The organism is Aeromonas sp. R2-3, from assembly GCF_040908375.1.
Lineage (GTDB): Bacteria > Pseudomonadota > Gammaproteobacteria > Enterobacterales > Aeromonadaceae > Aeromonas > Aeromonas veronii.
This window is the reverse complement of sequence record NZ_JBFODP010000005.1, coordinates 11,090-123,213: the sequence shown is the minus strand read 5'-3', so window position 1 is coordinate 123,213 and position 112,124 is coordinate 11,090. Positions and strand designations below refer to the sequence as shown.

Sequence of the window (112,124 nt, the reverse complement as noted above, 5' to 3'; positions counted from 1 at the left end):
TCACCGGAGAGTTCTAGTAAATTTACAAGCGGAATTTTCTTTGACTACTGAACAGTTAGGTAACTAAATATGACTATCAAAGTAGGTATTAACGGTTTTGGCCGTATCGGTCGTTTCGTATTCCGTCTGGCTTGCGAGCGTGCAGACATCGAAGTTGTTGGTATCAACGACCTGATCGATGTTGACTACATGGCTTACATGCTGAAGTACGATTCAACTCACGGTCGTTTCAACGGTACCGTTGAAGTTAAAGACGGCAACCTGGTTGTAAACGGCAAAACCGTACGTGTTACCGCTGAGCGTGACCCGGCCAACCTGAAGTGGGGCGAAATCGGTGTTGACGTTGTTGCTGAAGCTACCGGTCTGTTCCTGACCGACGAGACTGCTCGTAAGCACATCGCTGCTGGTGCCAAGAAAGTTGTTCTGACTGGCCCGTCCAAAGACGCTACCCCGATGTTCGTAATGGGTGTTAACGACTCTACCTACGCTGGCCAGGACATCGTTTCCAACGCTTCCTGCACCACCAACTGCCTGGCACCGATCGCCAAGGTTCTGAACGATACCTTCGGTATCGAGTCTGGCCTGATGACCACCGTTCACGCTACCACTGCTACCCAGAAGACCGTTGATGGTCCGTCTGCCAAAGACTGGCGCGGTGGCCGCGGTGCGGCTCAGAACATCATCCCGTCCTCTACCGGTGCTGCCAAAGCTGTTGGCGTAGTTATCCCGGAACTGAAAGGCCTGCTGACCGGTATGGCTTTCCGTGTTCCGACTCCGGACGTGTCTGTTGTTGACCTGACCGTTAACCTGAAGAAAGCTGCCACCTACGCAGAAATCTGCGAAGCGATGAAAGCTGCTTCCGAAGGCGCTATGAAAGGCGTTCTGGGCTACACCGAAGACGAAGTTGTATCTACCGACTTCCTGGGTGAGCGCCAGACCTCCGTATTCGACGCCAAGGCTGGTATCCAGCTGAACGACAAATTCGTTAAAGTTGTATCCTGGTACGACAACGAAATGGGCTACTCCAGCAAAGTTCTGGACCTGATCGCTCACATCTCCAAGTAATTTGGGATGCGCAATCGCGTAGCTTGAAAAAGGCGGCCATTGGCCGCCTTTTTGTTTTTCGGTTTCCCCTGATGACAGGAGTCCACATGCAATCCATTCGTCCCCTGACAGCCAATTGCAAGCTTGCCAACAATGCGGCCGGTCTGCCGGTTCTCACCATCAACAACGACTATGCCAAGGCAGAAATCAGCCTGTTTGGCGCCCATGTGCTGAGCTATCAGCGTCATGGCGAGCCGGCCTCCATCTGGCTGAGTGACAAGGCGGTGCTGGATGGCAGCAAGCCTGTTCGCGGTGGTATCCCGATCTGCTGGCCCTGGTTTGGTCCGGCGCCCGCCCGCGTCGGTAGCGGCAAGCCCTCCCACGGTTTTGCCCGTACCACCCTCTGGATGCTGGACGGGGTCTCAGATCACGCCGATGGCACGCTTGTTCATCTTTCCCTGCGCGACAGCGACGCAACCCGTGCCCTGTGGGATCACCCCTTCGAGCTGGAACTGGACGTGCTGGTTGGCAAAGAGCTTTCGCTGGTGCTGACCACTCGCAACACCGGTAGCCAGCCGCTGACTTATAGCGGTGCGCTGCACACCTATTTGCAGATCAGCGCACCAGAGGCGGTGAGCGTGAGCGGTCTGGGTGAGCCCTATGCCGACAAGCTGACCGGGCAGGATGCCAAGCAGCAGGGGGCATTGACCCTGAGTGGGCCGCTGGATCGGGTCTACTGGCAGCCAGAGGCGCTGGTGAAGGTGCAGGATGGTGAGCGCGAGACCCGGGTGGTCAGTGGCAACCACGACAGCGTGGTGGTCTGGACCCCCTGGCTGGAAGGGGCTACCGCCATGGCCGACATGAGCGACGATAGCTATCGCACCATGCTGTGTGTCGAGGCTGCCATCGCTGGCGAGGCGGGTGTGACCGTTGCGCCGGATGAAGAGCACAGCCTCTCCACCGTAATCATCTGAGTTGGATGAGGTTCAGATAAATAAAGAGGGCTCCCGCGGGAGCCCTCTTTGCATCTCATGACGGTGGCAATCAGGCGTTGCCCTGGGTCTTGAGCTTGAGTTCGGCGGCGAAATTGAGCATCCGGTCGAGCGGGATGAGGGCCTTTACCCGCAGCGCTTCATCGACATGGATCTCGTGGCGCTCGGCACCATCGGTGAGGGCCTCCTTGAGCGCCACCAGACCGTTCATCGCCATCCAGGGGCAGTGGGCGCAGCTGCGGCAGGTAGCGCCATCGCCACCGGTCGGTGCTTCCACCATCTCTTTCTCCGGACAGGCCTGCTGCATCTTGTAGAAGATGCCCCGATCGGTCGCCACGATCAGCTTCTGCTGGGGCAGCTCTTTGGCCGCCTTGATCAGCTGACTGGTGGAGCCCACCGCATCGGCCAGCTCGATCACCGAGGCGGGGGATTCCGGATGAACCAGCACGGCGGCGTCCGGATTCTGCTCTTTCAGCTCGCGCAGGGCACGGGCCTTGAACTCGTCGTGGACGATGCAGTGGCCTTGCCAGCGCAGCATCTGCGCCCCGGTCTTCTTCTCGATATAGGCGCCCAGATGGCGATCCGGGCCCCAGATGATCTTGTGACCCAGACTGTCGAGGTGCTCGACGATCTCCAGCGCAATGCTGGAGGTCACCACCCAGTCAGCCCGTGCTTTGACGGCGGCCGAGGTATTGGCATAGACCACCACGGTATGGTCGGGATTGGCATCGCAGAAGGCGGAGAACTGTTCGATGGGGCAGCCCAGATCGAGGGAGCATTCGGCCTCCAGCGTCGGCATCAGCACCCGCTTGTGGGGGCTCAGGATCTTGGAGGTCTCGCCCATGAAACGTACCCCGGCGACGATCAGGGTCTGCGCCTCGTGATCGCGACCAAAGCGGGCCATCTCCAGCGAGTCACCGACGAAACCGCCGGTGGCTTCGGCTAGCGCCTGGATCTCGGGATCCGTGTAGTAGTGGGCGACCAGTACCGCTTTGCGCTCCTTGAGTAGCGCCTTGATTTCTGTGGTCAAGGTCGTTCTCTGCTCGGCACTCAGGGGAAGAGGTTTGGCCGGAAAGGGGTAGTCCATCGCGACTACCGGCGGGACACTGCTCAGTGCATTGCTCATTGCGACTGTTCCATCAACGCTCGGGAAGGCAAAAATTATAACCAGAAGCCTGCCACAAACCCATCAACAAATCGGGTGAAGCGCAAGTGGGCGAATATACTCAAGTAATTCGTTGTTATTCTGCCATAAGGAGTTGTCGCATGAAGCAACGTTCCCTCAAGTTCAAGCTGTTGTGCCTTACCATGGGGCTGTTTCTGCTGACCGGGCTGGCCATGACCCTGTTGCAATCGGCCTCTTTCAGCTCCCTTCGCAATATGGTGATGACCCAGACCAGCGATGCTCTGGAAGAGGAGGTCTCCCGCAGCCTGCAGTATCAGGCAGAACGCTATGCCATCCAGATTGCCTCGCTGATGCAGAACTCCTATCAGATCCCCCTGACTGTGACCGCCCAGATTGAAGCCGGTATGGCTAAACCGGAACTGCGGTTGTCGCGGCCCCAAGTGGAGTCTCTGCTCGGCAGCAGCCTGCAGCAGGCGAGCGGGATCAGCTCCATTTATGCCCAGTTTGAACCGGATGGCTATGATGGCGAGGATGGCAACTGGCTGGGCGGAGCCAGCCACTCGGTGGCAGGCAAGGGGAGTCTGGAGGTCTATTTCACCAAGGATCAGGGAGGGGCCGTCGCTCAGCAAGCGGTGGACGCCGCTGCCAGCGAGGCCAAGTTTGATACCTCTCTCAACGAGTTCGGCATTCGCAACAGCGAGTGGTATCTCTGTGGTCGCGATACCCGTCAGCCCTGTCTGATGGAGCCCTACCTCTACGAAATCAGCCCGGGCAACAAGATGCTGATGACCAGTCTGACGGTGCCCGTGCTGCGTGACGGCAAGTTTGTCGGGCTGGCCGGGGTGGATATGAACCTGCCCATCTTCCAGCAACTGGCTGAAAACCTTGGCAAGAGCCTCTATGACAACAAGGCGGATGTGACCCTGGTCAGCAAGATGGGGCTGATTGTGGGCAGCAACCGCTATGCCGACAAGCTGGGCCGTCCACTCAAGGAGGTGGGCCTGACCCTGCCTGACGGTCAGCCGGTCAGCAGCGACAGTGACTTCATTCTTCATCAGCCCATTCGGGTTGAGGCTGCCAATACCCAGTGGTGGTTGATGATCAAGGTGCCCAAGGCGCTGGCGCTGAGCAAGGCGCATGCCATCAGCAATGAACTGGGCACCCTGCTGGTGGATGCCCAGCGGCAGCAGATCATCGCCATGGGCGGTATTACCCTTCTGGTGCTGGGGCTGCTGGTCTGGTTTATCCAGACCATTACCGCGCCACTTTCTCTTATCAGCCGCCATGTGGGCCATCTCTCCAGCAACGAGGGGGACCTGACCCAGCAGATGGAGATCGACACCCATCAGGAGCTGATCGATCTGGGGTCCCAGCTCAATGCCTTCCTCGGCAAGCTGCGGGGCATGGTGCAAATGAGCAAGGGGATCGGTCAGCAGGTCTACCAGCAGGCGCGGGAGATGAAACATACCGCCGACACCATGCGCAACAGTCTGGATGAGCAGAATCTGGAGCTGGAGAGCGTAGTGAGCGCCATGCATCAGATGAGCACTACGGCAGTCAGCGTGGCAGGTTATGCCGAGCAGGCGGCGCAGGAGTCGGAAGCGGCGACCCACCACATCAATACCGCCCAGCAGACCCTCAGCAATGCCCGCAACGAGATCCATACTCTGGTCGGCGATATGCATGAGGCGGACAAGGCGGTGGCGCTGGTGGCCCAGCGCAGCACCAATATCAGCCGGATCCTCGATGTGATCCGCGCCATTGCCGAGCAGACCAATCTGCTGGCCCTCAACGCCGCCATCGAAGCGGCACGAGCGGGTGATATGGGCCGCGGCTTTGCCGTGGTGGCAGACGAGGTGCGGGCGCTGGCCAACAAGACTCGTGAATCGACCGACGAGATCGGCCAGCTGATTGGTAGCCTGCAGACCGAGGTGAGCAGCAGCCAACGTCTGATGAATACTGGCATCGAGCGCTCCACCACCACGGTGCAGGGCACCGAGCAGGCGTTCGAGGCACTCAATCGGGTGGTGGCCCAGATCCAGCAGATCCACGACCACATCAGTCAGGTAGCTACCGCCGCCGAGCAGCAGAGTGCGGTGAGTGATACCATCAACCAGAACCTGATGCGGATCGGTGATACCGCCAACGTGATCGGGCAGGAGGCCAGCTCCAGCCATCAACTGAGCGAAGCGCTGGAGCAAGCAGCCACGGCGCTGGCCAGTCAGCTCGATCGGCTGCGTACCTGAGTCGTTGCCAGAGAGACAAAAGCCCGCGAGCGATCGCGGGCTTTTTTATGACTCGATGGCAGAGTTGCGTCAGTTGCGGGGTTCAACCAGCAGGATGTGGGAGTCGGCCCCCACCACCCTGACCTTGCTGCCCGCAGGCAGCGACTCGTCGCAGCGCACTGTCCAGACCGTGTCGTCCAGATGTACCCGGCTGGTGCCTTGGGCGACATCATCCAGCAGGGTCAGCTCGCGACCCATATAGCTCTGCATCCGCTCGTTGATGGTGCTGGCGGCATCCTGACCCGAGTTGTCACGCTGGTGCTGCCAGCGCCACCAGGCCCAAGTGGTGAGCAGGGATTGCACCGCAAATAGCAGCAACTGCGCCTGCCAGCCAAAGGGCCAGATCAGCAGCAGCAGGCCCACTTCCAGCGCGGCGATGCCGGTCCAGAGCAAAAAGCCCACCGAGCCGAGCACCTCGATGGCCAGCAGAATAAAACCGAGCCCCAGCCAGTGCCAGTGGGTCAGCCCCTCTAACAGGGCTGTCATGACTTGCTGCCCTTGCCATCTTTGTTGAACAGCTCGGCCATGCCAGCCACAGAGCCAATCAGGCTGCCCGCCTCCAGCGGCATCATGATGATCTTGCTGTTGGGGCCTTCACCGATGCGGGCCAGTGCCTCGGTATATTTCTGAGCCACGAAGTAGTTGATGGCCTGCAGGTCCCCTTCCGCAATTGCTTGGGAAACCATATGGGTCGCCTTGGCTTCCGCCTCGGCAGCCCGCTCCCGCGCTTCGGCGGCGAGGAAGGCGGCCTGACGCTCACCTTCGGCTTTGAGGATCTGGGACTGCTTCTCCCCTTCCGCTTTCAGGATTTTGGACTGGCGCACCCCTTCGGCTTCCAGCACCTCGGCCCGTTTTTGGCGCTCGGCCTTCATCTGGGCGTTCATCGCCTCGACCAGTGCCAGCGGCGGGCGCACATCTTTAATCTCGATGCGGGTCACCTTGATGCCCCAGGGGGCGGTGGCGGCATCCATGGTGCGCAGCAGCTTCTCGTTGATGGTGTCGCGCTGGGAGAGCATCTCGTCCAGCTCCATGGCGCCGAGCACGGTGCGCATATTGGTCATGGTGAGATTGCGGATGGCGCTGGTGAGATCGTTGACCTCATAACCCGCTTTGCGGGCATCCACTACCTGCACAAAGCTGATGGCGTCGATGGTGACGTTGGCGTTGTCGCGGGAGATCACCTCTTGTGCCGGGATATCCAGCACCTGCTCCATCATGATGATCTTGTGGCCGACCCGATCCACGTAGGGGATCAGCAGGTTGAGACCCGGGGTCAGGGTGCGGGTGTAGCGACCAAAGCGCTCCACCGTCCAGTTGTAGCCCTGGGGCACTATCTTGATGCCCGCGCTCAGGGTGGCGAGCACCAGGAACACGAAAATCCCTAGCACAATCAATGATTCATTCATCATTTAGCTCCTTATGAAACACAGTCCCTAGCCTATGGTCTGGCGTCAGGTACCACAAGTGACTTTGTACGCCTTTGTCATGAATTGGCTTTGCTAATTACCAAAACGCATTAAAAAGCATTTTTTATTATTTTGAGGGATAAGCTGCCCTGCCTATAGTCGCCCCATATTAGTCGTGTTCCGAGGGATGGGCCGAAATGGATTATTTACCTATGTTTGCCAAGTTGGAAGGCCGCCCGGTACTGCTGGTGGGCGGGGGCGAGGTTGCCCTGCGCAAGGCGCGCCTGCTGCTGGCAGCCGGTGCCCGGCTGACCCTGGTCTCCCCGGAGCTTGAACCGGAATTTTCGGAATTCACCGGTCGTTTCACCCATCTGGCGGAGCGCTTCACCCCGGCTCATCTGGCAGGCCAGATCCTGGTCGTTGCCGCTACAGACAATCTCGAAGTCAACGCCCTCGTCTATCAGAGTGCCAACCAGCTGGGTCTGTTCGTCAACGTGGTGGATGACCCCAAGCGCTCCAGTTTTATCTTCCCCTCGATCATCGATCGCTCGCCGCTGATGGTGGCGGTCTCCAGCGGCGGCAAGGCGCCGGTGCTGGTGCGCCTGTTGCGTGAGCGGCTGGAGAGCCTGCTGCCGCGCCATCTCGGCGGGCTGACCGAGCTCTCCGGCCGGGTGCGTGACAAGGCCAAGCGGGTGCTCTCCTCGATTTCCGACCGTCGCCGTTTCTGGGAGCGCGCCTTTGCCTCCAACACCCTCGCCAGCCTGATTGAAAAAGAGGATTGGCACGGTGCCGAGCAGTGGCTGAGCGATGGCCTCGATCAGGCGAAAAGCGAAGTGGGCGAGGTGGTGCTGGTGGGGGCGGGCCCCGGTGACCCGGGCCTGCTGACCCTCAAGGCGCTGCAACAGATTCAACAGGCTGAAGTGGTGCTCTACGACCAGCTGGTCTCGCCTGAGATCCTCGATCTGGTGCGCCGCGATGCCACTCTGGTGTCGGTCGGCAAGAAGGCGGGCGCCCACAGCGTGCCGCAGGAGGAGACCAATCGCCTGCTGGTGGAATACGCCAAGGCGGGCAACCGTGTGGTGCGGCTGAAAGGGGGCGATCCCTTTATGTTTGGTCGTGGCGGCGAAGAGCTGGAAGTGCTGGCCGATGAAGGCATCCCCTTCTCGGTGGTGCCCGGCATCACGGCCGCCGCCGGGGCCACCGCCTATGCCGGCATTCCGCTCACTCACCGTGATTACGCCCAGAGCGCCGTCTTTATCACTGGCCACTGCCAGATCGATGGCAAGGAGCCCGACTGGCAGCAGCTCGCCGCCACCAGTCAGACCCTGGTGATCTACATGGGGCTGATGCGCTCCGAGCATATCCAGCAGCAACTGGTGGATCACGGCCGAAGCCAAGCCACCCCCATCGCCATCATCGAGCGCGGCACCACATCCCGTCAGCGGGTGCTGACCGGCACGCTGGCCGACTTGGCCGAGCTGGCCAAACAGGCGGTGAGCCCGTCGCTTATCGTCATCGGCGAAGTGGTTGCCCTGCGCGATCGGCTGGCCTGGTTTGGAGAGCTGGGCGGCGAGCAGCAGCGTGCTAATCCGGATCTCGATGGCTGTGACCTCAAGCTGGTGCAGCTGGCCTGACCCGGAAAGAGATATTTGATGCGGCTGCCGGTGCGGCCGCGCACTGAACCACCCAGCGCCCCGAGCAGGCGCATAAGCAATGACCCGAGGACCAACATGGACCGTGAAAGATTGACGCACTTGCAGCAGCTGGAAGCCGAGAGCATCCATATCATCCGCGAGGTGGCTGCCGAATTTGAAAACCCGGTGATGATGTACTCCATCGGCAAGGACTCCTCCGTCATGCTGCACCTGGCCCGCAAGGCCTTCTATCCGGGCAAGATCCCCTTCCCCTTGCTCCACGTCGACACCGACTGGAAGTTCAAGGAGATGATCAAGTTCCGCGACGAGACCGCCAAAAAGTACGGGCTGGATCTGATCGTCCACAAGAACCCGGAGGGGCTCGCCATGGGCATCAACCCCTTTGTGCACGGCAGCGGCAAGCACACCGACATCATGAAGACCGAGGGGCTCAAGCAGGCGCTCAACAAATATGGCTTCGACGCCGCCTTCGGTGGCGCGCGCCGCGATGAAGAGAAGTCCCGCGCCAAGGAGCGGGTTTACTCCTTCCGCGACAAGTCCCACCGCTGGGATCCGAAGAACCAGCGCCCCGAGCTGTGGCGGGTCTACAACAGCCAGGTCAACAAGGGGGAGAGCATCCGGGTGTTCCCGCTCTCCAACTGGACCGAGCTGGATATCTGGCAATACATCTATCTGGAAAAGATCGACATAGTGCCGCTCTACTTTGCGGCCCATCGTCCGGTGGTGGAGCGCAACGGCATCAAGATCATGGTGGATGACGATCGTATGCCCATCGGCCCGGAAGACGAAGTGAAGCAGGAGCTGGTGCGCTTCCGTACCCTCGGGTGCTACCCGCTGACCGGGGCCATCGAATCCGATGCCACCACCTTGCCGGAAATTATTGAAGAGATGCTGCTCACTACCTCGAGCGAGCGGCAAGGGCGGCTGATTGACCACGATCAGGCCGGCTCCATGGAGCAGAAGAAGCGTCAGGGATATTTCTAAGGAGTCGTCAGCATGAACAGCCATATTCAGACCGCCATCACCGAACAGGGCATCGAAGCCTATCTGCACGCCCAGCAGCACAAGAGTCTGCTGCGTTTTCTCACCTGCGGCAGCGTGGATGACGGCAAGAGCACCCTTATCGGTCGCCTGCTGCACGACTCCCAGCAGATTTATGAAGATCAGCTCAAAGCGCTGGAGTCCGACAGCCAGAAGCTCGGCACCACAGGCGAGAAGCTGGACTTGGCGCTGCTGGTTGACGGCCTGCAAGCAGAGCGCGAGCAGGGCATCACCATCGACGTGGCCTACCGCTATTTCTCCACCGCCAAGCGCAAATTTATCATCTCGGATACCCCGGGCCATGAGCAGTACACCCGCAACATGGCGACCGGCGCCTCCACCTGTGATCTGGCCATCATTCTGATCGACGCCCGCAAAGGCGTGCTGGATCAGACCCGTCGTCACAGCTTTATTGCGAGCCTGCTCGGCATCAAGCAGTTCGTGGTGGCGGTCAACAAGATGGATCTGGTGGAGTTCAGTCAGGAGGTGTTCGAGCGCATCAGTGCTGATTATCGCGAGTTCGCCAAAAAGCTCAGTGTCGACACCATCCATATCGTGCCGGTCTCGGCGCTGGACGGTGACAACGTGGTCAACCAGAGCGACAAGCTGGCTTGGTATCAGGGCGAAACCCTGCTGGCCCTGCTGGAATCCGCCGAGGTAGAGCGCGAGCTGGAGCGTCACCCGGTGCGCCTGCCGGTGCAGTACGTCAACCGCCCCAACCTCGATTTTCGCGGTTTCGCGGGCACGCTCGCCTCCGGCATTCTGCGGGTGGGCGACAAGCTGGCGGTGCTGCCGTCCGGCAAGGAGAGCACAGTGACCCGCATCGTCACCTTCGACGGGGATCTGGAGTACGCCCTGCCGGGTCAGGCCATCACGGTCACCTTCGCCGACGAGATCGATATCAGCCGCGGCGACCTGCTGGTGGATGCGGCCAAGCGGCCGCAAGTGACCCAGAATGTGCTGGCCCATATCGTCTGGATGGGGGAGGAGTCCCTGCAACCGGGCCGGGTCTACGACGTCAAACTGGCCACCAAGAAGAGTCGCGGTCAGGTGGAGGCCATCCGCCACCGTATCGAGATCAACAAGCTGGACGAGCTGCCCGCCTCCGAGCTCAAGCTCAACGAGATCGGCCTGTGCGAGCTGAGCCTCACCGACCCGGTGGCGTTTGACCCGTATCAGGAGATCCGTGATACCGGCAGCTTTATCCTGATCGACCGGCTGACCAACGTCACCGTCGGCGCGGGCATGATAGTGGAAGGCTTGGCCGCCAAAGCGGTAAAAGGGCACTACAGCGAGTTCGAAATCGAGCTCAACGCCCTGGTGCGCAAGCACTTCCCGCACTGGCAAGCCCTTGCCATCGGTAACGACACAAGCAAGGAGTAAGCCCATGACCTGGCAACAATTCCTGGTGCTGGGTCTGCTGGCTGCTCTCGTGGCCCTGCTGATCCAGGGCAAACTCCGCCCGGCGCTGCTCTTCTCGGGCGCCGTGCTCATCACCTACCTGAGCGGGCTGGCGGATATCAATGCCGTGGTGGCGGGTTACACCAACAGTGCCCTGCTGACCCTGGTGCTGTTGCTGCTGGTGTCGCTGGCGGTGGAGAAGACCCGCATCATGAGCTGGTTCGCCAATCTGGTGGGCACGGGTTCATTCAACAAGGTGCTGGTGAAGGTGTGGTTCTCCACCGCCTTCCTGTCGGCGTTCGTCAACAACACCGCCGTGGTGGCCTCCATGCTGGGAGCGGTCAAACGCAACCCCAACCATGCGCCGTCGCGGCTGCTGCTGCCCATGTGCTTCGCGGCCACCTTTGGCGGGGTGCTGACCCTGATCGGCACCTCCACCAATCTCATCGTCAACAGCTTCCTCATCAAGATGGGGGCGCCGCCGCTCGGCATGTTCGACTTCTTTATGGTGGGGGCGGGTACTCTGCTGACCGGTCTGGTGGCCGTGCTGCTGTTTGCCCGTCACCTGCCGGTGCAGGATACCGAGATGAGCCGCGAATCCGGCTACTTTCTCGAAGCCAAGGTGGGCGCCGGTTCACCGCTGGCGGGGCGCAGCGTCAAGGAGAACGGCCTGCGCAGCCTGAAAAGCCTCTATCTGGCGGAAATCATTCGCGGCGAGCAGGTGATCTGCCCGGTGCAGCCGGAACACGAGCTGCACGAAGGGGACGTACTGCTGTTTTGTGGCGATGTGGAGAGCGTCGGCGTATTGCAGGAGATGAAGGGGCTGGATCTCTACGGCCAGCACCGCCTCAACGGCCAGCATCTGGTGGAGGTGATCGTCAGCCACAGCTCGCGGCTGGTGGATCAGACCATCAAGGATGCCGAATTTCGCACCCACTTCGATGCGGTGGTGCTGGCGGTGCGCCGCGGCGAAACCCAGCTTACCGGTGGCCTCGGCCAGATTGAACTGCACGCCGGTGATACCCTGCTGCTGGCCCCCGGCCCCCAGTTTGCCCGCAACAAGTCGCTGGGACGTGAGTTTGTGGTGGTGAGCGGGCTGGAAGCCTCCACCCGTCTCGATGGCAAACGCAGCGCCGCCGTGGTGCTGGGGTTTCTCGGGGTGCTGGCGCTCTCTGTGTTCGATCTGGTGCCGCTGTTCAAGGGCTTGCTGTTGATGCTGGTGGCGCTGCTGCTCACCCGCATTCTGACCCTAGACGAGATCCGCCGCCGCTTTCCACTGGATATCTGGCTGGTGGTGGGCGGGGCGCTCGCCATCGCCGATCAGCTGGAAAAGAGCGGACTGGCCAAGCTTATCGCCGACTGGCTGATGGGGGAGTTCAACGGTGCCAGCCCCATCATCGCCTTTATCGGTATCTATTTGTTTACGCTGGTGCTGACCGAGCTGATGAGCAACAACGCCGCCGCCGCGCTGGCCTTCCCCATGGGTTACCAGCTGGCGCTCAGCATGGATGTCTCGACCATGCCGTTTATTCTGGCGGTGCTGTTCGGGGCGAGCTCCAGCTTTATCCTGCCCTACGGCTACCAGACCAACCTGATGGTCTATGCCGCGGGCAACTACAAGATGCCGGACTACCTCAAGCTGGCCCTGCCGGTCTCGCTGGCCTATAGCCTCGGGGTGATTGTGATGGTGCCCCTGCTGTTTCCGTTTTAAGGCATAAGTGCCAGTCAAGGCGTGTTGGGTGAGCAATGCCATGGTATCAGCACGTTGGCGGCGGATAGTCCGAGGCGGCTCCCCGTGGTGCCGGACAGTTTAAGTTTTAAGGCGTGAGCGCCAATCAAGGAGTGTTGGATGAGCAATATCGTGTGGCACAAGCATGCCGTGGACAAACAGAGCCGGGCCGAGCTTAAAGGGCAAAAGCCGCTGGTGATCTGGTTTACCGGGCTGTCGGGGGCGGGCAAATCGACCCTGGCGGGGGCGCTGGAGCAGGCGCTGGCGGCACAAGGCAAGCACACCTATCTGCTGGATGGGGACAATGTGCGCCACGGCCTCTGTGGCGATCTTGGTTTCGATGATGCTGCGCGGCAGGAGAATATCCGCCGGGTCGGCGAAGTGGCAAAGCTGATGGTGGATGCGGGCCTGATCGTGCTTACCGCCTTTATCTCGCCGCTTCGTGCCGAGCGGGCGCTGGTGCGCAGCCTCTTGGGCGAGGGGGAGTTTGTCGAGGTCTTTGTCGATGCGCCGCTATCCGTCTGTGAAGAGCGTGACCCCAAGGGGCTCTATAAAAAGGCGCGGGCAGGGGAAATTACGAATTTTACCGGTATCGACTCCGCCTACGAGGCGCCCGAACAGCCGGAAATCCATCTGCTTAACGCCGGTAAACCGGTGGAAGTGCTGGTGGATGAATTGATTACTGCTTTAAGGTTACGGGGGGTGATCGACTGAGGTTGATTGTTAGTATCGAACTTTGATAAATAAGGGGGGCAATTGTCCCCTTATTTATCAGCAATGTATTTTCGCTGTTATTTATCGTGTGTGCGTGTTCAAGATGAAATAAATATCTTTATTTATGCCTAAGTTTTCTTGAGAGATTCAACAAATAGGACACAGTCTCTTCTCTGGTAAGTTGTTTGTCCATATCTATGATTTTCCAATATGGTGGCTTAGTTTTGGATGGTTCTGAACAGTCTATTCCTAACTTCCTTAGAGTATTAGCATCATATTTCGAAATAATTATTTTGGGTTTGCATGTGCTTCGCGTAAATACCGTCAATCTAAGTTTGTCTAAAATTACATCAAAGCCTATCATTCCATTACTTGGCAAGGTATTTGGATTTGGTTCTTTAGTGTCTACAGATAAACCTAATTGTTCTAGCTCTTCTTGTATGCCATCTAAAAATTCAAATGCATTTGTTGCAGTCAATCCATCTATCTTATCTTGTGAAAACTCACCGCTAATCGCTCTTGCTGGTCGTTCCTTGATCTCCCACTTTGGAGGTGATAAAGCTCTTATTTTATCAACTAAGTTGTCAATTTGCTCATATACAGGCTCGCTAACATTGATTCTAAAAAATTCACAATCAAGCTCTGCTTTTATGTCGGACTCTCTTTTTAAATCATCTTCTTTTTGCCGGTTATGATATGGTTCATCAATTTCTACGGCGATCTTCAAGTCAGGGAAATATCCGTCGATAAAGTATTTGTCGACCGGGTATTGAGACATTAGCTTTACATCTCTAAGAGCATAGTGAAGTGCATACATAACAATGGACTCCCATCGTTTATGGCTTGTTCTTGTATTGTTAAAAATGAATCTTTCTACTTGAGTACTCATATGCTTTATTTTTTATAATTTTGTTGTCAGTGTTTTAAGGTGGGCTTAACAAGTTTTTAGCAATTTAGGGTGAAATATTGGAGGCTCCCTCATATTTTTATCTCTTGCCCGCCATTATATCTATTGTAATTGTATTGTACATTCACATTAAGTAGGTGGGTGGATATATTTCGTGGCGCACATCATCCATATCAGTTAAGCATTGGATTTTATATGGGCGGTAATATTTCTACCAAACTGGTTTACTACATCGAGCGTTGCGCGATACTTTTCTTCTGGTACTGGATATTCTGGACCCATCATCTTATCAATCTGTTTTTTCAGTATATCGATCTCACTTGAAAGTTCTGGTGCGCTAGTAACCACGATCGCCAACATTTTTTTCAAAGGGTTTCGTCCAGACATGCAGACCATAAATTCACCGATAGTCATGTTCTTTGAGTTGCAGTAATAGTCTCGAACATACTCTATTGTTTCATAAGAGTACTCTACTAGCTTTCGTTTACTCTCCAATTTGTATGCACGATCTTCATGCTTTAATGCTCTTTCCCATTGTAACTTGCTAAAAAAATAACCAATTAGACCACCTAGTGCGGCTCCTAAAATGGTTGTAATCAATTCCATTTGTCTCTCCTGATTTCATGCTGCTTAAATCTAAGAAACCAATAAGTTAAACTGTAATTTAAATATTGCTTTTCTAAGTAAAAGTAAGAGCTCGGCAATAATGTCACCGAGCTTTATTTTAATTTTAGATATGGTGTATTCCTCATGCCCACTTTGAGCGAACTGTTGATTCAAATATATCTAGTAATGCTAAGTGTCGAGCCACTTCGACAAACATGGCCTCTGGTGTGTTGTCATTGAGTGGCCGCTTAAAGCAAGCAACGGTATTCGCTCGTTCTTGCCACACCTCGCTGCATTCGACCTGATGCAATGTTTCATGAGCGGCCTTATGCTGTTTATCTCCCTGCAAATTACAAGCATAGTAATTGATGGCAAAATGATGCCCTTCACGGCCATCTAGAAATAACACAACATCAGAGTCAGTTTTCCAGTGTGTGAAACCGAATCGTAAAGCAGGATAGCCATACCAAGTGTGTAACTTGGTACTGATATCAACCTCTTGTTCGCAGAAGTATCGCTCTAGATAATGTACACATTGAGCTTGCAGATCTTTGACCACGCTGTTTTTGAGATCCTGTATTTGTTGAATCTCTTTGAGGTGGGAGAGAACAAAGTTTGCTGTAGGGATTGGTATATCGGAAACCGCCATCAATGACTCCAAATGCAATAGAAATTCGCGTAATAGAATAAGCCACTTGTTAAAAGGTGTGGTTATGAAGGCTTGCCCTAGTTTGGGAGATAGACGGTTTAGAAAATCGTTGTAGGCAACGCCATACCAACCAATGGGTGATTTACCAGATGGAGAGAGTACAACTAGCAGCTGCCGTTTCCCTTCATAGTGTTTCGCAAGATATTTCTTATATTCGGAGAATGGGTTGTTTTGATGATGCCAGATCTTATTTTCAAGTGCCATGACCCATTCTTCGGATTCAAGAACCAGATCCAGCCTGCTGTTAGTATGGGTAGTTACTTCCCGCTGGGGTTCATTAATCAGTGATGCAGATATTTGAACCCCTTCAGGTAGGGCTTCCAGTAGGGTTTCGAGCACAAGGCTTTCTAGATTATGAGCTGCTGTTGGGGACAGAAAAAATGCTAACAGATCACTAATTGGATTCTCATAGTGTCCTCTAGCTCCGATTGAAAAGAGATTCTGTTCTCGTTTAATTGGTGCTGGGACTCGGTTCAGTTCATCAAGCAATGAATGAAGGTGTTCCAATTCCATAAGTGCTTCGCAAAAAATGAATTAAGGGAGTCAATATAGTCTTTATTGTTAATGAATACGAGAGATAATTATCATATTATAAGCAACGCTATAGTATGGACTCGCTATCTTGAATATTGGGCTAAATATCGTAGGTTGGTGCTGAACGCAGTGAAGCCCAACGTTTACCGCGAAACGTATTTACAAATGTTTTTACCAAACGGCCCAATCCATGTTTATCCCGCTCTGGTTGCGTGATCATCCTCGTCTGTTGGGCTTCGCTACGCGCTGTGCCAACTTACAAAAACCACGCTACCGCCCCTGAATTTCAGCCTCCAGTCTGCTGTTTGTTACCTGCGTTTTGGTACTGGCTTGGCTCATGGCTGACTCCTGCGAGAGGTTGCCAAGCAGCTATGTTACCGAACGGGGCTGGGGTGAAAAGCGCAAGCGGGCGGTTTTCTGAGCAAGATCAATAAATTAATAAATAACGGACGACGATATAACCGCTCAACAGTGGCGGCCATCAGAGCTGGGGAAATAGGACTGTGAAACGGCTGTGCCGTCCTCTTGTTGGCGGGCATTAAAAACCCTATGGGCCTGCGGGCCCATAGGGTTTTTCTGCGGTGATTGTTTGGGTAGTGGTTATCTGGCTTGGCGAACCGGCACGGCGCGGGTAGTGGCCACTTCGTAGCGGCTTTGGCTTGCCGGAGCGCCCTTCTGGAACTGGCGTACCAGCCGGTCGAGATCGCTCAACTGGTTGACCAGCTGGGTGATGCCGTGCACGGCGTGCTGGCTGCCGACGCTGGAGTCATCGGCCAGTGTCTTGATGCTGAGCACGTTGCGGTTGATCTCGGCGGTAACGTGGGACTGCTCCTGCACCGCCTGGGCAATCTGGCTGCTGCCGGAGGCGACCTGCTGCAACATGTTGTTGATCTGCTGGAGAATGGTGCCGGTCGCGGTGGCCTTCTGCTGGCAACTGTCGGCAAGTTGGCAGCCCTTCTCCATCGCTTGCTCAGCCTCGCCAGAGCTGTTTTGCAGCTCGGTGATCATCTTCTGGATCTCGCTGGTCGAGGATTGGGTCTTGATGGCGAGGGTGCGGATCTCGTCAGCCACTACCGAGAAGCCGCGACCCGCTTCGCCAGCCCGGGCCGCTTCGATGGCGGCGTTGAGGGCCAGCAGGTTGGTCTGGTTGGCGATGTTGTTGATCACATCGAGGATGCCGTCGATATCGCGGCAGTGGCCGACCAGCGCACTGATCACGCTCTTGGAGGTGATCAGTTCGCTGTTCATACCCGCCACGGCAGCCACGGTTTCGGCCACGCTACTGTTGCCGCTCTTGAACAGCACGGCCGTTTCATCCAGCAGGCTGGAGGAGTCAGTCGAGCTTTGTGAAACCTCGCGAATGGATTCCGACATTTCGGTCACGGCAGTGGCTACCTGATTGGTTTCGGCCTGCTGCTGTTGCAGGTTGTCGGTGATGGATTCGGCGTTGCGCAGATCCCCCTCGGCGGCTTGCAGGATCTTGCTGCAAGTCTGCTGGGTACGGGCCAGCACGGCGTTGAACTCGGCCTGATTCATCACCATCGAGAGCTCGATGGCGGCGATGTTGTCCACCTTGTTGGTGTAGAGCAACTGCATCAGCGGGTTGTCAAAGCGGCTGCGGGCCATCTTGTTGAGCTTGCCGAGGCGACGGGAGAGGGCATTCAGGGTGATGGCCGCTATCGCCAGCGGCAGGGCGGCCAGCGCCAGTTGCCAGTTCATATCGTGGCTGTAGCCCAGGGCAAACATGGCGAGCAGGCTCAGCAGCAGACAGAGGTTGATGGCCAGGGTATGGGAGAAGGTGGGCAACTTGAGCGCCAGCGGCAGCTTGTTGTTGCGAAGGTCGGCATAGACCTTCTCGGCCCGCTGTTTGATCTCCTCGCTCGGGGCGGTGCGCACCGACTGATACTCCACCACCCGGCCGCTGGCATCCTTGATGGGGGTGACAAAGGCGCTGACCCAGTAGTGATCGCCATTCTTGCAGCGATTTTTCACCGGCCCCATCCAGCTCTTGCCATCCCTGATGTGACCCCACAGATCGGCAAAGGCCTGTTTCGGCATGTCAGGATGACGCACCAGATTGTGGTGCTCCCCCTTCAGCTCGTCGAGCGAGAAGCCTGCAATATCGCAGAACTCATCGTTGGCGTAGGTGATGCGGCTCTCCAGATCCGTGGTGGAGATCAGGCTCTGGTGGTCTGGATAGAGACGTTCTCTTTGGGTAACCGGTTGATTGATTCTCATGGCCTTGCTCCCGAGCTGTGGTGGTTAAATTTTGATCTGCATCAAGACATGTGCAAGGGGCGGGCCAGCTGGCAAAAACTAATGATTGATGTGTTATTAGCGAGGTTTGGAGAGGAAAAGCGCGTGGTTGTTTGCAATATGCAACGGATCTGACGGGGTGTGCCTCTGCGGCATCTGCAATTTGCAACCTATTCTGGACAAGCCCATAAGCTTGGAGCCAGCAGCTTGATGCGAAGGAGCCATGAACCGACGGGGCATCAGCTGCCCCGCCAGAGATCAGGGGAGAGGGTCGGGAGCGGGTGAGGAGGGGGCGCTGACGAGCTGCATCACTTCAATCTGGATCCCCTGCACCAGCACGGTTTTCAGATCCTGCAGGTACTCCTCCAGCGGCGACTCTTGCAGCAGCTGGGCAAGCTCGTTGCCCACCGGGGTGAGGCGGTAGTAGAGCAGGGTGATGTTGTTCTGCTTGCACTGCAGTCGCCAGCGCTGGTTGCCGAACTCCAGCTCGACCCCATCGGCGGGCAGCGGGCCGGACTCCAGCTCCGCGCGATGCAGCAGCCCGAGCTCAAACAGTTGCAGCAGGGCGTTGTAGGGCAGTCGGTATTTGCCAAGGCCAAGGCGCGTTGCCTTGGCACGACTCAGCAGGCTGGCCCCCTTGTGCAGCCCCAGCAGCAGTCGCTGCTCGTCGCTGCCGGTATAGTGGCAAGTCAGTGAGCAGATACGTTGGAACAGCTGGGCCTCGCGCTGGGTCATCTCTTTGAGGGTGGCGAGCGCCCGAATGGAGAAGCGGCCCGGGGTGGCGACTTCCAGCGCGAAGATCCGCCCCCACAGCTGCTGCATCGGCACCATGCTGATATCTTCCGCCAGTTGCAGGAAGCGGGTCAGCCAATCACTGTCCATCTCGCCGCCAGCCGCGGTCTCTTCGCAGTGGCGGGAGGCCATCACCATGATGGCTTCCAGATTGCGCTGGCGGGCGGCCTGATCCGCCAGATGGCGAAAGGTGGCGCGCTGCTCGAAGGTGCTGTCGGTATTGCGGGTGAGCATGCCGTCGATGCCGCGGCTGCGGGCCAGGCGCAGGGTCTGCTCCTGGCTGCTCAGGATCGAACTCTCTTTTTTCGGGGGGGGGAGGTCTGCCATGCTGACTCCATTCGCACAGGTTCTGGAGCTGAATGTTACTCCAACCGGGATGCCAAGATAACAAAGCGGCCTCCGTGGAGGCCGCTTTTTTTGCAACGGGAGGATTACTCCTCGTAGACGCTCACCTCGACCGCTTCCATCGAATAGGAGGCGGTGGCCATCTCGTGGCTGGAGCTGACCGTGCGCATCTTGCCCTTTACCCAGATGGCATCCCACAGATCATCCACCGGCGCACCCTTGGGGTAGCTCACATAGATCACCTGATTGGTGGGGGGCGGCGGCACATGGATGCAGGCGCCGAAGTAGGGTACCAGCAGGAAGGCGGTGATCTTCTTGGCATCCCCTTCCAGCGGCACTACGAAGCCCGGAATGCGCACATCCTGGTTGTCCAGCTTTTTGTTTACCCCACCCACCGGTTGCGGCACCGACATGGGATCTTCGTGATTGACCTGGGGCGGTGGCAGCAGTTTCTCCCCTTCCGGGATGAGTACATCCCAGTCGATGGTCTTGTAATCGGCGGCCAGGGCGGGCAGCACCAGCAGGCTGGCGAGCAGCGCCACAATTTTCCACTTCATCATCTGTCCTTCTGTTTCTATTTTTGGGCGTCTTGCTAGACGCGAATGCTCATGCCATCGCTCAGGCTGTAGCGGTAAGCGCGGGCAGCAGGGAGCAGGCCAATCACCATGCCTGCCAGCCACACTACCCCCAGCAACTGCCACTCGTAGGTGCTCGGCAGCCCCAGACTCAGTTGCAGGCCATAGTGGCTGAGCAGCCAGGGCGAGGCAAGCCCCTGCCCCAGATAGAGCACGGCGACTCCGAGAGCGATGCCGACCGTGGTCAGCGCCATCGCCTCCAGCGCCAGCAGCAGGAACAGGTGGGCAGGGCCCGCACCGAGGGATCGCAAGATGGCGAGCTCCCGGCGCCGCTCGTTAAGCCCCGCCAGCAGGGTAGTCAGCATGCCGATAAGGCCCGCGACTACCACGAAACCGGCGATGACCGAGAGGGCCGTTTCCGCCACGCTCATCAGGCTCCACAGCTCCTGCAGGGCGGCCCCCGGCAGGATCGCCATCAGCGGCTCTTTGGGATAGGTGTTTACGCTGCGTTGCAGCTGGAACGCCAGGATCCGGTTGCTCAAGCCCACCATAAAGGCGGTGATGGTTTTCGGGGTGGGATCCTGCGCCAGCGCCTGCTCCGGCGTCACGTTCTTGCTGTGGCGGCCGGTGTCCCAGCCCAGATGGATCGCCTCTATCCCCGCCAGCGGCACATGGATGGTGCGATCGATGGGCGTACCGGTCGGCGCCAGAATACCCACCACCTTGAACGGCAGATTGTCGTGCTGGCTGAACGAGGTGTTGCCAGCGCCGTGGGCGATGACGATGGATTGGTCGAGGTGATAGCCGAGCTTCTCGGCCACCTGGGCGCCCAGCACCGCTTCAAACGGCGTCTCGAACGGCCGCCCTTCCCGCAGTTGCAGCGACTGCTGCTGACCGTACTTCAGGTGGGTGAAGTAGTCGCCATTGGTGCCGAGCACCCGAAATCCCTTGTGGGAGTCACCAAGGGAAAGCGGGATGGTCCAGGCGACGCCCGGTTTCTGCTTGATGGCCTGATAGGAGTCCCACCCCACGTTGTTGGTGGGGTTGCCGATGCGAAACACCGAGTAGAGCAGCAGGTTCACCTGACCGGAGCGGGCGCCGACGATGAGATCGGTCCCCGAGACTGTGTTGGAGAAGCTTTCGCGGGCCTGGGTGCGCACCCGCTCCACCCCGAGTAGCAGGGTGACGCTGATGGCGACGGCCAGCAGGGTGAGCCCGGCGGTGAGGCGGCGGGCCCAGAGACTTTGCAGGGCGAGTTTTAGCACGTGACCCTCCGGTTTTGTTGTCGTACCGCGTGGGTACGCATGTCATTCATCAGGGAGACGCAGTGTTGAACGGTGCTCAGCATGATGCTCTCCGGTTGAGCTGTTGCAGGTTTTCGACCCGCGGGAACAGGGGTTCGAGATAAGGGTCGTGGCTGACGAAGATCAGGGTCGAGCCCTGCTTGTCGCACTCCTCGAACAACAGCTTGATAAAGGCCGCCCGGTTGTCGGTGTCGAGGGCCGAGGTGGGCTCGTCGGCGATCACCAGCGGTGGCGAGCCGATCAGCGCCCGTGCGGCAGCAACCCGCTGCTGCTGGCCGATGCTGAGGGCATGGACGGGGCGATGCAGTGCGTCATCCGGCAGTTGCAGCTCCGCCAGCAGACGGCGCGCCTCCTGCTCCGGACTCCCTTGCAGGCGGGCTCGTTTGGCGGGCGAAAAGGTGAGGGCCGCGGTCACGTTGTCCTGCACCGAGAGAAAAGGCAGCAGATTGAACTGCTGGAAGATATAACCCAGATTGGCCGCCCGGAAGTGGTCACGGGCACGGCCAGAGAGCCGGGCCAATGGTTGGCCCAGCACCTCCAGGGTGCCGTGGTTGGCGGTCTGGATCCCGGCCAGCAACCCGAGCAGGGTCGACTTGCCGGAGCCCGACGGGCCCTTGATAAAGACCCGCTCACCCTCGCGGATGGTGAGGGCGGGCAGATCGAGTACAGCGTCGCCACCTGGCCAGGCAAAGGCCAGATCGCGGATCTCAACCACGGCTTTTTTCATGGCGTTACCAGCTCAGCTTGTTGGCGGACGGGGTCAGCTCGCCCGCGGTCTGGCCGGTGGGCAGGATCCCCTGCACGCTCAGCTTCTCAAGGCTCGGATAGACGCTGAACAGGGTCGCCTCAAGGCCGGTCAGTTTGGCTGGCGTGGCGCAGGTGTAGGTGTACATGGCGCCCATATCGGCGTGACCCGCTTCGTCATGATCATGGTGGTCTTCATGTTTGTCGCTGGCAGCCTTGTCATGGTCATGGTCATGGTCATGGTCATGGTCATGATCGTGATCATGCTCTTCTTTGGCGGCCTGCAGCTCCTGCCGGGTCAGTTTGCAGCCAGCGGCCGGGTCGAAGCGGAACAGGGCGTCAGGTTGCTGGAGGCGGGCGACCGCTTTGGCATACTGCGCCTTCTCTTCATCGCTCTTGGCGGCGTGCTCGAAGCCCACCAGATCGGCGGCAGGGGCTTGCAGCTCGATCATCAGCTGGTTGCCATCGACCACCAAATTGAGGTGGCCGTGGCCATGCTCGTGGGCGCCGTGGCTGTGGCTCTCGTGTTCGTCGTGATTTGCGTGTGCGCCAAAGGCCGCTGCGGCCAGCAACAGAGTAACTGCTTTCATCTTTAATCCTTTTTTTCAAAACAAATAGCGAAATTAAACAAAGGGATAGATAAAAACAGAGGCGGGAGGCGCACGGATGGCATAGCTGTGAAGAGTGGCGGTATCCGCCGAGCGTTGCATGGTTGCAACAGCGGGCAAAACAGAGGTCGAACCGGGGAAACAATAGGGGGTGGCGGTGATGACCTGCTTGCCATCCAGATGGAGGGCGCAAACCAGACAGTGATGGTCGTCGTGGCCGGGCAGGGCGGATTCAAACTGGTGCCGGGCAAGGGCAGGCTGCAGCCATAACCAGCCCAGCAGCAAGATCCAGATTTTCAGCTTGATACGACCCATAGACCCTTATGGAAAGGGCGCCATCAGCGCCCTTTCTCTCTGACTTAGAGATGGGACTTGATGAGCCCCATCACGGTAGCAATGTTGTTGGCATCGAGCTGGCCATCTTTGGCAAACAGCACCTTGCCCTCTTTATCCAGCAGAATGATCGCCGAGCTTTCCGGCGTCAGATCCCAGGCGTTGCGCGCCATGCCCTTGGCATCCAGCACCATGGCGGACCAGGGGAACTCTTTCTTGCTGTCCTCGGCACTGCTCGTCACGAAGCCGGAGGTGCCCCAGATGGCGTCATTGCTGTTGATGACAGTAACGGTCTGGTACTTGTCTTGCGGCAGTTTGGCGGCCTTGATCGCCTCGATCATCGGGGCGTTCAGCTCCTTGGCACTGGAGCGACCGGCAATATGCTGGATCAGGAATACCTTGCCGGTGAGCGAGGTGCTCTGCCACGGCTGGTAGCCGATATCCTTGCCATTCAGTACCAGCTCACCCTTGTCGCTGACATTGACCAGCGGCACCGGGTTGCCATCCTTGATGTTGTGAGCAAAGACCAGAGATGGCAGCAGCGCCAAAGTAAGTACGAGATGTTTCATCCTGATGACACTCCATTTGTTATGTTATAACGAGTTTCGGATTGAGGGAATGGGCGAGCTTCATCCTAAACTGATCGGATCTGTTTAAAAAGTGTTAAATAAGATCGCAATTCAGAAGCGTCGGCGCCCCGCCAGTCAGGTTGTTGGCTGGCAAGGGCGGCTAGGATGGCATGACATCGATAAAAATCAATGAATTGGCTGCTGGTCTGAGCTGTCTGCGTCAGTAGAGCGACTCGCTGATTAGGGGGATCTTGGCCATGGTCATCTGCTGGGCCAGCAGGGACGAGCCGGTCAGCAGCACATGGCGCTGATTGTTGATCACCACCACATCACCGGGTACGCCACTGTCTGCCGTAATGGCCAGCCAGGCAGGGGAGACGCTGCCGATGCTGATATCCGGATAGATGATGCTGAGCACATATTGTGGCGCCAGCTCCGCCAGCAGGCTGGCCATCAACAGCGCCTTCTCGTCGCTGTCGGCCTTGTTATCCTGCAGTGCCTGCAGCGGTGGCGCGAAGTGATCCAGCTGTTCCGGCTGGGTGGGGATGGCGTTTAGCCACTCCTGCAGCAGGCTGACGCTGGTGGCGAGATCCTTGGCGGCAAACTGCTGCGCCAGCGGCTTGAGATGCCCCTTGAAGTGGTAGAAGAGCTGGGAGTAATCGGGTCGCACGCAAGGCAGTTTGCGATTGGCCGGATGGACGCAGGGGATCACCCTCATCTGGTAGAAGGCATCCTCCTGATACTGCTGGTAGGCTTGCCAGAACAGCATCGACTCCATGCTGTCGTCCCGCAGGGTGAAGGCCTGCTCCAGATTGCGAAATTTGGTAGCTGTCTCGGGGCTGCTCTGATTGATCAGGTTGATGCTGTTGTAGAGCCGCGGGCTGATGTAGGCGTAAAGGGTCTCCAGCGGATTGGTGAGAGAGGCCTTCAGCAGGCTCATCTCGTGGCGACTGGCGGCCATCACCTGGTCGTCGGTGGTCAGCTGGAAGTGCTTGCGCTGGCCATCGGTGGATTGCCACTGCCAGCTCATGTTGATTTCGCTGGCGTTGCTTATAGCACCAAGGGTGGTGCAGAGAGTGAGGCTGAGCAACAGCGCGGGGGTCAGCTTCATGGTGGTGCTTCCTGCCGTGGACGATAATTAACAACTAGGTGAGCCGGCACCACTTTGGTGATGTTTCGTTTTGTGATCTGGATAACAGATTGATGTGACTTTTAATTTAATTGTGAAATTAAGTCATTCTGGAGGGGTTATGAAGCCTTGGATCATAGTGCTGTTTGGGCTGCTCAGCCTGCCAGCCATGGCGGGTCAGGTGAGCGTTAACAAGGGGATGTCCGTTGCGGATACCTTTGCCCTGCGCGATCAGTTGGCGCGCGAACACGAATGGCAGGAGTGGCTGCGCTACCAGCAGGCCATCAAGTGGTTGGAGGTATTGCCGGTCAACTGCGAGCTGATGAGCCAGCCGGGCGGCGGCTATCGCTGTGGCGGTGATTACTATCGTCCCTACCAGAAAGATGGTCGTGAAATATACATTCAGGGTAATCCTGCTGGAGATGCGACCGGTCAGCTGCCGCAAACACCGACAAAAAAGGCGCCATAAGGCGCCTTTTTTTACAAACCGAGTGACGCTTACTTGGCAGCGTAACGCTCGGCAGAGGTCTTGATCTCGGCTTCGGCAGCGGCCTTGTCGCCCCAACCTTCCACCTTGACCCATTTGCCCGCTTCCAGCTCTTTGTAGCGCTCGAAGAAGTGCTGGATCTGGGCTTTCAGCAGTTCCGGCAGATCGTTCACATCCTGGATGTGGTCGTACTGCTTGGTCAGCTTGGAGTGCGGTACAGCAACGATCTTGGCATCTTCGCCAGATTCGTCGGTCATCTTCAGCACGCCAACCGGGCGGCAGCGAATGACGGAACCGGCCAGCAGCGGGTAGGGGGTCGGAACCAGTACGTCGACGGGGTCACCATCCAGAGAGAGGGTCGCGTTCACGTAGCCGTAGTTACACGGATAGAACATCGGGGTAGACATGAAGCGATCGACGAAAATAGCACCGCTGTCCTTGTCGACTTCGTATTTGATCGGGTCGGCATTCTGCGGGATTTCGATGATGACATAGATATCGTCGGGCAGGCTCTTGCCGGCCGGTACCAGGTTCAGGCTCATGATAATTCCTTCGTTGTTAGTATCAGGTTTGCAGGCCGATATTATAGCGATGTGATGTTAAATGACCATATTTCAGCGGATATCGCTAACAAAGAAGGGGGATGTTTCCGCTTTGCGGCACTTTGATGTGTGCGGGATGCAACAAAACGGCTGTTTTGATGCCCTGCCGCTGACCTTGGTCACCGGCAGGGCATGTGGAGTTGCGAGCAAAGGGGGTCAGAGCGAGTAGGGGAGTCTCGACTCGTTGACCAGTCGCGACAGGGCTGTCACTACATGAGGGTCAAACTGGGTGCCGGAGCGGGACTGGATATACTCCATGGTCTGCGCCAGCGTCCAAGGCTCCTTGTAGGGGCGCTTGCTGAGCAGGGCATCGAATACATCGACTACCGCCACAATCCGCGCCGACAGCGGGATCTGCTGACCAGCCAGCTGCTGCGGGTAGCCCTTGCCATCGAAGTGTTCATGGTGGCCCCGAGCGATTTCGGCGCCGAGAGAGAGGTAGCTGGTTCCCTCCACCATTTCACCCGCCTTGTGCAGGATATTGGCGCCGATGCCGGCGTGCTGCTCCATGATGGCCCGCTCTTCCGGGTCGAAACGCCCCGGCTTGTGCAGGATATGGTCCGGGGTGCCCACCTTGCCCACATCGTGCAGGATGGAGGCCATGCCGATCATCTCGACAAACTCCGGGGTCAGCTGCTCAGGATAGGCCGCCATCTTCTTCAATTCGGCCACGATGGCATCCGAGAGCTTCTGTACCCGCAAGACATGCTCGCCGGTATCGGAGTCGCGAAACTCCGCCAGCGCCGCCAGTGCCACCACGGTGGCCTCTTGGGCGCGCAGCAACTGGTTGTAGAGATAGAGGTTGTCGTAGGCCGCCGAGATGCGCTGGCAGAAGACATCCAGCAGATCGCATTCGAGGGGATCGAGAGGCTGGGTCGGGGTAAAACTCAACACGAACTCGCGACCATTCTGGGCGGCGATATAGAGGGAGTCCTGCGGGTGTTCAAAGCGGTTGCTGCGCGCCGCCAGTGCCTTCAGAACCGAGTCATTGAGGGTGGGGAAGTCGGTGATCTTGCCATCATCCAGCAGAGTCTCGTAGTCGCCGGTGGCGGCGAGGATCTCCAGCCCCTGTTCGCCGGGACGGCGCTCGGCGCAGATGGCCCCTTCGGTGCCCACATCGAGAATGGCGCTGATCTGTTTCAGCACGCCGGAGGCAAACTCCTTGAGTGAATGAAGATGGTAGAGATCGCCTGCCCCTTCGAGAATTTTGCCGAGCCCCTGCCGGCTCTTGTCGATGGCACTGAGGGTTTCGTATGAACGCAGGGATGCGATGACGGTGGTGTACAGCTTTTGTACCGTCAGTTCGGTCTTGGTCTTGTAGTCATTGATGTCGTAATCGAGGATCACCCGCTGCTCGGGGGCTTGGCCGGGTTGGCCGGTACGCAGCACGATCCGCACCAGCGAGTTGTGCATTTCGTTGCGGATCCGGTGCACCAGCCGCAGACCTGCATCTTCGGTCTCCATCACCACATCGAGCAGGATCAGTGCAATCCTGGGATTGGCCTCCAGCATGCGGCCAGCTTCGGCGCCGCTGTAGGCATTGAGCAGCTCCAGCGGACGGGATTTGTAGTGAATGTTGGAGAGGGCCAGGCGGGTGGCATGATGGATATCCGGCTCATCATCCACGATCAGCACTTGCCATGGGTTGAGTGCCTTGGGGACCACGACCTCCTCATCATCGAGTTCGATGATGTCGTCGTCCAGCAAGATATCGTCCTTGTCTTGGGCACTGCTCATATCGGTTACGCCTCCGGCGCTCAATGAGTATGTGAACAGTATGCACGATCACATCCGCTCGGATCATCAGGATAAGCAGATATCGTGAGCTGGCTCCGCCTCTTTATCGCTACTCGAAAGGTTCCAGATACCCCTGGATCGACTTCTTCAACCAGGCCAACACCTTGCCGTGATAGGCGTTTTCCGCCAGATAGACCCCGTAATCCCGCCACTGCAGGCTGAACTTGTGTTTCAGGGTCAGCAGGGAGCCTTGTCGCAGCTGGCTCTGGATCAGAGGCGAGGGGAGCACTGCCCAACCCAGCCCGTCCAGCACCGCATTGCGCATCAACTCGAAGCTGGAGAGACCGATATGCTGCCCTCCCACAGGTAGCAGGCTTTTTACAGAAAATTCATCTACATACGAGAGGGTAACCTGGGTGTGATCGGTCAGATCCTGCTGTTTGACCCGCTTCAGTCCGGCCAGCGGATGGCTGGGCGCCACCACCATCAGGGTGCGGATCGGGTTGAGCACGTCGATATTGAGGCCGCTGCGCTCCTGATCCTCGGTAATAAGGCCAAAAGCGGCATCGACGAATCCCTCTTCCACCAGCGCCGGCAGTTCGGGCGGAGAGGCGAGCACCAGCGAGATACTGGTACCGGGAAACTGATTGTGCAAGGCGGCCAGCATCTCGCGCCACACCGGCTCGGGAATTGCGTCATCGCGGGCGACCCGCAGCGCCACTTCGGCCCCCGAGGCGTAATGTTTGCACTTCTGCTGCAAGCTGTTGGCTGCCTGTAGCAGGCGAGTGCAATCATCAAGCACCAGCTCGCCGATCTCGGTCAGCCGACTCTGATTGGCACCTCGTTCAAAAAGTTCGACGCCAAGCTCAACTTCCAGCGCTGCGATGGCGGTGCTGACGGCGCTGCGGCTTTTGCCGAGGCGACGGGCGGTGTTGGCAATAGAGCCGCTATTGGCTGACTCTACAAAGAGTTCTATCTGATATAGCTTCATCTTTTACAGGCTGTGGCGGATTTTTTCACCATCACCTTAGCGTGCCAAACCAAGGCAAGGCAAACCTGTGGCGTCGGAATAATCGACGCTGAGCGATTGTCGCGAGTTGCTTATCCCCGTTTACCATCTCTCCCGTCGAAGCAACAAAGGCATCTTATATGTTATTAAGTCGTATGTTTCTGGCCCGGCTGTTTTTGACCGGCGCCATCGTGACCGAGGTCGCCGGTACCTCCAGCATGGCCATGATCCCCGAGCAGGGGGCTGGCTGGATGAATTACATCCCGATGTGGCTGTTGATCGGTTTCTCGTACTGGTTGCTGGCGAAAGCCGCCAAAACAATCTCCATTGGTATTGCGTTTGCGCTTTGGGAGGGGCTCGGGATCACCCTGATCACTATAGTGTCGGTCATGTTCCTCGGTTACGATGTGACCGTTCAGGAGCTGATTGGCCTGGCTCTCGCGATAGTGGGGATTGTTATGGTGACCATGGGGGAGACCCATGATGAGCCCGCAGACAAGTCAGTAGAAGCGGAGGCCACAGCATGAGTCCGTTTGTGATTGTATTGGGTGCCGCGCTGATCGATATCGGCGCCAACATGGCCATCAACCGCTCCAAGGGTTTTCGTTACAAGGGGTGGGGATTCCTGGGGATCATGCTGGTACTCGGCGCCTTTACCCTGCTCTCGGAAGCGGTAAGTAGCGGCCAGATTGACCTAGCTGTTGCCTACGCTACCTGGGGGGCTATCGGCATCGTCGGTACGGCGCTGGGCGGTTTGCTCTTCTTTGGTGAGCGGCTCAAGCCCATCGGCTGGGCTGGCATGATGGTGATGGCGCTGGCTGTCGTTATGCTGACTACCGCCTGATAACCTGAAGCAATAACAAAAGCCGCCCGGTAGCAACCGGGCGGCTTTTGTTTCGCTGATTGCTTGGTCGATGCAGGCTCAGCGCGGCGCTTCGTAGAGCTCCAGCGGCAGGCCGTCGGGGTCGGCGAAGAAGGTAAAGCGCTTGCCGGTCAGCTCGTCCACCCGCACCGGCTCTACCTCGACCCGATGGGCCAGCAGGTGGGCGATGACCCGGTCAAGATCGCTGACCCGAAAGGCGAGATGGCGCAGGCCGCACGCCTCGGGGCGGGAGGGGCGCTCGGGAGGCGAGGGGAAGCTGAACAGCTCCAGCTGGCTGCCGTCCGGCAGGGCCAGATCCAGTTTCCATGACTGGCGCGCTTCGCGCAGGGTCTCGGCGATGATGGGCAGCCCCAGTACCTCGTGGTAGAAGTGGCGCGAGCGTGGGTAATCGCTGGCGATGATGGCCACATGGTGGATGGCGTCAAACAGCGGAAAGGTCATGGTGTTTCCTTGTCAGCAGCATAGTGAACGGGCAGCCTGCGCAGCCCGTGTCGTTGATCTAGTTAAAGAAACCGCCGAACCAGTCATCCAGCGCACTGCGTGGTGTCGCATTGCTGGCGCAACCGGCCGGGGAGCCCATGGTGGAGGCTTTGGCCGGCACCTGCAGGCTGCCCGGGCAGTCGCTGGCGACGCGGGTGCCGCTGGCGCGGGAGAAGTTGGCCCAGGTGACCCCTTCCGGCATCTTCAGTCCCAGACTGTTGACGCCGCGCTGGCTCATGTAGCCGCTAAAGAGCTGCAGGGCACCGCTGGCACCGGTCAAACCTGCCGGGGTGTTGTCGTCGCGACCGACCCAGATACTGACCAGCTCGTTGTTGTCCATCCCGGCAAACCAGGAGTCGCGCAGCTCGTTGGTGGTGCCTGTCTTGGCCGCCATGGTGGCGCCCGGGAACTTGGCACTGAGCGCGCGGGCCGTGCCCTGACTCACCGTCTTGGTCATGGCGAACAGGGTCAGCCAGCTTGCTTGCTGGTCGGTGACCCGCTTGGCGGTCTGATCATGCTGATAGAGCAGGCTGCCATCCCCGTTCACCACGGCGCGAATGGCCGATAGCGGCTGGGTCAGCCCCTGATTGGCGATGGGCAGATACATCTGGTTCACCTCCAGCGGGGAGAGGGCCACCGCCCCCAGCACCAGCGACGGATAGGGCTGGATCTCCTGCTGAACTCCCAGTTTGTGCAGGGTATCGACCACCTTCTCCAGCCCGACCTGCAGACCCAGATTGACGGTCGGCACGTTGAGTGAGCTGGCCAGCGCATCCATCAGTGGCACGCTCTGGCGGAACTTGCGATCGTAGTTTTGCGGTGTCCAGACCTGGCCATCCTGACCGCGAATACGGATCGGCTGATCTTTGAGTGGGGTCGCGAGCGTCAGGCCGTTGGAGAGACCGGTGAGGTAGACCGCCGGTTTCACCAGCGAGCCGATCTGGCGGCGGGCATCCAGCGCCCGGTTGAACCCGGCGTAGCGGGGATCGCGGCCACCCACCAGTGCCACCACTTCGCCCTTGTGCCAGTCGGAGACCACCATGGCCGCCTCCAGCTTCTTCTTGCCGCGCAGTTTCTCGATATCGGCGAGGCCCGATTCGACCGCCCGCTCGGCCGCGTGCTGGGCGATGGGGTCGAGGCTGGTGAAGATCTTGAGGCCAGACTGCTTGAGCAGATCGGCGCCGAAGCGGCTCTGGATCTCTCGCTTGAGCAGTCCCATAAAGGCCGGGGTACGGCCATAACTCATCTGGCCGCGGGCGATGATGCCGAGGGGCTGGCGGCTGGCCAGCTCATATTCGGCCTGGGTCAGGCTGCCGTGATCCATCAGCAGCTTCAACACCAGATCACGGCGGGTCTTGGCCCGCTCCGGGAAGCGCCATGGGTCGTAATAGGAGGGGCCTTTCACCAGACCGACCAGCAGGGCCACCTGATCGATATCCAGCTCGTTGACCGGAATGCCGAAGTAGAAGTAGGAGGCAAGCCCGAAGCCGTAGACCCCTTGCGAGAAGTTCTGCCCCAGATAGACCTCGTTGAGGTAGGATTCGAGGATCTCGTCCTTGCTGTAGCGATAGTCGATCAGCACAGCCATGTAGGCTTCCTGCAGTTTTCGCCACAGGCTGCGTTCACGGGTCAGGAAGAAGTTCTTGGCCAGCTGCTGGGTCAGGGTACTGCCCCCCTGCACGGTACGACCCGCGATCAGGTTGGCGAACATGGCGCGCATGATGGCCACCGGCGAGACGCCGCCATGCTGGTAGAAGTCGCGATCTTCGGTGGTGAGCAGGGTCACCAGCAGGCTGTCGGGCACCTCGGCGATGCGCACCAGCAGGCGATCTTCCCGATCTTCGGTATTGAGGCGATCGAGCAGCACCGGGTCCATCTGGGCGTAACCGAGCTGGCGCTGGTTCTCCAGCGACTGGATCCCCTCAAGGCGCGGGCCGTTGAAGGTGAGGCGCAGGCCGCGGGCTCCGTCGGCACCGTCATAGAACTCGAACGGACGGCGAATAAGCTCGATGCGATTGCCGTTGATGGTGTATTCACCCGGCGTGTGAGGCTGGCGCACCTGTTTGTAGCTCAGCATGTTGAGCTCGCGCAGCATCTGGTCCCGCGACAGGCGCTGGCTGGGGTAGAGCTCCAGCGGACGGCTGTAGACCATCACCGGCAGCTGCCACTTCTCGCCATCGAAGCGCTCGCGCACCTTGGTATCGAGGTAGATGCCAAACACCACCATAAAGGCCGCCACCACCAGGGAGAGCTTGAAGCCAAGCCAGAACAGCTTGCGCCAGATGGTGCGTTTGGGCGCTGCCTTCTTGGGGGCACGCTTGCGTCGTTGGGTTGCCATAAATCCTCTTTGCTTTCCTTTCTACTTGTTATATCGCATTCGCGAACGTCCGAGCGGGATTAACCCGTCGAACCTAGATGCCCATCTTCTTCTTGGTGACCTTGGTCGGCATCGCTTCCAGCGGGTTATCCGGCCAGTAGTGGCGGGGATAGCGCCCCTTCATCTCTTTCTTCACCTGCTCGTAAGAGCCAGCCCAAAAGGCGGCCAGATCGGCGGTGATCTGCAGCGGTCGCTGGGCGGGGGAGAGCAACTCCACCACCAGCGATACTCGGCCATCGGCCACGCAGGGGGTCGAGCCTTGCCCGAACATCTCCTGAATGCGTACCGGGATCACCGGTGCCTGCCCCGGCTGATAGCGGATCCGCACCCGGCTGCCGGTGGGCGCAGCAAAGTGGCTCGGCAGTGCCTCGTCCAGCCGTTTGGGCAGTGGCCAGGGCAGGGATTGGCGCAGGATGTCGCTCATATTGAGCCTCTTCAGCTGCTCCAGCCGGGTCATACCGCTCACCGCTGGCAGCAGCCACTGTTCCAGTGTGGCCAGCAGGCTCTCGTCATCCATCGCGGGCCACCCCTCATCGGGCAGCCAGTCGCGGGCGCAGCGCAGGCGGGCCAGCAGCCCTTCGCTGCTCTCGTCCCAAGGCAGCACATGCAGCCCCTTGCGGCGAATGCCTTGCAGCAGGCAGCGCCCTTTCTGCTCGTCAGAGAGTTCGGTCAGCGGTCGCTGGCTCAGCACCAGCTCGCCGATCACCTGCTGGCGCTCGGCGCGCACCCGCTCTTCCCGCTCATCCCAGTCGAACCACTGCCGTTCGCTCACCAGTTCCGGCAGCAGGCGTACCAGCTCGTCAAGATCGACCGGTTCGGCGATAAAGATGCGGCTGCCGCGATCGTTCTGCCCCATCTCGATGGCGATAAGGGCCCCTTGTCCCTGACAGGGATGACCTTCTACCAGATCGCAGCTCACCCCACCACTGAGTTGATAACGACTGCCGCTACGCAGTTTGCCGATGCGATCCGGCCAGGCGAGGGCACAGAGCAGCCCCAGCCACTGGCCCTGTGCATTGGCAGGTCGGGCGCCAAGCCGTTCAAACCAGCGGGCAGCGTTCTGGCGCAGGGCGTTTTGGCGGCGGTGGAACAGCACAGAGAGGCGCTCCGATCCTCGCAGATCTTCTTCCTGCAACGCCAGCAGATAAGCGGCATCGGCGACAATCCCTGTCAGACCCTCGGATTCCAGCTCGCGGGCGCGCAGCAGCATGCGAGCGAGGCGAGGGTGAGTACCGAAGGCGGCCATGGCGCGGCCAGCGGGAGTGAGTTGTTGCTCACCCTCCGGCTTCATGGCGCCAAGGGCCACCAGCAACCTCTGGGCGCTGGCCACCGCGGCGGCGGGAGGCATATCGAGAAGCGGCAGATCTTCTACCTTGGCGCCCCACTGGGCGGCATCTATCAGCAGGCCGGTCAGCTCCTGAGTGAGGATGTCTGGCGGGCTCTGCTCGGCGAGCCGCTCCTGCACCTCGCTGCTCCAGAGCCGGTAGCAGACGCCGGGGCCGAGACGGCCAGCACGGCCTGCCCGCTGGGTGGCGGAGGATTTGGCTATCTGGCGGGTCTCCAGTCGGGTGACACCGCTTTTCAGATCATAGGAAGCCCGTCGTTCCAGCCCGCTGTCGATAACGACAGAGACCCCTTCGATGGTGAGGGAGGTCTCCGCCACATTGGTGGTGAGCACCAGCTTACGGCGGCCGGCAGGCGCCGGTTCGATGGCCGCCTGCTGCGCCGCCATATCGAGGCGACCGTAGAGGGGGGCGAGGGTCACGTCGTCCGGCAGTTTGTCTGCCAACCATTGCGCCAGTCGCTCGATCTCACCCTGTCCCGGCAGAAAGACCAGCAGGCTGCCATCTTGCTCGGCCAGCGCTTCGAGTACCACGGCGCCGACCTGCGGCTCCAGCCACTGCTGGCGATTGGCGGGGCGGTAGTGGTAATCGATCGGGAAACCACGTCCCTCGGAGCGAACCACAGGGGCATCCGGCAACAAGGTCTCGAGTGCCATGCCATCCAGGGTTGCGGACATAATCAAGAGCTTGAGGTCATCGCGCAGCCCTTGCTGGCTCTCGATGGCGAAGGCCAGCGCGGTATCGGCGTGTAGACTGCGTTCATGGAACTCATCGAAGATCACCAGCGAGACGCCAGTCAGCTCCGGGTCTTGCTGCAACATCCGGGTCAGCACCCCTTCGGTGACGATCTCGAGCCGGGTCGCTGAGCTGGTGCGGCTCTCGCCACGCACCCGCAGGCCGATGCGCTCGCCCACCTTTTCCCCCAGCTGACGGGCCAGAAAAGTGGCGATATTGCGCGCAGCCAGGCGCCTTGGTTCCAGCATGATGATGCGGCCGGGCAGCCGGTTCTGACGCACCAGCTCCAGCGGCAGCAGAGTCGATTTGCCCGCGCCGGGTGGCGCCTGCAGGATCACGATGGTGTGGCTGTCGAGGGAGGCAAAGAGTTCGGGCAATACCGAAACGATGGGGAGCTGGGACAAAGCGATGAGCACCTTCTGTGGCAACCGGTAAAACGGCGCCTATTCTGCCACAGCCACCCGCGCCACCGTGAGTGGATGTGCGGATATGGCCACTCGGGCGGGAGGCTGGCGAGACATGGCCGAATGGCTGCCATAGAATGGGCCCATCCAATGAGCGTGAAAAAGGCATTATCACCACATGGCCAAACTCTTCTTTGCCCTGCCCGTCAAGGAGCTCGCCCCCGAGCTCATCGCCTGGCGCGATCAGCTGCCTTGGCCCGGTCAGCCGGTGCCGCAAGCCAACCTCCACCTGACCCTGGCTTTTCTGGGTGAGGCGGACGAGTTGACCACCCGCCGCCTGATCGCCGCCGTGGAGCGTCAGCACTGTCCGCCGCTCTCCATCAGGCTGGATGAGACCGGCTGGTTCAGCCGGGCCAAGGCCGCCTGGATTGGCCCGAAGGAGTGGCCCAACGAGCTGACCGTGCTGGCGAAGGCGCTGCGCCGCCACGGCGAGAAGTTGCGTCTTGGCAATGGCGAGCAGGGTTATCGCCCCCATGTCACCCTGTCGCGCAAGGCGGGTGAGGCGCCTGCCATCCTGCCTGCCCCAAATTTTCTGCTGCAGGCCGATGAGTTCTGCCTCTATCAATCCATCTCGACTCCGGACGGGGTGCGCTACGAGCCGCTTGCCTGCTGGCCGCTGCGCGCCCGGGTAAAAGAAGACGCGCAGAGGGCTAACCCGTGATTTTTGGTCCCCCCCTGCAATCGGGCCAGCTGGTGGCCCGCTACAAGCGCTTTCTGACCGATGTGCAACTCGATAACGGCGAGGTCATCACTATCCACTGCGCCAATACCGGTGCCATGACCGGTTGTGCCGATCCGGGCACCCGGGTCTGGTACTCCACCTCCGATAACCCCAAGCGCAAGCTGCCCAACAGCTGGGAGATCGCCGAGAGCCCGGCGGGCCACTTTATCTGCGTCAACACGGCGCGCGCCAACCAGATCGCCCGGGAGTTGATCGAGCAGGAGGCCATAGCCCCGCTGGCGGGTTACAGCCGGTTGCGCACCGAGGTGAAGTATGGCGAAGAGAACAGTCGCATCGATCTGCTGCTGGAAGATGACGAGAAGGGCAATTGTTACATCGAGGTAAAATCGGTCACCCTGCTCGACGAACGTGAACATCCGGGTATGGGCTACTTCCCCGATGCGGTCACCGCCCGTGGTGCCAAGCATTTGCGCGAGTTGATGGCGATGAAAGCGGCGGGCCACAGGGCCGTACTGCTCTTTATGGTGCTGCACTCCGGAATAAGCCGGATGCGCCCTGCAACCCATATAGATCCGCACTATAGTCTGCTAATTGAGCAGGCAATCGCGGCGGGGGTTGAAATTTTATGCTATCGGCCCCATGTTGGGGTGCAAGGCATGGTGGCTCAAGGGTTTATCCCGTTTGAATCTGGTCACCTGTTACCCGAGGGGAGTGCATAAATATTGGAGTGGGTAACATTATTGGTACGGCTCGTTTGCTTACCCGTTACCCTTCTGCTATAGATGTCGCCCTCAATTTATGGATGGCACGGGTAGCGTGCTGAATTAGGAGACAGGGCATGCCAACAGGCGAAAACAGGAAATCTCTGGGCCCCCTGGCCATTGCGGGTGTCGCGCCTTACCAGGAAAAGCCGGGTGAGGAGTACATGAATGACCAACAAAAGGCGCATTTTCGCAAGATCCTGGGTGCCTGGCGCAACCAACTGATGCAGGAAGTTGATCGTACCGTCGACCATATGAAAGACGAGGCTGCCAACTTCCCGGATCCCGTGGATCGTGCCGCGCAAGAAGAAGAGTTCGCTCTTGAACTGCGTACCCGCGACCGTGAACGCAAGCTGATCAAGAAGATCGAGAAGACCTTGCAGCTGCTTGAAGACGATGATTTCGGTTACTGCGAACACTGCGGTATCGAGATCGGTATCCGTCGTCTGGAAGCCCGTCCGACTGCCGACCTCTGTGTCGATTGCAAGACGCTGGCCGAGATCAAGGAAAAACAGATGGCCGGTTGATCCCGACCCTCTGGTATATGAAAAAGGGAGCTTGCGGGCTCCCTTTTTTATTGAGCTTTTGGCGGTCGCGCCCCAGAATGCAGCCTCAATGAATCGCTTACCCGAACAGTCATGCCAGTGAATTCCCCGTCCTCACCCCTTGTGCGCCCCTATGTGGGCCGTTTTGCCCCCTCACCCTCAGGCCCGCTTCATTTCGGTTCGCTGATCGCCGCCCTCGGCAGCTTTTTGCAGGCCAGAGCGCAGCAGGGACGTTGGCTGGTGCGCATCGAAGATATCGATCCGCCTCGGGAGATGGCGGGGGCGGCCGACCTTATTCTCAAAACCCTTGAGGCATATGGTCTCGAGTGGGATGGGGAGGTGATGTTCCAGAGTGCGCGCCACGGCCGTTATGACGAGATCATCGACCAGCTCTATCGGGCAGGCGATCTCTACTGGTGCCGCTGCACCCGGCGCGAAATCATGGCCGCGGGCGGTCTCTACAGCGGCCACTGTCGCACGCTGGGGCTGGCGGCCGAAGGTTGCGCCGCCCGGCTGCGCCAGCACCATCCGGTCTACCACTTCGACGATCGCTTGCAGGGCCATATCGCGGTACCGGCGGCGCTCGCCGAGGAGGATTTCATTATCCGCCGCCGCGACGGGCTCTATGCCTACAACCTGGCTGTGGTGGTGGATGATATGGACAGTTGCATCACCGAGATAGTGCGCGGCGCTGATCTGCTGGAGCCCACGGTGCGCCAGATTGCCCTCTACCAGACCCTGGGGGCGCCGGTGCCCGACTGGGTGCACCTGCCGCTGGCGGTACTGGCCGATGGCAACAAGCTCTCCAAGCAGAACCATGCGCCGGCCCTGGCGCTCGATGAGGTGAGACCGGCCTTGTGGCAGGCACTGCACTTCCTCGGCCAGTGTCCGCCGCCCGAGCTGATGGCAAGCCGGATCGACGAGATCATCGAATGGGGCATTGCCAACTGGCTGCTAGAACGGGTGCCCGCCAGCGAGAAGATCACGCTGGACCTTGAGTAAATAGGGCCGATTTTCGTGTAATAAGGCGTGAGCTGGGCGCTGATAGACCGCTATTTTCGCTGACAGACGGTTTCATGCGGGATCAATTGTCAGCACGGTTTTTCATTTGGTTAGGCGTGAGCTATCATAGGCCGCTATTTTTTGGCCTCCCGTCAATTTAGAAGTCATGAAGAGGTGTACCATTTTTTCCCAGATCGCAAACTTTTGCCGCAAGGTGCTCGGCAAGGAAGACGGCGAGCAGTCGGTGGAATCCCCCATTCCAGCCCGTGTCGCCGGTCAACGTCGTACCTTAAGCCGTGATCAGCACCCTATTTCGCGCAAAGAGATCAGCGAGAATGCACTCAAGGTGCTCTATCGCCTGAACAAAGGGGGCTATGAGGCCTACCTGGTCGGCGGCGGAGTCCGGGATCTGCTGCTCGGGAAGACGCCCAAGGATTTCGACATCGCAACCGATGCGACGCCGGAGCAGATCAAGGCGCTGTTCAGCAACTGCCGCCTGATTGGCCGTCGTTTCCGCCTGGCCCACATTGTCTTTGGTCGTGACGTGATCGAAGTGGCCACCTTCCGGGGTCACCACCATCAGGTCAATACCAGCAAACATGTGTCGGCCCAGTCTGATGAAGGCATGCTGCTGCGCGACAACGTCTACGGCACCATCGAAGAGGATGCCGAGCGCCGCGACTTTACCGTCAACGCCCTCTACTACAGCGCCAAAGATTTCACCCTGCACGATTTCGAAGGGGGTCTGGAAGATCTGGCCGAGCGCAAGCTTGAGCTGATCGGCGATCCCGAGACCCGTTATCGTGAAGATCCGGTGCGGATGCTGCGCGCCGTGCGCTTTGCCGCCAAGCTGGATATGACCATCAGCCCGCGTACCGCCGCCCCCATCAAGGAGCTGGCGCCACTGCTGCAAGACATCCCTGCTGCCCGCCTGTTTGAGGAGACCCTCAAGCTGTTCCTGGCTGGCGACGGTCTGGCGACCTACAAACTGCTGCGCGAGTATGGCCTGTTCCAGCAGCTCTTCCCGCAAGTGGCTGCGCTGTTTACCCCGCACGGCAACTCGCCCTACGAGCAGTTTATCGAGCAGGCGCTGATCGATACCGACACCCGCGTCCGCGAAGATAAGCGCGTCACCCCCGCCTTCCTCTACGCCACCCTGCTGTGGGGCTGCGTCGAGGCCCGTGGTCGGGTGCTGGAGAACGAGAGCGGCCTGCCTTGGTATGACGCCTTCATGCTGGCGATCAACGAGGTGCTGGACAATCAGGTGCGGATCATCGCCGTTCCCCGCCGTTTCACCACAGATGTCCGCGACATCTGGGCACTGCAACAGCGGCTGACCCGTCGTCAGGGCAAGCACCCCGAGCGCGCCATGGAGCATCCCAAGTTCCGCGCGGCGTTCGACTTCCTGTTGCTGCGCAACCGGGTCGAGCGCGGTCTCGGCGAGCTGGCCAGCTGGTGGGAGCGCTATGTCGCCTCCAATCCGGATGTGCGTCCGCAACTGCAGCGTGAAGCGACCCGTCGCCCGGCTAGCGGTGAGCGCGGTGAGGTCCGTAGCCACGATGGCGAGAAGCGCAGCAGCAACAGCCGCAACCGTCGTCGTCCCCGTCGCCGCAAACCGAAAGTGGCCGAGTGACAACAGACGTGATGACCGAGGTCTTCATCGCCATTGGTTCCAACCTGTCTGATCCGCTGGGTCAGGCTCGTCGCGCCGTTGCCGCGTTGGCAAGGTTGCCGGAATCTGTGCTGGTGGCGGCCTCGTCGTTTTACAGCAGCCGCCCCATGGGGCCTGCTGACCAACCGGACTACGTCAATGCCGTGGCCCGGCTCAATACCCGGCTCGCGCCCCTTGCGCTGCTGGATCAATTACAAAAAATCGAGCTGGAACAGGGACGTGTGCGCAAAGAGGAGCGGTGGGGACCCAGAACCCTGGATCTCGATCTGCTGCTCTATGGGGATCAGGTGATCAACCATGAGCGCCTGATCGTACCCCATTACGGCATGAAGGAGCGGGAGTTCGTGCTGCTGCCCCTTGCCGAAATTGCGCCTGCTCTGGTGCTGCCCTGCGGCACCCCGCTCGCCCGACTGGTTGCCCGCTGCCCGCACAATGATCTGGCCATCATTGCCCCGCGTGCAGACGTACAGGAGCCTCTATGAGCAAGATCACCACCGCCAGCCTGTTGAAGATGAAGCAGGACGGTCAAAAGTTCACCGCCATCACCGCCTATGATGCCACCTTTGCCAAGCTGTTCGACGACGAGGGGGCCCACGTGCTGCTCATCGGCGATTCGCTGGGCATGGTGCTGCAAGGGGGTCAGGATACCCTGGCGGTCAACATGGATGAGATGGTCTATCACACCCGCTGTGTGGCGCGTGGTGCCAGTAAGGCACTGGTGGTCGCCGACATGCCGTTCATGAGCTACGCCACCCCCGAGCAGACTTACCAGAACGCTGCCCGCCTGATGGCGGCCGGTGCCCGCATGGTGAAGATGGAAGGGGGCGACTGGCTGTGTGACTCCATCCGCCACCTCACCCGCAACGGGGTGCCGGTGTGTGGTCACCTCGGCCTCACCCCGCAATCCGTTCATGTCTTTGGTGGATTCAAGGTGCAGGGGCGCGATGAGTTTCAGGCGCAGGAGATCTATCGCCAGGCCCTCGAACTGCAAGCGGCCGGTATCCAGCTGCTGGTGCTCGAGTGTGTGCCCACTGCGCTGGCCGAGCGCATCACCAAGGCGCTTCGCATCCCGGTGATCGGCATTGGTGCCGGCCCCGCGACCGACGGTCAGATTTTGGTGATGCATGATGCCTTTGGCGTCACCTCCGGCTATGTGCCCAAGTTCACCAAGAACTTCCTGGCCGAGACCGGTGATGTGCGTGCCGCCATCCGCCTCTATGTCCAGCAGGTGAGCGAGGGGAGCTTCCCCGGCCCGGAGCACTGCTTCAACTGATCCTGGCGGTTGCATGATGGGGGCTGCGGCCCCCGTCTCTGCTTGTCAGCCTCGCACAGTTAATCTGTATAGCTAATCCGTATCTTATTGATTCATCTAAAGGTGAACTGCTGATAGCCATGGTCGTGCCCCATCCCGCCCGAGCGCTACCGGTGGATGCAACCCGTCTCTCTTTTTGATTTATCGGAAGGTGAACTGCTGATGTTGGTCGTAAATAATCCCGTCGTTCTGCGTGAGCAGATCAGCCAATGGCGCCGTGAAGGGCGTGCCATCGCATTCGTGCCCACCATGGGCAATCTGCATCAGGGCCACCTGACGCTGGTGAAAGAGGCGCACAGCCACGCCGAGAAGGTGGTGGTCAGCATCTTCGTCAACCCGATGCAGTTCGACAAGGCCGAGGATCTTGCCAACTATCCGCGCACTCTGGAGCAAGATTGCGCCGCGCTGGAAGCGGCCGGTGTCGATATGGTATTCACCCCGACCCCGGAGATCATGTATCCGCAGGGGCTGGCTAGCCAGACCTTCGTCGAGGTGCCGGGTCTCTCCAATCTGCTGGAGGGGGCGCTGCGCCCGGGTCACTTCCGTGGTGTCAGTACCGTCGTCACCAAGCTGTTCAATCTGGTCCAGCCGGATGTGGCCTGCTTTGGCCAGAAGGATTACCAGCAGCTGGCGCTTATTCGCAAGATGGTGGCCGACATGGCGATGCCCATCGAGATCGTTGGCGTGCCCACCGTGCGGGCCGAAGACGGGCTGGCGCTCTCTTCGCGCAACGGCTACCTGACTGCCGCCGAGCGGGCCATTGCCCCTGAGCTGGCGCGCACCATGAACTGGATCGCCGAGCAGATTGAAGCGGGTGACCATCACCTGCCGTCGCTGGTAGCGCAGGCCAGCCAACGCCTCGACAACGCCGGTTTTCGTACCGATGCCATCGACATCGTCGATGCCGCCACCCTCGAATCTGCCACTGACGAGAGCGCGCAGCTGGTGATCCTGATGGCTGCTTATCTCGGCAAGGCCCGCCTTATCGACAACCGCGTCGTCGCCGTAAAGAAGTAATTCCCCCGATTGTCAGCGGACGCCTTCCCGGGCGTCCGCTGTTTTTTCACGCCTGCACACTTCTGCATTCCGGCGTTTTATTCTGCGGCCCTGCCCGCATCCCCCTTTGTTTCAATCCACTTTCGGCCTGATGGCCGCTACAGGTATTCATGATGTTTGTCCTGATTGCATCGCTTGTTTTCTGTCTGCTCTGTTTTGCTCTCACCCGGTTACCCTCCGGGTTGCCGCTCTCGCGCAAGGTGCTTGCGGGTCTGCTGTTTGGCGCCCTGTTCGGGCTGGCGCTGCAACTGGGGTGGGGTGCCGATGATGCCGGCGTTCAGCAGACTCTGGAGTGGGTCAATATCGTCGGCGGCGGCTACGTCAGCCTGCTCAAGGTGGTGATGATGCCGCTGGTGTTCACCTCGATCCTCTCCGCAATCAACAAGCTGGAGCAGGCCCAGTCCCTCGGCAAGATCAGCGCCGTACTGATCGGCTCCATGCTGACGCTGGTGATGATTGCCGGTGTGGTGGGGATGACCATCACCCACCTGAGCGGTCTCACCGCGGAAGGGTTGCTGAGCCACGGTAGCGACACGGCCGCCCTGCAACAGAGCATGAGTACCATCGACAGTGCCCAGACCCTGCCGGCCCTGCTGCTCTCGCTGGTGCCCACCAACTTTGCCGCCGATATGGCGGGTAGCCGCGGTCTCTCGGTGATCGGTGTGGTGATCTTCACCGTGTTGGCCGGGGTTGCCCTGCTGCAGTTGAAGGCGGAGCATCCAGAGGCTGGTGCTCGCGCCGCTGTGGCCATCGACACCCTGCAACTGTGGGTGATGAAGATGGTGCGGGTGGTGATTGCGCTCACCCCCTATGGCGTGATGGCACTGATCGCCCGGGTGGTGGCCCACTATCCCCTGAGCGAGATCCTCAGCCTGCTCGGCTTTATTCTGGTCTGCTACGTCGCCATTCTGGCGATGTTTGCCGTGCACATGGTGATCCTGCTGCTGATCGGCCAGAACCCGCTGCACTACCTACGGGAAGTGTGGGGCGTGCTCACCTTCGCCTTTATCTCCCGCAGCAGCGCGGCTTCCATTCCGCTCAGCATCGAGACCCAGCAACGTCTTGGGGTGCCCTCCAGCATCGCCAACTTTGCCGCCTCGTTCGGTGCCAACCTCGGCCAGAACGGCTGTGCCGGCATCTATCCGGCCATGATGGTGGCGATGATTGCCCCCATGCTCGGCATCAACCCGTTTGATCCCCTGTTCCTGCTGACTCTGCTGCCGGTGATTGCGCTGGGCTCCATCGGGGTGGCTGGCGTCGGCGGTGGCGGCACCTTCGCCGCGCTGATCGTGCTCTCCACCCTCAACTTCCCCATCGCTCTGGTGGGGGTGATGATCGCCATCGAGCCGCTGGTGGACATGGGCCGTACCGCCCTCAACGTCAACGGCTCCATCATGGCGGCCATGATCACCAAGCGCCTGCTGGGTGAACAGGCGCAGAGCGACGTTGTTGAAGGTGAAGCGTCCCGAGTCGCCAGCTGACAGCCAGCATCGAAATAAGAGAAGCCCGCAGTTGCGGGCTTCTTTTTTGGGCGAAAGGTCCGGTTACTCGGCCGTGACGGGGTAGCCGGCCCCTTTCCAGGCGAAGATGCCGCCCGGTACCCGATAGACCTGTTGATAGCCCTGATTGACCGCCCAGGCGGCAGCATTGTGGCTGCGGCCGCACTTGACGAAGCCGCAGTAGATCACCACGGGGCGAGCTTTGTCTTCACCCAGCAGCGCCTGGAACTGCTCCGGTGTACCGCTTCCCTCGACAATCTCGCTCCAGTTGTCGCCAGCCTTGGCCTCTTTCACGAAGGCAAAGTTCTTGGCGCCCGGGATGTGCTCTTTCTTGTAGGAGTCCTCATAGGGCATGGTGTCGATGATCACCAGCTCCTCGCCCTTGTCCATCCGGGTTTTCAGCTCGGCCACGGTCAACAGCTGATAGCCCCCCTGCTGCGCCTCCTGTGCCAGCTGTACAGCCGATTGCTCAAGCTTCACCTCCTGCTCGAACTGGTTATCGCCACAGCCCGCGAGGGCAAAGCTGGCGGCGATCAGCGAGGCCACCAGAGTGCGGGATCGCAATGTCATCATGTCACTACTCCTTTGGAACGGGAAAAACGGGGCGGGAAGTTCGCAGCAGGGCGCCCGCAAGCGTCAGTAGCAGCAGATCCCGCACAATGGCCTCCGGCAGCGAGCTGAGATCAGCCCTGCCCAGACAGCCGCAAGAGATGTCGAGCCCGATGGCAACGCCATAGCCCAACACCGGAAGAAACAGGGCGAGCAGCCCGATCACCAGCCACAATCCCCAGCGCCGGTTGGCGATGACTGCAAGCCCGGCGCAGAGCTCAAGGGCGATCAGCCCCCAGGCGGCGAACGGGATCAGCGGCGGCCAGATCAGGCCAAAGGCGCCGATCTGATCGATGAACAGGGCGGGGGAGGCCAGCTTGAACCCGGCGGAGGCGAGGAAGAATCCCCCCAGCGCCAGATTGGCCAGCATGCGCAAATAAACGGCGATGGGATAGCTCTTTATCATCCATGACTCCGACTGCCAGCCACAGGCGTTTGCTTCGCCATGTCCGGGCTATCGGCCGGATAGCGGGCCAGCTCCTGATAGTCGCCGTCCGCTTCGCAGCGAAAGACGGCGGCGGTTTCACCGTTCTGACACCACTGCTGCCACTCCTCGGGCGGGCAGTGGAGGCGAATGGCGAGGCCACAGCCGGCGCTGAGCAGGCGCGGCACGTCGCAGACCCGAAACTGCTGGCCATGTTGCTCCAACCGCTTGCGCAGTCTGACTGTGCCGAGGGTGGAGTGGAACAGGTAGAGAAACTCCTGATTCATGATTTGCCTCCCGTGCTGGCGCGCGCGCCGAACAGGGCGGCACCCAGCGCACCGGCAAACTGGGCATCCGGGTGGGTGGCCACGTCGCAGCCCAACCCTTCGGCCAGATAGTGACGGAAGGTGGCGCAGTGGCTGACGCCGCCGGTAAAGAGCACGCTCGGTCGGGCGCCGAGGCGGCCGATAAAATTGGCACTGCGCCGGGCCATGGCGCGGACGATACCGGCCAGGATCGACTCGGCCGGAATGCCCGCCGAGCGCAGGCTGATCGCCTCCGATTCGGCAAACACGGTGCACATGCTGCTGATGTCGTGGGGCTCGGCCCCTTGCAGCAGTTCGTCAAGCTGCTCGACCCGCGCACCCAGAGTGCGGGTGATCACCTCGAGAAAGCGACCGGTACCGGCGGCGCACTTGTCGTTCATCAGAAAGTCGGTGAGGTTGCCGTCGCTATCGAGCTGGATCACCTTGCTATCCTGCCCGCCGATGTCGATGACGGTGTGTACCGACGGGCAGAGCAGGCGAGCCCCCAGCCCGTGGCAGGAGATCTCGGTAACCCGCCGATTGGCGAACGACGCCAGATCGCGGCCATAGCCGGTCAGGGTCAGGTGGGGGCGCTCTGGCAAATCGGCCGAGAGCTCCTCCCAGCCTTGCTCGATGGCGGCCAGCGGACGAAAGGGGGTCGGCACCAGAAAACGGCGGACGATGCGCCCGCCATCCCGGCTGTCGAACAGGATCCCCTTGGTCGCGGTGGAGCCCGAGTCAATCCCGATGGAGAGTGACACGGCGCCTCCTTATAGCATCTCTATAAAGGCTGCCAGCCGGGTGGCCAGCTGTCCCTTGTCGGCACTGGAGTAGTCGGTCTCGACCGCCATGTAGGGGATGCCGTGGCGTTCGCGTACATGGCGCTTGATGGCGAGCGACTCCACCGCATAGGTGTGGCAGGCCTGCAGGATCACATCGATCACCCCGTCTGCCTGATACTCCTCCACCATCTGGCTCAGCAGATTCATGCGCTGGTGGTTGGGGGATATACAGGAACAGCCGATAGCCAGATACTTGTCGGTCAGCGCATCGAACGGGTCGCCTTCTTCCCTGACGCACTGCTCGGTCGCCTTGGCGCCGGTGCAGTTCTCGTAGCCCACCACCCAGCCGCCGTGCTCCTCGATAAGGCGCACTACCTTGTCGGCGGCGCCGCCGATGGGGCAGCCGGTGATGAGGATGCGCGGGCGGGCATCGAGCCGCTTGCCCTCGTCATACTCGGCCTTGATGCGGCGGGTCATCTCCTGCAGCTCGCTGATGAGCTGCTCCTTGTCGAAGCGGAAGGTTGCGCCATAGACCACCTTGAGCAGGTCGGTGCCGCTCAGCGCCGGCGGGTTGAGCTGACCCAGCCGGTAGAAATCGGCCAGTGCGCGGCGTTCGCGGTTTTTCAGCACGATGGCGTCGCGCAGCGCCTGCTCGCTGATGGGGTTGCCGAACTGCTGCTCCAGCAACTCCTTGAAGCGGACGATTTCGCTGCGCCACAGGGTGCGGGAGGCCTCGTCATCGGCGCGATTGGGCAGCTGCATCACATGCACCGGTTTGAACTCGGCCATGTACTCGTACATCTTCTTCTTGCCGTCACAGGTGGTTTCGCCCACCACCAGATCGGAGAAGTAGAAGTAGGGGCACTTGTCGGTCTTGCCGAAACCATAGCTGCTTTTGATCAGCGGGCAGAGGTTGCGGGGCAGGTCTTTCTCGGCCTCCTCGATGGTCTCGTCGCTGGTGGAGCAGAGCGATACCACCACCGCGCCGGCGGCCATCGCCACCTCCTGCGGCATAAAGGTGCAGTAGGTGCCGACCAGGGGGATCTGTCGCTCCTTGAGTGCCATCACAGCCAGAAAGCCCTGACGACGGGCATCTGAAAAACTATCGAAAATGGCTGGCAACTCGGTGATAAGTGACATAGGCGATCCTGCCCTGATGAGAGAAATGAAGAGACGGACGAGCCATCCGTGACGGCACATCCAACCGCGAGAATTATACCTTTGGGGGTAATTCGAAAATTGCGGTGGATCACAAGGTGTCAGGTAAAGCCTTAATAACAGGCTGGTTATTGGGAAGGGGGCTGGCAGGTTGAAGGGGCTACAGGGGGAATAAAAAACGGGCACCGCGAGGTGCCCGTTTTGGCAATCAGTGGCGCAGGCCGGTGCCGCGGGAGATGAGCCACCAAGCGATACCGTAGAGGGCCACGATAAAGCCGATGATGATGAGGTAGGCGGTGCCGAGCGGCACATCGGAGATACCGAGGAAACCGTAACGGAACGCGTTCACCATGTAGATGATGGGGTTCACCTGGGAGACACCCTGCCAGAAGGGGGGCAGCAGGCTGATGGAGTAGAACACCCCGCCCAGATAGGTGAGCGGTGTCAGCACGAAGGTGGGGATGATGCTGATGTCGTCGAAGGTCTTGGCAAACACCGCGTTGATAAGGCCACCCAGCGAGAAGAGGATGGCGGTGAGCAGCACGGTGAAGCAGACGCTGAACAGATGGTGGATCTGCAGCGGCACGAAGAACAGCGACACCAGGGTGACGATGAGGCCTACACAGAGGCCGCGTGCCACGCCTCCGCCCACGTAACCTGCGATGATGACGTAGTTGGGCACCGGCGCCACCAGCATCTCCTCGATATTGCGCTGGAACTTGGCGCTGAAGAAGGAGGAGGCGACGTTGGAGTAGGAGTTGGTGATCACCGACATCATGATGAGGCCGGGCACGATGAACTCCATGTAGGTGAAACCGCCCATGTCACCGATGCGCGAACCGATCAGGTTGCCGAAGATGACGAAGTAGAGGCTCATGGTGATGGCCGGTGGCACCAGGGTCTGGATCCAGATCCGGGTGAAGCGGCTCACCTCCTTGGCCAGAATGCTCTTGAAGGCGATGTAGTAGATGGCCAGATTCATGCTTTTCTCCCCTCTTCGACCAGATTGACGAACAGCTCTTCCAGCCGGTTGGCCTTGTTGCGCATGCTCACGACCTGCACCTGCTGGTTCGACAGCTGCTCGAACAGGCTGTTGAGTGACTGGCTCTTGTCGAGATCCACCTCGAGGGTGCGCTCATCCGGCATGCGGCCGTTGAACTCTGGCACCTCGGGTACGGCAGAACCTGGCGCAAGGTCGAGCAGGAAGGTCTCGCGACCCAGCTTGCCCAGCAGGTTTTTCATGCTGGTGTTCTCGATCAGACGACCCTTGTCGATGATGCCGATGTTGCGGCAAAGCATCTCGGCCTCTTCCAAATAGTGGGTGGTGAGGATGATAGTGACGCCCTGCTCGTTGAGCTCCTTGAGGAAGGTCCACATGGAGCGGCGGATCTCGATATCGACCCCTGCGGTCGGTTCATCGAGGATCAGCAGTTTGGGCTCGTGCATCAGGGCGCGGGCGATCATCAGGCGACGCTTCATGCCGCCGGAGAGGGTGCGGGCAGGCATGTCGCGCTTCTCCCACAGATCGAGCTGACGCAGGTACTTCTCGGCGCGGATCTTGGCTTCCGCCTTGGGCACGCCGTAGAAACCGGCCTGATGGGTGACAATCTGGATCACCTTCTCGAACTGGCTGAAGTTGAACTCCTGCGGCACCAGTCCGAGCTGGGCCTTGGCCTGTTCGAGATCGCTGTCGATGTCGTAGCCAAACACCTTCACCTTGCCGGCGCTCTTGTTCACCAGCGAGCTGATGACGCCGATGGTGGTGGATTTGCCCGCGCCGTTGGGGCCGAGCAGGGCGAAGAAATCCCCCTGCCTGACGGTAAGATCGATGCCTTTAAGGGCTTCGACGCCCCCCTGATAGGTCTTTTTCAGGCCGCTGATTTCCAGTGCGTTCATTGCAACCTCTGTGATGGTTGAATCCGGCTCGATACAGAAAAGGCGGCCAAGGCCGCCTGCACAGAGTAAAGGGCGCAAGGCCGCTTCACCCGTGATATTCCTGAACCTGGCTTACTCCTGGGGTACCACTTTGCCGATAAACGGCAGGTTGCGGTACTTCTGGGCGTAGTCGATGCCACAGCCGACCACGAATTCGTCCGGAATGGCGAAGCCAATCCAGTCGACCGGCACCTGCACTTCGCGGCGGGAGGGTTTGTCCAGCAGGGTGCAGATGGCCAGGGATTTCGGCTCGCGCAGGGAGAGGATCTCGCGCACCTTGTTGAGGGTGTAACCGGTGTCGATGATGTCTTCCACGATCACCACATCCTTGCCCTTGATGTCATCGTCCAGGTCTTTGAGGATGCGGACGTCACGGGTGCTGTGCATGCCGGAGCCGTAGCTGGAGGCGGTCATGAAGTCCAGGGTGATGGGCAGCTGGCACTGGCGGCAGAGGTCGGCCAGGAAGATGCAGGAACCGCGCAGCAGCGCAATCATCACGACTTCGTCAGAACCCTGATAGCGGGCGGTGATCTCTTCACCCAATTTGGCGATCCGGGCGGCTACTTCAGCCTCGGAGATCATCACCTCGACGGTGTGTTTCATCACTTACTCCCATAAGGCCAAAGGGGATTTGGCCGTTCATGAATATCAAAACCGATGATTCTACCACTCATGTTGAAGGGTGCTAGAGATACGTGGTGCTTTTATCGGCTTATTTTAATTGATAGAGTTAGCAGGCACTCAGGCATGATTAGTTAAAATACTATAAACACCATAATCAATAACTATTAGATGATAAAAACTATGGAACCACGCGCAGAAATAAGACGTCGTACCCGGCTGTCGCCGGAAGCTCGTCGCTCCCAATTGATGGAATGTGCCATCGAGGTGTTCTCCCGTCGCGGCATTGGCCGTGCAGGTCACGCCGAGATAGCCGAACAGGCCAAGGTCTCTGTGGCTACCGTCTTCAACTATTTCAACACCCGCGAGGAGTTGGTAGATGAGGTGCTGGCCGAGATCGAACGCTTTGTGAACCAGATGCTGTCGCAGGCATACGGTGACCAGGGCTCCATTTTCGACAAGATCCAGCGTCATGTACGCCTCTCTGTCGATGCCGCCTACGATCAACCGGATTATGCCGGTATCTGGCTGGAGTGGAGCTCATCGGTTCGGGAAGAGGTATGGCCCCGCTATACCCGGCTGCTCGATCAGTGCCTTGAGCTGATCGCCAGCGAGCTGCAAACCGCCATGGATGCAGGGGAGATCACCAGCGTGCTGTCAGCACAGGATCTGGCCCGCTCTCTGACCGGTTTTGGCTATGTGATGATGCAGATGATCAATCAACCTCAGCGCCCGGTGCGTCAAGAGGTGACTGATTTCCTGTTCAAGTACGTGACGGCGCCAATTCAGGCTCGCTAACACGGCTTAACGAAAAAACGGCGTCACTCATTGAGTGGCGCCGTTTTTTTATGGCCGGATATGGCGGTCCGCTCAGTGGTGGCCATAGCCCCAGCGGTGGGTCAACTCATGCTCGACACCCAGATGATCGAGGATGCGGGCGACCATAAAGTCCACCAGATCGGCGATGCTTTTCGGCTCATGATAGAAACCGGGGGCAGCGGGCATGATGGTCACCCCGAGCCGTGCCAGTTTCAGCATGTTCTCCAGATGGATCGCCGAGAAGGGGGTTTCGCGGGGCACCAGGATCAGTTGGCCGCGCTCCTTGATCACCACATCCGCCGCCCGTTCCAGCAGGTTGTCGGAGGTGCCGTTGGCAATGGCCGAGACGGTGCCCATAGAGCAGGGGCAGACCACCATCTGTTTGGGCGCGGCCGAACCGGAGGCCACCGGCGAGAACCACTCCTCCTTGCCGCAGGCGACAATCTGCCCCTCCTTGGCGCCATATTGGCGACAGAGATAAGCAGAGAGCTCTTTCGGCGAGCTCGGCCAATCCTGCTGCTGCTCGGTCTTGAGTACCACACGAGCCGCCGATGAGGCGAGCAGGTAGACCCGATAGTCCGCCTGCACCAGACACTGGAGCAGGCGCAGGGCGTAGGGGGCGCCGGAGGCGCCGGTCAACGCCAGGGTGATCGCTTTGTTCATAGTTCGCCGTGGTAATCCTTGAGGCGGGCGATCAGCTTGTCATGAATGCCACCGAAGCCGCCGTTGCTCATGATCAGAATATGGTCGCCATCGCGGCTCTCGGCCACCAGCCGGTTGATCAGGGTCTCCAGATCATTGAATACCTTGGCCGGTCGGGTCATATGGGCGGTCACCTCGCCGAGATCCCAGCCGATGTTGGGCGGCTGGAAGAAGAACACTTCATCGGCGCCATCGAAGCAGCCAGCCAGCTCCTCCTTGTGAACCCCCAGCTTCATGGTGTTGGAGCGAGGCTCCAGCACCGCCAGAATACGTGAGCTGCCTACCTTGGCGCGCAGGCCGCCGAGGGTGGTCTCGATGGCGGTGGGGTGGTGGGCAAAGTCGTCATAGACGCTGATGCCCGCCACTTCGCCCTTGAGCTCCATCCGCCGTTTGGGGGATTTGAACTGGCAGAGGGCGGCGATGCCATGCTCCACCATGACACCGGCGTGGCGGGCGGCAGCGATGGCCATCAGGCCATTGTTGACGTTGTGCTCGCCGATGCACTCCCAGTGCACCTCGCCCTGTTTTTCACCATCCAGCCACACCTCGAAGGCGGAGCCGTCATTGGCCAGCTTGACCGCCTTCCACTTGGCGTCGTCCTGACCTACCAGCTCCACTTCGCTCCAGCAGCCCATCTTGCGTACGGCGGTGAGGTTGTCATCCGCTTGCGGGAACAGCACCCGGCCGTTGCTCGGCACGGTGCGCATCAGGTGGTGGAACTGGCGCTGGATCGCGGCGAGATCCGGGAAGATGTCCGCATGGTCGAACTCCAGATTGTTCATCACCAGGGTGCGCGGATGGTAGTGGACGAACTTGGAGCGTTTGTCGAAGAAGGCGCAGTCATACTCGTCCGCTTCGATGACGAAGAAGGGGGCAGAGCCGAGACGGGCGGAGACCGGGAAGTTGCCCGGCACGCCGCCAATAAGGAAACCGGGTTCCAGTTTGGCGTACTCCAGCACCCAGGCCAGCATGCTGGCGGTGGTGGTCTTGCCGTGGGTGCCGGCAACGGCCAACACCCAGCGATCCTGCAGCACGTGCTCCAGCAGCCACTGGGGGCCGGAGATGTAGGGCAGATTGCGGTCCAGCACATATTCAACACAGGGGTTGCCGCGGCTCATGGCGTTGCCAATCACCACCAGATCCGGCGCCGGATCGAGTTGGGAGGGGTCATAGCCTTCGGTCAGTTCGATGCCCTGTTGCTCGAGCTGGGTACTCATGGGGGGATAGACATTGGCATCCGAACCGGTCACCCGGTAACCAAGCTGTTTTGCCAACACCGCCAGACCACCCATAAAGGTGCCGCAGATCCCGAGAATGTGAATATGCATACCGCTTCCTTTCGCAGTAAAGGGAAGTGCGCATTCTAGGGGGTGTTGCGGTGGTGGCACAAGCCGCACTCATGGTGAGAGGCCCACAGATGCAGCACCGGAGGCAGAAATCTTGGCGCTGTTGGGATATGCGAGATTGGAATGGGCTTGTGGGCTTTATTTGAGGCTTTATATTGTGTCGCACTTTCTTACAATTCTTCGGTTTTGTGACGCACTCTACAGTTTTACGATATCGCCCTTTTCTAAAGGAGAGTCCCCATGGGCAAGTTCCTGCTTTGCTATCTGGTCGGTGGTCTAGTGGCCATCAGTTGGGCTGCGTTGCCTGCTCATGGTCCCTGGGATCAGTGGGACCTCGCGATTTTTCATACCGTTAACGGCTGGCTCGGGCAGTCGGCTCTGTGGGCCGATCTGGTGGCCATCACCAATAACCGGCTGTTCGATCTGGCGGTGCTGGCCTGTATGGGGCTGATCCTGGCCCGCTGCTTCTTCGCCCGGGATTTGGCGGGTCGTCGCCAGCTGGTGGCGATGGGCATAGTGATGCTGCTGAGTGCTCTGGTGATCAACCAGCTTGGTCACCGATTGCCGGTGGAGCGACCCAGCCCGACCCTGATGGTGGCTGATGCGCTGCGGGTGACCCAGATCAGCGCTATTCCGACCAAGGACTCTTCCGGTGATAGCTTCCCGGGGGATCACGCCCTGTTCCTGATGATCTTCGCCGGTTTTGCCCTGCGCTATCTGCCGCGCTGGGCGGGAGTCACCGCATTGCTGATGGTGCCGATCTTTTCCGCGCCGCGCATTCTGGCTGGCGCCCACTGGTTTACCGATGTCTACGTCGGCGCGCTGGGGCTGGCGACCCTCTGCCTGCCCTGGTTGCTGCTGACCCCGCTGGCTGATCGGCTGATAGAGCGCATTGCCCCCCGATTGGCCCGTGTGCCGCTGCTGCGCAGTCAGACCCACTGATTGAACGTCGCAAAATAAAACGCCCCGACATGAAAATGTCGGGGCGTTTTGTTATCCACCCGCTAGATCATCAGCCTTGATAACCGTTAGGGTTGTTGCTTTGCCAGCGCCAGGTATCGACCATCATCTGCTCCAGACCGCGCTCTGCCTGCCAGCCCAGCTCGGCACGGGCCAGCGTCGGCTCTGCCCAGCACTCGGCGATGTCGCCCGGGCGACGGGGTTTGATCTGGTAGGGAATGGGTCGGCCGCTGGCCGCTTCAAACGCCTTGACCATCTCCAGTACCGAGTAGCCTTGACCTGTGCCCAGGTTGTAGGTGAAGACGCCGGTGTCGCTCTTGATGCGTGCCAGTGCTTTCAGGTGACCGATGGCGAGATCCACCACATGGATGTAGTCGCGTACGCCGGTGCCATCCGGGGTCGGGTAGTCGTTGCCAAATACCCCCAGCTCCTTGAGCTTGCCGACACCCACCTGGCTGATATAGGGCAGCAGGTTGTTGGGGATGCCGTTGGGATCTTCACCAATCAGGCCGCTCTCGTGGGCGCCGACCGGGTTGAAGTAACGCAGCAGTACGATAGCCCAGCGGGGATCGGATTTGGCGAGATCGCGCAGGATCTCCTCCACCATCAGCTTGGAGCGGCCGTAGGGGTTGGTGGCGCTGGTGGGGAAATCTTCCCGCAGCGGTACAGAAGCGGGATCGCCATAGACGGTGGCCGAGGAGCTGAATACCAGCCGGAAAACGCCAGCCTTGGCCATCTCTTCGCACAGCACCAGAGTGCCGCTGATGTTGTTCTGGTAGTAGGTGAGCGGGATCTGGCTCGACTCTCCGACCGCCTTGAGGCCGGCGAAGTGGATGACCGATTCGATCTGGTGGTTGGCAAACAGCTGCTGCAGGCAGGCTCTGTCCAGCACATCCCCTTCGATGAAGGTGACCGGCTTGCCGGTGATCTGCTCGACCCGCTTGAGTGACTCCGGTGAGGAGTTGGAGAGGTTGTCGAGTACCACGACCTGCTGCCCCGCGCCCAGCAGCTCAACCAAGGTATGGGAGCCGATATAGCCAGCGCCCCCTGTGACCAGTATTGTCATTTTTTATCCCGTGTTCTGGTGAAACTGGGGCAGAGTCTACCCGTCCTGCCCGCTCGGGAAAAGGTTGAGATGCCAATGACACCCGTTGTATACCTCAATAATCGAGACTGATATCCCCTTTCGCGGTGCAGGAGCAGGCCAGAGCAACGCCGCTCTCCAGATCCTGAGCACTCAAGGTCATCACGCTCTGGCGCTCGATGTCACCTGTGGTGGTGCAACGACAGCTGCCACATACCCCGGCGCGACAAGCCGCCATTATGGTTTCGCCCGCCGCTTCCAGTGCCGCCAGCAGGGTCTGACCCGGCAGGATCTTCACCTTTTTGCCGCTCTTTTTCAGGGTCAGCCAGAAGTGGTCGCTGGTGGTGGCGGGCTCTGCGGGAGGAAGACCAAAGGACTCCTGATGCAGTTGCTCCGGCGGCAATCCCAGCTCCGTCAGCATGGTTCTGACCGCCGCCATATAGGGGGCCGGGCCGCAGAGATAGACATGGCGTTCGAGCAGATCTGGAGCCAGTTCGGCCAGCATGGCGGGGGTGAGTCGGCCAATCCAGGGGTGATCTGCTGGGGCATCTTCCAGAATCAGGGCATGGCGTACACCGGCATGGGCCTCAGCCAGTGCAGCCAAGTCATTTGCGAAGATCACATCTGCTGGCGAGCGGGCGCTATGGATAAAGCGGATATCGGCATCCGGCCGTTTGGCCAGCTCGTCCCGCAACATGGACCACATGGGGGTGATGCCGGAACCGGCACTGAGCAGCAGTGGCCGTTCGCAAGGCAAGGCGGTCAGGTTGAAATCGCCGAACGGGCCATCGGCCCGGATCTCGTCGCCCACTTGCAGGGTCTGGTGCAGATGGCGAGAGACCCGTCCCACATACTTGATAGTCACTTGCCAGCATGCATCCTGCGGGCTGGAGGAGAGGGTATAGGCGCGGCACTCCGTCTGGCCGTCAATCTCGGTATGCAGGGTGATGCACTGGCCAGCCAGTACGGGAGGGAGGCTGCCGGAAAGCGGCACCAGTTGCCAGCTCACGACGTCGTGGGTGTTCTGTTGGCGGCCAATGCAGGTGAGGGTGAGAGAGGTCATCACAAGGCTCCTTAGGTTTGAAACGGGTTGAAAAACGTCTGGTGAAAAAGCCGGATCCAGAAAAAAGGCGAGCCGGGCGGCTCGCCAAACGCTTACAGCATGAGGTGCCGATCAGGCTGCCAGGATCTCGGCCAAGTCAGCCTCGGCCGTGGTGGTCCCTTTCAGGCCAAACTGCTCCTCCAGTACCTTGAGCAGCGCCGGGGTGAGGAAGGCGGGGGCGGTCGGGCCGGTACGAATGTCTTTCACCCCGAGGGAGAGCAGGGTGAGCAGAATGACGATGGCTTTTTGCTCGAACCAGGAGAGCACCAGCGTCAGCGGCAGATCGTTGACACCGCACTCGAACGCTTCGGAGAGCGCCAGCGCCAACTGGATGGCGGAGTAGGCATCATTGCACTGACCCACGTCCAGCAGACGCGGAATGCCGCCGATGTCGCCAAAGTCGAGCTTGTTGAACTTGTATTTGCCGCATCCCAGGGTGAGCAGCAGGCTGTCGCGCGGCGCCGCCTTGGCAAACTCGGTGAAGTAGGCGCGCTCGGCCTTGTCGCCGTCACAGCCACCCACCAGGAAGAAGTGGCTGATCTCCCCGGCTTTGACCTTCTCAATCACTGCGGGCGCAGCCTGCATCAGGGCGTTGCGGGCAAAGCCGATGGTGATGAAGTGCTCGAGCTCGGTGTGCTTGAAGCCTTCCAGCGCTTGGGCCTTGGCGATCACGGCGGAGAAATCATCCCCCTCCAGATGGGTGACGCCCGGCCAGCCGACGATGGAGCGGGTAAAGATGCGATCCGAGTAGTTGCCCACATTCGGGTCGATGATGCAGTTGGAGGTCATCACTACGGCGCCCGGGAAGTTGGCAAACTCCTTCTGCTGGTTCTGCCAGGCGGAGCCGTAGTTACCCACCAGATGGGGGTACTGCTTGAAGAAGGGGTAGGCCAGCGCGGGCAGCATCTCGCCGTGGGTGTAGACATGAATGCCGGTTCCCTTGGTCTGCTCCAGAATGAGCTTGAGATCCATCATGTCGTGGCCGGAGACCAGAATGCACTTGCCGGGGATCGGGGTGACCCTGACCTGGGTCGGCTCCGGATGGCCGAAGGCGCTGGTTTCACCGAGATCCAGCATCTCCATGATTTTGAAGTTGAGCTGACCGATCTCCATGGCACAGCTGAACAGCCGACCCATTTCGCTCGGGTCTGTGCTTAGCCAGCTCATGATGCGGTGGAATTCGGCGGCCACCTCGTCACTCTGCTGATCCAGCACCCGGGCGTGCTCCATGTAGGCGGCGGCGCCCTTGAGGCCGTAGAGGCAGAGCAGACGCAGCCCCATGATGTCTTCGTTCACTTCGTTCTTGCCCCGATTGGGGGCGGCTGGCGCGGCATGGGCAAGTTGTTCCAGCAGCTCGGCACCTGGCTCGAAATAAGCGGACTGTGGCAAGTCGTTGACCTGCACCGCCATGGCGGTCAGACGATCGGCCAACTGCTGGCGATAGGCGAGGGTCTGATTGACGTAGGCCACGATGCGATTCGAGTCGAAGTTGACGTTGGTGAGGGTGGCGAAGAAGGCCTTGGGCACGAAGGCATCGATCTCGCGATCTATGATGCCCTGCTCGCGGGCGGCCAGCGCCCAGGCGCTGAGCCCCTGCAGGGTATAGATCAGTACATCCTGCAGATCCGAGGTTTCCGCCGTCTTGCCGCACATACCTTGTGCGTAGGCACAGCCGTTGCCTGCCGGGGTACGAATTGTCTGTTCACATTGCACACAAAACATCATGTCTCTCCTAATTGGACATTTCAGTTGTCTGTTTTGTGGCGATTCTATTCCTCTCGCGAAAAACTTAATAGGCATTCAATTTGCCAATTAAGATTCCCTTGATGCAGATCAAAAACAAAAAAAGCCGCCCAAACAGGGCGGCAAGCGGGTGGATAAAAGGAGAGACAACTCAGGTTTGCAACAGAACATAACAATCAGACGGATTGGGCCGTGGTCTGGTCAGGAGCTTTCGGCCCGGTACTTACTCAAGCCGGCATACGTACGCTGTAGTCGGCTTGGTTCACTATCAGGCCAGATAAGCGCGCAGCATCCAGACCAGTTTTTCCTGCTGCTGCACATAGTCGGAGAGGATGGAGGCAGTGCCTTCATCACCGGCTTCGGCGGCCTGACCCAGAATACGGCGCTGGGCGACCAGCAGTTCGCGGAAGCTATCCAGCAAGGATTCGATACAGGCGCGGCCATCGTGCAGCCCTTTTTGCTCCGGGATGGCAGAGACTTTCAGGTATTCACTGAAGCTGTGCATTGGCACGCCATCCAGGGTCAGGATCCGCTCGGCCAGTGCATCGACTTTCAGCAGCAGGTCGTTGTAAATCTCTTCAAATTTCAGGTGCAGTTCGAAGAACTGGTTGCCACGGATATTCCAGTGGAAGCCGCGCACGTTCATGTAGAGGATCTGGTAGCTGGCCAGCAATTTATTCAACTCGGCTGCCAGGGCTTGTGATTGAGCAGTATCAAGACCAATCGGGCTTTTCATCATTCACCTCCAGATTTGGAAATCGGTTTGAAATTCTCTTTCGGAACGCAGTCAGAGTAACGCCTTGCAAAATGCAGGGACAATTGCTTGTGCCTAACTGTTTGATAGCTAATGGCTATCAAAAAGTACGCAGCAACAGGGGTAGTGGATGAGGATTAGGGGAAGTATTTTTCCAGCAGCGCCATCAGGATGGCCTGACACTCGCGGTCTGGTTTGCTATCGACCTTGCTGGCGCGAAAGTGGAGCTGAAAGGCGCCCATGACGGCGCGGCTCTGCTCATCCCACTGGCCGCTCCGGGGCAGGCCATAGCCATAGCGGGCCAGCTGTTGTTGCCACATGGTGGCACTCCATTCCAGCAGAGGGTTGGCAAGCAGCTCTGCCACCCGGTTTTCATCAGGCCAGGCGCCGACGCCATACTCCAGATAGAGCTGACGCCAGGGGAAGTGGGGGCCGGGATCCTGCTTGCGCTCGGGGGCGACGTCGCTGTGAGCCAGCACCTGGGTCGGCGGGATCCGGTAACGGTCGACCAGCTTGCGGCTGAGGGCGCCGACGGCAGCAATCTGCTGCGGGGTATAGGGTTGCCAGCGCCGCGCATCGGGGGCCAGCGGCTCATCTTCTGCTGGATAGCCGAGGTTGACGATCTCGATGCCAAGAGAGCTGGCATTGAGCCCGGCATATTGGTGCCAACGGCTGCGTCCGGCATGCCAGGCGCGCGCGCTGTCCGGCACCAGCTGATAGACGGTGAGCGGTGTCTCGTGGCTGTCGCGGGGGATCAGGTAGTGTGCGCTCACCTTGTGCTCCGGCTCGGTCAGCAGGCGCAGGGAGTTGGCATCGTCTTCGTCGGTGTAATGGAGGATCAGAAAGGCGATCCGCTCGTTCTGGTTGGCGCTCTGATAGCGGGTAGAGAGCTGGTATTCGGACGGAGTACAACCACCCAGCAGCAGAACCAGTGGCAGAAAGAAGGGGGGAAGAAGACAGCGCCAGCGCCATCCCCCTGCCACAGCCAGTCTGCTGAGCGTGGGAGGAGTGAGTCGCTGGCACATGTCGAAGGCCCGGTCTGGTCAGTCGCGCGGCTGGTTAGCCGCGGTATTTGGCCGTGAGGCCGATCAGGAAGTTGCGCAGGATCTGATCCCCGCAATCCTGATAGTGCTTGTGATCCTTGGAGCGGAACAGGGCACTGAGCTCGGACTTGGAGAGGTTGAAGTCGGCGAGCTTGAGGGTGCCGAGCATATCCTCTTCCTTGAAGTTGAGACCGATGCGCAGCTTGCGCAGGATCATGTTGTTGTTGATCCGGTTCGGGATCACCTGGGCCGGTGCATCTTCCCGCACGCCGCGGCGGGCGATGATGAAACCGTCGAGGAACTGGCTCAGGGCCGAGTCGGGACAGGCGACATAGCCTGCCTCTTGCTCTCCACCTTCCGCCGCCTCTTTCATCAACCAGCTGTGCAGCTGGGTGTGAGTGACCGTCAGGTTGCCCTTGGCAAACATCTCGACCATCTGGTCGTTGCTGATGGTGAGGGCGTAGCGCAGACGGCGCAGAATATCGTTGTTGGTCATGCTGACTCCTGTGTAAACGGCGCAACTTTACCATCTGGCAGCCCTCGCGTCAGAAAAAGCGGGGGCCGATACAGTTCAGGTCAAGCTCATCAAGCCTTGCCGAGATAGCGGGGCGCCTCTTGGCGCACCAGTTCCAGCGCATCTTGCAGCTCCAGCAGCTCGGGTTCCAGCTCGCTGACCGGCACGCCGTCACGCAGCTGTTGCTCCAGCTGGGAGAGCAGCCGTTGCAGCCCCGGCACCCCGGAATAGGCACAGCCACCGTTGAGGCGATGGAGCTGGGCCAGCACCTCGCTATCTTCAATTTCGCCAGCCAGCGCGCTATCCAGCACTGGTTCCACTTCGTCGAAACTGGCCAGCAGCATGGTCAGCATCTCTCTGGCGAGATGCTCTTTCCCCGCCGCCTGCCGCACCGCCAGTGCCCAGTCGATCTGTTGGGCACCATTATTCTGGTGGCGCCGATGGGCAAAGTCGGTGATGAGCTGGGCCAGCATGCTCTCGTCGATGGGCTTGGCCAGATAGTCGTCCATCCCCTGCCGGATCAGCCGCTCCCGTTCGCCGGGGATGGCGTGGGCGGTCACCGCCACGATCGGGGTGGTGGTGTTGAGGGACTGGTTGCGGATAGCCTGGGTGGCACTGATGCCATCCATGACCGGCATCTGGATATCCATGAAGATGATGTCGAACGGCTGGCTCTGGGCCTGCTTGACCGCTTCCTTGCCGTTTTTGCACACCACCACCTGACTCACCATCTCCTTGAGCATGGCGGCGATCAGCTTGAGGTTGGCGGCGTTGTCATCCACCGCCAGCACCTTGATTGGCTGCAACTGGCGCGGAGCAGGCTGGGCGGGCAGTTTCTGGCGGCTCGATTCCGGCGAGAGCAGGGCGTGCAGCAGCTTGCGGTGGTTGACCGGTTTGGAGAGACAGTGCTGGGCGCCATGGGCCAGCATCGCTTCATAGAGCGCTGGCTCGTGGCTGCTGAGCAGCACTATGGTGTTCTGCTGCTGGCCGTTCAGTCTGTCGAGACGGCCGAGCACCTGCTGCGGCGTATGCAGGGTGCTGCTGCCGATGATCACCATCTCCTGCTCGCTCATCTCAGGCCAGGGATCATCGCTGGTCAGTGGGTGCACATCGAGGTGCCACTCCGCCAACAGGGCGAGCAGGGAGGCTTGCGCGAAGGGATCCGGTTCCAGCAGCCAGAGCCGCTTGCCACGGATCCGATCCAGCGGCAATTGATCGGTCTGGGGCAGGGGGGATACCTCCACATCCAGACTGAAGGAGAAGATGGAGCCCTTGCCGAGCTCCGATTCAAAGCGGATCTGGCCGCCCATCTGCTGCACCAGCTTCTGGGTGATAACGAGGCCCAGGCCCGTGCCGCCATAACGGCGGGAGATGGATGAGTCGGCCTGATTGAAGGCCTGGAACAGCTGATGTTGCTGCTCTTGGGAGATGCCGATGCCGGTATCGCGGATCTGGACGTTGAGCCTCACCTTGTGGTTGCCACTGCCGGTCTGCTCGATATGGACATCCACGTTGCCTTGCTCGGTGAACTTGATGGCGTTGCCGGTGAGGTTGGTCAGCACCTGTTGCAGACGCATGGGGTCGCCGGTGAGGTAGTCCGGCACATCGGCATCCACCCGCAAGGAGAGCTCCAGCTGCTTGTCGTGGGCGCTGGGGCCGAGCAGGTGCATGGTCTCGTTGAGGGTGTCGCGCAGGCTGAACGGGATATGCTCCAGCTGCAGCTTGCCCGCTTCCAGCTTCGAGAAGTCGAGGATGTCGTTGATGATGCCAAGCAGGTTGCGCGCCGATTTCTCGATGGTCTGCATGTAGTCGGTCTGGCTCGGGGTCAGGCTGGTTTTCAGCAGCTGGCGGGTAAAGCCGATGACCCCGTTGAGCGGGGTACGCAATTCGTGGGACATGTTGGCCAGAAACTCCGACTTGACCCGCGCCGCCTCTTGCGCCCGTTTCTTGGCCATGTCGAGCTCGACGTTCTGGATCTCGATCTGCTCCAGGGTTTCGCGCAGGTCAGAGGTAGCCTGATCGATATTCTGCTGCATCTCTTCGTGATATTCGGAGAGCGCCTTGGCCATGGCGTTGATGCCATTTTTCAGCATATCCAGCTCGCCGGTGAGCTGGCCGCTGACCCGGGTATCGAGCCGCCCCTCCCTGATCTTGTGCACCGCCTGCACCATGTTGGTGATGGGCTGGGTCACGCTCTTGACCAGACGGAAGCCAAACAGGGTACTGAAGGCGACCCCGATGAGCACCATGATCACCGCAAAGAAGGTGTCGCGGTACTGCAGCAGCATGGCCCTGTCGGTCGCCATCTGCATCGAGATGTAGCCGATCATCGGCGGCTCTACATCGCTGGGTAGTGGGAAGCCATCCAGACTGGTTTCAGCCTGGATCGGGGTGCGCAAAATGATGTCGTCCCCCTGAAACGTCACGCTGGTCAGATCCGGAATAGGCTCGCCATCGGGCAGTCTGAGTCGGGTGAAATCCCGGTGGTAGTTCGAGGTAACGAACAGCTGGTTGTCCTGGGTGAAGACAGCGATGGACTTGATGAAGGGGGAGTTCTTGCGGTGGGTCAGGCCAATCAGTCGCTTGAGGGATTCTCGACTGTGCTGGGTCATCCCGTATTCACTGGCGATCGCCAGCGGTTCGATAATGTTGATCCCCTGATCAATGAGGTTGTTTTCCAGCTGCTGGTAGCGGTGGAAGGTGAAGTAACCGGCCATCAGGCCACCGATGATCAGGGTTGGCAGGATGGTGAAGGCGAGAACGCGTGCTCTCAGGCCATATTTGGTCATACGAACAGGCCACCAGTGAACAGGGTTGGCGATAGGGTTGATGGCAATACACGGGCTCTGTGGCCGTATTTGGTCATACTATTATTCTTGTGGGACAATACCCGGCAGCAGATTCCACAATCATGACATAGCCACCTATAGGCACCAAGTTTTATGGCCCAGTTTTTCAAGCCCCAAAAGAAGTCCACCCAGCTCCAACGCATTGAATTTACGATAGACACTCTCGATCACCACTGCGTCGGTATCGGTCGCCATCAGGGCAAGGCGATCTTCGTCGAAGGGGCTCTGCCCGGCGAGACCGTCAAGGCACGCATCACCGAAGAGAAAAAGCAGTATGGTCACGCCGCCTTGCAACAGGTGGTGACCCCGGTGGCCAATCGTATCGCTCCCTTTTGCGGCCACTATCGCGAGTGCGGCGGTTGCAGTGCCCAGCACATGTCGGTTGCCGATCAGCAAGCCGCCAAGGCGGCCGGACTGGTCAGCTTGTTCGAGCGGTTGGGCAACATCAAGGCGCCGGCGCTGGAGCCGGTACTGACCGGTGAAGATCGTGCCTACCGCCGGGTCTGTCGTCTGGCCATCAAATTTGACAAGAACGGTCGCTGCACCCGGGTCGGTTTCCGCCGCCGTAACAGCAACGATCTGGTGGAGATCGACAGTTGCCCTGTGCTGGCCGAGCCGCTCTCTGCGCTGATTGCCCCGCTGCGTGAGTGCCTCAATCGCCTCAAGAGCCAGCGCGAGCTGGGCCATGCGGAGCTTATCCAGGCCGAGCAGGGGATCATGATGCTGCTGCGTCACACCGGCCGTCCCAATGAGGCGGATCGCGCCCTGCTGGTGGAGTTTGCAAAAGCGCAGGGGATCGACCTCTATCTGCAAGCTGCCGATGATCGCATCGAAGCGCTGCAGCAACAATTTTCCCCATCCTACTCGCTGGATGGCCTGTCTCTTGCATTTGCCCCCGGTGATTTCATTCAGGTCAACGGTCCCATCAACCAGAGCATGGTGGAGCAGGCGCTGACATGGCTCGGGGCGAGCAAGGATGACAAGGTGCTCGATCTCTTCTGCGGTATCGGCAACTTCACCCTGCCGCTGGCCCGTCAGGCTCGCGAAGTGGTGGGTGTGGAAGGTGAACTGGCCATGGTGCAGCGGGCCGAAGAGAACGCCCGTCGCAACGGCATCAGCAATGCCCGTTTCTACAAGGCCGACCTGAGCGATGACATCGTCGGCATGTCCTGGGCGCGGGAAGGGTTTGATCTGGTGCTGCTGGATCCGGCTCGTCCCGGCGCGCTGGAAGTGATGGGACACGTCGTGAAACTTTCCCCCAAGCGGGTGGTCTACGTCTCCTGTAACCCGGTCACCCTGGCGCGGGACAGTCAGGTACTGGTGAAAGGGGGTTACCGTCTGGTGCGCCTCGGCATGCTCGACATGTTCCCTCACACCGGTCATCTGGAGTCCATGGCGCTGTTTGAACGGGAGTAAATGACTCATCAGTTTGGCGATGCCGGATAGGTCATCCGGCATGTTCGTTACTCTTTGAGCAGGTGTGTATATGAAGTAATCCTGCTCATCGGTACGGCGATGCGGATGTGTAATCTGGCATGTCTGCGGCTGTTTGAGCTGGTGTGATTGGGGTAATCTAGACCCTCGTCGTTCGGCAGGGCCTGTTGGTGCGCTCTATTGTCTTTCTGGACAATATGCCTTGAAAAGTGCGCTGGATATCCCCATTTGAGGCAATCTCATGAGGGGGGAAAGTGACAGCTTTCGGCCCGATAATTTAAAGGATTGATACCATGGTTGCGGTTCGCGATATTCATTTGAAAGACAACTTCACCCTGGAAGAGTGGGTCAGCTCACTCTCCTTGAGTGACAGTGAAAAGGATCAGCTGCGAACCGTCTATCAGTATTGTCTGACGCTCGGTGACGAGGCGCTGACCAGCAAGCTGCTGGTGCGTGGCATCGAAATGGTGGGCATTCTGCAGATGCTCAGCATGGATATCGGTACCCTCAAGGCCGCCATCATCTACCCCTTCGTCGAAGCCGGTCTCATCAGCCAAGAGCGGATGGACGAGGACTTCGGCTCCAAGATCGCCAAGCTGGTGGAAGGGGTGCTGGAGATGGAGGCCATCCGCTCCCTGCAGACCCTCCATCGCAGCGAAACCTCGCCGGAGCAGGTCGACAACGTGCGTCGCATGTTGCTCGCCATGGTCGAGGATGTGCGCGCCGTGGTGATCAAGCTGGCGGAGCGGATCGCCTGCCTGCGGGAAGCGAAGACGGCAGATGAAGAGACCCGGGTGCTGATGGCCCAGGAGATCACCAACATCTATGCACCGCTCGCCAACCGTCTCGGCATCGGCCAGCTCAAGTGGGAGCTGGAAGATCTCGCCTTCCGTTACCTGCACCCGGATACCTACAAGCAGATCGCCAAGCAGCTCGATGAGAAGCGGCTCGACCGCGAGCGCTACATCCGCGAGTTTGTGCAATCCCTGCGTAATGGGTTGAAAGAGGCGGGAGTTGACGCCGAGGTGTACGGTCGGCCGAAACATATCTACAGCATCTGGCGCAAGATGCAGAAGAAGCACCTCGAGTTCAACGAGTTGTTCGACGTGCGCGCGGTGCGGGTAGTGACCAAGCGGCTGCAGGATTGCTATGCGGCGCTCGGCATAGTCCACACCCAGTTCCACCACATTCCCCGCGAGTTTGACGACTATGTCGCCAACCCCAAACCCAACGGCTACCAGTCGATTCACACCGTAGTGGTGGGGCCGGAGGGCAAGACTGTCGAGATCCAGATCCGTACTGACCAGATGCATCAGGATGCCGAGCTCGGCGTCGCGGCGCACTGGCGCTACAAGGAAGGGGCACAGGCTGGCGGCAAGGCCAACACCTTCGAAGACAAGATCGAGTGGCTGCGCAAGCTGCTCGCCTGGCAGGAGGATCTCTCCGAGAGCGGCTCCCTGCTGGAAGATCTGCGCAGTCAGGTGTTCGAGGACAGGGTCTACGTCTTCACCCCGAAAGGGGATGTCATCGACTTGCCGGCTGGCGCCACCCCGCTCGATTTTGCCTATCACGTCCACAGCATGATCGGTCACCGCTGCATCGGCGCCAAGATTGACGGCCGCATCGTGCCGTTTACCTATGCGCTGCAGACCGGCGATCAGGTGGAGGTGATCACCCAGAAAGAGCCGAACCCGAGCCGCGACTGGATGAACCCCAACGCCGGCTTCCTGCGCTCCAGCCGGGCGCGGGCCAAGGTGGCGACCTGGTTCAGAAAACTGGATCGGGACAAGAATATCGTGGCCGGTCGCGAGCTGTTCGAGAAGGAGCTGGATCGCCACAACCTCAGCATGTCCAAGATCGACAAGGGCAACATGCTGCGCCGCTTCAATCTGGAGAGCACCGACGATCTGCTGGCTGGTATCGGCAGCGGCGATATCCGAATCAACCAGGTGCTCAACTATCTCGACACCTGCTACAACAAGCCGACGGCGGAAGAGGAAGATCGCCGACTGCTGGAGAAGCTGGAGCAGAAGGCCAATGCGCCGATGCGCCACAAGCCCAAGGATCACATAGTGGTGGAAGGGGTCGGCAACCTGATGACCCATATTGCCCGCTGCTGTCAGCCGATCCCTGGGGACTCCATTCAGGGCTTTATCACCATGGGGCGCGGCGTTTCGATCCACCGGGAAGATTGCGAGCAGTTGAAAGAGTTGTCACGGCGCAACCCTGAGCGGCTGATCGATGCGGTGTGGGGTGAGAACTACTCCGGCGGCTATGGCCTCACCATCCGGATCATCTCCAACGATCGCTCCGGCCTGCTGCGCGATATCACTACCGTGCTGGCCAACGAGAAGATCAATGTGATGGGGGTGCGCTCGCGCTCCAACGTGCGCGAGCAAACCGCTGAGATCGACATGGAGCTGGAGATTTACAACATCAACGCCTTCAACCGGGCGTTGGCCAAGCTCAGTCAGCTCAACGATGTGATCAGCGCCAAGCGGCTTTGATAGCGAACCGACCGGCCCCAGTGGCCGGTCTGCATTTACGACCCTTTTTGAACAAATCGAAAGCGAATATCCCATGTCCCAACGTTACGACCTCTCCCAATTGCTCGACATGAGATTGCGCGGCTGCGCGGCCTGATGTCGCTTCATCCCCATTTAACGAATCGAAAGTGAGTAGCCCATGTCCCAACGTTATGATCTGCCCCAACTGCTCGACATCATGGCTCGTCTGCGCGATCCGCAAAACGGCTGCCCCTGGGATCTGAAACAGAGCTTCCAGAGCATAGTGCCGCACACACTGGAAGAGGCCTACGAGGTGGCCGATGCCATCGAGACCGAAGATTGGCAGGGGCTGAAAGGGGAGCTGGGGGATTTGCTGTTTCAGGTGGTGTTTTACGCCCAGCTGGGTAAAGAGCGGGGCTTGTTCGACTTTGCCGATATCGTGGATACGGTGAGTGAAAAGCTCATTCGCCGTCATCCCCACGTTTTTTCCGATGCAGACCTTGGCGACGAGAAAGCGGTAAAAGCGAACTGGGAAGCGGAAAAGGCCAAAGAGCGGGCGGCCCTCGACAAAGAGAGCGTGCTGGACGACATCCCGCTCTCGCTGCCTGCCCTGACTCGCGCCGCCAAAATTCAGAAGCGCTGCGCTACCGTTGGGTTTGACTGGAAGACGTTGGGGCCTGTGGTGGACAAGATCCATGAAGAGATCGACGAGGTGATGGAAGAGGCATTGATGGCCGATGTGGACGAGGCGAGGGTGAGCGACGAGCTCGGCGACCTGCTGTTTGCCACCGTCAATCTGGTGCGTCATCTGGGCAAGGATCCGGAGCAGGTGCTGCGCGGTGCCAACGCCAAGTTCGAACGTCGTTTTCGTCAGGTTGAGCAGATAATCGCCGCAGAAGGCTTGGAAATGACCGATTGCACCCTCGAAAAGCTGGATGCCGCCTGGGATAAGGCGAAGGAAACCGAGCAAAGTTGATTTGGCGCAAGATGGGGGGGCGGTGAGCCTGATAGATTTTTGCTCATTGTTTGGGAGAGGGGTTTTTGGTATACTGTTTCCCCGTCCTGCTTCATCCCCGAAGCACCCCTTAAAATTCCCTAAACTTCTTTCAGGTTCAGCATGACGACCAAATATATTTTTGTTACTGGTGGCGTTGTTTCATCCCTCGGCAAAGGCATTGCCGCAGCTTCTCTGGCAGCCATTCTGGAAGCCCGTGGTCTGGATGTGACCATCATGAAACTGGACCCGTACATCAACGTGGATCCGGGCACCATGAGCCCGACCCAGCATGGTGAAGTGTTCGTAACCGAGGACGGGGCCGAAACCGATCTGGATTTGGGCCACTACGAGCGTTTCATCCGCACCAAGATGACCCGTCGCAACAACTTTACCACCGGCCGTATCTACGCCGACGTACTGCGTAAAGAGCGTCGTGGTGACTATCTGGGCGCCACCATTCAGGTTATCCCGCACATCACCAACGCCATCAAGGAGCGGGTGATTGCCGGTGCCGAAGGCCATCAGGTTGCCATCGTCGAAGTGGGCGGTACCGTAGGTGACATCGAGTCCCTGCCGTTCCTCGAAGCCATTCGTCAGCTGGCTGCCGAAGTGGGCCGCAACAATGCCATGTTCATGCACCTGACGCTGGTTCCTTACCTGGCTGCTGCCGGTGAAGTGAAGACCAAGCCGACCCAGCACTCCGTCAAAGAGCTGCTCTCCATCGGTATCCAGCCGGATGTGCTGATCTGCCGCTCCGACCGTGCCATTCCGGCCAACGAGCGCGCCAAAATTGCTCTGTTCTGCAACGTGCCCGAGCGCGCCGTCATCTCCATGAAAGACGTCGACTCCATCTACAAGATCCCGGCACTGCTGAAATCCCAGAACCTGGACTCCTACTTCACCGAGCGTTTCGGTCTGGAGTGCAAAGAGGCTGACTTGTCCGAGTGGGAACAGGTTATCTACGAAGAGGCCAACCCGACTGGTGAAGTGACCATCGGTATGGTCGGCAAGTACGTCTCCCTGCCAGACGCTTACAAGTCCGTCAACGAGGCGCTCAAGCACGGTGGTCTCAAGACCCGTCACTCCGTCAACATCAAGTACATCGACTCTCAGGATATCGAGACCCGTGGCGCCGAGCTGCTGGAAGGTCTGGACGCGATCCTGGTGCCGGGTGGCTTCGGTGAACGCGGTGTGGAAGGCAAAATTCTGGCTGCCCAGTATGCCCGCGAGAACAAGATCCCCTACCTGGGTATCTGCCTCGGCATGCAGGTTGCCATGATCGAATTCGCTCGCAACGTAGCGGGCATGGAAGGGGCTCACTCCTCCGAATTCAAGAAAGATTGCGCGTACCCGGTCGTCGGCCTCATCACCGAGTGGGTGGATGAAGAAGGCAACGTCGAGACCCGTACCGAGAAGTCCGATCTGGGCGGTACCATGCGTCTGGGTTCCCAGCTCTGCCACCTGGTCGAAGATTCCAAGGTGCGTCAGATGTACGGCAGCCCGACCATTTACGAGCGTCACCGTCACCGTTACGAAGTAAACAACAAGCTGCTGCCGCAGATTGAAGCGGCAGGTCTGAAAGTGACCGGTCTCTCCGCCGACAAGAAGTTGGTGGAAATCATCGAGATCCCGGATCACCCCTGGTTCGTGGCTGCGCAGTTCCACCCGGAGTTCACCTCTACTCCTCGTGATGGCCACGCTCTGTTCGCCGGTTTTGTGAAGGCGGCAGGCGAGTATCAGAAGCGTAATTTGAAGTAATTGAAAATAAATGCGGTTGGGGCACTGTGCCACAGCCGCTTTTTTTGGCATATTTTTGTTGTTTTTTTACGAAACCTGAGGAAATACACATGTCCAAGATCGTTAAAGTGATCGGTCGTGAAATCATCGACTCCCGTGGTAACCCGACCGTTGAGGCCGAAGTTCACCTGGAAGGTGGTTTTGTTGGTATGGCAGCCGCTCCGTCTGGCGCGTCCACCGGTTCCCGCGAAGCGCTGGAACTGCGTGACGGCGACAAGAGCCGTTTCCTGGGTAAAGGCGTGCTGAAAGCCATCGAAGCCGTAAACGGCCCGATCGCTCAAGCTCTGCTGGGTAAAGATGCCAAGGACCAGGCCACTGTCGACCAGATCATGATCGACCTCGACGGTACCGAGAACAAATCCAAGTTCGGCGCCAACGCCATCCTGGCTGTTTCCCTGGCTAACGCCAAAGCTGCCGCTGCTGCCAAAGGCATGCCGCTGTACGCCCACATCGCCGAGCTGAACGGCACCCCGGGTGTTTACTCCATGCCGCTGCCGATGATGAACATCATCAACGGTGGTGAGCACGCCGACAACAACGTCGACATCCAGGAGTTCATGATCCAGCCGGTTGGCGCCAAGACCCTGAAAGAAGCCGTTCGCATGGGCGCAGAAGTGTTCCACAACCTGGCCAAAGTGCTGAAGTCCAAGGGCTACAACACTGCAGTTGGTGACGAAGGTGGTTTCGCTCCGAACCTGAAATCCAACGCCGAAGCGCTGGAAGTTATCGCTGAAGCCGTTGCCGCTGCCGGTTACAAACTGGGCACCGACATCACCCTGGCTATGGACTGCGCTGCTTCCGAGTTCTACGACGCAGAGAAGAAAGAGTACAACCTGAAAGGCGAAGGTCGTGTCTTCACCTCCAACGGTTTCTCCGACTTCCTGGCTGACCTGACCACCAAGTTCCCGATCGTCTCCATCGAAGATGGCCTGGACGAATCTGACTGGGAAGGCTTCGCCTACCAGACTGCTGAACTGGGCAAGAAAATCCAGATCGTGGGTGACGACCTGTTCGTAACCAACACCAAGATCCTGAAGCGCGGTATCGACAACGGCATCGCCAACTCCATCCTGATCAAGTTCAACCAGATCGGTTCCCTGACCGAAACTCTGGCTGCCATCAAGATGGCCAAAGACGCTGGCTACACTGCCGTCATCTCCCACCGCTCCGGTGAGACCGAAGACGCTACCATCGCCGACCTGGCTGTTGGTACCGCTGCTGGCCAGATCAAGACCGGTTCCATGAGCCGTTCTGACCGTGTTGCCAAGTACAACCAGCTGATCCGTATCGAAGAAGCTCTGGGTGCCAAAGCTCCTTTCCGCGGTCTGAAAGAAGTTAAAAACCAGGCTTAATTTGCTGGTTTGCCAGCCTCGGCTGGAATGAAAAAAACCGGAACCCTTGGGTTCCGGTTTTTTTATGCCTGATCCTTGCCACAACGCCCTGAGAGGCGAGGGGGTTATGCCTCTGGTGTCGGGTCAGACAAAGGGGAGCGTGCGCTGATAGCGCCCTGCATGCGCCTGGAAGCCCAGTTTTTCAAACAGGGCGATAGAGCGGACGTTATCTGCATCGATATCTGCGGTGAGGCAGGTGACTCCCAGTGTGGTGGCGTGGGCGAACAGCAATCCCAGCGCCTCCGACATAAACCCTCTTCGCCAATAGGCCGCATTGAGCAGGCAGCCCACCTCGCAGCTGTGACCCGCCTCGCTGAAACTGTGCAGGCCGCAGGTGCCGATCACCTTGTTGCCCTTCCGCTCGACAATCGCCCACTCCAGCGACTCACCCGTTTGCTCCAGCCGCACCACGCTCGCCATCATCTGCGCCACCATGGCGGGAGAGGTAAAGCAGGGATCAGAGGCAAACTCCATGGTCAGCGGATTGCCATAAATCTCGAACAGATCGGCAGCATCCTGCGGGCCAATGGTGCGCAGCACAATCCGAGTGCCGGTTAAGTCGGGCTTCATAAATCTCCTTGGGGAGTGTTACGCCAGCAAAGATACAGGTAAAAAATGAGACAGCGTGAAAGCCGGTCTCTAAAGGCAATTGGTGCTATCACGAAATATTGTGACCGCGAACGTCCGATTACGCTTCGCTAATCTACGGGCTATTCGAACCTACGAGTAGACGCAACCATGGGCGCTCCGAAATAAGGTGAAAACTGCTACAAAAGTCTTTTTCTGACTCTCCATAGCTAACGCAGCTGGATAAATTGGCGCAGTCGCACGGCATGGGTTGCCCTAACGCCCGCTTAAGGGGCTGCCAACGCTACTACCAACTTTCCGCATAACACCATAACCACAAAAACCAAAGCATAGTAAAAATGCCGCGCGTTGGCTGTCCCTCTTGAAGCGTTTGTTATACACGCCTATCGGTACGGAAGCCATCCAAATAGTAAATGTTATTATGTGAATTTTTTCCTAAACCGTGTACTTTTACGCCTTTTTCTACAATAACTGAAAGAGAGGATGCTCCATAAAGTGGAGGAAGAACGATATCTTGATCTACATAATAAGCATTATGTGAATCTATCTTTACTTCCTGTAAATAACTTTCTTTTGCCCCATCTTCCCACCTTTTAATTTCTGCTGGTGTAGCTGGTTTTGCTATTGAGAAGAATTGACTTTTAATTGATTCTAATAACTGAGCTTCATTTTCCTTACTTCGTTCCAGCTCATGCCCCATACTCCATATCTTTGACTGTGAAGCGCTTAATTGAGTTTGGAGGTTAGTCACTAATGAATCGTCAACTGGATTTAGAGTAGAACTAGGCTTGCTTTGCTCCAATTTTTTAATCGCTTGCTTTATTTTTGCACAACTTGTCGTAACTGCATCAACCATATCATTTAATGAATCATCGTATGTAGTAGTGGTGACACCCGCTAAATCAGTTGGCATTCGGAATGAGCTTTCTGTGGATTTTGGGATTAGGACGAAACATCTCTCTATCCCAAGAGCGCCAATGAATAAACCTAACTCGAAGAGAACATTATCGCGAACGCTACTATATGCATTTTGCCGTATTGTAGTTTTATCGTCTGGGTGAAATACAAATATACCGTAGTCTGTTTTCTTTGCTCTTTCGATCAATGACATAATTGTTATTGACGACAAATCAAAAGCATTATCCCACTGCTTAACTTGAGCATCGTATTCCATTTTAATATTGACAGCCTCTGCAACTGAGATCGCCTCAACTGAAGAAGCTATAAAAACTGTTGGTTTTTGAGTCATTATTTTCCTCGTACTTTAAATTTCACTCTTAGTGTATAACAGTGATTAGATGGAAGGCGGCATTAATCCGTTAGCAGAGAATTCCATATAACTCCGTAACATTTTCATCGCCACCAAGTGAAAATAATTATTAAATCATAATGTTACCCGTTTGCTTCTTATGCTGGGCGTATTCGCTTAACTTCCTCTTTTTTCGCCACCGTTACTACGGTATGAAAAAATAGAGCTCAGCGCAGTCTTGGAAAGCGCCGCCAAATCACGCTTGCGTGAACAGCTTAGAAATGAACATAAGGCTGTCACTATGTTGAGTCGGTCGTGGTGGGCAACTCTCGCTTATCCATTCATCCGGCATGGCTACCGCCCCTGAATTTCAGCCTCCAGTCTGCTGCGTTTCACCAACGGGATGGGGTTGGCATGGCTCATGGGAGACTCCGACGAGGCAATCGTTGCCAAATGGCAATATTAACCATGGCGCTGAGGAGAGAAAGCTCAATATTGAGATTTTCTGTGCAAGATCAATAAATTAATCAAATGTCGCCAACGATTGATGACGCACCGAGATAGCGTGAACAACCATTCTTGAACTATCTCCATAGAATATTCATGGTCATATCCGGCTTGAACCAGCATAAAACTCTTTGTTATTGTCCGCCTCCCCCGCTGAAATAGCTTATTTATCTATAAATCAACAAGATAGCATTATGCGGTGGCGTCGCGGGGGCATCTGCTATCGGGAAGGAGAGTTATGAAGTCGCAGTTCAAAGTGGCGCTGGCCATGTTGGCCCTGTTCGTCGTCCAAGGCTGCACAGCCCCGGATTCATCCGCCAAGCGCAATGCACCCGGCCCGGTGCTGACAGTGCATTACGAAAGCGCCCCCCTGATCCCCGTCACCATCGCTGGTGAGCAGTACCAGTTTTTGCTCGATACCGGGGCCAGTATCACCTTTATCGATCGTCGTCTGGCCAGCCGCTTCAAGGCGCTGACCTTAAGCGAATTGCCCAGGGCCTATCAGGCTGATTTTGCCACTGTGAACAGCGTTTCGAGCCAACTGGGCAGCGAGCAGCTTGGTTTTGTTGAGCCGCAACCCTTCTCGCTAGGGTCGGTCACCATTGATGACAGCGATCTGTGGGCAACTATTGATTTCGATCTTTTCTCCCAGTCTCTCGGCAGCCGTATCGATGGCATCCTCGGGATCGACACCATCCGCCGTTTCAACTGGGTGTTTGATCGCGACAGGCATCAGCTCACTGCTTCGCTGACGGCACCGTCGGCAGCCAGGTTCGAGCGTTGCATCGGCTATGAAGACAGCTACAACCGCTCCCCGGCCGTGTATCTGACCCATGGCGAGAGCAGCGTGCGCATGTATCTGGATACCGGGGCCGATCAGAGCTATGCCGACCATGCCTTTATCGACTTTATGGCCAGTCAGAAGGCGATCTCTGGCGAAGATGCGATGCCACGCAAAGGGGTGGACGCCAGCGGTATGGTGGAGGGGCGTGACCATATCCTCACCGGCCTGCACTTTGATGAGCGCCAGCTCGGTGAGCTGCGGGTGTCGGAAAACAGCAATGAGCAGTATGGTCTGGGGCTGGATTTTGTTAACCGCTTCAATCGCTTTGCGATCATGCCCGGGCGGATGATGCTCTGCTACGACGCCGACAGCCTGGCGCGCAAAGTGCCGCCAGTCCTGCGCAATATCGGGGTGCGTTTTGATGGCGAGCATCTGCAGGTCTACTACAACGATGAACGGGATCTTGCCCCCTATGGTCTGGCCAACGGCGACATTCTGGAGCAGATCAACGGGGTGGCTTATCGTCCCCTCGAGATCGACAAGGTGCGTGAACTGCTCAGCACCAGCAAGCCGGGGTCGCTCAAGTTGCGGATTGTGCGGGAAGGAAAACCGCTGGATATCGCTATCTAGTCAAGGTGGGGGGGCGGCAAGACGAGCCGCCCCTATGAGCCTCAGCCCTTGGTCGGATTTTCCATGCAGGTGAGGGTTGGCTGGCCGTAACGCTCCAGCGTGGCGTCGTCCCCCTTGGTGAAGAAGGTGAGGTTTTGCCCTTCATAACGGGCGCCGCTGGCGCTGGGGGCTTCATAGGCGAGCACTTGTTGCTGCTTGTCGCCCTCGCTCAGGTTGATCACCGCGGCGGGCAGCTTGGCATCGTTATAGAAGTAGGTGGAGAGAGTGACGTTCTTGCCGCACTGGTAGTTGACTGGTGCCGGCACCATCAGCTGGCCGCCGCTGATCTGCAGTTCGGTGATCCGCAGCAGGTAGTTATCCTCCACACACTGGCGCAGATCCTGCCCCTTCCAGCAGTCGTTACGCCCCTTGATCCAGCCGCGCTGCATGGCGCGCTCTGTCTTGAGCTGTTCGGGAGAGAGCGCTGCAATCGCCTTGGGGTAGAGGGCCGCCAGTTCGTTATCGAGGGCGGCCAGTCCGGCATCCTTGCAGATCAGGGTTTCGACCGACCCGGAGGCTTTGGTGCAGTCAAAGGAGGGGGTTGCGGCGCTGGCCAGCAGAGGAGCAAACAGCAGGGTGGCAAACAAGGTCTTGTTCATCGGATAGATACCAGCAATAAGAGGGAATATCTGCCTACTACAGCACACTCTTCAGGGCAATGCAGCAGGGGAGCCGAGCCCACTTGCACTGCTGAATTGCTGCCAAACGGGAAAACCCGACACTCCTGGCCGGAATGTCGGGTTTTTTGTGGCCGTGATAAAGGGGGAGGCGGGTTGCCCGGTCGATCAGGCCAGCGCCAGTTGCTGACTGCGGGCGCGCCACAGCCGCTCGTGGAAGAAGAACACCACGGTGTTGATGGCCGGTTCGATCATCGCCATCACGCCGCCGGTGAGCAGCTCGCCGCTCAGCAGGAAGGCCACTCCGAAGGCCACCGAGAAGTGGACCACCGCGAAGCTGCTGGTCTTGGCCTGCAGGCTGTGATTTGGCTTGAGCTTGTGCCAGCCAAGGTCATGAAAGTAGAAGGCGCCCGTGTTGACGGCGGGCTCGATCAGGGCGATCAGGCTGGCGGTCAGCAGCTCACCGGTCAGCAGGTAGGCCACGGTAAAGGCGACACCGAAGTGCAGGATGGCAAAGCTGATGGTCTTTTTCATGATGGCGGCTCCCTCTGTTGATGATGAGAGTATCTGCCGAAATGAGATTAAATAAAAACCATTCTCATCTATTGCCAGAATAGAGAGAACCTATCAACGGGCGAGTGGCCGGTGCGCTTCAGCGGTTGCCAATCGCAACCAAGGCGATAAAGTACAGGTTCTTCACACTTGCCCATGAAAAAGGATCTTTCATGAATATCAATGCCACCCTGCTAGGCCAGTTCATTGCGTTGCTGATGGTCATCGTCGGCGTCATCGCCTGGCGACTGGCGCGCCGCAAGAGCGAGTATCCGGCGCTGATCACCCTTATCTGCTCCCTGCTCTGTCTGTTTCCGCCCTTTGGCCTGCTGGCCTTGTTGCTCGTTGCGCTGAAACAGGATCTGCCCGCCCGCTCATAGGGCGCGCAGGTTCAGGCTGCCTTACACACCGGCCGCACCAATAGAAAAAGCCCCGTGATGGGGCTTTTGCGTTTGAACTCGGTGAGTGCAGCGGGGCGGGGGATTAACCCTCGGCCTTGTTGAGCCACTCCACCTTGTACTGGGCACCGGCGCCCTGCGCCAGTTTGGCACAGAGCGGTTTGAGGAAGGCTTCAATCTGCTCGTCCAGCATCCAGGGCGGGCTGATGATCAGCATGCCTGAGCCGTTCATTCCCCAGTCGGCAGTCTGACCGGCCACTTCCAGCTCGGCCACCAGCACGTTGCCGAAGTTCTCGCGCTTGATGGTGCGCAGCATGTCGCGGGATTTGTCCGCCTCTTGCCCGAGGATCGGATACCAGAGGGCGTAGATGCCGGTCGCCCAGCGTTTCTGCGCCTTTTTCAGGGTGTCGACCACGGCGAAGTAATCTTCTTTGAGCTCATAAGGCGGGTCGATCAGCACTAGCCCGCGGCGCGGGGTCGGCGGCAGCAGGGCGATCAGCCCCTCGAAGCCGTCACGGTGGTGCACGGCGACGCGCGGGTCATAACCCATGTTGGCGCGCAGATCGTCCACTTCGTTGTTGTGCAGCTCCATCAGCGCCAGCTTGTCCTGCTCGCGGATGAGGCGACGGGAGAGCTCCGGCGAGCCGGGGTAGTAGTGCAGCTCGCCGCTGTTTCCTTCTTGAGCGGGGTTCATCTCCTCGATGACCCCCAGATAGGGGGCCATGGCAGACCACTGGGCCCGCTCGTCCCACAGGCGGCCAATGCCGTCGGCATACTCGGCCTTCTTCTGGGACCAGTCGCCGCGCAGGTCGTAGAGACCGCCACCGGCATGGGTGTCCAGCACGATGAAGGGTTTCTCCTTCTTCTTGAGGGACTCGATGATCAGGGCCTGAACGGCATGTTTCAGCACGTCGGCATGGTTGCCGGCGTGAAAGGCGTGGCGGTAGCTCAGCATATTAGATCTCTGAGGGGGCCCTGCTGGGCACCCAGTAACGATAGATAGTTCAACAAATTGCGGCTGTTGCCGCGAAACAGGGAGAGGCTGCGCAGGGTCTGCAACAGGACGCCCTGTTGCAGCCGCTCCAGCTCCAGCTCGTGGGCCAGCATCGACTGATACTGCTGCTCGTCGAGTCGCGTCTTGGCGCTCTGGCGCAGGGCGCGCCACGGGGTCAGCACCGCCTCGGTCTGCACCAGCGCCGGTTGCAGGTCGGTCAGATCGACCACGATGCCGAGTTGATCGAGCCGGTGCAGCAGCAGCGCCAGATTGACGTTGCCCCCCTGCTCCTGCACGGTGAGCCAATCCTGGCTGCGCTCACCATAGACCTTGCCGCTCCAGTGCCAGAAGCCGATCGGCGTCGGCAATTCGTGGACCGCGACCCGCTCGCTGGCCATCAGCTGTTCGTCACGCAAAGAAGGCTTGCTCCATGGTTTCCAGCTCTTCGGAGAGGCTCATCCACTCCAGCTCCACCTCTTCCAGCTGCTCCTTGAGGGGGCCCTGGGATTTGAGCAGTTCGGAGAGCTTGGTTTTAGCGCTCTCTTCGTAGATGGCGGGGTCGGCCAGCTGGCTCTCGATGTCGCCAAGCTTGCCTTGCAGCTTCTCCATACTCGCTTCGAGCTTTTCCAGCTTCTGGCGCAGGGGACGTGTCGCTTGCCGGAACTCCGCCTCGCGCCGCTTCTGATCCTTGCGAGCCACCGCCGAGTTGGCAGAGACCGGGCCATCAGCCGGTTTGGCGTTGGCCTCTTTCTCCTGCTCGCCGAGCCACTTGTGGTAGTCGTCCAGATCGCCGTCGAACGGCTCTACCCGGCCACCGTGGACCAGATAGAAGTCATCTGTGGTGGTACGCAGCAGGTGACGGTCGTGGGAGACCACTACCATGGCCCCTTCGAAGCCTTGCAGCGCCATAGTGAGGGCGTGGCGCATCTCCAGATCCAGGTGGTTGGTCGGTTCATCCAGCAGCAGCAGGTTGGGCTTTTGCCAGGTGATCAGCGCCAGTACCAGCCGCGCCTTTTCGCCGCCGGAGAAGGGGGCTACCTTGTCGAGGGCCTTGTCACCGTGAAAACCGAAGCTGCCCAGATAGTTGCGCAGCTCCTGCTCGGTCTTGTCCGGCGCGAGGCGGGCCAGATGATCGAGCGGGGAATCGTCGAGACGCAGGGTCTCCAGCTGATGCTGGGCGAAGTAGCCGATGCTCACCCCGGCGCTCACCTCGAGCTTGCCCGACAGCGGCGGGTTGGAGCCCGACAGCATCTTGATAAAGGTGGACTTGCCGGCGCCGTTGCGACCGAGCAGACCGATGCGCGAACCCGGTACCAGATTGAGTTTGATCTTCTCGAGGATCACCTTGTCGCCGTAACCGGCAGAGAGGTTCTCCATGGCGATGAGCGGGGTCGGCAGGGCCGACGGCTCGCGAAACTCGAAGCTGAACTCGGAGTCGGCGTGGGCGGGCAGGATCTTCTCCATCCGCTCCATCGCTTTCAGGCGGCTCTGGGCCTGACGGGCCTTGGAGGCCTTGTAGCGGAAGCGGTCCACATACGCCTGCATGTGGGACATCTCCCGCTGCTGCTTCTCGTACATGGACTGCTGCTGGGCCAGATGTTCGGCGCGCTGCAGTTCGAAGTCGGAGTAGCCGCCGGTGTATTCGTTGAGCTTGCCGTTCTCGATATGGATGATGCGGCTGATGACCGAATCGAGGAAATCGCGGTCGTGAGAGATGAGCACCAGCGTGCCCTGATAGCCCTTGAGCCACTTCTCCAACCAGATCACCGCATCGAGATCCAGGTGGTTGGTCGGTTCATCGAGCAGCAGCAGATCGGAGCGGCAGAGCAGCGCCTGGGCGAGGTTCAGACGCATGCGCCAGCCACCGGAGAAGCTGCGCACCGGCGAGCTCAGCTGCTCGTCGCTGAAACCGAGGCCGTGCAGCAGCTCGGCGGCGCGGGCGCGAATGCTGTAGGCGCCGATGGTATCGAGGCGGCCGTGCAGCTCGGCCACCAGCAGACCATTGTCATCCTGCTCGGCCTGTAGCAGCTGGGCTTCCAGCGAGCGGAACTCCTTGTCGCCGTCGATCACATACTCGAGGGCGGAGCAGTCGAGCGCCGGGGTCTCCTGCGCGACGCCTGCGATCTGCCAGCCTGCGGGCAGGCTGAAGGTGCCGCTGTCGATGGCCAGCTCGCCCCGTACCAGTGCAAAAAAGGTGGACTTGCCACAGCCGTTTTTGCCCACCAGACCCACTTTGTGGCCGGGGTGAATGGTGGCGGAGGCGTTGTCCAGCAGCTTGCGGCCGCCGCGGATCAGTTCGATTTGACTGGCAACTATCATGGGTGGGATCTGCTTGCTCAAAATGGAGGAGAAAAACTGGCGCGGATCTTACGTGAAATGACGCTGATTTGCACTGTAGCGAAGGGCTGGCCACTGGCTGGCGCTGCAAAAACATGCCATAACAGAGAAACCAGTTTGGTTACGGGAGGTTAGCATGCATATCAGGGATATTATGACGACCCGGGTCGCCACCGTTTCAATGGATGATCGACTCCGAGTCATCAGGGATATCTTCGAGCAGGCACACTTTCGCCACCTGCTGGTACTGGAAGAGGAGGAGCTGGTAGGGGTCATCTCGGATCGGGATCTGTTCCGCGCCATCAGCCCCTATCTCGACTCCGAAGCCGAGATGAGCCGCGATACCGAAACCCTCAACAAGCGGGCCCACCAGATCATGAGTCGTCAGCTCGTCACCATCGCTCCCCATCTCACCGTGCGCGACGGCGTCAAGCTGATGCTGGAGAAGGGGGTCTCCTGCCTGCCGGTGCTGGAGAATGGCGCATTGGTCGGCATCATCAGCTGGAAGGATTTTCTCAAGGCGGCGTTGGAGAGTGACGCGCTGGTTTGAGTTTGGCACTAAGCACCATCAGCTGACAGAGAACAAATAGAGAGAGGGGAGCCAAGGCTCCCCTCTCTCTATGTTGGCTTTGCCGACAATGCCGGTTTGCACGCTTGCATCATCACGGCTCGGGCTGCCCTGCGACAAGACTGGAGGGGCCGCTGCCGGAGAGGTGCGGCTGAAGATGAGTGCGGATCTCCTGCAGGGTGCGCTGGTACTGCCGGGCATGCTGATCGAGAAACGCGGGGCTGTGCCTGAGGCGCCGCTCCAGGGTATCGACCAGCAGCGCCACCCTGGGGGCCGCCATACCCGCAGGCCAGCAGTGTTGCAGCAGCTCCAGCAGTTGCCAGGCATCGCCCGGCAGGGCGGGGAACTCCTCCAGCAGCTGCAAGCCCGCTTGCAGGGCTGTCTGATACTGGCTGGCCTGCATCGACTTGTGGCGCAGCTGGCGCAGTTCGCTCAGCCGTTGTTCTCTCGCCGTCAGGCGCTGGCCCAGCTCGGCCACCAGATGGTGGAACAGCTGGCGGGTGAGTGGGTGGGGCGCCACCCTGACGCGGTATTGGGTCAGCTGGGTCAGGTAGCGCTGGGCGTGGTGGGGCAAACCGCAGAACTGGCTGACCGCAAAGCCGAGCAGCAGGGTGAGGTGGTTGTTGCTCCCCTCATCCGGCTGGTGGTGGGCAATCAGGATCAGAGCCTCGTCGAAGCGGTAATCCAGCCCCAGCATCAACGCCTGCAGCAGCTCATATTCGTGGGGTTGCAGGTGGACGGTGCGCTTGAGGTGCTCCCACTCCTGTTGCAGGGAGCGGATCCGGTTGCTGGAGGGGGCGTGCCACAGCACCGCCAGACTGGCATTGAGCATGAAGCTGTCGATGGCGAGCCGGACGCGCTGCTCGCTGAAGTGGCGCAGGGTCAGGCTGTTGGCCTGCTCCAGCACCTTCTCCTCATCTTGCAGCACCAGCCCGAGCAACATCGCCAGCTGGTGCCAGCGCGGCTGATGGGGGCGGATCTGCAGCAGCTCTCCTATGGTCTCCCACGCCGCCAGCCAGTGATGCTGATGCAGCTGGCTGGCGAGTTGCAGCTCCAGCCGGGTGGCCATCGAGACGCTGGCCTGATGGCGCTGCAAGTCGGTCTGGGCGCTCTGCAATTTGCCGAGCCCCAGCATGGCGTAGAAGAGCCCGGCCCTTGGCCAGCTCGCCTGATATTCGTTGGCACAGAGGGCATAGTGCTGGGCGGCAGTGATTCGCTCGGCTGATTGCAGCAGCAGGTAGCCCTTGAGTCGATCCAGCCAGGGGGTCAGCGAGCGATTCTCCCGTTGAAACAGCAGGTCTTCACAGAGGGCTGTAGCCAGTTGCCACTCCCGTAGCAGAATGGGGGCGGCCAGCGTGCGGGTCAGGTTGCTTAACTTCACCAGCTGGCCGAGCACCGCGGTGAGCTGCTGGGTCATGAAGGGAAGAGCCAGATAGAGGGAGAAGTAGAGATCCGAGGGGAGAAACTCCTGCTCGCTCTGATCGGCATCGAGCAGCAGCAATACGCAACCGGGTTGCAGCAGGCCGAGATAGTGCGCTTCGTGCAGCAGCCGGGCTCCGTCAAGATCCTGCTGCTTGTCCTGCTGACAGATGATGGCGTCGAAGGCGTGCTGTTGCAGCAGCGCCAGCAGGCCACTGCGCTCGTGGTTTGGATGGCTGTGGTAGTGGATCCGGTCGGCGGGCACCCCCTGTGCGGTCAGTTCCCGGGTGATGGCGCTACGGAGCAGGGGATCCTCTTCGAGCAGCAGTATCGTCATGCAGGTACTTCCTGTGAGCAAACCATTAGGTTGATTATGGTAGACCCAAGAGGAACATAGGCACAGCACTCGCTGAGTGAAAAGCTGACAGTAGCCAGCAGGGTGCTGGAGGGCGCACTATGGGCTGTTATTTCAATCGGTTATGCCATCTCTCAGGGCGGCAACCTGTTATTGCCGAGGGCGGATCTGCGTCCCGAAGGGGCAATCGCTCTGGCGGATCAGTCGCGACCCTTTGCCCTGTTCCCCCAGCCAGCTTAATTCCAGTTTGCCGAGGCGGCCCAGATGACGCAGCTCGAACTCGTAGCGCTGGCAGAGGTTGTCCTGGGGCAGGCTCGCCATCCCCGCTGGCAGTCGGTATTGATAGCGCAGGAGTGGCCCATCCTCCAGCGTGCTGGTCACCGGCACCAGCCCCTCCGGGGTGGGCTGCGGCGCCCCGAGTGCACGGCGCAAACTGAGCGGCGCATCGATCGCCTTTTGATAGTGCAGGCCATTCATCGCCGCCAGCTCCTCTTCCAGTCGTTGCAACTCCCCTTCCAGTCCATTGAGCGCAGCCCCCAGCTGCTGGTGGGTCGTTGACGAGGCGCAGCCACCCAACAACAGGGTGGCAAGCAGCAGGGCGGCTCTGATGGGGGGCACGGAATCTCCTTGGCTATGACGATGAAGCGTGAAGGTCAGGTCGGCTGGCCCTGACTATAGCAGGGGATTGCTCGGGGGCGTCCCCTGAAGCAGCTGCGCCAGACGGGCCAGCCCTTCGCCGACCCGGGCGTCGGTGGCGGGTTGACTCAGGCTCAGGCGCACCCCCTGCGGAGCGGCAAACTGACCGGCGGCGAAGTGTTCCCCGCTCGCCACGCCAACGTCAAGGGCATCGGCGGCGGCAGCAAACTGCTGGCTGCGCCAGGGTTCAGGCAGCGGCAGCCAGGCGTGCATGCTGCCCGGCTGCCAGCGGGCGGCGGGCAGCAGGTGGCGCAGCAGTTCGCCACGGCGCTTGAGGATCTCCCGCTGCTGCTCGACCAGCGGCATGATCTGGCGCTGACTGACCATTTTGCAGGCCAGTTCGATCAGCAGCGGACTCACCATCCAGCTCGACAGCCGCATGGTCTGGGCGAAGGCGCTGCGCAGGGCAGGAGGCGTGAGTACGAAGCCCACCCGCAGACCGCCGCAGGCGATCTTGGCCAGACTGCCCAGATAGATGACCCGCTCCGGCGCCAGATTGACCAGAGGGATCACAGGTTGCTGGGGCAGCAGGCCGTTGACGTCATCCTCGATGATCAGCAGATCGTGGCGACGGGCGATGGCGACGATGGCCTCCCGCCGCGCCAGACTCATGATGGCGGTCGTGGGGTTTTGCAGGGTTGGCGTGAGGTAGAGCAGCTTGGCCCGGCGGGTACGGCAGGCGGCGTCCAGCGCTTCGGGCAGCAGCCCCTCCTCGTCCATCGCCAGTCCCACCACCTGATTCTTCAGCTGGCGAGCGTTGCCCAGCATGCCGGGGTAGCTCAGCCCCTCGCACAGGATGGTCTCCCCCACGCAGCCGGTCGCCAGCAGCGCCAGCATGATGCCGTGCTGGGCGCCGTGGCTGAACAGCAGGCGATCCTCACTGCAGGCCACCCCTTGCTCCGCCAGCCAGTCGACGAACTGCTGGCGCTGATCCGGTCGTCCCGCCTCCTTGTCGTAGCCGAGCAGGGCGTTGAGATCCCCGTCCGCCACTTCCCCCAACATGGGGCGAATGATGGCCGCCCGATCCAGCTGCACCGGCAGGTTCTGCCACAGCTCGATGCGGTGCCCTTCCTCCTGGCGGATCACCCACTCATTGGCGGGATCCGTGTTCGCTCCCTTGACCCAGGTGCCGTGGCCCACCCGGGCGGCCAGCAGGCCGCGCCGCTCCGCCTCGCTGTAGGCGCGGGTGACGGTGCCGACGGTGACACCCAGACGATCCGCCAGGGATCTGTGGGTAGGCAATCGGGTCTGCGGTGGCAGCTCGCCATTCGCGATCCCCTGTTCGATCGCTTTGACCAGCTTGAGATAGAGGGGGCCATCGAAGGCCGCAAGGTCTGGCGTCCAGATTGTCATGGTGACAATAAATCCATTGATCAAAATTTGCTGTCAATATAGCGTGAATTTCAACCTGATAACAACCAAGTAGCACACATTGTATCGATACAATGTGGCAAGCAAGGAGTCACAATATGACGATGGAGTGGTATGTCACCCTGTTCGGTTTTGCCGTACTCACCTGTGGTACGCCGGGGCCCAACAACCTGATGTTGACGGCCTCCGGCGCCAACTTCGGGGTGCGTCGCACCCTGCCACATCTGCTCGGGGTGGGGCTGGGGCAGCCGGTGTTGCAACTGGTGCTGGCGCTGGGGCTCTATCCCCTGTTCGAGCGCTGGCCCCTGCTGCGCCTCGGTTTGCAGATCTTCGGTAGCCTCTATCTGCTCTGGTTGGCGTGGCGTATCGCGGTGGCCGGGGCGCCGGGGGATCCGGCCCGACGTGCCCGTCCGCTAACCATGCTGGAGGGGCTGGGCTTTCAGTTCCTCAATCCCAAGGCGTGGATGATGGGGATCTCCGCCATCAGTCTGTTCAGCCTGCCCGGCGCCAGTTACTGGTCGAGTCAGCTGGCGGTGATGGTCATGTTTGTGCTGGTGGCCCTGCCGGTCTGCTTTGTCTGGGTACTGTTCGGCCATCAGCTGAGCAACTGGATCAGCTCGGATCGGGGCTGGCGGCGGCTCAACGGTTCTCTCGGTCTGCTGACGGCGCTCTGCGTGGTGATGCTCTGGTATTGAGCCGTGTTGCGCTGATGGGGGAGGTGGCTAAGAAAGAGGCATTTCTGACTTGTCGCCACGGGGTTGGCTCTGCATATTAGAAGGCTTTCCCCATAACGGGGGCGTTGCATCGACAAGAGGTTGAGATGGATCTGAACTGGTTACTGCCCCTGGCGGGGTTTGCTCTGGTTACCTGCGGCACGCCGGGGCCCAACAATATGTTGCTCACCAGCGCCGGGGCGGCGCAGGGTTTTCGCCGCACGATTCCCCTGCTGGTGGGGGTGGTGGGGGGGATCAATCTGATGATCCTCGCTACCGCGCTGGGACTTGGCGTGGTGTTCGAGAAGGTGCCGCTGCTGCACGATGGTCTCAAGCTTATCGGTTCGGCCTATCTGCTCTGGCTGGCGTGGAAGGTGGCGACCGCCAGCGGCCCGGCCGAGGGCAACCGGCCGCTTATCCCCGCCCATCAGGGGGCCATGCTGCAACTGCTCAACCCCAAGGCATGGATGATGGCGCTCTCTGCCATCAGCGGTTTCACTCTGGCGGGGGAGGCTTACTGGCCCTCTGCGCTCTGGGTGTTGGTGATCTTCTTTATTACCGGCCTTTACACCGGGGCGTTCTGGGTGTTGTTTGGTGCCCAGGTGCGGCAAATCATTCGCACTGCCCGGGGCTGGCGGCGTTTCAACCTCGGCATGGGGCTGGCGACGGCCGCCTGTGTCGCGATGATCTGGATTTAGCCCGGGGTTGGCCCGGGCCTTTACCGGCTGTCTTGTTGGCCCTGCGGGGCCTTTTTTATCTCGATCCCGTGACCTTGCCTGCAAGGTGGCGTGGTTCTGCCCTCCCTTGGGATGAAAGGAGTTCCTATGAAATGTATCGGTCTGCTGGGTGGCATGAGCTGGGAGTCCACCGTCAGTTACTATCAGGCGCTCAACCGCGGGGTGCGGGCACAGCTAGGTGGCTTGCACTCGGCGCGGGTGCTGCTCAATAGCGTCGACTTTGCCGGTATCGAGCGGCTGCAGCATGCCGGTGACTGGCCCGCTACCGCCCACCTGCTGGCGGCGGAAGCGCGCAAGCTGCAGGATGGCGGCGCCGATTTCTTGCTGATCGGCACCAACACCATGCACAAGGTCGCCCCCGAGATTGAGGCGGCCATCGATATCCCGCTGCTGCATATCGCCGATGCAACTGCTGCCAAATTGCAGGCAGACGGGATCACCCGGGTCGGCCTGCTCGGCACTCGCTTCACCATGGAGCAGGATTTCTACAAGGGGCGCCTGCAGGAGAAGTTCGGGCTGGAGGTACTGGTGCCCGGCGAGGCGCAGCGGGAGCGAGTACACAGGATCATCTATGACGAGCTGTGCCTTGGCGACATTCGCGATGCATCGCGGGCCGAGTATCTGGCGATTATCGAGGGGCTGGCAGCCGCTGGCGCCGAGGCGGTGATCCTCGGTTGTACCGAGATTGCCCTGCTGGTGGGAGAAGCGCAGGCGGCCGTACCGCTCTACGACACCACCGCCATCCATGCCGAGGCCGCCGTGGCACTGGCGCTCTGCTCCGATTAATTAACTGGTCAGATCTCACTATTCATGCTTGTCTCATACCCCTTGCCATAAAAGCGTGTAAAATTGCGCCCTGAATTTTCCCCGGCCAACACGGGTTGGCTGCGGTTTCCTAGCATGCAAGGCTGACATTGTGACTGAAGTAGATAGATTCGCGGATATTCGCCCCTACCGCGATGAAGAAGTGCCGGCAGCCATCGAACGGCTGATCCAGGATGATGAATTTATCGGCGCCATCGCCAAGTATCGTTTCGGTTCCCTGATGAGCTGGCTGGGCTGGGCCATTCGCCCGATGATCCGCCTGTTTCTGCGCCGTAAATGGTCAAAAGTGACCACGGTGCATCAGGTCCAGATGGGGGTCACCCGATACATGTCCCGCATGATCGCCACCTCCACCAAGGGGGTGACTTTCTCCGGGCTCGAACATCTGAAGAAAGAGCAGGGCTATCTGTTTGTCTCCAACCACAGAGACATCGCCATGGACCCGGCGTTCGTCAACTGGGGGTTGCACACCCACGGTTTCGATACCGTACGTATCGCCATCGGCGACAACCTGCTGCGCAAGCCCTGCGCCACCGAGCTGATGAAGCTCAACAAGAGCTTTATCGTCAAGCGTTCCGCCAAGGGGCCGCGGGAGATGATGAAAGCGCTCGGCGAGCTGTCTGCCTATATTGGCAACTCGGTTCACGAAGGTCACTCCATCTGGATTGCTCAGAAAGAGGGGCGGGCCAAGAATGGCGATGACAAGACAGATCCCGCCATCCTCAAGATGTTCTACGTCGACGGCAAGAAGCAGAAGATCGACTTCGTCGACTACATGCGCAGCCTCAATATCGTGCCGGTCAGCATCAGCTACGAGCTGGACCCTACCGACAAGGCGAAGGCGCGCGAGCTCTATGAGAAGTCGGTCAACGGCAGCTACGAGAAGGGCGAGTTCGAGGATATCGAGAGTATCGTCGCCGGTATCGTTGGCATGAAGGGGCGGGTACACGTCTCCTTCGGTGCGCCGATTACCGAGGGCTTCAGCGATCCGGACGAACTGGCCGCGCTGATCGACAAGGCGATCTGGAGCAGTTACCACCTGTTCCCCAGCAACTATCTGGCGGCAGATGTCTCCGGCAAGGCCAATACCATCGAGCAGGCGGCCTTCCTGACCCGTCAGTCAGAGGTGCCGGAAGAGCACAAGGCGATCTGGCGTGCCATGTACGCCAAACCGGTGGAAAATGCCCAAAAGGCTTGAATGAAACCGGTTGTTAAACGGTTTTGCGAAAAAAACGGGCGCTGATGCGCCCGTTTTTGCGTCTGGTCAAAGTCGAGGGGGAAAGGGTGGTGAATAATATGGTTTCAGCTGGTACGATCACTATGAAAATGGGATTATGTCTCTTGGCAAGGTGCTGACGAGTGTGTAACAGTGCCCATATAGCTGAACATGAGCAAAAGCTCTAAACCGGTTTGCACGGATTGCAGACGGCATTATTGAAGGACCTGTCACAGGTCCTTTTTCATTGGCTGGCAAAGATGCCGCCCAGATATACCTAACAGGAAACAGACGCCATGATCACCGGTAGCCTGAACACCCTGCAGCGGACGCCGCTGCCCGCCCCGCTGGCCCGCATTATGGCCGAGGTGGTGAAGAGCGTGGCTCACTGGGGTGACGCTCCGCTCGGCAAGACCGAGAACGATGGCCTCAACCTGTTCTGTCTGGTGAGCGAGGATCTGACCGAGCCAGCCGCGGATCGCCGTGGCGAATTCCATGAGCAGTATCTCGATATCCAGTTGCTGCTGCGCGGTGAAGAGTGGATAGGTGTGGGCCCCCACGACTACGTGAGCGACGGCGCCGACCATCCCCATCCCGACCTCTGGTTTGTCGATGACGAGCAGACCAGCTACCTGGCGCTGCAGCCGGGCGATTTCGCCATCTTCTGGCCGGGCGAACTGCACCGCCCGCTCTGTACCTTCAACCAGCCCGCCAAGGTGAAGAAGCTGGTGGTCAAGGTACACAAGGATCTGCTGGCTATCGCCTGAGCACTCCCATTGAGGCGAGCCCTGCGCAGCTGATGCGTTGAGGCTCGCAAGCATTGAAACCAGTGATACGCACCACAAGTTGCGATCACTCTTTCAAGAGCAAGAATTGAAAAATTGGACGCACCCTCCTGCGACCATAAGCCCCCGGCAGGGGAATCCCATCCTCTTTTGGATGACACGACACTGTCGGCATAAAGCCGAAGCACAGGAAGATGTAGAAAATGAGCAAGTTGGTATTGATCCTTAACTGCGGTAGCTCTTCCCTGAAATTTGCCGTAATGGACGCCGAAACAGGTGAGGACATGCTGTCCGGCCTGGCCGAATGCTTCAATCTGGATGATGCACGTATCAAATGGAAACTCCACGGGGTCAAGGGCGAAGCCATGCTGGGAGCGGGTGCCGCTCACCAGGAGGCCCTCGACCATATCGTGGGTCACATCCTGCCGCAGGATCCGACTCTTGCCGAGCAACTGGTGGCCATCGGTCACCGAATCGTACACGGTGGCGAGCAGTTCTCCCGCTCCGTGCGCATTGATGACGGCGTGATCGCCGGTATCGAAGCCGCCATTCCGTTCGCCCCGCTGCACAACCCGGCGCACCTCATCGGTATTCGCGCCGCGCTGAAAGTGTTCCCGCAGCTGTCCGAGAAGAACGTGGCCGTCTTCGACACCGCGTTCCACCAGACCCTGCCGCAAGAGGCCTACCTCTATGCGCTGCCGCACAAGCTCTACCGCGAACACGGCATCCGTCGTTACGGTGCCCACGGTACTTCTCACCGCTACATCGCGGAAGAAGCCGCGAAAGAGCTGGGCAAGCCGTTGAATGAACTGAACATCATCAACTGTCACCTGGGTAACGGTGCCTCTGTCTGCGCCATCAAGAACGGCGAATCCGTTGACACCTCCATGGGTCTGACTCCGCTGGAAGGTCTGGCGATGGGTACCCGCTCCGGTGATATCGATCCGGCCGTGGTCTTCTTCATGCACGACCAGCTCGGTTACAGCGTGGAGCAGATCAACCACACTCTGACCCGTGAGTCCGGTCTGCTGGGGATGACCGAAGCGAGCAGCGACTGCCGCTACGTCACCACCAACTACGCCACCGACGCCGGTGCCAAGCGTGCGCTGGATGTCTTCACCTACCGTGTGGCCAAGTATGTCGGCGCCTATGCCGCTGCGATGGACGGTCGTCTGGACGCCGTGGTCTTCACCGGCGGTATCGGTGAGAACGCCGCCATGGTGCGCGAGATGGTGCTGAACCGTCTGGCTCTGTTCGGCTTCAAGGTGGACAAAGAGGCCAACAACGCCGCGGTACTGGGTGGCGAAGGTCGTATCACCACCGCCGACAGCCGTTGCGCCATGGTGATCCCGACCAACGAAGAGCTGGTCATCGCTCGCGATGCCCTGAGCCTGGTCTGCTAAGTCAACCTCGCTTTGAAACAACGCCCGGCCTGTGCCGGGCGTTGTCATTTCTGGCGTACGCCGATTTGACATGGGGGAGGGGAGCGGTACCCTGACCACCACTGTTTTTGCAGCCAGCGGGCTGCCCGGTTCGGGAGATAGCAATGAAAGAGGCGTTTTTTAACTGGTTGTCGGGCCTTGGGGTGGAAGTGACCAGCATGATGGCGCTGGTGATCGCGCTGGGCTTTATCGTCATCACCTCGTTGCTGCTGCACATGGCGCTGCACCGGGTGCTGCTGGTCCGGCTGGTGGGGATCCTCGGCAAGGCCAAGCAGGTGTGGCTGCCGCCCCAGCTGCAACAGCGCCTCTTCAACCGGCTCGCCTTCGTGCTGCAGGGGGCCGTGCTGCTCGGTCAGGCGGAGATCTGGCTGCCCCGTCAATCGGATAGCCTCAAGCTTATCGAAATGGTGGCCCAGCTCTGGATTTTGCTGTTCCTGCTGCTGGCCTTCTTCGCCCTGCTCGACTGCCTGTTGTCGGTGAGCCGCTACACCCGCCTTGGTCGGGATTTGCCCCTGCGCGGCATCTTCCAGGGGGCCAAGTTGGTAGGCAGCATTCTGGTGGGCATCCTGATGATCGCCCTGCTGCTCGGCAAGTCGCCGCTGTTCCTGTTCAGCGGTCTGGGTGCCATGACCGCAGTGCTGATGCTGGTGTTCAAGGACCCCATCCTCGGGCTGGTGGCGGGGATCCAGCTCTCCGCCAACCGGATGCTGAGCGTCGGTGACTGGCTGCAGATGGACAAGTACGGCGCCGATGGCGAGGTGACCGACATCGGCCTCACCACGGTCAAGGTGTCGAACTGGGACAAGACCATCACCACCATTCCCACCTATGCCCTGATCTCCGACTCTTTCAAGAACTGGCAGGGGATGACCGAGTCGGGCGGCCGTCGCATCAAGCGCAGCGTCAATATCGACATGACCAGCGTGCGTTTTCTGACGGCCGAGGAGCAGTTGCAGCTCAAGCAGGCGCAACTGCTGGCTCCCTATCTCAGCCGCAAGGAGCAGGAGCTGAGCGCTTACAACCAGCAGCTGAGCGATGCCCTGAGCTGCCCCATCAACGGCCGTCACCTCACCAACCTCGGCACCCTGCGCGCCTATCTGGATGCCTACCTGCGTGCCCACCCCGGCATTCGCAAGGACATGACCCTGATGGTGCGCCAGCTGGCACCGACGTCAGACGGTCTGCCGCTGGAAATTTACTGCTTTACCGCGACAACGGCATGGGCCGATTACGAAGGGATCCAGGCCGATATTTTCGACCATATCTTCGCCATCATTGAGCAATTTCATCTGCGGTTGCATCAATCTCCCACAGGTTACGACATGCGTGCCTGGCAACGGGGATAAACAGGGAAATGGGGCGGGTCGAGGACGTGGAAAAAACCGCATATTAATCATCGACCCGTCGCCACTTGTCAGTTGAAATTTGCCGTGCAGAGGAGAAAAATGGCGGCCTTCTCTTCGCGCCCCTGATCCCCTCTTGATCAGCTGCCAGCCCAGAGACGTCACTTCAAGTCATCATCATGGGAAAGTTATGAAGCTCCTTCGCAATAGTGTGGCAACACTCTGCTACAGCCTGCTGCTGACCGCTGCGCCGGTTTTCGCTGTTGAATATGCTCTGCCTGCGGCCAACAGCCGTCTGGTAGGGGAAAATCTGGAATACGTGGTTCCGGCCGAAGAGAACGGCCAGCCGCTGGAGGCCATTGCGGCCAAATTCCAGCTGGGGCTCACCAACATGACCGAAGCCAACCCCGATGCGGATCCCCTGCTGGTACAGACCGGCGAGAAGCTGGTGATCCCCCAGCAACTGATCCTGCCGGATGCACCCCGTGAAGGGATTGTGCTGAACGTGGCCGAGATGCGCCTCTACTACTATCCCAAGGGTAAAAAAGTGGTGGAAGTGTTGCCCATCGGCATCGGCCAGCTCGGTACCGATACTCCGGAAAACTGGGTGACCAGCGTGCAGCGCAAGAAAGCGGGCCCGACCTGGACCCCGACCGCCAAGATGCATGCCGAATATGCCGCCCGTGGCGAGAGCCTGCCTGCGGTATGGCCAGCCGGCCCGGACAACCCCATGGGTCTGTTTGCCCTCTACATAGGCAAGATGTATGCCATCCACGGTACCAACGCCAACTTCGGCATCGGCCTGCGAGTGAGCCATGGTTGCGTGCGTCTGCGCAACGACGACATCGCCTACCTGTTCAAGCAGGTACCGGTCGGTACCCGCGTCCAGTTCGTCAACCAGCCGATCAAGGCCTCTCTCGAGCCCAATGGCGTCCGCTATCTGGAAGTGCATCAGCCGCTGTCGCGCAGCGAAGAGGAGTTCAACTCCAAGCTGCCGGCACCGCTGCCGATGACCCCGGCGGTGACCCGCTTCATTGCCCACGCCGACAGCGACTCCCAACTGGTGAAGCAGGTGCTGGAGCAGCGCAACGGCATGCCGATGGCGATCAACCGCTAACGGCAAATCCCCGTCACGACAAAGGGCGAACAGCATGCTGTTCGCCCTTTTTGTTTCTGCTAGGTTGACTCAGCTTCGCAGCAGATTTGTCTGCAGCTCGCTGCCGAGCTGATCGAGCAGCTGGTAGCGCGCCTTGTAGCTGGCCCGCTTGCGGGAGGGGATCTCCTCCAGCGTCTTGCGGGGCACCTCCAACGGCAGGCTCATCCAGAGCTCATCCAGCACACAGCCCTGATGCTCCTGCCACAAGCCGTCGAGGTCGAACTTGACCCGATCGGCGGTGCGCTTGCTGCTCTGATAGACGTGGCTTTGGGTGCGGATCCCGAGCAGGCTCTTGCACGCCAGCCCCCGGGCCAGCTCGGCGGCCATATAGACCAGCAGGGACATGGGGCGCAGCCCGCCGCACGCCTTGGTGACCAGCTTGATCTCCTCGCTCTGCCCCTTGCCGCCCTGCAGCGAGCAGATTTCGAGGGTCGGGTTCGGCGCGGGGCGCAGATTGAGGGCCATGTAATAGAGCACCGCGTCACCCAGCTTGAGGGTCAGGCTCATCTCCCCCTCTTTGCCCATGTGGGTTTGGTAATCCAGTTGCAGGGTGAGGGGGGCCGTCAGCTTGTCGCTCTGCCACTGGGCCAGCAGCAGGCCGCACCCGCTGTAGATTGCCAGTTGTTGCGCCTTGGGCAGCTGACGTGCCAGCTGCTGGTAGTGGCCGCTGATAAGCCCGGCTCGCAGGCGCTTGCGGAGCCCCTTGTGGCGATAGGGGTGGATCGGCTTTTCCAGAATATCGGGGAAGCGGCTGATCGCCTGCGCCAGCAGCGGTTGCTCCTGCTGCTGGCGATAGAGGGCGCGGGCGCCGGGATTGAGCCAGAGACGCCCCACATACTTGGCCCGTCGGATGAGATGACCCGACTCCTCCACCGGATGAAGGCGGCGGGCGAGGGTGCGCAGGTGTGACAGATGAGATGACATGGTGCCGACCTCTGACTGGTGTGATGAGACAGGGCGGGGAGTGTAGGAGCGGGGCGCTGGCTTGTAAAAAATGGATAGTAACAAAATGTGAAAACATAACGCTCAGTAGCGGCTGGCGCGGCGAGATGACCGCCACGGCCACGGCAGGAAATCTGGCGCCATCCTCTTGATGCGGCAGATGATTTGATGCGCAAAGGTTTTTATTGTGTTTTGTGTTTGTTAAAAGTGGTTGAGCTGGCGCGAACGGCTGATTAAGCTAGGCCGGTTTTTTAGGGATGAGCCCGTCACCAGAGCGGGCAGAAAATGACACAAAACGGAGTTTTGCATGACAGCTAGCACACCCATGTTAATCACCTTCCTGGTGTATATCCTCGGAATGGTGTTGATCGGCTTCGTCGCCTATCGCGCCACCCGCAACTTTGATGACTACATTCTGGGCGGCCGCCGAATGGGGAGCTGGGTGACCGCTCTCTCAGCCGGCGCTTCCGACATGAGCGGCTGGCTGCTGATGGGCCTGCCCGGCGCCGTCTTCGTCAGCGGCATCTCCGAGAGCTGGATCGCCATCGGTCTGGTCATCGGTGCCTACCTCAACTGGCGCTGGGTAGCGGGTCGCCTGCGGGTACATACCGAGAAGAACCGCAATGCCCTGACCCTGCCGGACTATTTCACCTACCGCTTTGAAGATCACAGCAAGGTGCTGCGCATCCTCTCGGCGCTGGTGATCCTGCTGTTCTTCATCATCTATTGTGCCTCCGGCGTGGTGGCCGGTGCCCGTCTGTTCGAGAGCACCTTCGGCATGGATTACAACACCGCCCTCTGGGTCGGTGCCGCCGCCACTATCACCTACACCTTCTTTGGCGGCTTCCTCGCGGTGAGCTGGACCGATACGGTGCAGGCGACCCTGATGATCTTCGCCCTGATCCTGACCCCGCTCTTCGTCATCATCGCCGTCGGCGGGGTGGATAGCGCCATGATCGAGGTGGCCGCCAAGAGCGCCACCAACCTCGACATGTTCAAGAATCTGGATGTGATCGCCATTGTCTCGCTGATGGCCTGGGGCCTTGGTTACTTCGGTCAGCCCCACATTCTGGCCCGTTTCATGGCGGCGGATTCCCACCACTCCATGGCCAATGCCCGCCGTATCAGCATGACCTGGATGGTGTTCTGCCTCGCTGGTGCGGTGGCCATCGGCTTCTTCGGTCTGGCCTACTTCGCCCGCTTCCCGGAAGTGGCGGCTGGGGTGACCGGCAACCCGGAACGGGTCTTTATCGAGCTTTCCAAAATCCTGTTCAACCCCTGGATCGCCGGTGTGCTGCTCTCCGCTATTCTGGCGGCGGTGATGAGCACTCTAAGTTGTCAATTACTGGTCTGCTCCAGCGCTATCACAGAGGATCTCTACAAACCCTTCCTGCGCAAGAACGCCTCCCAGCGTGAGCTGGTATGGGTGGGGCGCCTGATGGTGCTGCTGATCGCGGTGATTGCCATCGCCGTTGCCATGAATCCGGAGAACCGGGTGCTGGGGCTGGTGAGCTACGCCTGGGCCGGTTTCGGTGCCGCCTTTGGTCCCGTGGTGCTGCTCTCCGTGCTGTGGCCGCGAATGACCCGCAACGGCGCGCTGGCCGGCATGCTGGTCGGTGCCATCACCGTCATCGTCTGGAAGCAGTTCGGCTGGCTGGGGCTGTATGAGATCATCCCGGGCTTCCTGTTTGCACTGCTGGCCATCGTGGTGGGCAGTCTGCTGGGCGAAGCGCCCTCAAAAGCGATGCTGGAGCGTTTCCGCGATGCCGAGGAGGAGTACAACACTCCGGCCGAGAGTGCGGGAGAGCCGGTCGTGGTGAACTGATCCCCCTTACCGCTTTCTGATTGAGAGCCCCGCCCCCGGACAAAGGAGCGCCCTGGTTGGCCATCCTTGCACCGGTTTGGCGGGGCTTTGTGCTATCTGATTCACTCTTGGGCACTTTTTTATGTTCGGCCGGTGGCTCCCGGGTGCTCGCTTTCTTTTGTCTTGGCACCGAATATGGGACACTAGGCCGCCTGAAGGAGACCTAGTGCATGCGGCTATTCACCCTGATCCTGATCCTCCTGCTGGGGGGACTGCAATATGACCTCTGGCTGGGGAAGAACGGGCTATCCGATTATCAGAACCTGTCGGAGGCCATCTCGCAGCAACAGCGGGACAACCAGACTCTCAAGGATCGTAACGACCTCATTTACCGCGAGATAGATGATCTCACCTCTGGCCTCGAGGCCATCGAGGAGTTGTCGCGCAACGATCTGGGTTACATCAAGCAGGGGGAGACCTTCTACCGGATCATCCCCAAAGAGAAAGACAAAGAGACAGCGCCGGACGATGAGCCCTACGATGACTGATGCCAGCCTAGTATCCGGCCTGACGGCGATCGTCCCTGCCGCCGGTATCGGCAGCCGGATGGGGGCCGATTGCCCCAAGCAGTACCTGCAACTGGCGGGTAAAACCATTCTCGAACATACCCTGGAGCGGCTGCTCTCCCACCCGGCAATCGCCCAGGTGATCGTGGCACTGGCGCCCCATGACCGCTGGTTCGAGGCCCTGCCCGTGGCGGCCGACCCGCGAATTGTGCGGGTAGAGGGAGGCGCCGAGCGCGCCTTCTCCGTCCTCAATGGTCTCCATGTGGCGCAAGGGGAGTGGGTGCTGGTGCACGATGCGGCCCGCCCCTGCCTGACTCACGGCGATCTAGATGCGCTGATTGCCGCGGCCATGAACTGCGGCGGTGCCATTCTCGGCAGTCGGGTGCGCGATACCATGAAACGCTCCGATGGGGAGGGCAATATCATCGCTACCGTCGAGCGCGAGCAGCTCTGGCATGCCCTGACGCCGCAGATGTTCCCGACCCGTGCCCTGAAACGGGCGCTGGAGGAGGGTCTGCTGCTGGGCGCCACCATCACCGACGAGGCCTCCGCCATGGAGCGGGCCGGATTCACGGTGCGGATGGTGGAGGGGCGCGCCGACAATATCAAAGTGACCCGGCCGGAAGACTTGTCGCTGGCGGGGCTGTTTTTAAGCCAGCAGGCATAAGCCCCTCAGTCAGAACAGACCGTTCAGAGCAGAGTGTCTCGAACAAACAGGCCCGAACAAGGAGTTAGCATGATCCGGATTGGACATGGTGTGGACGTACACAAAATTGATGGGGTTGGTTTCAGCATGTTGGGAGGTTGCCGCTGATGATGCGCATTGGTCATGGTTTTGATGTTCATAAATTTGGTGGTGTTGGCCCCTGCATGCTGGGTGGCGTGCCGGTTCCCTACGAGCAGGGGCTGGTTGCCCACTCTGACGGCGATGTGGTGCTGCACGCGGTGAGCGATGCCCTGCTGGGGGCCATCGGTGCCGGTGACATCGGTCGCCACTTCCCCGATACCGCTGCCGAGTTCAAGGGGATCGACAGTCGCATCCTGCTGCGGGATGTCTTTGCCCGGGTACAGAAGGCGGGTTATGCCATCGGCAACCTGGATGTGACCATCATCGCCCAAGCCCCCAAAATGGCGCCCCATATCGACGCCATGTGCGCTGTGCTGGCCGCCGATCTGCAATGTGATTTGAACCGGGTGAACGTCAAGGCGACCACCACCGAACAGCTTGGGTTTACGGGGCGCAAGGAAGGGATCGCCACCGAAGCCGTCGTCCTACTGGTGAAACAATAATGCTGGAACAACTTGCCTATCTGCACGGGGCGCCCACCGCCCGCGGTATCCTCAAGGCCGAGGCCGCCGATTTCGTGGTGAATGAAGATCTCGGCTTCGAGCCTTGCGGGGAAGGGGAGCATATCTTCGTCCGGGTGCGCAAAACCGGCGAGAACACCGCCTGGGTAGCGGGTCTGCTGGCCGATGCGGCCGGGGTCAACCGCAATGCGGTGACCTGGGCGGGCCTGAAGGATCGCCACGCGGTGACCGAGCAGTGGTTTGGCATTCATCTGCCGGGCAAGGCCGAACCGGACTTGTCGGTCATCGAGAGCGACAGCATCCAGATCCTGCAAGCCAGGCGTCACAACCGCAAATTGCGGGTCGGCTACCTCAAGGGCAACCATTTCACCCTGCGTCTCACCGGTCTGGAACAGGCCGACGGGCTGGAGGCGCGCCTGCAGGCCATCGCCACTCAGGGCGTACCCAATTACTATGGTGAGCAGCGTTTTGGCCGCGATGGCAACAACCTGGAAGCGGCCAAGGCGATGTTTGCCGGCAAGCGGATCAAGGATCGCAACAAGCGTTCCCTCTACCTCTCTGCCGCCCGCAGCATGCTGTTCAACGCCATTGTCAGCGCCCGTATCGAGCAGGGGCTGGCTCATCAGCTGCTGGCCGGTGACTGCGTGATGCTCAAGGGCAGCCACTCCATCTTCAGTGAAGAGGTGCTGACCCCCGAGCTGGAAGCGCGTCTCGCCTCCGGCGATGTGCAGCTCACCGCGCCCCAGTGGGGCCGTGGCCGCCTGGCCAGTCAGGGCGCCGCTGCCGAGTTCGAACAGGGCGTGCTGGCCCCTTACAGCGATTGGTGTGACGGGCTGGAGAAAGCCGGGCTGGATCAGGACAGGCGTCCCCTGCTGCTCAAGCCGGAGCAGATGAGCTGGCAGCTGGACGGCGAGGCGCTGACCCTCTCCTTCTTCCTGCCGGCGGGCGCGTTTGCCACCAGCGTGGTGCGCGAGTTAATGCAGGCCGAAGAGGCCGATCACGGTTTCAGGAATCAGACCGATGCGAATTCTGGTCAGTAATGATGATGGTGTGCATGCTGAGGGGATTCGTGCCCTCAGCGAGGCGCTGCGCGCCTGCGGCGAGGTCATTGTGGTGGCGCCGGATCGTAACCGCAGCGGCGCGAGTCACTCCCTGACGCTGGAAGTACCGCTGCGGGTTACCCGCATTGCAGAAAACGGCTTTAATGGGGGCGAGAGCTATGCGGTGAAGGGGACGCCGACCGACTGCGTGCATCTGGCGGTCAACGAGCTGGTGCGTCCTGAACCCGACATGGTGGTGGCCGGCATCAACCACGGCGCCAACCTGGGGGATGATGTCATCTACTCGGGCACGGTCGCCGCGGCCACCGAGGGGCGCCATCTTGGCTACCCCTCCATCGCCATCTCGCTGGTGGGCAAGACCCACTTCGCCACGGCGGCCCACTATGCGGCCCTGCTGGTGAAGGGGCTGATGAAACACCCCCTGCCTGCCGATCAGATCCTCAACGTCAACGTGCCGGACTTGCCCCTCGAGCAGATCAAGGGGATCAAGACCACCCGCCTTGGCAATCGCCACCGGGCGGAGTCGGTGATCTGCACCGAGGATCCCCGTGGCCAGCCCATCTACTGGATCGGCCCCCCCGGTAGCCAGCAGGATGCCGGTGACGGTACCGATTTTGCTGCCATCGAGCAGGGCTATGTCTCGATTACCCCCCTGACCATCGATATGACTGCCTACGACAGTCTCGCCGGTCTGGGGGCCTGGTTAGATCTGCAGGGATGAGGGTGGTGTGATAGTACAGCGCCTGTTAAATCAGCTCATTGCGCAGGATATTCGCGATTTTCGCGTGCTGGCGACCATCGCGAAAGTGCCGCGCCAGCTGTTCGTGGACGAGGCCATGGCGCACAAGGCGTGGGACAACACCGCCCTGCCCATTGGCCACGGCCAGACCATTTCGCAGCCCTATATGGTGGCGCGAATGACCGAGTTGCTGATGCAAAACAATCCGGCCCATGTGCTGGAGATTGGCACTGGCTCCGGTTACCAGACGGCGATCCTCGCCCATCTGGTGGAGCATGTTTATACCGTGGAGCGGATCAAGTCGCTGCAGTTCCAGGCCCGACGCCGACTGCGCCAGCTCGATCTGCACAATGTCTCGGCCAAGCACGGCAACGGCTGGCTGGGGTGGCCCAACAAGGGGCCTTATGACGCCATTCTGGTGACGGCCGCGGCGAGCGAGATCCCGACGGCGCTCACCGATCAGCTGGCCGAAGGGGGCCGACTGGTGTTGCCCGTGGGTGACAGCCAGCAAACCCTGCAACTGATCGAACGATCCGGATCCCAGCTGACCAGCCGTATTCTGGAGCCGGTACGTTTTGTTCCCCTGATTGACGGAGATGTTGAGTGAAGTTGTTTTCCCGTTTGTACGTACTGGTGATGCAGTGGGCTCGCCACAAGCATGCCCCCTGGTATCTCTCCATCACCGCTTTCATCGAGTCGGTATTCTGGCCGATCCCGGTGGATGTGATGCTGGCGCCGATGGCGCTCGCCAAGCCCCACAAGGCATGGCACTACGCCACACTGGCTACCGTCTTCTCTGTGCTGGGTGCCCTGTTTGGCTATGCCCTTGGCTATGCGCTGTGGGATCCGGTCGTGCTGCCACTGGTGGAGTCTGTGGGCTATCAGGACAAGATCGAGATTGCCCGCAACTGGTTTGAGCAGTGGGGGATCTGGGTCATTTTCATTGCCAGCTTCACCCCTATCCCCTACAAGGTGTTTACCGTGACGGCAGGGTTGTTGCAAATGGCTCTGCTGCCCTTCATCATCACCTCCCTCATCGGTCGTGGCATGCGCTTTTTCCTGGTGGCGGGCCTGATGCGCTGGGGTGGCGAGAAGATGGAACGCAAACTGATGCACTACGTAGATGTGCTCGGTTGGCTCTGTATTGGTCTGGCCGTGGTGGCCTATTTCTGGTTTAGTCGTTAAGGATCCATTATGCGTTCGCGTATTTGGCAAGGAAGCAGTGTCGTGGTGCTGTCATGGCTGCTGCTTGCCTGCTCCTCCAGTAAAAATGCAGCTCCGGTAGATGGTGTTGATGAGGGGCAGTTTGTCTCGACCATTCCGGCTCGCCAAAGCGGTGCCCAGGTCAGCGCCCCCATTCAGGGCGGCAGCTATGTGGTGAAGCGGGGCGATACCCTCTACTCCATCGCCTTCAACTCCGGCAACGACGTGCCGTCGCTGGCCAGCCTCAACAACATCAGCCCGCCCTACAACATCTATCCGGGGCAGCGACTGCGACTCGATGGTTCCAGCGCCAGTGTTGGCAGCAGCCGCAGTGCCGGTACCTATGAGGTGCGCCGCGGCGATACCCTGAGCAGCATTGGCCGCCAGTTCGGCATGACACCGCAGGCGCTGGCCCAGAGCAATAACCTGAGCGCCCCCTATGCGCTGCAACCGGGTCAGGTGCTCAATGTCCAGACCGCAGGCGGCGGTTCGACCCAGATGGTGGCTGCGACTCGTCCGGCAACCGTGACGCCGGTGGCCGTTAGCCGTCCGAGCAGCGGTCCGCGTCCGTTGGCCGAGCCGAGTGGATCTGGTCAGACCACGCCATTCATCTCTCAGAAATCCGTTGCTCCGGCAGCACCGAAGGAATACGCTCAGTCCAAAGAACAAAAAATAAACAACTCCCAGTCGAGACTTGCTTGGCACTGGCCCGCAAAAGGCCGGATTGTCGAGGGGTTCTCTGTTGCAGAACAGGGTAACAAGGGGATCGACATAGCCGGCCAGAAGGGGCAACCCGTCTACGCCGCCAGCAGCGGTAAAGTGGTATACGCTGGCAGTGCTTTAAGGGGGTACGGCAAGCTGATTATCCTCAAGCATGATGATGACTATCTCTCCGCTTACGCACACAACGACGAGTTGCGGGTGAAGGAAGGGGACAGCGTCAAGGGGGGCTCGGTCATTGCCAACATGGGTAGCACGGACGCGCCGGATGTGCGATTGCATTTCGAGATCCGGTACAGAGGCAAGTCGATCAATCCGATGAGCTATTTGCCAAAGCGTTAACCCCAGAGAGACCGTCTTACTCTGGTAACGTCAGGGAGACACACCATGAGCCAAGAACAACTGGTAATGCAGGATGCAGAGTTAGAGTTTGACGCTGAACCCGAATCTCACGAGGTAGAAGAGCTGCAGGAGGTAGCCGCCGAGGCGGAAGATATTATCTCCGATGAGTTGCTGGCACCTGAGCTGAACAAGGTGATGGATGCCACGCAACTCTATCTGGGGGAGATAGGTTTCTCCCCGCTGCTCACTGCCGAAGAGGAAGTCTACTACGCCCGTCGTGCCTTGCGAGGTGACAAAGCCGCCCGCAAGCGCATGATCGAGTCCAACCTGCGACTGGTGGTGAAAATCGCCCGTCGTTACAACAACCGCGGCCTGGTGCTGCTGGATCTCATCGAAGAGGGCAACCTCGGTCTTATCCGCGCGGTCGAGAAGTTTGACCCCGAGCGCGGCTTCCGTTTCTCTACCTATGCTACTTGGTGGATCCGCCAGACCATAGAGCGGGCCATCATGAACCAGACCCGTACCATTCGTCTGCCCATTCATGTGGTCAAAGAGTTAAACGTTTACCTGCGCACCGCGCGCGAACTCTCTCACCGTCTAGATCATGAACCGACCGCCGAGGATATCGCCTTCGCGCTGGATCGTTCGGTGGATGATGTGAACCGCATGCTCAAACTCAACGAGAAGATCACCTCGGTGGACACCCCCATCGGCGGCGATCGCGACAAGGCGCTGCTGGATGTGCTCTCCGACGAGCGCGGCATGGGGCCTGAGCTGGAGTCACAGGAAGATGATATGCGCAGCAGCATTGTCCACTGGCTGGAGGAGCTCAATCCCAAGCAGCGGGAAGTGCTGGCCCGTCGTTTTGGTCTGCTGGGCTACGAGCCTGCCACTTTGGAAGATGTCGGTGCCGAGATTGGCCTGACCCGCGAGCGGGTGCGCCAGATCCAGGTCGAGGGGCTGCGCCGTCTGAGAGAGATCCTGCTGAGTCAGGGGCTCTCCATCGAGGCGCTATTTCGTACCAATTAAGCATCCGCACCAATTAAGCCCGCACCAACGGATCAGCGCATCAGCCAGATAGCACGAGGGGAGCAACAGCTCCCCTCGTTTTTTATTGCCTGTGGTCTGGCGATGGCTTCGTGGTTATACCAGCTCAGCCAGCATGGTGTCGGCGTAGGGCACCAGTGCTTCGCCATTTTTCACTTTGGCGAGATAGTCCGGGTTGGCGATAAGCGGACGACCGATAGCCACCAGATCGAAGCGGTTGGCCTCGATGGCTGCGGCGGCGCGCTCGGCGTCGTAGTTGCCTACACCGACCAGATTGCCCTTGTAGTGGGCGCGCAGATAGTCGGAGGCACGGCCACCCAGATAATCGAAGGTGAGGTTGTCATCGAAGATGCCGAGGTGGATATAGGCCAGCGGGCGATCGTTGAGCTTGCCCAGCAGGTAGTCGAACACGGCGCGATCTTCCGGGCTGCCCGCCAGATGGACATAGGCACCCGGGGAGAGGCGAATACCAACCCGATCACCGCCGATGCGGGCACTGATGGCATCGACCACTTCCAGCGCGAAGCGGCTCATATTTTCCGGGCAGCCACCGTAGTTGTCAGTGCGCAGGTTGGTGGAGTGGTGCAGGAACTGGTCGATCAGGTAACCGTTGGCACCGTGGATCTCCACCCCGTCAAAGCCCGCTTCGATGGCGTTGGCAGCGGCCTGAGCGTAATCCAGCACCAGCTGGGCGATTTCGGCTTCGGTCAGGGCGCGCGGCACCTGATAGGTCAGCTCGCGCATGCGGGGCACAGTGCCCTCGTGCGCAACGGCAGAGGGGGCCAGCACTTCAGCCTGATGGAAGAAGGGGTGGGAGAGGCGACCGACGTGCCACAGCTGGGCGAAGATCTTGCCACCCTTGGCGTGCACGGTGCTGGTCACTCTCTTCCAGCCATCGATCTGAGCCTGGGTGAAGAGGCCCGGGGTATTGGGGTAGCCCTGCCCGTCGGGGCGGATGATGACGGCCTCGGAAACAATCAGGCCGATGTCGGCGCGGCGGCCGTAATAGGCTGCCATCTGCTCGGTCGGCACCAGACCTGGGCCTGCCATGCAGCGGGTGAGCGGGGCCATCATGAAACGGTTGGCCAGGGTCAGAGTGTCATTGAGTCGATACGGCTGAAACAGGGTATTCATGATAGGTTGTCCTGAACGGGTTATTCTTGAACGTGCATTCAAGACGTTTTTTGCGTCGGGCGCAAGCTTTTTTTGAATGCGCGTTCAAGAAGGTTGGCCCGAGCGGGCGGCTGGGGTAAACTTGCCGCCCTTTCCAGCCACTCTTTATCGGCGGGCTCTGTTGCCCCTTGCCGGTGAACCATTTCCCACGGGAGGAACCATGCGCATAGCCGAGTTTGATCGGGACGAGGTACTGCGAAATGCCATGGAAGCGTTTCGCGCCAAGGGATATGCCAAGACCACCATGCAGGAGCTGGTGGCAGCCACCGGCCTGCACCCGGGCAGCATTTACGGCGCCTTTGGCAACAAGCGCGGCCTGCTGCTGGCGGCGGTGGATCACTATGTCGAGGGCAAACGCACCCTGCGCCGCTCCCTGCTTGACAACCCGAGCCCGCTGGCGGGCCTTGCGGCCTATCTCGATCGGATTGTGGGGGAGGCGCTTTGCGGCTCCTGTCTGGTGACTCGCACCATGATGGAGCTGAGCGAGCAGGATGAGGAGCTGACCCAGCGGGTCAAGGGGATCTATGGCGAGCTGGAGCAGGATCTGGCCGAGTTGCTGACGCAGGCGCAGGCCAAGGGCGAGCTGGCCCCGGATAGCAATATCCACACCCTCACCGCCCTGCTGCTGATCAACCTGCAAGGGCTGGTCACCTTCGCCCAGTGCCGCCCCGATCGCCCCCTGCTCGACGACGTAGTCGCCCAGCTGATGCGGGCCCTGCGGGCGTAACGCGATACCGCAGAAACAACCATGGCTCCTGCGGGAGCCATGGTTGTTTCCGGGGATGCCACACGCGCCGGGTTGTTTGCTTCCTTCTCCCCTTGCGGGAGAAGGGTTGGGGATGAGGGGGAGTGCTCTGCTCAGCGCAATGAGAGCCAAATATGGGCCAGTACGACCTCCATCCGACTCAGCACATCGTTATTCCACACTCGTATCACCCGAAATCCCTGCTGATTGAGATAGGCTGTCCGAGCCTCGTCATGCATCTGGTTCGTTTGTGTTCCATGTTGCGAACCATCCACTTCGATGACCAATCCCTGTTCAAGGCAGATGAAATCCACCACATAGGGGCCGATGGGCATTTGGCGGCGAAATTTCAGCCCCGCCAGACGGCGACTGCGCAGCTGTTGCCACAGTTTCTGCTCTGCCAGCGTGGCATCCCGTCTCAGTCGCTTGGCAAAGAGGTTACTCTCCATAAATTGTCTCTGCTCCGTATCGCCCTATAGATATAGCCAGCTTCCCATCTGTTTACCGGTTGGGTATTGCGTCCCCTCACCCTATCCCTCTCCCGGAGGGAGAGGGAACAGCTCGAGGAGCTATCGGGATTGGGCTGATCATCACTGTGTTTATTGCCGGATTTGAGCAGGGGAAGCTGGATTGGGTGATAGCAGATGGCGATAACTTTTCGAATGTATTGGGAGTCGCTTAGCTGGCTGGCAGACTGGCTGAATGGTTGTCAGCGATGCTGCAAGTGGTAACGTAACTGCTCCCTTCTCCCCTTGCGGGAGAAGGGTTGGGGATGAGGGGAAAGAAGCCCCCTCACCCTAACCCTCTCCCAAAGGGAGAGGGAACTGATCGAGGTTCTGTGCGGGCATCGTGGTCGGCCAACAAGCTCCTTCATCAAATCCTTGAGCCACACCTGCGCCGGTTGTTGCGTATGCGTCGATGGGGTATGCCAGACGCCGCGGCCTTACCTCGGCCCTACCAGCTCCTTCATCAAATCTTTTAGCCATACCAGCGCGGGTTGCTGTGCATGCACGGGATGCCAGACGCAGTTGAGGTGATAATCCGGCACGTCCTCGGGCAGCGGCAGGCTTTTCAGCGGCCAGTGGGTGGCGAGCAGCTCGGCCACCATGCTGGGCAGCACCAGCAGGTGATCGCTCTGGCTGACAATGGCTGCGGCGGACATATAACTCTGGCTGTTGACCGAGATGGTGCGGCTAAAGCCCTGACTCTTCAGATAGCGGTCGAGGCTCGCCTCCGAGGTGCCCAGCGGCGAGTGGAACACATGAGGCATGGCGATAAGCTGCTGCAAGGTGATGCGCTCTTGCCACTGGGAGGGATCATCCTCGGCACCGGCAGGGGCCGATTTGGCAATGGGCAGATCGGCGCGCACCAGTCCGGCCAGCGGCTCGGTGAGCCAGGTCTCTTTGCCCAGATACCCCGGCACCTGCATGTACTCGTCAAAGCCCAGCACCAGATCGATCTCGCCGCTCGCCAGCTCGGCTTCGGGCAGGGTGTCGCGCAGGATGCGGATCTCGATGGTGACCCCCGGCGCCAGACGTCTGAGCCGCTGGATCAGCGGCGGGATCAGCACACACTCCACGTAATCTGTGGTGCAGAGCACGAAGCGCCGCTTCGACTGGCTCGGCTCGAACTCTTCTTCCTCGGTGAGCTGCTGCTCCAGCAGCCGCAGCGCCTGCTGTACCCCGAGGTGCAGCCGCTGGGCGCGCGGGGTCGGCAGCATCCCCTGCGGGGTGCGTACCAAAAGCGGGTCGCCGAGAAAGGTGCGCAACCGGTTGAGCGAATGGCTCATGGCGGGCTGGCTGATAAAGAGCGCTTCGGCGGCGCGGGTGACGCTGCCCTGCGTCATCAGGGCGTCAAACGCGAGCAGCAGATTGAGGTCGAGCTGGTGCAGTTTCATGGGGGGATTATTCGCCGTGTTTATGGGACAATCCATCCTATTCATTTGATGGATGGGGGCGCAACGTCTTAATCTGCGACCCACTCTTATTTTTCCGGGTTCCCGCACCGCATCTGGCGTAAACGGGGGCCTCAATCCATGCAAGGAGCCTTGCGATGAGCATCAAGACCATTAACTCCACGCCGGCCGCCGACGGCTTCACCATGCCCGCCGAGTGGGCGCACCAGCAGGCCGTCTGGATGATCTGGCCGTTTCGCCCGGACAACTGGCGCGTAGCCGGTCGCTTCGCGCAAGAGAGCTTCGCCAAGGTGGCCGATGCCATCGGCGGTGCCACCCCAGTCTTTATGGGGGTTCCGGCCCAGTTTATGGAGCAGGCCCGCGCCATCATGCCCGCCCACGTCACTCTGGTTGAAATGAACAGCGATGACTGCTGGGCCCGCGATACCGGCCCCACCATCGTTACCAACGCTGCCGGCGAGTGCCGTGGGGTGGATTGGGGCTTCAACGCCTGGGGCGGTCACAAGGGCGGTCTCTACTACCCGTGGAATCAGGATGAAGAGGTCGCTGCCCAGATGCTGGCCCAGCACGGCATGGCTCGCTACGACGCGCCGCTGATTCTGGAAGGGGGCTCCATCCACGTCGATGGCGAAGGTACCTGCCTGACCACCGCCGAGTGCCTGCTCAACGAAAACCGCAACCCGCACCTGACCAAAGAGCAGATCGAAGCTCACCTGCGCGACTATCTGGGCGTCACCAGCTTTATCTGGCTGGACGAAGGTGTCTACATGGACGAAACCGACGGCCACATCGACAACATGTGCTGCTTCGTGCGTCCGGGTGAAGTGGCCCTGCACTGGACTGACGACCAGAACGATCCCCAGTACGCCCGCTCCGTGGCCGCCCTCAAGGTGCTGGAAGCGGCGGTCGATGCCAAGGGTCGCAAGCTGAAAGTGTGGAAGCTGCCCCAGCCGGGCCCGCTCTACTGCACTGAAGAGGAGTCTGCTGGCGTCGAGAGCGGCAGCGGTGTGCCGCGCGAGGCAGAAGGCCGTCTGGCCGGTTCCTACGTGAACTTCCTCATCACTAACGATCGCATCGTCTACCCGCTGCTGGATGCTGCCACCGATGGTGAAGCCCAGCGCATTCTGGAAGAGATCTTCCCGGAACACACCGTGGTCGGCGTGCCGGCCCGCGAGATCCTGCTGGGCGGTGGCAATATCCACTGCATTACCCAGCAGATCCCTTCAGGTCAGTAAGCTGGTCGAAGAGTGTCGAAATTCAAAACCCCACTCAGTGGGGTTTTATCCCTTGATAGTGTGATGGTCGTATGCGCCGATGCGGCGATCATCATGACAAACAGTCACCCTTTTACAGGAGATCCTAAATGATCGAAGTGACCGAGGTTTCCATTGCCGAGCTGCGTGCCGCGCTCGAATCAGGCCGCACCACAGCGGTCGAACTGGTCAAGGCCTATCTGGCCCGTATCGAGGCCTACAACGGCCCCGAGACTGCCACCAAACTCAACGCCGTGGTGGTCGTCAATCCCGATGCGCTGAAAGAGGCCGAGGCTTCCGATGCCCGCCGTGCCCGTGGCGAGACCCTGGGGCCGCTCGACGGCATCCCCTACACCGCCAAAGACAGCTATCTGGTCAAGGGGCTGACCGCCGCCTCCGGCAGCCCGGCCTTCAAGGATCTGGTGGCCCAGCGCGATGCCTTTACCGTTGAGCGGCTGCGCGCCGCCGGTGCCATCTGCCTTGGCAAAACCAATATGCCGCCAATGGCCAATGGCGGCATGCAGCGCGGCGTCTATGGCCGTGCCGAGAGCCCCTACAACGCCGACTACCTGACCGCGCCGTTTGCCTCCGGCTCCTCCAACGGCGCCGGTACTGCCACCGCCGCCAGCTTCTCCGCCTTTGGTCTGGCGGAAGAGACCTGGTCGAGCGGCCGTGGCCCCGCTTCCAACAACGGTCTGTGCGCCTACACCCCGTCCCGTGGCGTCATCTCGGTGCGCGGCAACTGGCCGCTGACCCCGACCATGGATGTGGTGGTGCCCTATGCCCGCACCATGAATGATCTGCTGGAAGTGCTCGACGTGGTAGTGGCCGACGATGCCGATACCCGTGGCGATCTGTGGCGCATGCAGCCCTGGGTGCCGCTGCCCAAGGCCTCCGAGGTGCGTCCGGCTTCCTATCTGGAACTGGCTGCCAAGGCCGATGCCCTCAAGGGCAAGCGCCTCGGCGTGCCGCGCATGTTTATCAACAAGGATGAACTGGCCGGCACCAGCGAAAACCCTGGCATCGGCGGCCCGACCGGTCAGCGCATCCATACCCGCGAGACCGTGATCGCCCTCTGGGAAGAAGCGCGCAAGGCGCTGGAAGCCGCTGGCGCCGAAGTTATCGAAGTGGACTTCCCGCTGGTCTCCAACTGCGAAGGGGACAGACCCGGCGCGCCGACCGTGTTCAATCGCGGCATCGTGAGCCCGGAGTTTCTCAACGACGAGCTGTGGGAGCTCTCCGGCTGGGCGTTCGACGACTTCCTGCGCGCCAACGGCGATCCCAAGTTGAACAAGCTTGAGGATGTCGATGGGCCGAAGATCTTCCCCCACGACCCGGGCACCCTGCCGAACCGCGAGGGCGATCTGGCAGCGGGCATGGACGAGTACGTCAATATGGCCAAGCGCGGCCTGAAATCCTGGGACGAGATCCCCACAGTGCCGGACGGCCTGCGCGGTCTGGAGAAGACTCGCAAGCTGGATCTGGAGGACTGGATGGACGGGCTCAAGCTCGACGCCGTGCTGTTCCCGACCGTCGCCGACGTCGCCCCGGCTGATGCGGATGTGAATCCGGCCTCCGCCGATATCGCCTGGAGCAACGGCATCTGGGTTGCCAACGGCAACCTCGCCATTCGCCATCTCGGCGTGCCGACCGTCACCGTCCCCATGGGGGTGATGGCCGATATCGGTATGCCGGTGGGCCTGACCTTCGCCGGCCGCGCCTATGACGACAACAACCTGCTGCGCTTCGCCTCGGCCTTCGAGTCCACCGGCAGCAAGCGGATGGTGCCGCCACGGACACCGCCGTTGGGGTGATTGGTGTTGGGATTAATATCCCGTGCTAATTAGGTGATAAAATAAAAACCACCTGCGAAATGCAGGTGGTTTTATATGATTTTTACTTTTAGCTATCAGGAATGCCAATTTTTACTCGTAAGTAGATGCAGTAATAAAATGAACTTTCGCTTTAAATTGAGATTGTTTGGTATCATGGCTTCGTTTAATTATTGCTCTGCTCAATTGTGTATGCTGCTTCAATAGCATCTATTTGCGATAGACCCTTGTTAATCATCTCATTGTTAGCTTCTTCTCTTAAGATAGGCTTTCCATCTCTAGCGTAGGGAAATAATGCGGTTACCCTAGCAACAAAAAAACCAAGTTGTCTAATGTGAGATATTAGTTCATCAGGCATGACAAGCAATTTCATATCTTTATTGCTATCATCATGAATACTTACCAGTCTAGCCCGAATGATTTGTAATTCAGCAAGAATATCAGCCATGTATATGGCATCAGGTTTTTCTGCTGCAACAATACAACCCTGAAAGGCCGAGCTCACCCACTCTGGGATTTTATGGATATCACCATTTATATATAGTAGATATGGATCGCTGTTAGGTTCATTTCTCTTTATATAGGCATCCTCTAAAAGGCCGGCGGAATGCTTACAGAAATAGATTAACTGAGTTAATGCTTCTGGCAGGAGAGCTTTTGCAGCTAAAAGATCTCTTTCCCTTTTCTGGTGCTCTGAGTACATAGCGGCAGCAAGAGCAATAATGCTAGCCAAAAGGGCAATCATTGCCGCATTCAACGTTTGCCATGTGTTCCACACACCCTGCACATAATTCCAGTCTAGGCCGCTAATGTAAAATGGGTAAGCAACCATGGAAGCAAGATATAAAGCGAAAAGGAGTGATGCAAAAAATAAGAAATATTTGTTGAACACTATCGTACCTTCAACTAATGACCTGAACCGCTCAAAAATATAACTGAATGCTCGGGAGATATCTATTGTTTCGGGACGTAGGTTCGAATAGCGAAGCGTATTCGGACGATCGCGGATAGGAGGTCGCCGAGAGGCCGCTGATGTTCAGGGTTTCCTGCTTCTCTTGCTATCAGGATATTTGCGGTAAACGGACGATTACGCTGCGCTAATCGACCCTACATTATGTGGCTTATTGTTATCTCCCCCCTCATCCCCAGCCCTTCTCCCGCAAGGGGAGAAGGGGGCAAATATGCTCCGCTGATTGTGCGTTGGCTCTGTGGTGCGGGTGAATATGAGTGGCTTGGAATTGGCACGGGCCATCCCCTCTCCCTCGGGAGAGGGCTAGGGTGAGGGGCTGCTATCTGTGTTGTCGTTTCGTTTTGAGCCTTTACCTCTCTCCACTTCCCGTACCGTCGATCGCCATATTGGTCGTGGCTCGTCGCCGATTCCCCCCTGATTTTTCTGCATTCCCCCAGACTTCACCTTCTCTTCACACAACCTCATTTTCCCCTCACAAATCCCCGGTATCTTCTGCCCACTGCTTAAAAGGCCTGGCTTGCCACAGGGGTGGCGAGGGGGCGGTTGGTTCGAGGGAGCAAGATGATGAAAGGTTGGATGAAGTGCACATTGGCCGGAGCCGTGGTGCTGATGGCGAGTTTCTGGGGTGGCAGCGTGCGGGCGGCGGGGATCTCCCTCAAGCAGGTGAGCGGCCCTGTCTATGTGGTTGAAGATAACTACTACGTAAAGGAAAACTCCATGGTCTATTTCGGGGCCAAGGGGGTGACGGTGGTGGGGGCGACCTGGACGCCGGATACCGCGCGCGAGCTGCACAAGCTCATTAAACGGGTCAGCAGCAAGCCGGTGCTGGAGGTGATCAACACCAACTACCACACCGATCGGGCGGGCGGTAACGCCTACTGGAAGTCCATCGGGGCCAAGGTGGTGGCGACGCGCCAGACCCGGGATCTGATGAAGAGCGACTGGGCCGAGATTGTCGCCTTTACCCGCAAGGGGCTGCCGGAGTATCCGGATCTGCCGCTGGTGCTGCCCAACGTGGTGCACGATGGCGACTTCACCCTGCAAGAGGGCAAGGTGCGCGCTTTCTACGCGGGCCCGGCCCACACGCCGGACGGCATCTTTGTCTACTTCCCTGACGAGCAGGTGCTTTATGGCAACTGCATCCTCAAGGAGAAGCTGGGCAACCTGAGCTTTGCCAATGTGAAGGAGTATCCGCAGACCATCGAGCGGCTCAAGGCGATGAAGCTGCCGATCAAGACGGTGATCGGCGGTCACGACTCACCGCTGCACGGCCCCGAGCTGATTGATCACTACGAGGAGCTGATCAAGGCGGCGCCGCAGTCATAACGGCTGCGCGACAGACTGGCAGCAAGCCGTGCCATCGCTGCAATCAGCAGCCATAACGGCACACCACAAAAGGCCCGCTTTCAGGAAATAAGCGGGCCTTTTGCGTTTGCGGTTTTTTTGGTGGCTGTGAGTGCGTGGCATTAACGCTGTTCAAGGGGGGTGGGCTTTCATAAGATGGCCTTCTCTCTTTTCCCTGAAAGTTATCCATTTTCGTTATGCAATACGCCTCTCTCGCCCGCCTCAAGCAGGCCTTTATCACCGGGATGTGGGCCTCGCTGGTCAGCATCGTTATTGGCTTCGCCTTCAAGGTGTGGCTGGCGCAGTGGGTCGCCAAGGGGGAGCTGGCGCTGTTTAACAGCGTGGTCGATTTGATCTCCCTCTCCTTTATCCTGATGACAGGTTTTCGCTCCTCCATGGTGGTGAGCTATTCCCAGACCAAAAACGATCGGGACATCATCAATATCTTCCGCTACTTCCTCATCGGCATCGTGCTGCTCACCTGGGGGATAGTGATCCCCTATATCAAGCACGGGCTCCATATCCGGGTGGAGTATCTGCAACTGGTGGGGGTCATCTTCGGGCTGGGGCTCAAGGTCTACTTCACCAATCTGGTCGCCATGTACCGGATGTATGAGCTCTCCAACCGGGTCACCTGGCTGGAGCCGCTGGCCAACGGCCTGTTGTTTATGGCCTGCTATTTCGGGCTGGGGATGGATGCGCTCCCTTCGCTCTTCTACGGGCTGACCTTCTCGTCGCTCGCCATCGCCGGTTATATGTATGTTTCGCGTCGTCGGGCCATCGCCACCAGGCCGCTCGCCAAGGTGGCGCTCGGCCCCGAGATGGTGAGCTATGTGAAGAAGAGCTTTACCGCCTCGCTGGAGGCGGGGGCCAGCATCCTGATGATTTACATCACTGTGCTGCTCACCATCCGTCACTTCAGCATCGACGAGCTGGGGGATTTTCAGGTGGTGGTGCGCCCCATCTTCACCTATATGACCACCTTGTTTGTCTTCCCCATCTACCGCTTTGTGCTGCCTGAGCTGGCGGTCAATCTGCGCAACGGCGACCACCGCCAGATAAGGATGATCCGGCGCTGGATCTTCCGTCTCTCCGCCATCGTCAGTCTGGCGTTCTTTGGCTTGATGCTGCTGGCGGGCAAGCCGCTGGTGTTGCTGTTCTTCCCCGCCGACTACGTGGGGGCGGTGCCTGTGCTGTTCCACTTCTCCATCTTCTTCATTTTTATGATGCTCAACGGCTATCAGCTCGCCTATATCAAGGCTCACGGCCACTTTACCCGGAGTTTGTTGATCCGGCTGGCGGGCATAGTGGCGCTGGTCGCCGCCTACTATCTGGTGGCCGAATTCACCGCCAACGTGGTGGCGATTATCGTGGCGCTGGGCCTCGGTTATATGGTGATGTTTATCCTCTCGACCCTGGCGGAGCGGCAGATCTTGCGATCCCTGCCACTGGTGCTGGCAACCCGTTAGGGGGTTACTCGCCAAGAGCAGGCTCCTGTCAGATAACAAAAAAC

At 59.5% G+C, this 112,124-nt stretch carries 106 protein-coding genes; 53 read left to right on the top strand and 53 right to left on the bottom strand.

Annotated features, from left to right (window positions below):
- Positions 1-69 precede the first annotated feature (69 nt).
- Positions 70-1,065, top strand: coding sequence for a type I glyceraldehyde-3-phosphate dehydrogenase (gene gap / locus AB5Z02_RS02470; protein WP_005335708.1), 996 nt, complete (start codon positions 70-72; stop codon positions 1,063-1,065).
- Between the two features lie 86 nt (positions 1,066-1,151).
- Entirely contained in the window at positions 1,152-2,018 is an 867-nt protein-coding gene (locus AB5Z02_RS02465; RefSeq protein ID WP_368215171.1) for a D-hexose-6-phosphate mutarotase, read from the top strand.
- A 70-nt stretch (positions 2,019-2,088) separates the two neighbouring features.
- Here AB5Z02_RS02465 and nadA read toward each other — a convergent pair whose 3' ends face one another.
- Positions 2,089-3,162 (bottom strand): quinolinate synthase NadA, encoded by a 1,074-nt coding sequence (gene nadA / locus AB5Z02_RS02460; protein ID WP_368215169.1) that lies wholly within the window; start codon positions 3,160-3,162, stop codon positions 2,089-2,091.
- Positions 3,163-3,302: 140 nt separating this feature from the next.
- On the opposite strand from nadA, the gene AB5Z02_RS02455 reads away from it, so the two are divergent.
- Positions 3,303-5,408: a methyl-accepting chemotaxis protein gene (locus AB5Z02_RS02455; RefSeq protein WP_216950173.1), complete on the top strand. Its 2,106-nt coding sequence runs from the start codon at positions 3,303-3,305 to the stop codon at positions 5,406-5,408.
- Between the two features lie 69 nt (positions 5,409-5,477).
- On the opposite strand, the gene AB5Z02_RS02450 is transcribed toward AB5Z02_RS02455, so the two are convergent.
- Together AB5Z02_RS02450 and AB5Z02_RS02445 are read right to left on the bottom strand one after the other, a co-directional pair.
- A complete protein-coding gene (locus AB5Z02_RS02450) occupies positions 5,478-5,933 on the bottom strand; it encodes an NfeD family protein (RefSeq protein ID WP_005354718.1) in 456 nt (151 codons plus the stop codon).
- Positions 5,930-6,853, bottom strand: coding sequence for an SPFH domain-containing protein (locus AB5Z02_RS02445; RefSeq protein ID WP_005335703.1), 924 nt, complete (start codon positions 6,851-6,853; stop codon positions 5,930-5,932). Before AB5Z02_RS02445 ends, AB5Z02_RS02450 begins: the two co-directional genes overlap by 4 nt.
- A 197-nt stretch (positions 6,854-7,050) precedes the next feature.
- Between AB5Z02_RS02445 and cysG the strand changes: the two genes are divergently transcribed.
- The 5 genes from cysG to cysC all read left to right on the top strand — a co-directional run bounded on the left by cysG (position 7,051) and on the right by cysC (position 13,393).
- A complete protein-coding gene (cysG, locus tag AB5Z02_RS02440) occupies positions 7,051-8,487 on the top strand; it encodes a siroheme synthase CysG (RefSeq protein ID WP_368215167.1) in 1,437 nt (478 codons plus the stop codon).
- 72 nt (positions 8,488-8,559) lie between these two features.
- A complete protein-coding gene (cysD, locus tag AB5Z02_RS02435; protein ID WP_368215197.1) occupies positions 8,560-9,492 on the top strand; it encodes a sulfate adenylyltransferase subunit CysD in 933 nt (310 codons plus the stop codon).
- Positions 9,493-9,504: 12 nt separating this feature from the next.
- Complete coding sequence (gene cysN / locus AB5Z02_RS02430) at positions 9,505-10,932, top strand: sulfate adenylyltransferase subunit CysN (protein ID WP_042079975.1); 1,428 nt, start codon at positions 9,505-9,507, stop codon at positions 10,930-10,932.
- A 4-nt stretch (positions 10,933-10,936) separates the two neighbouring features.
- The gene (locus tag AB5Z02_RS02425) at positions 10,937-12,661 is read left to right on the top strand and encodes an SLC13 family permease (protein ID WP_368215165.1); all 1,725 of its coding nucleotides are present in this window, start codon (positions 10,937-10,939) and stop codon (positions 12,659-12,661) included.
- 138 nt (positions 12,662-12,799) lie between these two features.
- Positions 12,800-13,393, top strand: a complete 594-nt coding sequence (gene cysC / locus AB5Z02_RS02420; protein ID WP_368215163.1) for an adenylyl-sulfate kinase — start codon at positions 12,800-12,802, stop codon at positions 13,391-13,393.
- Between the two features lie 118 nt (positions 13,394-13,511).
- Here cysC and AB5Z02_RS02415 read toward each other — a convergent pair whose 3' ends face one another.
- From AB5Z02_RS02415 to AB5Z02_RS02360, 12 genes are all read right to left on the bottom strand, one after another.
- Positions 13,512-14,282 carry an AbaSI family restriction endonuclease gene (locus tag AB5Z02_RS02415; protein ID WP_201990092.1) on the bottom strand — a complete coding sequence of 257 codons (771 nt, stop codon included), beginning with the start codon at positions 14,280-14,282 and terminating at the stop codon, positions 13,512-13,514.
- A gap of 195 nt (positions 14,283-14,477) precedes the next feature.
- Positions 14,478-14,906: a hypothetical protein gene (locus AB5Z02_RS02410; RefSeq protein WP_158110560.1), complete on the bottom strand. Its 429-nt coding sequence runs from the start codon at positions 14,904-14,906 to the stop codon at positions 14,478-14,480.
- A gap of 142 nt (positions 14,907-15,048) precedes the next feature.
- Positions 15,049-16,128 (bottom strand): PD-(D/E)XK nuclease family protein, encoded by a 1,080-nt coding sequence (locus AB5Z02_RS02405; RefSeq protein WP_158110561.1) that lies wholly within the window; start codon positions 16,126-16,128, stop codon positions 15,049-15,051.
- Between the two features lie 621 nt (positions 16,129-16,749).
- Positions 16,750-18,387, bottom strand: coding sequence for a PAS domain-containing methyl-accepting chemotaxis protein (locus AB5Z02_RS02400; protein WP_236768050.1), 1,638 nt, complete (start codon positions 18,385-18,387; stop codon positions 16,750-16,752).
- Positions 18,388-18,663: 276 nt separating this feature from the next.
- Complete coding sequence (locus AB5Z02_RS02395; protein WP_005335692.1) at positions 18,664-19,524, bottom strand: TIGR03899 family protein; 861 nt, start codon at positions 19,522-19,524, stop codon at positions 18,664-18,666.
- 104 nt (positions 19,525-19,628) lie between these two features.
- The gene (locus tag AB5Z02_RS02390) at positions 19,629-20,102 is read right to left on the bottom strand and encodes a DUF3299 domain-containing protein (protein ID WP_026034852.1); all 474 of its coding nucleotides are present in this window, start codon (positions 20,100-20,102) and stop codon (positions 19,629-19,631) included.
- Positions 20,103-20,134: 32 nt separating this feature from the next.
- Complete coding sequence (locus AB5Z02_RS02385; RefSeq protein ID WP_368215161.1) at positions 20,135-21,382, bottom strand: ABC transporter permease; 1,248 nt, start codon at positions 21,380-21,382, stop codon at positions 20,135-20,137.
- 76 nt (positions 21,383-21,458) lie between these two features.
- A complete protein-coding gene (locus tag AB5Z02_RS02380) occupies positions 21,459-22,148 on the bottom strand; it encodes an ABC transporter ATP-binding protein (protein ID WP_005335686.1) in 690 nt (229 codons plus the stop codon).
- A 4-nt stretch (positions 22,149-22,152) separates the two neighbouring features.
- Positions 22,153-22,755 carry a DUF2796 domain-containing protein gene (locus tag AB5Z02_RS02375; protein WP_368215159.1) on the bottom strand — a complete coding sequence of 201 codons (603 nt, stop codon included), beginning with the start codon at positions 22,753-22,755 and terminating at the stop codon, positions 22,153-22,155.
- 33 nt (positions 22,756-22,788) lie between these two features.
- Positions 22,789-23,088 carry a DUF2607 family protein gene (locus AB5Z02_RS02370; protein WP_199427620.1) on the bottom strand — a complete coding sequence of 100 codons (300 nt, stop codon included), beginning with the start codon at positions 23,086-23,088 and terminating at the stop codon, positions 22,789-22,791.
- A gap of 44 nt (positions 23,089-23,132) precedes the next feature.
- Positions 23,133-23,675: a YtfJ family protein gene (locus tag AB5Z02_RS02365; RefSeq protein ID WP_231719848.1), complete on the bottom strand. Its 543-nt coding sequence runs from the start codon at positions 23,673-23,675 to the stop codon at positions 23,133-23,135.
- A 220-nt stretch (positions 23,676-23,895) separates the two neighbouring features.
- The gene (locus tag AB5Z02_RS02360; RefSeq protein ID WP_368215157.1) at positions 23,896-24,786 is read right to left on the bottom strand and encodes a hypothetical protein; all 891 of its coding nucleotides are present in this window, start codon (positions 24,784-24,786) and stop codon (positions 23,896-23,898) included.
- Between the two features lie 139 nt (positions 24,787-24,925).
- On the opposite strand from AB5Z02_RS02360, the gene AB5Z02_RS02355 reads away from it, so the two are divergent.
- Positions 24,926-25,273: a hypothetical protein gene (locus AB5Z02_RS02355; protein WP_368215155.1), complete on the top strand. Its 348-nt coding sequence runs from the start codon at positions 24,926-24,928 to the stop codon at positions 25,271-25,273.
- A 29-nt stretch (positions 25,274-25,302) separates the two neighbouring features.
- On the opposite strand, the gene ppa is transcribed toward AB5Z02_RS02355, so the two are convergent.
- The 3 genes from ppa to AB5Z02_RS02340 form a co-directional block, all read right to left on the bottom strand.
- Entirely contained in the window at positions 25,303-25,833 is a 531-nt protein-coding gene (gene ppa / locus AB5Z02_RS02350) for an inorganic diphosphatase (protein ID WP_005335667.1), read from the bottom strand.
- Between the two features lie 216 nt (positions 25,834-26,049).
- Positions 26,050-27,630, bottom strand: a complete 1,581-nt coding sequence (locus AB5Z02_RS02345; RefSeq protein ID WP_201939161.1) for a DUF3369 domain-containing protein — start codon at positions 27,628-27,630, stop codon at positions 26,050-26,052.
- Between the two features lie 109 nt (positions 27,631-27,739).
- Positions 27,740-28,621: a LysR family transcriptional regulator gene (locus AB5Z02_RS02340; protein WP_368215152.1), complete on the bottom strand. Its 882-nt coding sequence runs from the start codon at positions 28,619-28,621 to the stop codon at positions 27,740-27,742.
- Positions 28,622-28,779: 158 nt separating this feature from the next.
- On the opposite strand from AB5Z02_RS02340, the gene AB5Z02_RS02335 reads away from it, so the two are divergent.
- The gene (locus tag AB5Z02_RS02335; RefSeq protein ID WP_005335660.1) at positions 28,780-29,166 is read left to right on the top strand and encodes a multidrug efflux SMR transporter; all 387 of its coding nucleotides are present in this window, start codon (positions 28,780-28,782) and stop codon (positions 29,164-29,166) included.
- A complete protein-coding gene (locus tag AB5Z02_RS02330) occupies positions 29,163-29,483 on the top strand; it encodes an SMR family transporter (protein ID WP_069529986.1) in 321 nt (106 codons plus the stop codon). Before AB5Z02_RS02335 ends, AB5Z02_RS02330 begins: the two co-directional genes overlap by 4 nt.
- Positions 29,484-29,561: 78 nt before the next feature.
- On the opposite strand, the gene AB5Z02_RS02325 is transcribed toward AB5Z02_RS02330, so the two are convergent.
- From AB5Z02_RS02325 to hrpB, 3 genes are all read right to left on the bottom strand, one after another.
- A complete protein-coding gene (locus AB5Z02_RS02325) occupies positions 29,562-29,963 on the bottom strand; it encodes a VOC family protein (protein ID WP_005362902.1) in 402 nt (133 codons plus the stop codon).
- Positions 29,964-30,021: 58 nt separating this feature from the next.
- Complete coding sequence (mrcB, locus tag AB5Z02_RS02320; RefSeq protein WP_118854597.1) at positions 30,022-32,340, bottom strand: penicillin-binding protein 1B; 2,319 nt, start codon at positions 32,338-32,340, stop codon at positions 30,022-30,024.
- A gap of 73 nt (positions 32,341-32,413) precedes the next feature.
- Positions 32,414-34,861, bottom strand: coding sequence for an ATP-dependent helicase HrpB (gene hrpB / locus AB5Z02_RS02315; protein ID WP_368215151.1), 2,448 nt, complete (start codon positions 34,859-34,861; stop codon positions 32,414-32,416).
- 178 nt (positions 34,862-35,039) lie between these two features.
- Here hrpB and thpR point away from each other — a divergent pair, with 178 nt between their 5' ends.
- The 9 genes from thpR (at position 35,040) to AB5Z02_RS02270 (ending at position 43,432) form a co-directional block, all read left to right on the top strand.
- Positions 35,040-35,582, top strand: coding sequence for an RNA 2',3'-cyclic phosphodiesterase (gene thpR / locus AB5Z02_RS02310; protein WP_368215149.1), 543 nt, complete (start codon positions 35,040-35,042; stop codon positions 35,580-35,582).
- Entirely contained in the window at positions 35,579-36,322 is a 744-nt protein-coding gene (gene sfsA, locus AB5Z02_RS02305) for a DNA/RNA nuclease SfsA (protein ID WP_368215147.1), read from the top strand. The genes thpR and sfsA overlap by 4 nt, the downstream gene beginning before the upstream one ends.
- Positions 36,323-36,441: 119 nt before the next feature.
- Entirely contained in the window at positions 36,442-36,891 is a 450-nt protein-coding gene (gene dksA / locus AB5Z02_RS02300; RefSeq protein ID WP_005335644.1) for an RNA polymerase-binding protein DksA, read from the top strand.
- A gap of 111 nt (positions 36,892-37,002) precedes the next feature.
- On the top strand, positions 37,003-37,911 hold the full coding sequence (gene gluQRS / locus AB5Z02_RS02295) for a tRNA glutamyl-Q(34) synthetase GluQRS (protein ID WP_368215145.1): 909 nt from the start codon (positions 37,003-37,005) through the stop codon (positions 37,909-37,911).
- Positions 37,912-38,077: 166 nt separating this feature from the next.
- Positions 38,078-39,544 (top strand): polynucleotide adenylyltransferase PcnB, encoded by a 1,467-nt coding sequence (gene pcnB / locus AB5Z02_RS02290; protein ID WP_139440709.1) that lies wholly within the window; start codon positions 38,078-38,080, stop codon positions 39,542-39,544.
- 11 nt (positions 39,545-39,555) lie between these two features.
- Positions 39,556-40,065 carry a 2-amino-4-hydroxy-6-hydroxymethyldihydropteridine diphosphokinase gene (folK, locus tag AB5Z02_RS02285; protein WP_368215196.1) on the top strand — a complete coding sequence of 170 codons (510 nt, stop codon included), beginning with the start codon at positions 39,556-39,558 and terminating at the stop codon, positions 40,063-40,065.
- Positions 40,062-40,856, top strand: a complete 795-nt coding sequence (panB, locus tag AB5Z02_RS02280) for a 3-methyl-2-oxobutanoate hydroxymethyltransferase (RefSeq protein WP_042063124.1) — start codon at positions 40,062-40,064, stop codon at positions 40,854-40,856. Before folK ends, panB begins: the two co-directional genes overlap by 4 nt.
- 201 nt (positions 40,857-41,057) lie before the next feature.
- Positions 41,058-41,912, top strand: coding sequence for a pantoate--beta-alanine ligase (panC, locus tag AB5Z02_RS02275; RefSeq protein ID WP_040068294.1), 855 nt, complete (start codon positions 41,058-41,060; stop codon positions 41,910-41,912).
- 149 nt (positions 41,913-42,061) lie between these two features.
- The gene (locus AB5Z02_RS02270) at positions 42,062-43,432 is read left to right on the top strand and encodes a cation:dicarboxylase symporter family transporter (protein WP_368215143.1); all 1,371 of its coding nucleotides are present in this window, start codon (positions 42,062-42,064) and stop codon (positions 43,430-43,432) included.
- Positions 43,433-43,495: 63 nt separating this feature from the next.
- On the opposite strand, the gene AB5Z02_RS02265 is transcribed toward AB5Z02_RS02270, so the two are convergent.
- From AB5Z02_RS02265 to hpt, 8 genes are all read right to left on the bottom strand, one after another.
- A complete protein-coding gene (locus AB5Z02_RS02265) occupies positions 43,496-44,023 on the bottom strand; it encodes a rhodanese-like domain-containing protein (RefSeq protein WP_075114616.1) in 528 nt (175 codons plus the stop codon).
- A gap of 4 nt (positions 44,024-44,027) precedes the next feature.
- The gene (locus AB5Z02_RS02260; protein WP_368215141.1) at positions 44,028-44,465 is read right to left on the bottom strand and encodes a MauE/DoxX family redox-associated membrane protein; all 438 of its coding nucleotides are present in this window, start codon (positions 44,463-44,465) and stop codon (positions 44,028-44,030) included.
- Positions 44,462-44,770 (bottom strand): DUF3343 domain-containing protein, encoded by a 309-nt coding sequence (locus AB5Z02_RS02255; protein WP_335837988.1) that lies wholly within the window; start codon positions 44,768-44,770, stop codon positions 44,462-44,464. The genes AB5Z02_RS02260 and AB5Z02_RS02255 overlap by 4 nt, the downstream gene beginning before the upstream one ends.
- Positions 44,767-45,549 (bottom strand): acyl-CoA dehydratase activase, encoded by a 783-nt coding sequence (locus tag AB5Z02_RS02250; RefSeq protein ID WP_335837989.1) that lies wholly within the window; start codon positions 45,547-45,549, stop codon positions 44,767-44,769. The genes AB5Z02_RS02255 and AB5Z02_RS02250 overlap by 4 nt, the downstream gene beginning before the upstream one ends.
- A gap of 9 nt (positions 45,550-45,558) precedes the next feature.
- Positions 45,559-46,710: a double-cubane-cluster-containing anaerobic reductase gene (locus tag AB5Z02_RS02245; RefSeq protein ID WP_368215139.1), complete on the bottom strand. Its 1,152-nt coding sequence runs from the start codon at positions 46,708-46,710 to the stop codon at positions 45,559-45,561.
- Positions 46,711-46,936: 226 nt separating this feature from the next.
- The gene (locus AB5Z02_RS02240; protein WP_019445351.1) at positions 46,937-47,710 is read right to left on the bottom strand and encodes an ABC transporter permease; all 774 of its coding nucleotides are present in this window, start codon (positions 47,708-47,710) and stop codon (positions 46,937-46,939) included.
- The gene (locus AB5Z02_RS02235; protein WP_042063102.1) at positions 47,707-48,624 is read right to left on the bottom strand and encodes an ABC transporter ATP-binding protein; all 918 of its coding nucleotides are present in this window, start codon (positions 48,622-48,624) and stop codon (positions 47,707-47,709) included. Before AB5Z02_RS02235 ends, AB5Z02_RS02240 begins: the two co-directional genes overlap by 4 nt.
- Positions 48,625-48,735: 111 nt before the next feature.
- Positions 48,736-49,266 (bottom strand): hypoxanthine phosphoribosyltransferase, encoded by a 531-nt coding sequence (hpt, locus tag AB5Z02_RS02230; RefSeq protein WP_005335618.1) that lies wholly within the window; start codon positions 49,264-49,266, stop codon positions 48,736-48,738.
- 201 nt (positions 49,267-49,467) lie between these two features.
- Between hpt and AB5Z02_RS02225 the strand changes: the two genes are divergently transcribed.
- Positions 49,468-50,082, top strand: coding sequence for a TetR/AcrR family transcriptional regulator (locus AB5Z02_RS02225; protein WP_005335617.1), 615 nt, complete (start codon positions 49,468-49,470; stop codon positions 50,080-50,082).
- Positions 50,083-50,154: 72 nt separating this feature from the next.
- On the opposite strand, the gene AB5Z02_RS02220 is transcribed toward AB5Z02_RS02225, so the two are convergent.
- Together AB5Z02_RS02220 and mpl are read right to left on the bottom strand one after the other, a co-directional pair.
- On the bottom strand, positions 50,155-50,766 hold the full coding sequence (locus AB5Z02_RS02220; RefSeq protein WP_231719835.1) for a flavin prenyltransferase UbiX: 612 nt from the start codon (positions 50,764-50,766) through the stop codon (positions 50,155-50,157).
- Entirely contained in the window at positions 50,763-52,133 is a 1,371-nt protein-coding gene (mpl, locus tag AB5Z02_RS02215) for a UDP-N-acetylmuramate:L-alanyl-gamma-D-glutamyl-meso-diaminopimelate ligase (protein WP_368215137.1), read from the bottom strand. Before mpl ends, AB5Z02_RS02220 begins: the two co-directional genes overlap by 4 nt.
- Before the next feature lie 258 nt (positions 52,134-52,391).
- Here mpl and AB5Z02_RS02210 point away from each other — a divergent pair, with 258 nt between their 5' ends.
- Complete coding sequence (locus AB5Z02_RS02210) at positions 52,392-53,093, top strand: phosphatase PAP2 family protein (protein ID WP_139735326.1); 702 nt, start codon at positions 52,392-52,394, stop codon at positions 53,091-53,093.
- Between the two features lie 70 nt (positions 53,094-53,163).
- Here AB5Z02_RS02210 and galE read toward each other — a convergent pair whose 3' ends face one another.
- From galE to barA, 7 genes are all read right to left on the bottom strand, one after another.
- Complete coding sequence (galE, locus tag AB5Z02_RS02205) at positions 53,164-54,177, bottom strand: UDP-glucose 4-epimerase GalE (RefSeq protein WP_236303169.1); 1,014 nt, start codon at positions 54,175-54,177, stop codon at positions 53,164-53,166.
- A gap of 94 nt (positions 54,178-54,271) precedes the next feature.
- A complete protein-coding gene (locus tag AB5Z02_RS02200; RefSeq protein WP_368215135.1) occupies positions 54,272-55,258 on the bottom strand; it encodes an FAD-binding oxidoreductase in 987 nt (328 codons plus the stop codon).
- Positions 55,259-55,369: 111 nt separating this feature from the next.
- The gene (gene hcp / locus AB5Z02_RS02195) at positions 55,370-57,019 is read right to left on the bottom strand and encodes a hydroxylamine reductase (protein ID WP_368215195.1); all 1,650 of its coding nucleotides are present in this window, start codon (positions 57,017-57,019) and stop codon (positions 55,370-55,372) included.
- 289 nt (positions 57,020-57,308) lie between these two features.
- The gene (locus AB5Z02_RS02190) at positions 57,309-57,776 is read right to left on the bottom strand and encodes a Dps family protein (protein WP_368215194.1); all 468 of its coding nucleotides are present in this window, start codon (positions 57,774-57,776) and stop codon (positions 57,309-57,311) included.
- 155 nt (positions 57,777-57,931) lie between these two features.
- Complete coding sequence (locus AB5Z02_RS02185; RefSeq protein ID WP_368215134.1) at positions 57,932-58,819, bottom strand: N-acetylmuramoyl-L-alanine amidase; 888 nt, start codon at positions 58,817-58,819, stop codon at positions 57,932-57,934.
- A 34-nt stretch (positions 58,820-58,853) separates the two neighbouring features.
- Positions 58,854-59,333: a DUF1456 family protein gene (locus tag AB5Z02_RS02180; RefSeq protein ID WP_368215132.1), complete on the bottom strand. Its 480-nt coding sequence runs from the start codon at positions 59,331-59,333 to the stop codon at positions 58,854-58,856.
- An 89-nt stretch (positions 59,334-59,422) separates the two neighbouring features.
- Positions 59,423-62,140, bottom strand: coding sequence for a two-component sensor histidine kinase BarA (gene barA / locus AB5Z02_RS02175; protein ID WP_368215130.1), 2,718 nt, complete (start codon positions 62,138-62,140; stop codon positions 59,423-59,425).
- A gap of 153 nt (positions 62,141-62,293) precedes the next feature.
- Between barA and rlmD the strand changes: the two genes are divergently transcribed.
- From rlmD to eno, 5 genes are all read left to right on the top strand, one after another.
- Positions 62,294-63,616: a 23S rRNA (uracil(1939)-C(5))-methyltransferase RlmD gene (gene rlmD, locus AB5Z02_RS02170; protein WP_368215129.1), complete on the top strand. Its 1,323-nt coding sequence runs from the start codon at positions 62,294-62,296 to the stop codon at positions 63,614-63,616.
- A gap of 311 nt (positions 63,617-63,927) precedes the next feature.
- A complete protein-coding gene (relA, locus tag AB5Z02_RS02165; protein WP_005335588.1) occupies positions 63,928-66,141 on the top strand; it encodes a GTP diphosphokinase in 2,214 nt (737 codons plus the stop codon).
- Between the two features lie 178 nt (positions 66,142-66,319).
- On the top strand, positions 66,320-67,117 hold the full coding sequence (mazG, locus tag AB5Z02_RS02160; RefSeq protein ID WP_368215127.1) for a nucleoside triphosphate pyrophosphohydrolase: 798 nt from the start codon (positions 66,320-66,322) through the stop codon (positions 67,115-67,117).
- A gap of 141 nt (positions 67,118-67,258) precedes the next feature.
- Positions 67,259-68,896, top strand: a complete 1,638-nt coding sequence (pyrG, locus tag AB5Z02_RS02155; RefSeq protein ID WP_005335584.1) for a glutamine hydrolyzing CTP synthase — start codon at positions 67,259-67,261, stop codon at positions 68,894-68,896.
- 89 nt (positions 68,897-68,985) lie between these two features.
- Positions 68,986-70,287, top strand: coding sequence for a phosphopyruvate hydratase (gene eno / locus AB5Z02_RS02150; protein ID WP_005335583.1), 1,302 nt, complete (start codon positions 68,986-68,988; stop codon positions 70,285-70,287).
- Positions 70,288-70,410: 123 nt separating this feature from the next.
- Here eno and AB5Z02_RS02145 read toward each other — a convergent pair whose 3' ends face one another.
- Positions 70,411-70,896, bottom strand: coding sequence for a GNAT family N-acetyltransferase (locus AB5Z02_RS02145; RefSeq protein ID WP_263719147.1), 486 nt, complete (start codon positions 70,894-70,896; stop codon positions 70,411-70,413).
- A gap of 391 nt (positions 70,897-71,287) precedes the next feature.
- Positions 71,288-72,163: a TIR domain-containing protein gene (locus tag AB5Z02_RS02140; RefSeq protein WP_201946631.1), complete on the bottom strand. Its 876-nt coding sequence runs from the start codon at positions 72,161-72,163 to the stop codon at positions 71,288-71,290.
- A gap of 745 nt (positions 72,164-72,908) precedes the next feature.
- Here AB5Z02_RS02140 and AB5Z02_RS02135 point away from each other — a divergent pair.
- Positions 72,909-74,084, top strand: a complete 1,176-nt coding sequence (locus tag AB5Z02_RS02135; protein WP_110303511.1) for an aspartyl protease family protein — start codon at positions 72,909-72,911, stop codon at positions 74,082-74,084.
- Positions 74,085-74,125: 41 nt separating this feature from the next.
- Here the strand turns inward: AB5Z02_RS02135 and AB5Z02_RS02130 are convergent, their stop codons facing one another.
- Both AB5Z02_RS02130 and AB5Z02_RS02125 read right to left on the bottom strand, forming a co-directional pair.
- Positions 74,126-74,722, bottom strand: a complete 597-nt coding sequence (locus AB5Z02_RS02130; RefSeq protein ID WP_110303510.1) for an MliC family protein — start codon at positions 74,720-74,722, stop codon at positions 74,126-74,128.
- A gap of 186 nt (positions 74,723-74,908) precedes the next feature.
- Positions 74,909-75,274, bottom strand: coding sequence for a DUF2061 domain-containing protein (locus AB5Z02_RS02125; RefSeq protein ID WP_368215126.1), 366 nt, complete (start codon positions 75,272-75,274; stop codon positions 74,909-74,911).
- A 191-nt stretch (positions 75,275-75,465) separates the two neighbouring features.
- Between AB5Z02_RS02125 and AB5Z02_RS02120 the strand changes: the two genes are divergently transcribed.
- Positions 75,466-75,672, top strand: a complete 207-nt coding sequence (locus tag AB5Z02_RS02120) for a hypothetical protein (protein ID WP_368215124.1) — start codon at positions 75,466-75,468, stop codon at positions 75,670-75,672.
- 103 nt (positions 75,673-75,775) lie between these two features.
- Here AB5Z02_RS02120 and AB5Z02_RS02115 read toward each other — a convergent pair whose 3' ends face one another.
- From AB5Z02_RS02115 to AB5Z02_RS02105, 3 genes are read right to left on the bottom strand one after another with little or no spacing between them, the layout of a single operon-like run.
- Complete coding sequence (locus AB5Z02_RS02115) at positions 75,776-76,645, bottom strand: 23S rRNA (adenine(2030)-N(6))-methyltransferase RlmJ (RefSeq protein ID WP_368215122.1); 870 nt, start codon at positions 76,643-76,645, stop codon at positions 75,776-75,778.
- The gene (locus AB5Z02_RS02110; protein WP_005343337.1) at positions 76,639-77,100 is read right to left on the bottom strand and encodes a DUF2390 domain-containing protein; all 462 of its coding nucleotides are present in this window, start codon (positions 77,098-77,100) and stop codon (positions 76,639-76,641) included. The genes AB5Z02_RS02115 and AB5Z02_RS02110 overlap by 7 nt, the downstream gene beginning before the upstream one ends.
- Entirely contained in the window at positions 77,093-79,003 is a 1,911-nt protein-coding gene (locus tag AB5Z02_RS02105) for an ABC transporter ATP-binding protein (RefSeq protein ID WP_201973514.1), read from the bottom strand. The genes AB5Z02_RS02110 and AB5Z02_RS02105 overlap by 8 nt, the downstream gene beginning before the upstream one ends.
- Positions 79,004-79,157: 154 nt before the next feature.
- On the opposite strand from AB5Z02_RS02105, the gene AB5Z02_RS02100 reads away from it, so the two are divergent.
- Complete coding sequence (locus AB5Z02_RS02100) at positions 79,158-79,571, top strand: CBS domain-containing protein (protein WP_040068349.1); 414 nt, start codon at positions 79,158-79,160, stop codon at positions 79,569-79,571.
- Between the two features lie 112 nt (positions 79,572-79,683).
- On the opposite strand, the gene AB5Z02_RS02095 is transcribed toward AB5Z02_RS02100, so the two are convergent.
- From AB5Z02_RS02095 to AB5Z02_RS02085, 3 genes are all read right to left on the bottom strand, one after another.
- Positions 79,684-81,345, bottom strand: a complete 1,662-nt coding sequence (locus AB5Z02_RS02095; RefSeq protein ID WP_201973510.1) for a hypothetical protein — start codon at positions 81,343-81,345, stop codon at positions 79,684-79,686.
- A 168-nt stretch (positions 81,346-81,513) separates the two neighbouring features.
- A complete protein-coding gene (locus AB5Z02_RS02090) occupies positions 81,514-81,981 on the bottom strand; it encodes a hypothetical protein (RefSeq protein WP_201973508.1) in 468 nt (155 codons plus the stop codon).
- 54 nt (positions 81,982-82,035) lie between these two features.
- Positions 82,036-83,412: a PLP-dependent aminotransferase family protein gene (locus tag AB5Z02_RS02085; protein WP_129503337.1), complete on the bottom strand. Its 1,377-nt coding sequence runs from the start codon at positions 83,410-83,412 to the stop codon at positions 82,036-82,038.
- A 116-nt stretch (positions 83,413-83,528) separates the two neighbouring features.
- Here AB5Z02_RS02085 and AB5Z02_RS02080 point away from each other — a divergent pair, with 116 nt between their 5' ends.
- The 8 genes from AB5Z02_RS02080 to AB5Z02_RS02045 all read left to right on the top strand — a co-directional run bounded on the left by AB5Z02_RS02080 (position 83,529) and on the right by AB5Z02_RS02045 (position 91,608).
- Positions 83,529-84,125: a LysE family translocator gene (locus AB5Z02_RS02080; protein ID WP_005335536.1), complete on the top strand. Its 597-nt coding sequence runs from the start codon at positions 83,529-83,531 to the stop codon at positions 84,123-84,125.
- Positions 84,126-84,250: 125 nt separating this feature from the next.
- Positions 84,251-84,841, top strand: a complete 591-nt coding sequence (locus AB5Z02_RS02075; RefSeq protein WP_088868534.1) for a LysE family translocator — start codon at positions 84,251-84,253, stop codon at positions 84,839-84,841.
- A gap of 126 nt (positions 84,842-84,967) precedes the next feature.
- Positions 84,968-85,666, top strand: coding sequence for an aspartate/glutamate racemase family protein (locus tag AB5Z02_RS02070; RefSeq protein ID WP_201973506.1), 699 nt, complete (start codon positions 84,968-84,970; stop codon positions 85,664-85,666).
- 130 nt (positions 85,667-85,796) lie between these two features.
- The gene (locus AB5Z02_RS02065; protein ID WP_368215119.1) at positions 85,797-86,903 is read left to right on the top strand and encodes a 1-acyl-sn-glycerol-3-phosphate acyltransferase; all 1,107 of its coding nucleotides are present in this window, start codon (positions 85,797-85,799) and stop codon (positions 86,901-86,903) included.
- Positions 86,904-87,217: 314 nt separating this feature from the next.
- The gene (locus AB5Z02_RS02060; protein ID WP_368215117.1) at positions 87,218-87,688 is read left to right on the top strand and encodes a YhcH/YjgK/YiaL family protein; all 471 of its coding nucleotides are present in this window, start codon (positions 87,218-87,220) and stop codon (positions 87,686-87,688) included.
- Positions 87,689-87,909: 221 nt separating this feature from the next.
- Positions 87,910-89,109, top strand: a complete 1,200-nt coding sequence (locus AB5Z02_RS02055) for an acetate kinase (RefSeq protein ID WP_005354534.1) — start codon at positions 87,910-87,912, stop codon at positions 89,107-89,109.
- 143 nt (positions 89,110-89,252) lie between these two features.
- Positions 89,253-90,494, top strand: a complete 1,242-nt coding sequence (locus tag AB5Z02_RS02050) for a mechanosensitive ion channel family protein (protein WP_101529604.1) — start codon at positions 89,253-89,255, stop codon at positions 90,492-90,494.
- 187 nt (positions 90,495-90,681) lie between these two features.
- Entirely contained in the window at positions 90,682-91,608 is a 927-nt protein-coding gene (locus AB5Z02_RS02045) for a L,D-transpeptidase family protein (protein ID WP_143245287.1), read from the top strand.
- A 69-nt stretch (positions 91,609-91,677) separates the two neighbouring features.
- Here AB5Z02_RS02045 and AB5Z02_RS02040 read toward each other — a convergent pair whose 3' ends face one another.
- Entirely contained in the window at positions 91,678-92,571 is an 894-nt protein-coding gene (locus AB5Z02_RS02040) for a VirK/YbjX family protein (RefSeq protein WP_368215115.1), read from the bottom strand.
- A 325-nt stretch (positions 92,572-92,896) separates the two neighbouring features.
- On the opposite strand from AB5Z02_RS02040, the gene putP reads away from it, so the two are divergent.
- From putP to rpoS, 10 genes are all read left to right on the top strand, one after another.
- Positions 92,897-94,414 (top strand): sodium/proline symporter PutP, encoded by a 1,518-nt coding sequence (gene putP, locus AB5Z02_RS02035; RefSeq protein ID WP_368215113.1) that lies wholly within the window; start codon positions 92,897-92,899, stop codon positions 94,412-94,414.
- 209 nt (positions 94,415-94,623) lie between these two features.
- Entirely contained in the window at positions 94,624-94,941 is a 318-nt protein-coding gene (gene ftsB, locus AB5Z02_RS02030) for a cell division protein FtsB (RefSeq protein WP_005335520.1), read from the top strand.
- Positions 94,934-95,626 (top strand): 2-C-methyl-D-erythritol 4-phosphate cytidylyltransferase, encoded by a 693-nt coding sequence (gene ispD, locus AB5Z02_RS02025; protein WP_204420338.1) that lies wholly within the window; start codon positions 94,934-94,936, stop codon positions 95,624-95,626. Before ftsB ends, ispD begins: the two co-directional genes overlap by 8 nt.
- A 146-nt stretch (positions 95,627-95,772) precedes the next feature.
- Positions 95,773-96,249 (top strand): 2-C-methyl-D-erythritol 2,4-cyclodiphosphate synthase, encoded by a 477-nt coding sequence (gene ispF, locus AB5Z02_RS02020; RefSeq protein ID WP_005335518.1) that lies wholly within the window; start codon positions 95,773-95,775, stop codon positions 96,247-96,249.
- A complete protein-coding gene (truD, locus tag AB5Z02_RS02015) occupies positions 96,249-97,307 on the top strand; it encodes a tRNA pseudouridine(13) synthase TruD (protein WP_204482574.1) in 1,059 nt (352 codons plus the stop codon). Before ispF ends, truD begins: the two co-directional genes overlap by 1 nt.
- Positions 97,288-98,049 (top strand): 5'/3'-nucleotidase SurE, encoded by a 762-nt coding sequence (gene surE, locus AB5Z02_RS02010; RefSeq protein WP_076492584.1) that lies wholly within the window; start codon positions 97,288-97,290, stop codon positions 98,047-98,049. The genes truD and surE overlap by 20 nt, the downstream gene beginning before the upstream one ends.
- A gap of 7 nt (positions 98,050-98,056) precedes the next feature.
- Positions 98,057-98,674: a protein-L-isoaspartate(D-aspartate) O-methyltransferase gene (locus AB5Z02_RS02005; RefSeq protein WP_005335507.1), complete on the top strand. Its 618-nt coding sequence runs from the start codon at positions 98,057-98,059 to the stop codon at positions 98,672-98,674.
- Entirely contained in the window at positions 98,671-99,252 is a 582-nt protein-coding gene (locus AB5Z02_RS02000; protein WP_005354505.1) for a YqaA family protein, read from the top strand. Before AB5Z02_RS02005 ends, AB5Z02_RS02000 begins: the two co-directional genes overlap by 4 nt.
- Positions 99,253-99,261: 9 nt before the next feature.
- Positions 99,262-100,332: a LysM peptidoglycan-binding domain-containing protein gene (locus tag AB5Z02_RS01995; RefSeq protein WP_042081491.1), complete on the top strand. Its 1,071-nt coding sequence runs from the start codon at positions 99,262-99,264 to the stop codon at positions 100,330-100,332.
- 45 nt (positions 100,333-100,377) lie between these two features.
- Positions 100,378-101,361, top strand: coding sequence for an RNA polymerase sigma factor RpoS (gene rpoS, locus AB5Z02_RS01990; protein WP_005362773.1), 984 nt, complete (start codon positions 100,378-100,380; stop codon positions 101,359-101,361).
- 114 nt (positions 101,362-101,475) lie between these two features.
- On the opposite strand, the gene AB5Z02_RS01985 is transcribed toward rpoS, so the two are convergent.
- Complete coding sequence (locus tag AB5Z02_RS01985; protein ID WP_368215112.1) at positions 101,476-102,513, bottom strand: alkene reductase; 1,038 nt, start codon at positions 102,511-102,513, stop codon at positions 101,476-101,478.
- A 199-nt stretch (positions 102,514-102,712) separates the two neighbouring features.
- Between AB5Z02_RS01985 and AB5Z02_RS01980 the strand changes: the two genes are divergently transcribed.
- Entirely contained in the window at positions 102,713-103,279 is a 567-nt protein-coding gene (locus AB5Z02_RS01980) for a TetR/AcrR family transcriptional regulator (RefSeq protein WP_005335495.1), read from the top strand.
- A 131-nt stretch (positions 103,280-103,410) separates the two neighbouring features.
- Here the strand turns inward: AB5Z02_RS01980 and AB5Z02_RS01975 are convergent, their stop codons facing one another.
- The gene (locus AB5Z02_RS01975) at positions 103,411-103,746 is read right to left on the bottom strand and encodes an endonuclease domain-containing protein (protein ID WP_139430488.1); all 336 of its coding nucleotides are present in this window, start codon (positions 103,744-103,746) and stop codon (positions 103,411-103,413) included.
- 494 nt (positions 103,747-104,240) lie between these two features.
- Entirely contained in the window at positions 104,241-105,194 is a 954-nt protein-coding gene (locus AB5Z02_RS01970) for a LysR family transcriptional regulator (RefSeq protein ID WP_033115874.1), read from the bottom strand.
- A 155-nt stretch (positions 105,195-105,349) separates the two neighbouring features.
- On the opposite strand from AB5Z02_RS01970, the gene aguA reads away from it, so the two are divergent.
- On the top strand, positions 105,350-106,447 hold the full coding sequence (gene aguA, locus AB5Z02_RS01965) for an agmatine deiminase (RefSeq protein ID WP_368215111.1): 1,098 nt from the start codon (positions 105,350-105,352) through the stop codon (positions 106,445-106,447).
- 128 nt (positions 106,448-106,575) lie between these two features.
- The gene (locus AB5Z02_RS01960) at positions 106,576-108,279 is read left to right on the top strand and encodes an amidase (protein WP_368215109.1); all 1,704 of its coding nucleotides are present in this window, start codon (positions 106,576-106,578) and stop codon (positions 108,277-108,279) included.
- Positions 108,280-108,463: 184 nt separating this feature from the next.
- On the opposite strand, the gene AB5Z02_RS01955 is transcribed toward AB5Z02_RS01960, so the two are convergent.
- Entirely contained in the window at positions 108,464-109,189 is a 726-nt protein-coding gene (locus AB5Z02_RS01955; RefSeq protein WP_323918623.1) for a hypothetical protein, read from the bottom strand.
- Between the two features lie 639 nt (positions 109,190-109,828).
- On the opposite strand from AB5Z02_RS01955, the gene AB5Z02_RS01950 reads away from it, so the two are divergent.
- Positions 109,829-110,593 carry a CphA family subclass B2 metallo-beta-lactamase gene (locus AB5Z02_RS01950; RefSeq protein WP_368215107.1) on the top strand — a complete coding sequence of 255 codons (765 nt, stop codon included), beginning with the start codon at positions 109,829-109,831 and terminating at the stop codon, positions 110,591-110,593.
- 215 nt (positions 110,594-110,808) lie between these two features.
- Positions 110,809-112,080 carry a hypothetical protein gene (locus tag AB5Z02_RS01945; protein ID WP_368215105.1) on the top strand — a complete coding sequence of 424 codons (1,272 nt, stop codon included), beginning with the start codon at positions 110,809-110,811 and terminating at the stop codon, positions 112,078-112,080.
- The last annotated feature ends 44 nt before the right edge of the window (positions 112,081-112,124 follow it).

What these genes read in the sequence shown, in the direction of transcription:
- folK (WP_368215196.1), top strand. Translation starts at nt 39,556, where the DNA reads ATGACCGAGGTCTTCATCGCCATTGGTTCCAACCTGTCTGATCCGCTG.
- cysC (WP_368215163.1), top strand. Translation starts at nt 12,800, where the DNA reads ATGAGCAATATCGTGTGGCACAAGCATGCCGTGGACAAACAGAGCCGG.
- AB5Z02_RS02145 (WP_263719147.1), bottom strand. Translation starts at nt 70,896, where the DNA reads ATGAAGCCCGACTTAACCGGCACTCGGATTGTGCTGCGCACCATTGGC.
- ispD (WP_204420338.1), top strand. Translation starts at nt 94,934, where the DNA reads ATGACTGATGCCAGCCTAGTATCCGGCCTGACGGCGATCGTCCCTGCC.
- hpt (WP_005335618.1), bottom strand. Translation starts at nt 49,266, where the DNA reads ATGAAACACACCGTCGAGGTGATGATCTCCGAGGCTGAAGTAGCCGCC.
- AB5Z02_RS01945 (WP_368215105.1), top strand. Translation starts at nt 110,809, where the DNA reads ATGCAATACGCCTCTCTCGCCCGCCTCAAGCAGGCCTTTATCACCGGG.
- AB5Z02_RS02225 (WP_005335617.1), top strand. Translation starts at nt 49,468, where the DNA reads ATGGAACCACGCGCAGAAATAAGACGTCGTACCCGGCTGTCGCCGGAA.
- nadA (WP_368215169.1), bottom strand. Translation starts at nt 3,162, where the DNA reads ATGAGCAATGCACTGAGCAGTGTCCCGCCGGTAGTCGCGATGGACTAC.
- hcp (WP_368215195.1), bottom strand. Translation starts at nt 57,019, where the DNA reads ATGTTTTGTGTGCAATGTGAACAGACAATTCGTACCCCGGCAGGCAAC.
- pcnB (WP_139440709.1), top strand. Translation starts at nt 38,078, where the DNA reads ATGAAGAGGTGTACCATTTTTTCCCAGATCGCAAACTTTTGCCGCAAG.
- AB5Z02_RS02415 (WP_201990092.1), bottom strand. Translation starts at nt 14,282, where the DNA reads ATGAGTACTCAAGTAGAAAGATTCATTTTTAACAATACAAGAACAAGC.
- AB5Z02_RS02410 (WP_158110560.1), bottom strand. Translation starts at nt 14,906, where the DNA reads ATGGAATTGATTACAACCATTTTAGGAGCCGCACTAGGTGGTCTAATT.
- AB5Z02_RS02200 (WP_368215135.1), bottom strand. Translation starts at nt 55,258, where the DNA reads ATGACCTCTCTCACCCTCACCTGCATTGGCCGCCAACAGAACACCCAC.
- AB5Z02_RS02185 (WP_368215134.1), bottom strand. Translation starts at nt 58,819, where the DNA reads ATGTGCCAGCGACTCACTCCTCCCACGCTCAGCAGACTGGCTGTGGCA.
- AB5Z02_RS02400 (WP_236768050.1), bottom strand. Translation starts at nt 18,387, where the DNA reads ATGAGAATCAATCAACCGGTTACCCAAAGAGAACGTCTCTATCCAGAC.
- AB5Z02_RS02465 (WP_368215171.1), top strand. Translation starts at nt 1,152, where the DNA reads ATGCAATCCATTCGTCCCCTGACAGCCAATTGCAAGCTTGCCAACAAT.
- AB5Z02_RS02105 (WP_201973514.1), bottom strand. Translation starts at nt 79,003, where the DNA reads ATGATAGTTGCCAGTCAAATCGAACTGATCCGCGGCGGCCGCAAGCTG.
- gluQRS (WP_368215145.1), top strand. Translation starts at nt 37,003, where the DNA reads ATGCCAGTGAATTCCCCGTCCTCACCCCTTGTGCGCCCCTATGTGGGC.
- ftsB (WP_005335520.1), top strand. Translation starts at nt 94,624, where the DNA reads ATGCGGCTATTCACCCTGATCCTGATCCTCCTGCTGGGGGGACTGCAA.
- AB5Z02_RS02395 (WP_005335692.1), bottom strand. Translation starts at nt 19,524, where the DNA reads ATGGCAGACCTCCCCCCCCCGAAAAAAGAGAGTTCGATCCTGAGCAGC.
- AB5Z02_RS02365 (WP_231719848.1), bottom strand. Translation starts at nt 23,675, where the DNA reads ATGAAACATCTCGTACTTACTTTGGCGCTGCTGCCATCTCTGGTCTTT.
- AB5Z02_RS02270 (WP_368215143.1), top strand. Translation starts at nt 42,062, where the DNA reads ATGATGTTTGTCCTGATTGCATCGCTTGTTTTCTGTCTGCTCTGTTTT.
- AB5Z02_RS02190 (WP_368215194.1), bottom strand. Translation starts at nt 57,776, where the DNA reads ATGAAAAGCCCGATTGGTCTTGATACTGCTCAATCACAAGCCCTGGCA.
- AB5Z02_RS02255 (WP_335837988.1), bottom strand. Translation starts at nt 44,770, where the DNA reads ATGAATCAGGAGTTTCTCTACCTGTTCCACTCCACCCTCGGCACAGTC.
- AB5Z02_RS02450 (WP_005354718.1), bottom strand. Translation starts at nt 5,933, where the DNA reads ATGACAGCCCTGTTAGAGGGGCTGACCCACTGGCACTGGCTGGGGCTC.
- AB5Z02_RS02355 (WP_368215155.1), top strand. Translation starts at nt 24,926, where the DNA reads ATGAAGCCTTGGATCATAGTGCTGTTTGGGCTGCTCAGCCTGCCAGCC.
- AB5Z02_RS01960 (WP_368215109.1), top strand. Translation starts at nt 106,576, where the DNA reads ATGATCGAAGTGACCGAGGTTTCCATTGCCGAGCTGCGTGCCGCGCTC.
- aguA (WP_368215111.1), top strand. Translation starts at nt 105,350, where the DNA reads ATGAGCATCAAGACCATTAACTCCACGCCGGCCGCCGACGGCTTCACC.
- AB5Z02_RS02340 (WP_368215152.1), bottom strand. Translation starts at nt 28,621, where the DNA reads ATGAAGCTATATCAGATAGAACTCTTTGTAGAGTCAGCCAATAGCGGC.
- mpl (WP_368215137.1), bottom strand. Translation starts at nt 52,133, where the DNA reads ATGCATATTCACATTCTCGGGATCTGCGGCACCTTTATGGGTGGTCTG.
- AB5Z02_RS02070 (WP_201973506.1), top strand. Translation starts at nt 84,968, where the DNA reads ATGAAATGTATCGGTCTGCTGGGTGGCATGAGCTGGGAGTCCACCGTC.
- AB5Z02_RS02140 (WP_201946631.1), bottom strand. Translation starts at nt 72,163, where the DNA reads ATGACTCAAAAACCAACAGTTTTTATAGCTTCTTCAGTTGAGGCGATC.
- AB5Z02_RS02125 (WP_368215126.1), bottom strand. Translation starts at nt 75,274, where the DNA reads ATGAAAAAGACCATCAGCTTTGCCATCCTGCACTTCGGTGTCGCCTTT.
- eno (WP_005335583.1), top strand. Translation starts at nt 68,986, where the DNA reads ATGTCCAAGATCGTTAAAGTGATCGGTCGTGAAATCATCGACTCCCGT.
- AB5Z02_RS02095 (WP_201973510.1), bottom strand. Translation starts at nt 81,345, where the DNA reads ATGACGATACTGCTGCTCGAAGAGGATCCCCTGCTCCGTAGCGCCATC.
- AB5Z02_RS02370 (WP_199427620.1), bottom strand. Translation starts at nt 23,088, where the DNA reads ATGGGTCGTATCAAGCTGAAAATCTGGATCTTGCTGCTGGGCTGGTTA.
- AB5Z02_RS02390 (WP_026034852.1), bottom strand. Translation starts at nt 20,102, where the DNA reads ATGATGAAGTGGAAAATTGTGGCGCTGCTCGCCAGCCTGCTGGTGCTG.
- AB5Z02_RS02425 (WP_368215165.1), top strand. Translation starts at nt 10,937, where the DNA reads ATGACCTGGCAACAATTCCTGGTGCTGGGTCTGCTGGCTGCTCTCGTG.
- gap (WP_005335708.1), top strand. Translation starts at nt 70, where the DNA reads ATGACTATCAAAGTAGGTATTAACGGTTTTGGCCGTATCGGTCGTTTC.
- AB5Z02_RS02180 (WP_368215132.1), bottom strand. Translation starts at nt 59,333, where the DNA reads ATGACCAACAACGATATTCTGCGCCGTCTGCGCTACGCCCTCACCATC.
- AB5Z02_RS02455 (WP_216950173.1), top strand. Translation starts at nt 3,303, where the DNA reads ATGAAGCAACGTTCCCTCAAGTTCAAGCTGTTGTGCCTTACCATGGGG.
- mazG (WP_368215127.1), top strand. Translation starts at nt 66,320, where the DNA reads ATGTCCCAACGTTATGATCTGCCCCAACTGCTCGACATCATGGCTCGT.
- AB5Z02_RS02100 (WP_040068349.1), top strand. Translation starts at nt 79,158, where the DNA reads ATGCATATCAGGGATATTATGACGACCCGGGTCGCCACCGTTTCAATG.
- AB5Z02_RS02260 (WP_368215141.1), bottom strand. Translation starts at nt 44,465, where the DNA reads ATGATAAAGAGCTATCCCATCGCCGTTTATTTGCGCATGCTGGCCAAT.
- AB5Z02_RS01980 (WP_005335495.1), top strand. Translation starts at nt 102,713, where the DNA reads ATGCGCATAGCCGAGTTTGATCGGGACGAGGTACTGCGAAATGCCATG.
- AB5Z02_RS02445 (WP_005335703.1), bottom strand. Translation starts at nt 6,853, where the DNA reads ATGAATGAATCATTGATTGTGCTAGGGATTTTCGTGTTCCTGGTGCTC.
- AB5Z02_RS01975 (WP_139430488.1), bottom strand. Translation starts at nt 103,746, where the DNA reads ATGGAGAGTAACCTCTTTGCCAAGCGACTGAGACGGGATGCCACGCTG.
- rpoS (WP_005362773.1), top strand. Translation starts at nt 100,378, where the DNA reads ATGAGCCAAGAACAACTGGTAATGCAGGATGCAGAGTTAGAGTTTGAC.
- AB5Z02_RS02330 (WP_069529986.1), top strand. Translation starts at nt 29,163, where the DNA reads ATGAGTCCGTTTGTGATTGTATTGGGTGCCGCGCTGATCGATATCGGC.
- AB5Z02_RS01995 (WP_042081491.1), top strand. Translation starts at nt 99,262, where the DNA reads ATGCGTTCGCGTATTTGGCAAGGAAGCAGTGTCGTGGTGCTGTCATGG.
- panB (WP_042063124.1), top strand. Translation starts at nt 40,062, where the DNA reads ATGAGCAAGATCACCACCGCCAGCCTGTTGAAGATGAAGCAGGACGGT.
- AB5Z02_RS02055 (WP_005354534.1), top strand. Translation starts at nt 87,910, where the DNA reads ATGAGCAAGTTGGTATTGATCCTTAACTGCGGTAGCTCTTCCCTGAAA.
- AB5Z02_RS02120 (WP_368215124.1), top strand. Translation starts at nt 75,466, where the DNA reads ATGAATATCAATGCCACCCTGCTAGGCCAGTTCATTGCGTTGCTGATG.
- AB5Z02_RS02115 (WP_368215122.1), bottom strand. Translation starts at nt 76,645, where the DNA reads ATGCTGAGCTACCGCCACGCCTTTCACGCCGGCAACCATGCCGACGTG.
- AB5Z02_RS02075 (WP_088868534.1), top strand. Translation starts at nt 84,251, where the DNA reads ATGGATCTGAACTGGTTACTGCCCCTGGCGGGGTTTGCTCTGGTTACC.
- AB5Z02_RS02220 (WP_231719835.1), bottom strand. Translation starts at nt 50,766, where the DNA reads ATGAACAAAGCGATCACCCTGGCGTTGACCGGCGCCTCCGGCGCCCCC.
- AB5Z02_RS02210 (WP_139735326.1), top strand. Translation starts at nt 52,392, where the DNA reads ATGGGCAAGTTCCTGCTTTGCTATCTGGTCGGTGGTCTAGTGGCCATC.
- AB5Z02_RS01985 (WP_368215112.1), bottom strand. Translation starts at nt 102,513, where the DNA reads ATGAATACCCTGTTTCAGCCGTATCGACTCAATGACACTCTGACCCTG.
- AB5Z02_RS02045 (WP_143245287.1), top strand. Translation starts at nt 90,682, where the DNA reads ATGAAGCTCCTTCGCAATAGTGTGGCAACACTCTGCTACAGCCTGCTG.
- relA (WP_005335588.1), top strand. Translation starts at nt 63,928, where the DNA reads ATGGTTGCGGTTCGCGATATTCATTTGAAAGACAACTTCACCCTGGAA.
- panC (WP_040068294.1), top strand. Translation starts at nt 41,058, where the DNA reads ATGTTGGTCGTAAATAATCCCGTCGTTCTGCGTGAGCAGATCAGCCAA.
- ispF (WP_005335518.1), top strand. Translation starts at nt 95,773, where the DNA reads ATGATGCGCATTGGTCATGGTTTTGATGTTCATAAATTTGGTGGTGTT.
- truD (WP_204482574.1), top strand. Translation starts at nt 96,249, where the DNA reads ATGCTGGAACAACTTGCCTATCTGCACGGGGCGCCCACCGCCCGCGGT.
- AB5Z02_RS01950 (WP_368215107.1), top strand. Translation starts at nt 109,829, where the DNA reads ATGATGAAAGGTTGGATGAAGTGCACATTGGCCGGAGCCGTGGTGCTG.
- AB5Z02_RS02235 (WP_042063102.1), bottom strand. Translation starts at nt 48,624, where the DNA reads ATGAACGCACTGGAAATCAGCGGCCTGAAAAAGACCTATCAGGGGGGC.
- AB5Z02_RS02130 (WP_110303510.1), bottom strand. Translation starts at nt 74,722, where the DNA reads ATGAACAAGACCTTGTTTGCCACCCTGCTGTTTGCTCCTCTGCTGGCC.
- rlmD (WP_368215129.1), top strand. Translation starts at nt 62,294, where the DNA reads ATGGCCCAGTTTTTCAAGCCCCAAAAGAAGTCCACCCAGCTCCAACGC.
- AB5Z02_RS02060 (WP_368215117.1), top strand. Translation starts at nt 87,218, where the DNA reads ATGATCACCGGTAGCCTGAACACCCTGCAGCGGACGCCGCTGCCCGCC.
- galE (WP_236303169.1), bottom strand. Translation starts at nt 54,177, where the DNA reads ATGACAATACTGGTCACAGGGGGCGCTGGCTATATCGGCTCCCATACC.
- AB5Z02_RS02080 (WP_005335536.1), top strand. Translation starts at nt 83,529, where the DNA reads ATGACGATGGAGTGGTATGTCACCCTGTTCGGTTTTGCCGTACTCACC.
- AB5Z02_RS02135 (WP_110303511.1), top strand. Translation starts at nt 72,909, where the DNA reads ATGAAGTCGCAGTTCAAAGTGGCGCTGGCCATGTTGGCCCTGTTCGTC.
- barA (WP_368215130.1), bottom strand. Translation starts at nt 62,140, where the DNA reads ATGACCAAATATGGCCTGAGAGCACGCGTTCTCGCCTTCACCATCCTG.
- surE (WP_076492584.1), top strand. Translation starts at nt 97,288, where the DNA reads ATGCGAATTCTGGTCAGTAATGATGATGGTGTGCATGCTGAGGGGATT.
- cysN (WP_042079975.1), top strand. Translation starts at nt 9,505, where the DNA reads ATGAACAGCCATATTCAGACCGCCATCACCGAACAGGGCATCGAAGCC.
- ppa (WP_005335667.1), bottom strand. Translation starts at nt 25,833, where the DNA reads ATGAGCCTGAACCTGGTACCGGCCGGCAAGAGCCTGCCCGACGATATC.
- AB5Z02_RS02245 (WP_368215139.1), bottom strand. Translation starts at nt 46,710, where the DNA reads ATGTCACTTATCACCGAGTTGCCAGCCATTTTCGATAGTTTTTCAGAT.
- putP (WP_368215113.1), top strand. Translation starts at nt 92,897, where the DNA reads ATGACAGCTAGCACACCCATGTTAATCACCTTCCTGGTGTATATCCTC.
- AB5Z02_RS02050 (WP_101529604.1), top strand. Translation starts at nt 89,253, where the DNA reads ATGAAAGAGGCGTTTTTTAACTGGTTGTCGGGCCTTGGGGTGGAAGTG.
- AB5Z02_RS02375 (WP_368215159.1), bottom strand. Translation starts at nt 22,755, where the DNA reads ATGAAAGCAGTTACTCTGTTGCTGGCCGCAGCGGCCTTTGGCGCACAC.
- AB5Z02_RS02325 (WP_005362902.1), bottom strand. Translation starts at nt 29,963, where the DNA reads ATGACCTTTCCGCTGTTTGACGCCATCCACCATGTGGCCATCATCGCC.
- AB5Z02_RS02085 (WP_129503337.1), bottom strand. Translation starts at nt 83,412, where the DNA reads ATGACAATCTGGACGCCAGACCTTGCGGCCTTCGATGGCCCCCTCTAT.
- AB5Z02_RS02335 (WP_005335660.1), top strand. Translation starts at nt 28,780, where the DNA reads ATGTTATTAAGTCGTATGTTTCTGGCCCGGCTGTTTTTGACCGGCGCC.
- dksA (WP_005335644.1), top strand. Translation starts at nt 36,442, where the DNA reads ATGCCAACAGGCGAAAACAGGAAATCTCTGGGCCCCCTGGCCATTGCG.
- AB5Z02_RS02040 (WP_368215115.1), bottom strand. Translation starts at nt 92,571, where the DNA reads ATGTCATCTCATCTGTCACACCTGCGCACCCTCGCCCGCCGCCTTCAT.
- AB5Z02_RS02265 (WP_075114616.1), bottom strand. Translation starts at nt 44,023, where the DNA reads ATGATGACATTGCGATCCCGCACTCTGGTGGCCTCGCTGATCGCCGCC.
- mrcB (WP_118854597.1), bottom strand. Translation starts at nt 32,340, where the DNA reads ATGGCAACCCAACGACGCAAGCGTGCCCCCAAGAAGGCAGCGCCCAAA.
- AB5Z02_RS02360 (WP_368215157.1), bottom strand. Translation starts at nt 24,786, where the DNA reads ATGAAGCTGACCCCCGCGCTGTTGCTCAGCCTCACTCTCTGCACCACC.
- pyrG (WP_005335584.1), top strand. Translation starts at nt 67,259, where the DNA reads ATGACGACCAAATATATTTTTGTTACTGGTGGCGTTGTTTCATCCCTC.
- cysG (WP_368215167.1), top strand. Translation starts at nt 7,051, where the DNA reads ATGGATTATTTACCTATGTTTGCCAAGTTGGAAGGCCGCCCGGTACTG.
- thpR (WP_368215149.1), top strand. Translation starts at nt 35,040, where the DNA reads ATGGCCAAACTCTTCTTTGCCCTGCCCGTCAAGGAGCTCGCCCCCGAG.
- AB5Z02_RS01970 (WP_033115874.1), bottom strand. Translation starts at nt 105,194, where the DNA reads ATGAAACTGCACCAGCTCGACCTCAATCTGCTGCTCGCGTTTGACGCC.
- AB5Z02_RS02405 (WP_158110561.1), bottom strand. Translation starts at nt 16,128, where the DNA reads ATGGAATTGGAACACCTTCATTCATTGCTTGATGAACTGAACCGAGTC.
- AB5Z02_RS02380 (WP_005335686.1), bottom strand. Translation starts at nt 22,148, where the DNA reads ATGAAAAAAGCCGTGGTTGAGATCCGCGATCTGGCCTTTGCCTGGCCA.
- AB5Z02_RS02345 (WP_201939161.1), bottom strand. Translation starts at nt 27,630, where the DNA reads ATGAGCAGTGCCCAAGACAAGGACGATATCTTGCTGGACGACGACATC.
- AB5Z02_RS02240 (WP_019445351.1), bottom strand. Translation starts at nt 47,710, where the DNA reads ATGAATCTGGCCATCTACTACATCGCCTTCAAGAGCATTCTGGCCAAG.